Origin of the sequence: Streptomyces roseoviridis, from assembly GCF_039535235.1 — a bacterium.
Classification (GTDB): Bacteria; Actinomycetota; Actinomycetes; order Streptomycetales; family Streptomycetaceae; genus Streptomyces; species Streptomyces roseoviridis.
In genome coordinates this window covers 4,552,754-4,667,814 of sequence record NZ_BAAAWU010000001.1, presented here as the reverse complement: position 1 = coordinate 4,667,814, position 115,061 = coordinate 4,552,754, and the positions used below count along the sequence as shown (strand labels likewise).

Genomic DNA, 115,061 nt, shown 5'->3' with positions numbered 1-115,061 from the left:
GCGGTGATGGAGCCGACGCGCAGCTCCCGCCCCTCGTTGAGGATCCCGGCGGCCCGGCTCTCCTCGCGGTCGACCGCCACGTACCGCAGCGGCGCGACGCCCTTGCCGAACGGCCCGGGCACCTCGGCCGGCGTGTCGGGCTGCTTGCCGCCGACCGACAGCATCCGCAGCTTGCCGTGCTCGTCGACGAAGTAGGGGTTCTCGCCGCGGCGCGGGTCGCGCACCGGCGAGTACTCGTCCATGGCCTGGCCCTTGCCCAGCAGGCACAGCGCCTTGCCGTCGCTGCCCTGGATCTCGACCTGCTCGACCCGTACCGACGTCAGGTCCCCGAGCGTGAACAGCAGTTGTGCCGCCATGCCCTTGCAGGCGAGGGCACTGACGTGGTCCGCCTTGGAGTTGAGCGGGACCTTCAGGGTCGACTGGTCGTCGGTCGTCAGCGTCCGGACACCCGCGCGCAGTTGCGTACCGGACGGGAAGCGCGAGTCGACGGCGGGGCTCAGCCAGCCCGTCGGGCCTTCGAGCAGCGCCTTGACGGTCTGGGTGACCGGGTCCATGCGGGTGACCGGGTCCTGCCGCTGCCGGATGTAGACGGGGTCGGCGACGACCCAGTTCTCGCCGGAGGCGAAGTAGTACTTGTTGACGGAGCGGTAGTTGCGCAGGAAGTCGGCCTCACCGAGGACCAGCCCCCTCGGCAGGCTGTCGATGCGCCATTCCTTGCCCTTGCCGTCCGCGGACGGCTGCTGCACCACGTGGATCGACTGGTTGAACTCGGCCGGTGCCTGCGGCTGGTACGCGCGGCTGGCGTCCACCGTCGCGATCCGCCGCCCGGAGATGGGATAGGTGCGCCCCTTGCTCTCGGGGTCGGTGAGGTGGTCGGCCTGGTCGCGGTCGGGGGCGTTGGTGAGCACCGTGATGCTCTCCTCCGGCCGCCAGGTCGCGGCGGCCCGCGACGTCAGGTACTTCCGTGCGGTGGCGAAACCGGGGTCGTCGCTCGTCATGGCCTCCAGGAAGCCGTCGACGATCTCGTCCGGGTCGGCGTTCTCGCGCGGCGCGACGGCGTACACGCGCACCTGCGAGTCACCCGCGTTGGACGCCTTCACCGCCTGCACGTCACCGCTGTCGGGCATGCTCGCGCAGCCGGCCACCAGCAGCGAACCGCAGGCCAGCAGCACCGTGCCGCGCACCGACCGTCCCCGCCCCAGGGCCTCCCGCTTCCCTCGAAGGTCAGCGCCCACCTGTTCCGTCCTCCCGCTCGGCGCGCGTCGACGCCATCGCCTCACCACCGTCGCCGCCCTCCCCCTCGGCGGGCCTGGCCACCACCCGGGCGCCGCTGCCCGGCAGGGCCGTCGGATCCGCCGCCGCCCGCGGCATCTGCCGGGGCGGTACGGGCAGGGCGGGGCGGTCCCCGCCAGGCTGGACCGGGACCGCCGCCAGCCGCCCGGCCGGACCGGAAGCACCGTCCCCGGCCCCGGCGCCCTTGGCCGCACCGGCGGCGGCCTGCGCGCGGTTGCGCCGCGAGTCGTCCGGCTCCAGCGGGATCGGGGAGCCGCGCAGCGGCTCGTCCGCCGTGCGCGGCAGGGTCAGCCGGAACTGCGAGCCGCCGCCCGGCTCGCCCCACGCCTGGAGCCAGCCGCCGTGCAGCCGGGCGTCCTCCACCGCGATCGACAGGCCCAGGCCCGTACCGCCGGTGGTCCGCGCGCGTGCCGGGTCGGCGCGCCAGAAGCGGTTGAACACGCGGGTCGCCTCGCCCGGCTTGAGGCCGACGCCGTAGTCGCGTACGGCGATGGCGACGGCCCCGCCGGCGGCGGCGAGGCGGACGATCACGTCCCGGCCCTCGCCGTGCTCGACGGCGTTCACGACCAGGTTGCGCAGCACCCGCTCGACCCGGCGGGCGTCCGCCTCGGCCACGACGGGCTGCTCGTCGCCGACGACGACGATCCGGCTGCCCTTGCGCTCGGCCAGCGGCTCGGCGCCGCCGATGACCCGTCGTACGACCTCGCGCAGGTCTATCGGTGCGGCCTCGAGCGCCGCGGCGCCCGCGTCGAAGCGGCTGATCTCCAGCAGGTCGGCGAGCAGCGACTCGAACCGGTCGAGCTGGTCGCCGAGCAGCTCCGCCGACCGGGCGGTGACCGGGTCGAAGTCGGCCCGGGCGTCGTGGATGACGTCGGCCGCCATCCGTACGGTCGTGAGCGGGGTGCGCAGCTCGTGGGAGACGTCCGAGACGAACCGCCGCTGCATCCGCGACAGGTCCTCCAGCTGCTGGATCTTCAGCTGGAGGTTCTGCGCCATCTTGTTGAACGCCTCGCCGAGGCGCGCGATGTCGTCCTCGCCGGTGACCTTCATCCGTTCCTGGAGCCGTCCCGCCGACAGCCGCTCGGCGATCCCGGCGGCCATCCGCACGGGCGTGACGACCTGCCGCACCACCAGCCACGCGATGGCGCCGAGCAGGACCACGACGAACAGGCCGGCCGTCGCCAGGGTGCCCTTGACCAGGGCGAGGGAGTCCTCCTCCTGGGTCAGCGGGAAGAGGTAGTACAGCTCGTACGGGATGCCGTCGGCGTCGTTGAGCCGCTTGCCGACCACGAGGCCGGGCTCGGACGCCTTGCCGCTGGTGTAGTGGATGCGGGCATAGGTCTGGAAGGTGCTGGTGCCCTGGGCGACGTTGTGCCGCAGGTCGGCGGGGATGCTGGTGGTCGGGTCGACCTCACCGGAGGCGCGGGCGCCACGGCTCGCGGTGTCGCCGGTCTCCAGGGAGAGCGCGACGACGTTGAACGCGCTCTGGCCGCCGCTGGCGAGCTGCTCGACGAGCGTGGAGCGCCAGTTCACCGACGCTCCGGTCCGGCCGCCGGTCTGGCCGCCCGGCGCGGGCGGCGTGGTCGCGGCCCGGTCCTGGGCGGCGGAGAACCCGCCGGCCGCCTGGCTCTGCGCGGCCTTCTCCTTGGCGTCGAGCAGGCCGTTGCGCACCTGCCCGATGACGACCAGGCCGAGGAGCAGCACCACGCCGAGCGACATCAGCAGGGTGCCCGCGACCACGCGCACCTGGAGGTTGCGCCGCCACAGCCGTACGGCGGGCAGCAGCGGCCGGCGCACCCAGCGCGCGAGGAGCCGGAACACCCGTCCGCCGGGTGTCCCGTCCTGGAGCAGACGGCCGAGACTCGAGCCCCCCCCGCCCCGGTCCGGCAGCCCGCCCCGTACGGACTCCCGGGTCCCCGGGCTTCGGAGCAGTACTGCCCGCACTCATGTCAGCTCGGTCCTGCCTTGTAACCGACACCGCGGACGGTCACGACGATCTCCGGGCGCTCGGGGTCCTTCTCGACCTTGGAACGCAGCCGCTGGACGTGCACGTTCACCAGACGGGTGTCGGCGGCGTGCCGGTACCCCCACACCTGCTCGAGGAGCACCTCGCGCGTGAACACCTGCCAGGGCTTGCGGGCCAGGGCGACGAGCAGGTCGAACTCCAGCGGCGTCAGGGCGATGGACTGCCCGTCCCGCTTCACGGAGTGGCCCGCCACGTCGATGACCAGGTCACCGATGGTCAGCTGCTCGGGCGCCGGCTCCTCCGACCTGCGCAGCCGCGCCCGGATGCGGGCGACGAGCTCCTTCGGCTTGAACGGCTTCACGATGTAGTCGTCGGCGCCGGACTCCAGGCCCACCACGACGTCCACGGTGTCGCTCTTGGCCGTGAGCATGACGATCGGCACCCCGGACTCGGCCCGGATGAGCCGGCACACCTCGATGCCGTCCCGGCCGGGCAGCATCAGGTCGAGCAGCACCAGGTCGGGCTTGGCCTCCCGGAAAGCCGCGAGCGCCTTGTCCCCGTCCGACACGAACGACGGCTCGAACCCTTCACCTCGCAGCACGATCCCGAGCATCTCGGCCAGTGCGGTGTCGTCGTCGACGACGAGAACGCGTCCCTTCATATCGACATCATCCCATTTCCGTATCAGTCTCAAGGCGGCTGGTGAGATACCTCACTGACCTGCGGTGACGGGCTGATGTCACCTTCAAGGGCCCCCGTGGTCGGCCTGCACCGTACCCCGTGCGCTCACAGCCGTACGAAAAGCGCGTCGTCCCGTGCTCCGTACGACGTCCGGCGCAAGATCGTCCACGCTCGCGAGGCGCAGGCCGACGTCATGCCCCGCGCGAACCGGACCTCGGCTCAGTCTGACCCCCGCCGCCCCCGGAGGGAAGCCGCGGAAGGAAAGCCCGGGCCCGGCCCGTCGGCGGAGCCCGCGTGGCACGATGGCTCCCGGCCCGCCGCGTCAGGCGGTCGGCCGCAGAGACCGAGCCGGTTCGCCGATCCGGCCCCGCGACCATTCCTCGAGGTGGACGACCGTGAACGACACTCCGGGCTGGGCCTCGCCCGGATCTGCTCCCTCCGACGGCCAGGACGGCGCCGGCGTGCCCCGGCCCTCCTCGCCCGGTGACGCGAACGACTCCGCCCCCCAGTGGTCCAAGGACCAGCCCCCCGCCGGGCAGTGGCAGCCGCCGACGCCACCCACGCACGACGCACCGCCCCCGACGCCCGCCCGCGCGCAGAGCGGGCCGGGCTGGGGCGCCCCGCCGCCGCACGGGCACTGGGGTCCGCCACCGGCCGCGAAGCCCGGCGTGATCCCGCTGAGGCCGCTCGGGCTCGGCGAGATCCTCGACGGGGCGGTGACGACCCTGCGCCGCCACTGGCAGACCGTGCTCACCATCACGGTCGTCGTCGCGGTGATCACCGAGGTCGCCAACATCCTCGTCCAGCGCTATCTCGTCGTGCCGCCGGAGCCGGTCCACCCGGACGCGAGCCCCGCCGAGGTGCTGGCGGCCGCCGGCGACACCGCGTCGTCCGCCCTGGTCGACTCGGCACCCGCGGCCCTCGTCGCGATCGCCGCCTCCCTGTTCAGCGCCGCCCTGCTGACGGTGGTGATGAGCCGGGCCGTCCTGGGCCGTCCCGTGACCCTGGCCGCGGCCTGGCAGGAGGCCCGCCCCCGTCTCCCGCAGCTGCTGGGGCTGACCCTGCTGCTGTCCGCGATGGCGGCGGGCATCATGCTCGTCGGCCTCCTGCCCGGCCTGCTCGCCCACCACACGGGCCTCACCCTCCTGGGCGCCCTCGCCGCTCTCGCCGTGACGACCTGGCTGGTGATCCGCTACAGCCTGGCCTCTCCCGCCCTCATGCTGGAGCGCGAAGGCGTGATGAAGTCCCTGAAGCGCTCCGCGAAACTGGTGCAGGGCTCCTGGTGGCGGATCTTCGGCGTCACGGTCCTCACCCAGATCATGGTCATCTTCTTCACCATGATCGTCGCGATCCCGTTCCTCGTCATCGCGGTGCTCGCGAGCGGCGACGGCATGGCCTCCCTGGACAGCACCACCTTCGAATACAGCTGGACGTACCTGATCATCATGGGCATCGGCGGAGTGATCGTCAGCGCGATCACCTACCCGATCGCCGCCGGGGTGACCGTCCTGCTCTACATCGACCAGCGCATCCGCCGCGAGGCCCTCGACCTCGAACTCGCCCGCGCCGCCGGACTTTCCGGCCACGGAGGCTGATGGCGTGACCAGCACGGGGGGCACGACCGGCGACGTACCGGTGGACGTCCCCCGCGTCCCCGCCCGGGAGGCGGCGGAGCGGGAACTGTCCGAGCCGATGTACCACGAGCACGATCCCAGCCTGCTCCAGCGCGGCCTCGACCGCTTCTGGGACTGGGTCGGCGGCCTCTTCGACACCGCCTCCCGGGCCACACCGGGAGGCGTCGTCGGTCTCGTGGCCGTCGTCATCTTCGTGCTCGCCGTGATCGCCGCTCTCTGGTGGCGCCTCGGCACCCCCGGCCCCGCCCCCACCGGCGGCGGCGACTCCCTCTTCCACGAAGGCCCCCGCACGGCCGCCGAACACCGGGCCGCCGCCGCCCGGCACGCCTCCGCCGGCCGGTGGAACCAGGCCGTCCAGGAGCGCATGCGGGCGATCGTCCGCTCCCTGGAGGAACGCGCCCTGCTGGACCCGCGCCCCGGCCGCACCGCCGACGAGGCGGCGGCCGAAGCCGCCCGGTCCCTGCCCGCCCACGGCGACGGCCTGCGCGCGGCCGCCCGTGCCTTCGACGACGTCACGTACGGCGGCCGCACCGCGGACGAGGCCGCGTACCGCCGCATCGAGCAGCTGGACACCGCCGTGGAGCGGGCCAGGCCGGACCTCAGCGCAGCCACCACCACGGCCGCCTTCACGGAGGCACCCCGATGAGCCGGCCGGTCACCAGCCCCACCTCGACCTCCCTCAGCCCCCGCCAGATCTGGACCCGCGCGCGCGGCACCCTCCTGATCCTCGCCCTGCTGCTCATCGGCGGCGTCCTCCTCGCCACGATGCGCTCCGGCGGCCACCACGGCCGCCTGGACCCCCGCTCCGCAGCGCCCCAGGGCAGCCGCGCCGTCGCCGAACTCCTCAAGGCGCAGGGCGTCACCCTCACCGTGACCGACACCCTCGCCGAGGCGACCGCCGCGACCGGCGCCGGCACGACCCTCCTCGTCACCACTCCGGACCTGCTGACCGGCGCACAGCAGTCCGCCCTGCACGCGGCGATGACCGGCTCGGCCGGCCGCACCGTCCTCCTCGGACCCGGCGCCCCCTCCCTCGGGACGCTCGCCCCCGGCGTCAGAACCGAGCTCAGCACCACCGTCTCCGCCCTGGAACCCGCCTGCGCCCTCCCGGCCGCCACCCGCGCCGGCAGCGTCGACCTGGGCGGCGAGCGGTACGTCACCGGGACGACCACCGCCGACGCCTGCTACCCCTCCGACGGCCTGCCGACCCTGGTGCGCCTCCCCGGCACCGGCTCCGGCGACACGGTCCTCCTCGGCTCCGCCGAACTCCTCACCAACAAGCGTCTCGCCCGGCAGGGCAACGCCTCCCTGGCCCTTCAACTCCTCGGCTCCCGCCCTCATCTCGTCTGGTACCTCCCTTCGCTCGCCGACGCACCCGCCGACTCCGGCTCCCCAGGCGACACCACCGGCACCTTCCTCGGCCTGATCCCCTCGGGCTGGCTGTGGGGCACCCTCCAGCTCGCCGTCGCGGCGCTGCTCGCCGCGATCTGGCGCGGCCGCCGCCTCGGCCCCCTGGTGCCCGAACGCCTCCCGGTCGCCGTCCGCGCCTCCGAGGCCACCGAGGGCCGCGCCCGCCTCTACCGCAGGGCCGACGCCCGCGACCGCGCGGCGACCGTCCTGCGCACCGCGACCCGTGGCCGGATCGCCCCGCTGCTCGGCGTCCCGGCCCAGGACGCCCACTCCCCCGATCTCCTCCTCCCCGCACTCTCCGCGCGGTTCCCCGCGGCCGCCGCGAACCACCGGGACCTCCTCTTCGGCCCGGCCCCCACCGACGACGCCACCCTCATCCGCCTCGCGGACCAACTCGACGCCCTCGAAAGAGAGGTACGCACCCCATGAGCGCCCCGACCCCCGAGACCGCGACGAGCCCGGACAGCGCCCGCGCCTCCCTGGAGGCCCTGCGCACCGAGATCGGGAAGGCCGTGGTCGGCCAGGACCCGGCCGTCACCGGTCTCGTCGTCGCTCTGCTCTGCCGGGGCCACGTCCTGCTGGAAGGCGTTCCCGGCGTCGCCAAGACCCTCCTGGTGCGGACGCTCGCCGCGGCCCTCGAACTCGACACCAAGCGGGTCCAGTTCACCCCGGACCTGATGCCGAGCGATGTCACCGGCTCCCTCGTCTACGACGCCCGGACCGCGGAGTTCTCCTTCCAGCCCGGCCCCGTCTTCACCAACCTGCTGCTCGCCGACGAGATCAACCGCACGCCTCCAAAGACCCAGTCCTCCCTCCTGGAGGCCATGGAGGAACGCCAGGTCACCGTCGACGGCACGCCCCGTCCACTGCCCGAGCCGTTCCTCGTCGCCGCCACGCAGAACCCGGTCGAGTACGAGGGCACCTATCCGCTGCCCGAGGCCCAACTCGACCGCTTCCTGCTGAAACTGACGGTCCCGCTGCCCTCACGCGAGAACGAGATCGACGTCCTCACCCGCCACGCCCGGGGCTTCGACCCGCGCGACCTGAAGGCCGCCGGAGTCCGCCCCGTGGCCGGCGCCGCCGAGCTGGAGGCGGCTCGTGCAGCGGTCGCCGAGGTGACGGTCTCCGCCGAGATCGCCGGCTATGTCGTCGATATCTGTCGTGCCACGCGCGAATCCCCCTCGCTCGCCCTCGGCGTCTCCCCCCGAGGTGCCACCGCTCTGCTCTCCACGGCCCGCGCCTGGGCCTGGCTCACCGGCCGGGACTACGTCACCCCGGACGATGTGAAGGCCCTGGCCCTGCCGACCCTGCGCCATCGCATCCAACTGCGGCCCGAGGCCGAGATGGAGGGAGTCACCTCCGACTCCGTCCTCCACTCGATCCTGGCCCACGTCCCCGTACCCCGCTGAGAACGGCGCCCCCATGGCCCTCACCGGACGAACCGCCCTGCTCGCCGCCATCGGATCGCTCCCCGTGGGCATCCTCGCCCCCAGCTGGGCCGGAATGCTCGCGGTGAACGCGCCCCTCACACTCGCAATTCTGTGCGACTACGCCATGGCCGCGCCAGTGCGAACGCTCCAGTTCACCCGAACCGGTGATACGTCTGTTCGACTGGGTGACGCGGCCGAAGTGCAGCTCACGGTCGCCAACCCGTCCCGCCGCCGTCTCCGCGCGCAGCTGCGCGACGCCTGGCCGCCGAGCGGCGCCCAGGCTCCCGCGCGGCAGAAGCTGACCGTTCCCGCCGGTGAGCGCCGCCGCGTCACGACGGCCCTGCGCCCCACCCGCCGCGGCGACCGCCGCGCCGAACGCGTCACGGTCCGCTCCTACGGCCCGCTGGGCCTCGCCGCCCGCCAGGGCAACCACGAGGTCCCCTGGACCGTCCGCGTCCTGCCGCCGTTCACCAGCCGCAAGCACCTGCCTTCGCGTCTGGCCCGCCTGCGCGAACTCGACGGCCGCACCAGTGTCCTCACGCGCGGCGAGGGCACCGAGTTCGACAGCCTCCGCGAGTACGTCCCGGGCGACGACACCCGCTCCATCGACTGGCGGGCCACCGCCCGCCAGACAGAGGTCGCCGTGCGCACGTGGCGTCCCGAACGCGACCGCCACATCCTCATCGTCCTCGACACAGGCCGGACTTCGGCCGGTCGCGTCGGCGACGTTCCCCGCCTCGACGCCTCGATCGACGCGGCCCTGCTCCTCACCGCGCTGGCCTCCCGCGCCGGCGACCTCGTCGACCTCCTCGCCTACGACCGCCGTCTGCGCGCGCATGTCCAGGGCCGCTCGGCAGGCGACGTCCTGCCCGCCGTGGTGGACGCGCTGGCCCCGCTGGAACCCGAACTCGTCGAGACCGACGCCCGCGGCCTGGCGGCCACCGCGCTGGCCCGCGCCCCACGCCGCTCCCTGATCGTCCTGCTCACCGGCCTGGACGCCGCCCCGGTGGAGGAAGGACTCCTCCCCGTCCTGCCTCAGCTCACCCGGCGCCACACGCTCCTGGTTGCCTCTCCGTCCGACCCGCACGTCGACCGTATGGCCACGGCCCGCGGCACCATCGACGGCGTCTACGAGGCTGCCGCCGCGACGCAGTCCCAGTCCCAGCGCCTGCGCACCGCCGAACAGCTCCAGCGGCATGGCGTCACGGTCGTGGACGCCACCCCCGACGACTTGGCGCCGGCCCTCGCAGACGCCTACCTGGCCTTGAAGGCAGCCGGTCGGCTCTGAGCGCTCAGGACCTCTTCCCGGGGAGGAGGTCCGTGGCCGACCGGGTCGTGAACGCAGAAAAGCCCCGCACCATAAGGTGCGGGGCTTTCCCACAATGATTGTTCGGCGGTGTCCTACTCTCCCACAGGGTCCCCCCTGCAGTACCATCGGCGCTGAAAGGCTTAGCTTCCGGGTTCGGAATGTAACCGGGCGTTTCCCTAACGCTATGACCACCGAAACACTATGAAGTTGAACCGCCGCGCCCCTGACCAATAGGGGGGCGTGTTCGTTACTTCAGAACTAACACAGTGGACGCGAGCAACTGAGGACAAGCCCTCGGCCTATTAGTACCGGTCAGCTCCACCCATTACTGGGCTTCCACATCCGGCCTATCAACCCAGTCGTCTACTGGGAGCCTTACCCTCTCAAGGAGGTGGGAATACTCATCTCGAAGCAGGCTTCCCGCTTAGATGCTTTCAGCGGTTATCCCTCCCGAACGTAGCCAACCAGCCATGCCCTTGGCAGGACAACTGGCACACCAGAGGTTCGTCCGTCCCGGTCCTCTCGTACTAGGGACAGCCCTTCTCAATATTCCTACGCGCACAGCGGATAGGGACCGAACTGTCTCACGACGTTCTAAACCCAGCTCGCGTACCGCTTTAATGGGCGAACAGCCCAACCCTTGGGACCGACTCCAGCCCCAGGATGCGACGAGCCGACATCGAGGTGCCAAACCATCCCGTCGATATGGACTCTTGGGGAAGATCAGCCTGTTATCCCCGGGGTACCTTTTATCCGTTGAGCGACGGCGCTTCCACAAGCCACCGCCGGATCACTAGTCCCGACTTTCGTCCCTGCTCGACCCGTCGGTCTCACAGTCAAGCTCCCTTGTGCACTTACACTCAACACCTGATTGCCAACCAGGCTGAGGGAACCTTTGGGCGCCTCCGTTACCCTTTGGGAGGCAACCGCCCCAGTTAAACTACCCATCAGACACTGTCCCTGATCCGGATCACGGACCCAGGTTAGACATCCAGCACGACCAGAGTGGTATTTCAACGGCGACTCCACCATGACTGGCGTCACGGCTTCAAAGTCTCCCACCTATCCTACACAAGCCGAACCGAACACCAATATCAAACTGTAGTAAAGGTCCCGGGGTCTTTCCGTCCTGCTGCGCGAAACGAGCATCTTTACTCGTAGTGCAATTTCACCGGGCCTATGGTTGAGACAGTCGAGAAGTCGTTACGCCATTCGTGCAGGTCGGAACTTACCCGACAAGGAATTTCGCTACCTTAGGATGGTTATAGTTACCACCGCCGTTTACTGGCGCTTAAGTTCTCAGCTTCGCCCACCCGAAAGTGAGCTAACCGGTCCCCTTAACGTTCCAGCACCGGGCAGGCGTCAGTCCGTATACATCGCCTTACGGCTTCGCACGGACCTGTGTTTTTAGTAAACAGTCGCTTCTCGCTGGTCTCTGCGGCCACCCCCAGCTCACGGAGTAAATCCGATCACCAGGCGTGGCCCCCCTTCTCCCGAAGTTACGGGGGCATTTTGCCGAGTTCCTTAACCATAGTTCACCCGAACGCCTCGGTATTCTCTACCTGACCACCTGAGTCGGTTTAGGGTACGGGCCGCCATGAAACTCGCTAGAGGCTTTTCTCGACAGCATAGGATCATCCACTTCACCACAATCGGCTCGGCATCAGGTCTCAGCCTTAATGTGTGACGGATTTGCCTATCACACGGCCTACACCCTTACCCCGGGACAACCACCGCCCGGGCTGGACTACCTTCCTGCGTCACCCCATCGCTTACCTACTACCACCTTGGGTCAGCGGCTCCACCACTCCCCTTTGCCCGAAGGCTCCGGGGCGGCTTCACGGCCTTAGCATTAATGGATTCGATATTGGGCGTTTCAAAGCGGGTACCGGAATATCAACCGGTTGTCCATCGACTACGCCTGTCGGCCTCGCCTTAGGTCCCGACTTACCCTGGGCAGATCAGCTTGACCCAGGAACCCTTAGTCAATCGGCGCACACGTTTCTCACGTGTGTATCGCTACTCATGCCTGCATTCTCACTCGTGAACCGTCCACAACTCGCTTCCGCGGCTGCTTCACCCGGCACACGACGCTCCCCTACCCATCACAGCCTCCGTTGGGAGTATTGCTGCAATGACACGACTTCGGCGGTACGCTTGAGCCCCGCTACATTGTCGGCGCGGAATCACTTGACCAGTGAGCTATTACGCACTCTTTCAAGGGTGGCTGCTTCTAAGCCAACCTCCTGGTTGTCTCTGCGACTCCACATCCTTTCCCACTTAGCGTACGCTTAGGGGCCTTAGTCGATGCTCTGGGCTGTTTCCCTCTCGACCATGGAGCTTATCCCCCACAGTCTCACTGCCGCGCTCTCACTTACCGGCATTCGGAGTTTGGCTAAGGTCAGTAACCCGGTAGGGCCCATCGCCTATCCAGTGCTCTACCTCCGGCAAGAAACACACGACGCTGCACCTAAATGCATTTCGGGGAGAACCAGCTATCACGGAGTTTGATTGGCCTTTCACCCCTAACCACAGGTCATCCCCCAGGTTTTCAACCCTGGTGGGTTCGGTCCTCCACGAAGTCTTACCTCCGCTTCAACCTGCCCATGGCTAGATCACTCCGCTTCGGGTCTTGAGCGTGCTACTGAAACGCCCTGTTCGGACTCGCTTTCGCTACGGCTTCCCCACACGGGTTAACCTCGCAACACACCGCAAACTCGCAGGCTCATTCTTCAAAAGGCACGCAGTCACGACGCATTGAGTAAACTCAATGCGCGACGCTCCCACGGCTTGTAGGCACACGGTTTCAGGTACTATTTCACTCCGCTCCCGCGGTACTTTTCACCATTCCCTCACGGTACTATCCGCTATCGGTCACCAGGGAATATTTAGGCTTAGCGGGTGGTCCCGCCAGATTCACACGGGATTTCTCGGGCCCCGTGCTACTTGGGTGTCTCTCAAGCAAGCCGCTGATGTTTCGTCTACGGGGGTCTTACCCTCTACGCCGGACCTTTCGCATGTCCTTCGACTACACCAACGGTTTCTGACTCGCCTCACAACCGGCAGACTGTGAAAGAGAGATCCCACAACCCCGCATGCGCAACCCCTGCCGGGTATCACACGCATACGGTTTGGCCTCATCCGGTTTCGCTCGCCACTACTCCCGGAATCACGGTTGTTTTCTCTTCCTGAGGGTACTGAGATGTTTCACTTCCCCTCGTTCCCTCCACATGCCCTATGTGTTCAGGCATGGGTGACAGCCCATGACGACTGCCGGGTTTCCCCATTCGGAAACCCCCGGATCAAAGCCTGGTTGACGGCTCCCCGGGGACTATCGTGGCCTCCCACGTCCTTCATCGGTTCCTGGTGCCAAGGCATCCACCGTGCGCCCTTAAAAACTTGGCCACAGATGCTCGCGTCCACTGTGTAGTTCTCAAGCAACGACCAGCCACCCATCACCCCACCACATACGCGGCGAGTTCACTGGGGCCGGCATCGCGAAGGCAAGACCTTTCGGCCGTACCCTCAGATACCCAACAACGTGCCAAGCACGACCTTCTCGGTTCAGCCCGTGTTCCACGCCGAAGCAGTACTAACAGGAGACTCTGAAGAATCGCGCCAACTAATCAACGTTCCACCCATGAGCTGACCGTGCAGAACGTTTGCCTGCAATCGGTACTGTGCTCCTTAGAAAGGAGGTGATCCAGCCGCACCTTCCGGTACGGCTACCTTGTTACGACTTCGTCCCAATCGCCAGTCCCACCTTCGACAGCTCCCTCCCACAAGGGGTTGGGCCACCGGCTTCGGGTGTTACCGACTTTCGTGACGTGACGGGCGGTGTGTACAAGGCCCGGGAACGTATTCACCGCAGCAATGCTGATCTGCGATTACTAGCAACTCCGACTTCATGGGGTCGAGTTGCAGACCCCAATCCGAACTGAGACCGGCTTTTTGAGATTCGCTCCGCCTCGCGGCATCGCAGCTCTTTGTACCGGCCATTGTAGCACGTGTGCAGCCCAAGACATAAGGGGCATGATGACTTGACGTCGTCCCCACCTTCCTCCGAGTTGACCCCGGCGGTCTCCTGTGAGTCCCCATCACCCCGAAGGGCATGCTGGCAACACAGGACAAGGGTTGCGCTCGTTGCGGGACTTAACCCAACATCTCACGACACGAGCTGACGACAGCCATGCACCACCTGTATACCGACCACAAGGGGGGCACTATCTCTAATGCTTTCCGGTATATGTCAAGCCTTGGTAAGGTTCTTCGCGTTGCGTCGAATTAAGCCACATGCTCCGCTGCTTGTGCGGGCCCCCGTCAATTCCTTTGAGTTTTAGCCTTGCGGCCGTACTCCCCAGGCGGGGAACTTAATGCGTTAGCTGCGGCACCGACGACGTGGAATGTCGCCAACACCTAGTTCCCAACGTTTACGGCGTGGACTACCAGGGTATCTAATCCTGTTCGCTCCCCACGCTTTCGCTCCTCAGCGTCAGTAATGGCCCAGAGATCCGCCTTCGCCACCGGTGTTCCTCCTGATATCTGCGCATTTCACCGCTACACCAGGAATTCCGATCTCCCCTACCACACTCTAGCCTGCCCGTATCGGATGCAGACCCGGGGTTAAGCCCCGGGCTTTCACACCCGACGTGACAAGCCGCCTACGAGCTCTTTACGCCCAATAATTCCGGACAACGCTTGCGCCCTACGTATTACCGCGGCTGCTGGCACGTAGTTAGCCGGCGCTTCTTCTGCAGGTACCGTCACTTTCGCTTCTTCCCTGCTGAAAGAGGTTTACAACCCGAAGGCCGTCATCCCTCACGCGGCGTCGCTGCATCAGGCTTTCGCCCATTGTGCAATATTCCCCACTGCTGCCTCCCGTAGGAGTCTGGGCCGTGTCTCAGTCCCAGTGTGGCCGGTCGCCCTCTCAGGCCGGCTACCCGTCGTCGCCTTGGTGAGCCGTTACCTCACCAACAAGCTGATAGGCCGCGGGCTCATCCTTCACCGCCGGAGCTTTCCAGTCTCGGAGATGCCTCCGCGACTCGTATCCGGTATTAGACCCCGTTTCCAGGGCTTGTCCCAGAGTGAAGGGCAGATTGCCCACGTGTTACTCACCCGTTCGCCACTAATCCACCCCGAAGGGCTTCATCGTTCGACTTGCATGTGTTAAGCACGCCGCCAGCGTTCGTCCTGAGCCAGGATCAAACTCTCCGTGAATGTTTACCGGTAATCCGGTCGAACACCACGAGAGCGGAACGGTCCGGAGGAATAGTCCGTACCGTTCACAGCGTCCTCGCTGTGTGCCACCCCGTGGGGTGGACTTTTTCAAAGGAACCTCGACCATCCGAAGATGGACGGGGTATCAACTAATCTGGCGTTGATTTTTGGCACGCTGTTGAGTTCTCAAGGTGCGGACGCTTCCTTTGTACTCACCCTCGCGGGCTTTCCTCCGGGCGCTTCCTTCGTTTCCGACTCTATCAGATCTTTCCGATCCGATTTCCTCGGTGCTTTCCGGGTCCTATTCGACTTTCGTCGTTTCGGGCCTTTCCAGCGGCTCCGACTTTATCAGATTCATTTCCGTCGACCTAATCGGTGACTTCGTGATTCGGATAAGGAATCGGAGTGGTTCCGTCGTCATTTCACTTCCGACCGGAACAAGGAGATTCTATCTCGGCCTCCGGGGGCTTGTCCAGCTCCCCAGGCAACCGTTGAAATCTACCTCCCCACGCCACCCGTGTCAACGGGTTTGGCGGGCGAAGAGGAGACTAGCAGGTCAGCGGAGTGCTCCGCACATCCGGCTGTGTCGGCCCGCTTCAGGCGGCGGTGGGCAGCTCCGCGGTGCGGTCGGCCTCGGCCACGTCGCCCGTGGCGCCGGCGCGGGCCGCGCGGCCGCCGAGGACGTAGACGTACGCGAGGAAGGCCAGCTCGGCGGCGACGCCGATGGTGACGCGGGCCCAGGTCGGCAGGCCGGACGGGGTGACGAAGCCTTCGATGAGGCCCGAGACGAACAGGACGAGGGCGAGGCCGACGGCCATGCCGATCGCGGCGCGGCCCTGCTGGGCGAGCGCGGCACGGCGGGTGGTCGGGCCCGGGTCGACCACCGTCCAGCCGAGGCGGAGCCCGGTGCCGGCGGCGACGAAGACGGCGGTCAGTTCGAGGAGGCCGTGCGGGAGGACCAGGCCGAGGAAGACGTCGAGGCGCCCCGCGGAGGCCATCAGGCCGATGCCGACGCCCAGGTTGAGCATGTTGACGAAGAGGACCAGCAGCACCGGAAGTCCGAGGAAGGCGCCGAGGACCAGGCACAGGGCTGCGGCCTGGGCGTTGTTCGTCCACACCTGGGCGGCGAAGGAGGCCGCCGGGTGGCTGGAGTAGTAGGTCTCGTACTGGCCGCCGGGGCGTGTCATCTCGCGGAGCTCGGCGGGGGCGCCGAGCGCGGACTGGACCTCCGGGTGGGTGCCGATCCACCAGCCGATGAGGGCCGCGAGGAGGGTGGAGAGGACCGCGGTCGGCACCCACCAGTGGCGGGAGCGGTAGACGGCGGCGGGGAAACCGGTGGTCAGGAACCCGGTCGCGTCGCGCCAGGAGGCGCGGCGGGCGCCGGTGACGGCGGCGCGGCCGCGGGCGACGAGCTGGGTGAGCCGGGCCGTGAGCATCGGGTCGGGCGCGCTGGACTGGATCAGGGAGAGGTGGGTGGCCGTGCGCTGGTAGAGGGCGACGAGTTCGTCGGCCTCGGCTCCGGTGAGGCGTCGGCCGCGTCGCAGCAGGTGGTCGAGGCGGTCCCATTCGGCGCTGTGGGCGGTGACGAAGACGTCGAGGTCCATGATCGGCTGCTGCTCCAGGCACTGGTGCGTACGGATGCACAGGGATGCGTACGGGTGGGGTGCGTACGGGTGCGTACCACCGCGGCTTCTGCTGCTTCCTACTGCTGCGGCGCGCTGCCGGTCAGCTTGGCAGACTGGCGTTCGGACGGGGATCGGCAGGGCGAGGAAGGGTGGGTGCCGTGAGCGGGGTGGTGACGGGAGACGCCGTCTATCTGGGGTTGCAGCCCGCGCGGCTGCCGAGCCGGGCGCTGGCGCTGCTGCTCGACCTCGTCGTGGTGTGGGCGGGCTATCTGCTGATCGGTGTCGGGCTCGCGTTCGCCACGGCGTCGCTGGACGAGGCGGCGACGACGGCGCTCGCCATCGCGTCCTTCGTGCTGGTGCTGGTCGGAGTTCCGATCGCGGTGGAGACCCTGTCGCACGGGCGGTCGCTCGGGAAGCTGGTGTGCGGGCTGCGGGTCGTACGGGAGGACGGCGGGCCGATCCGGTTCCGGCACGCGTTGGTGCGCGGGGCGATGGGCGTCGTGGAGCTGCTGATGACGTTCGGGGTCGTGGCGTGCGTCGCGTCGCTGGTGTCCGAGCGGGGACGTCGGCTCGGGGACGTGTTCGCCGGGACGCTGGTGGTGCGGGAGCGGGTGGCGCCGGCCGCGGGCGGGGTGGTGCCGCCTCCGCCGCCGTGGCTGGTGGGGCGGTTCGCCGGGCTCGATCTGTCCGCGGTGCCGGACGGTCTGTGGCTGGAGGCGCGCCAGTACTTGATGCGGGCGGGACAGTTGGATCCGGCGGTCGGGCAGCGGCTGGCGGAGCGGCTGGCCGATGAGCTGGTGGCGCGGACGGGGGCGCCCGCTCCGGCGGGCGTGCCGGCCGGCGCGTATCTGGCAGGGGTGGTGGCGGAGCGGCAGGCGCGCGAGGCGCGGCGGGCGTTCGCTCCGGGCGGGGCGCCTGCCCCCGCGCCGACGGCGCCCTCGGCCGCGGGGCCCTGGCTCCCGGCGGCTCCCGCGCCCGTGGCTCCGGTTGCTCCGGTTGCTCCGGCTGCACCGACCGCACCGGCCGCACCGGCGGTCACGGGAGCGGTACCGGCGGCTCCCGCCGCACCGGCCGGGCCTGCGGGTCCTGCCTCGCCTGCCGGTCAGGCGGCTCCCGGGGCTTCTTCTCCGGCGCCGCGGGCGACCGGGTTCGCGCCGCCGGCCTGAGGTCCGGCGGCGGTCAGAAGGTGTTCGGCGGGGTGTCGAGCTCTTCGAGTTCGATGCCCGGGGCGGAGAGGACCACGTCACCGGCGAGGTGGACGGTGTGCCGCTCCCCCGTGTCCAGGGCGCTGACCTGGTACTCGTCCACGATCAGGGGCCCGTTGTCAGTGGCGTGCGCTTCACTCTTCACCAGGGCCCAGGACTGGTCGACCGTCAGGGGGGCGAGGACGGGATCCGTGAAGGCGACGAGCCGGACGCGGGTCTCGGGGGAATCGGGGGTGAGGCGCAGGAGCCGGGAGATCGCGACGAGGAACGCCGGGGACGTGCCGGTGAAGGCGTGGGCGCGCACATTGCCTTCGGTGGCGTGGGTTCCGGTGGGGTCGGTACGGACCCAGGTGACGCCGTCGAGGGCGGCGCCGCGGACCTGCCACTGCGCGGCGTGGAGTTCGAGGCGGATGGGGCGGCCCCGGTCGTCGACGGCCAGGTCGACGGAGCCGGCCAGGTCGCCGGAGGGGGTGGTGATGCGGGAGACGTAGCGCCAGCCGGAGGGGCCGGGCGCGCAGTGGAAGTGTTCTTCGCCGAGGGGGGTGTGATCGTGCGGATCGTGGAGCGAATAGCGGCCGCGGGGCATGGGTCCTCGGGTGCGTCCTGAAGCGGTGGTCGAAGACGGGGCAGGCCCCCGGCACGGGGGTGCGGGGGCCTGCTCGTTCCGCTGAGGGATCCTGCGACGGGCGGGTGCGGTGCGTTCCGTCACCCGCCGGTCGTGGGGATCAGTAGCGGTAGTGGTCCGGCTTGTACGGGCCCTCGACCTTGACGCCGATGTACTCGGCCTGCTCCGGGCGGAGGGTCGTCAGCTTGACGCCGAGGGCGTCGAGGTGGAGGCGGGCGACCTTCTCGTCGAGGTGCTTCGGGAGCACGTAGACGTCGGTCGGGTACTCCTCCGGCTTGGTGAAGAGCTCGATCTGGGCCAAAGTCTGGTCCGCGAAGGAGTTCGACATCACGAAGGACGGGTGACCGGTCGCGTTGCCGAGGTTGAGCAGGCGGCCCTCGGACAGGACGATCAGGACCTTGCCGTCGGGGAAGGTCCAGGTGTGCACCTGCGGCTTGACCTCGTCCTTGACGACGCCGGGGATCTTCGCCAGACCGGCCATGTCGATCTCGTTGTCGAAGTGGCCGATGTTCCCGACGATGGCCTGGTGCTTCATCCGGGCCATGTCCGAGGCCATGATGATGTCCTTGTTGCCCGTGGTCGTGATGAAGATGTCGGCCGTCTCGACGACCTCGTCCAGCGTCGTGACCTGGTAGCCGTCCATCGCCGCCTGCAGGGCGCAGATCGGGTCGATCTCGGTGACGATGACACGGGCGCCCTGGCCGCGCAGCGACTCGGCACAGCCCTTGCCGACGTCGCCGTAGCCGCAGACGACGGCGGTCTTGCCGCCGATGAGGACGTCGGTGGCGCGGTTGATGCCGTCGATCAGGGAGTGGCGGCAGCCGTACTTGTTGTCGAACTTCGACTTCGTCACGGCGTCGTTCACGTTGATCGCCGGGAACAGCAGGGTGCCGGCCTGCATCATCTCGTAGAGGCGGTGGACACCGGTGGTGGTCTCCTCCGTCACGCCGCGGATCTCGGACGCCAGCTGGGTCCACTTCTGCGGGTTCTCGGAGAGGGTGCGGTTGAGGAGCTGGAGGATGTAGGCGTACTCCTCGCTGTCCGCGGTCGACGGGTCCGGGGCGGAGCCGGCCTTCTCGAACTCGACGCCCTTGTGGACGAGGAGGGTGGCGTCACCACCGTCGTCGAGGATCATGTTCGGGCCGCCGGTCGGGGTGTTCGGCCAGGTCAGGGCCTGCTCCGTGCACCACCAGTACTCCTCCAGGGTCTCGCCCTTCCAGGCGAAGACCGGAACGCCCTGCGGGTTCTCCGGGGTGCCGTTGGGGCCGACGGCGATGGCCGCGGCGGCGTGGTCCTGGGTGGAGAAGATGTTGCAGGAGGCCCAGCGGACCTCGGCGCCGAGGGCGACCAGGGTCTCGATGAGGACGGCGGTCTGCACGGTCATGTGCAGGGAGCCGGTGATGCGGGCTCCGGCGAGCGGCTGCTGCTCGGCGTACTCGCGGCGGATCGACATCAGACCGGGCATCTCGTGCTCGGCGAGGGTGATCTCCTTGCGGCCGAACGCGGCCAGGGACAGGTCGGCGACCTTGAAGTCCTGATGGGCGACAGTCGTCATGACTGGAGCTGCTCCTCGTGGATCGGTTTCGAGGGTCGAGTGGGCACCTGGCACCGCGGCTGTCGGCGACTCGGGCATACGAATGCCCGGGTGCTCCCGCGGTGCAGTCGTCGGAGGCCCTCTCTCCCTCGGCCGGTCCATGCGCGGACCGCCCGACCGCCATCAGCAGCGACGTCTGGCTCCTCTCGAATCTACACCGATCGGCGCAGTGACCCACAGTGGCCCGGGGTCGGACGGGGTCACGGAGGCGTCCGGTTCCGGCCCGTCGGCGGCCCGCGGATAGGGTGCGGGCCGGAACCGTGCCGGGAGGGGTAGTGACGATGAGACCGGTGAGACCGGCGAGAGCGGGGCGGGGCCTGCGGATCGCCGGATGGGTGCTCCTGCCGCTGGGCGCGCTGCTGCTGGCCGGGGGCCTGGTGCTGCGGAGCGCGTATCCCGCCCACCGGGTGCCCGGCGCGTCCATGCGGCCCACCTACGGGCCCGGCGACATGCTCTACGCGGAGCGGGTCGAGCCGTCCGAGGTGCGGCGCGGCGACGTGGTCCTGGTCTCCGCGCCGGAGTGGGGCGTCCACGGGGGCCTGGCCGTGAAGCGGGTGATCGGCATGGGCGGCGACCGGGTGACGACCGACGACCGGCGTGTGTACGTCAACGGTGAGCCGCTTTCGGAGCCGTACGTGGCCGGGAACGACCCGGTCGCGGGCACCCCCGGCCTGGACGTGCGGGTGCCGGAGGGCCGGCTGTTCCTGCTCGGTGACAACCGGGGCGACTCCCTCGACTCGCGCTTCCACCAGGACAAGGCCCCCGGCGGGACCGTCCCGGTCACGGCCGTGCGCGAGCGGGCGGTGGACAGCGCGGCGGGCTCCCTCGCCGCCGGTGCCGGGGCGGGCCTCGGCGTGATCCTGGCCCTGATCGGCTTCGGCCTGGCACTGGCGGGGTGGCTGACCGGGCGCGCCGGGCGTCGGGGCGGGCCGCAGCCGGCCCGGCCGGTCCCGTAGGGCGCTTCCTGGGGTGGCGGGTCCTCCCCGAGGTGACGTGCGAGAGGCCCCGGACCTGGTGATCAGGTCCGGGGCCTCTCGTGCGTCCGGTTCGGTTGCCCGGCTCGTGTGCCCGGCCGGCCGGGCCGGCGCGTGTGCCCGGCTCGTGCGCCAGGCCCGTGTCTCGGCTCGTGCGCCCGGCTCGTACGCTCGGCTCGCGTGCCGGGCTCGTGTGCTCGGTCAGACGCCGGGGGCGGCGGTCTTCTCGCTGTAGATGTCGGGCTCCAGGTAGATGACCCGGGCGATCGGGACGGCGGCGCGGATGCGCTCCTCGGCGGCGTTGATGGCGCGGGCGACCTGGGCGGCGGTGTCGTCGTTGCGGACGGCGATCTTCGCCGCGACCAGGAGCTCCTCGGGGCCGAGGTGGAGCGTGCGCATGTGGATGAGGCGGGTGACGGACTCGCCGTCGACGATCGCGTCCTCGATCTTCTTCACCTCGTCGATGCCGGCGGACTCGCCCAGCAGCAGCGACTTGGTCTCGGCGGCGAGCACGATCGCGATGACGATGAGCAGGACGCCGATGCAGAGGGTGCCGATGCCGTCCCAGACGCCGTTTCCGGTGAGCAGGGCCAGGCCGACGCCTCCGAGGGCGAGGATCAGGCCGACGAGGGCGCCGAGGTCCTCCAGGAGGACGACGGGGAGCTCGGGGGCCTTGGCGCGGCGGACGAACTCCTTCCACGACAGGTTGCCGCGCAGCGCGTTCGACTCCTTGATCGCGGTGCGGAAGGAGAAGGTCTCCGCGATGATCGCGAAGACGAGGACGCCGACGGGCCAGTACCAGGCCTCGATCTCGTGCGGGTGCTTGATCTTCTCGTAACCCTCGTAGAGGGCGAACATGCCACCGACCGAGAAGAGCACGATGGAGACGAGGAAGGCGTAGATGTACCGCTCGCGGCCGTAGCCGAAGGGGTGCTGCGGGGTGGCCTCGCGCTGGGCGCGCTTGCCGCCGAGCAGGAGCAGGCCCTGGTTGCCGGAGTCGGCGACGGAGTGGACGCTTTCGGCCAGCATCGAGGACGAACCACTGAAGAGGAACGCCACGAACTTGGCTACGGCGATCGCGAGGTTGGCGGCCAGTGCCGCCACGATCGCCTTGGTTCCGCCTGACGCGCTCATGGGTCTGGGTCTTCCCTTCGTCGGTGATCCGGCCTGATCCGGCCTTGCCGACGGCACCCTACTGCCGCCGTTCGGCCGGTCATTGTCGCATCAGGCGATGACGGTGGCGCGGAAGACGGTTCCCGTTCCGGACAGTTCGGTCGTTTCGCCCGCGGGTACGAACACCGACTCGCCCGGTGCGAGGGCCTCGCCGCCCACCCGGGGGCGGCCGGCGACGGCGAGGACGATCTGCGGCGTGGCGGCGGTGACGTCGGTGGGGGCGGCGCCCTCGGCGCGGACGAAGCGGGAGAGCCGGAACTCGTCGATGGGGGTGTCGTAGACCTCCTCGCCCGACGCGGACGCCTCGGGGCGCAGGATGTCGGGGTCCCCGGGCTCGAAGCGGACCACCCGCAGGAGTTCGGGGACGTCGACGTGCTTGGGGGTGAGGCCGCAGCGCAGCACGTTGTCGGAGTTGGCCATGATCTCGACGCCGAGGCCGTCGAGGTAGGCGTGCGGGACGCCCGCGCCGAGGAACATGGCCTCGCCGGGCTGGAGGGTCACCGGGTTGAGCAGCATGGCGGCGAGGACGCCGGGGTCGCTCGGGTAGTGGTGCGCGATACCCGCGTACGGGGCGTGGGCGCCGCCGAGGCGGGCGGCGGCGTGCGCGGCTTCGGCGACGGTACGGGCCAGGTCGGCGCGGTCGGCGGTGAGCAGCGCGGTGAAGACCTCGCGCAGGGCGGCTTCCTCGGGGTGGGCGTGGAGGAGGTCGACGTACGGCTTGAGGGAGTCCACGCCGAGCGCGTCCATCGCGTCGGCGGCCTCGGCGGGGTCGCGGAAGCCGCACAGGCCGTGGAACGGGGTGAGGGCGCAGATCAGTTCGGGCTTGTGGTTGGCGTCCTTGTAGTTGCGCCGCGGGTCGTCGAGGGGGATGCCGGCGGCCTCCTCGGCGGCGAACCCGGCCCGTGCCTGGTCGAGGTCGGGGTGGACCTGGAGGGAGAGGGGGGCGCCGGCGGCGAGCACCTTGAACAGGAAGGGCAGCCGGGGGCCGAACTTCTCGACGGCGGCCGGCCCGAGTTCGCGTACGGGGTCGGCGGCGATGAGCTCGTCGAGGGGGCCGCGGCCGGTGAGGGACGGGGCGCCGGGGTGGGCGCCCATCCACATCTCGGCCTGGGGCTCGCCGGTGGGGGCGACGCCGAGCAGCTCCGGGATGGCCGTCGTGGATCCCCAGGCGTAGGGGCGGACGGTGTTGACGAGGCGGTCCATGGGGCTTCCAGCTCTTCTCAGTGCGGGGGGCCGTTCCGGGGCGGGGGCCGTGATCGGGGCGGGGCTGCGCGGGGCCGGGTCCTGCGGGGCGGGCGGGGCGGCTGGTCGGGCGCGGGGCGGGCGGGGGAGGGCGGTTGCTCGGGGGCAGGGCGGTTGCTCGGGGGCGTACGGGGTGGGGGCGGCGGGGGCCGCACGGGTCGGGAGGGCTCGGGGGCGGGCGGAGTGCTCGGAGCGGCCGCTGGGGGCGGGGGCCCCTCGCGGCGCGAGGGCTGCTCGGGACGGGGGACCGGTCGGGGCGGGGCGGCTGTTCGGGGCGGGCGGCTATTCGGGGGCGTGGGCCGCGCAGGCGAGGGCCAGGTACACGGCGGCGAAGTCGGTGACCGCGAGGAGCTCGGCGAGGTTCTCGAGCGCGCTGCCCTCGTCCGGCTCCAGCTCGCTGATGGCGGTGCCGTGGCCGAGGGCGAGTTCGCGGGCGGCGGGGGCGGCACTGAGCGCGTTGCCCTCGGCGGGGCGGTCGCGCAGCAGGACCACCCGGGCGCGCAGGGCCTGCGGCTCCTCGACGCGGTCGCGGAAGAAGTCCTCGGGATCGGCACCCGCCGCGTAGTCGCCGGTGAGGAGCATGCCGTGGGCGGGCAGCGCCTCGGGCAGCTCGGCCACCAGGGCGGGCAGGCCCGCGAGTTCGGCGAGGACCGCGGCGAACCGCCGGCCGGCCGGGCCGGCCGCCTCGCCCTCGGTCCACACCAGCGGCAGCGAGTCGGCGAGCTCGGCGGCGAGGGTCTTCGCCGGGTTGCTGTAGGTGGCGATGGCGGGGCCGCAGCGCTCGGCCGTACGGTCCAGGCGGTCGGCGACCTGTTCCAGCGCCTCCGGCGGGGCCTCGACGAGACCGACCCGGTCGAGGAGCGCGAGCAGCGGCGTGAACAGCGCCCACAGGGCGCCGGGGCTCGCGGCGAGTGTCTCGGCGTACTCCTCGGCCGTCTCGTGCGGGGCCATCGCCATGGGGACGATGAGGCCGTGGGAGCCGTTCACGCTGTCGGCGAGCGGGGACTCCTTCGGGGCGACGGCGACGACGGTCATGCCGCGGCGGTACGCCTGCTCGGCGAGGAGCGCGAGGCCGGGCTCGGAGCCGTCCGTGGTCGGCAGCAGGAGCAGGTCCACCGAACCGGCCCAGCCGGGCAGCGCCCAGCGGAGCGCGCCGGCGGCGGGGGCGACGCCGGTGGGGCGCAGCCGGATCACCGGGGCCGCCGCGCCGGCGAGGGCGCCGACCAGGTCGGCGACACCGGCCGCCGCGGTGCCGGGGCCCGCGACGAGGACGGCGCGGGGGCGGCCCTCGGGGCGGAGCTCGGCGATGCCGGCCTCGCTGGCGTGCCGGGCGGCGGTGCGTACCCGCGCGCCCGCTTCCGCGGCGCCGCGGAGCAGGCCGCGGCGGTCGGCGAGGGCGAGGGCGTCCGGTGCGTCGAGGAGCGTCTCGTCGAGCATGTGGCGGGCCTCCGGTGGTCGGAGCGGGGCCGGCCGCCGTGCGTGGGTGCGGCCGGCGAGGTCTTCCGCGGGGGCGTTCCCCGAAGGGGTGTCCCCCTGGCGCGGCTACGCGGGGCGGCGGGCCTCGTCGACCAGCAGGACCGGGATGTCGTCACGGACGGGGTACGCGAGGCCGCAGTCGGAGGACGTGCAGACGAGCTCCGGGGTCTCCTCCGCCGTACGGTCGTTCAGCGGGGCGTGGCAGGCCGGGCAGGCCAGGATCTCCAGGAGGCCGGCTTCGAGCGGCATGGGGCGGGTCCCTTCGGACGGTTGCGGGCGTCGGTACGGCCGTGGGGGAAGGTACGGACGTACGGCGGTCTCGGGCCAGGTCAGCCTACCGCCGGGCCGCGTGCGGCGCCCCCGGCGCGGGGCGGGTTCGCCGCCCCGGACGCGGGGCGGCGCCGGGGCTACGGTGCGCCGTGCGCGTGGCGGGGAGGGGGACGCAGGTGGGCGGGGCGGGAAACGCGGCGGGGCGGTCGGGTGGCGGGGTCCGGCACCCGGGAACACCGCCGGGGCCCGCGAGGCGGCCCCGCCCCGGCCGGCACGCGCCCTGAGGGACGCCGTAGGTGCCGGAAGCGGAGGCGCCCGCAAAGGCCGTTCCGTCGCGCCCCCCGCTTTCCGTCGCGCCCGGCCGACCTGTCATGCCCGCCCGTTCCGTCGCGCCGTGCCCGCCCTTTACCTCGCCCCCGTCCGTTCCGGCTGGGGCCCGCCCGGAGGCGGGGTCTGGGGGACGGGGTCCGGGGGACGGGGTTCGGGGGACGGGGCCCGGGGCAGGAACGAACGCCCACGCCGGGGGGCGGGCCAGGAGCGCGCCCCCGGCGCGTCCCTAGGCGCGGATCAGGGCGAGGACCTCGTCGCGCAGGCCGGACATCGTGGCCTCGTCGCGGGCCTCGACGTTGAGACGGAGGAGGGGCTCGGTGTTGGAGGCGCGGAGGTTGAACCACCAGTCGGCGGAGGTGATGGTCAGGCCGTCGAGCTCGTCGAGGGTGACGCCGTCGCGGTCGGCGAAGGCGGACTTCACGGCGGCCAGACGGGCGGTCTGGTCGGCGACGGTGGAGTTGATCTCGCCGGAGGAGGCGTAGCGGTCGTAGGCCGCGACGAGCGCGGACAGCGGGCCGTCCTGGCCGCCGAGGGCCGCGAGGACGTGGAGCGCGGCCAGCATGCCGGTGTCCGCGTTCCAGAAGTCCTTGAAGTAGTAGTGGGCGGAGTGCTCGCCGCCGAAGATGGCCCCGGTCCTGGCCATCTCCTCCTTGATGAAGGAGTGGCCGACGCGGGTGCGGACGGGCGTGCCGCCGTTCTCGCGGACGACCTCCGGGACGGACCAGGAGGTGATCAGGTTGTGGATGACGGTGCCGCCGGGGTGCTTGGCGAGTTCGCGCGCGGCGACGAGGGCGGTGATCGCCGACGGGGAGACCGGGTCGCCGTTCTCGTCGACGACGAAGCAGCGGTCGGCGTCGCCGTCGAAGGCGATGCCGAGGTCGGCGCCCTCGGTGCGCACGCGCTCCTGGAGGTCGACGATGTTCTTCGGGTCGAGCGGGTTGGCCTCGTGGTTGGGGAAGGTGCCGTCGAGCTCGAAGTACATCGGGACGACGTCGAGCGGCAGGCCGCCGAAGACGGTGGGGACGGTGTGGCCGCCCATGCCGTTGCCGGCGTCGACGACGACCTTCAGGGGGCGGATCGAGGTGAGGTCGACCAGCGCCTTGAGGTGGGCCGCGTAGTCCTGGAGCGTGTCGCGCTCGCTGATGGTGCCCTCGGTCGCCGCCGGCTCCGGGGCGCCCTCGTCCGTCCAGCGCTCCACGAGGGCGCGGATGTCGGCGAGGCCGGTGTCCTGGCCGACGGGCGCGGCGCCGGCCCGGCACATCTTGATGCCGTTGTACTGGGCCGGGTTGTGGGACGCGGTGAACATCGCGCCGGGCAGGTCGAGCTGTCCGGAGGCGAAGTAGAGCTGGTCGGTGGAGCAGAGCCCGATGAGGGTGACGTCGGCGCCGAGGCGGGCCGCGCCGCGCGCGAAGGCGGTGGCGAGGCCGGGCGAGGAGGGCCGCATGTCGTGGCCGACGACGATGGCGTCGGCCTCGGTGACGCGGACGAAGGCGGCGCCGAACAGCTCGGCCAGGGTCTCGTCCCACTGATCCGGCACCACCCCGCGGACGTCGTACGCCTTCACGATCTGCGACAGATCAGCAGCCACGGATCAACCCTCCTGAAGTCTCGGCATGCGGTGCACGCGCCGGTGCGGCGCGCGTACGGAACGCCCAAACTACCCGGGATGGGGCCTTGATCAGTTATCGGGGGAACGCAGCACCCTCAGGTGGCCCCGGCGGCCGACCTCCACGGGGTCGCCGCCGCGGCCGCCCTTGCCGGCGCCGCCGGCCTCGGCCGCGCGTTCCTGGGGGCGGGCGGCTTCGCGCACGGCGTTGGCGAGGGCTTCGAGGTCGTCGCCGCTGGGCCGGGCGGGGGCGCTGCCGTCGGAGAGCCGCACGACCTCCCAGCCGCGCGGGGCGGTGAGGCGCTCGCTGTGCTCGGCGCACAGGTCGTAGCAGTGGGGCTCGGCGTAGGTGGCGAGCGGGCCGAGGACCGCAGTCGAGTCGGCATAGACGTACGTCAGTGTCGCGACGGCAGGGCGGCCGCACGCGGTGCGCGAACAGCGACGTACAGGGCTCACGACGTTGGACGGTACCGCACTCTTGAGCGGGCCGCGACGACTCTCCCCCAGGTCACTCCACCGTGTCGCGGTGTGACGTCCGCCACGGACCGGTCGCGGTCGCCGGTTCTGACCTGCGGGAGCGGCGGGGCGGCGGGCCGCGGGGAGCGTGCGATCCGGACAGCGGGAGGGAGAAATCCGGTCAACCACAGCCAGATGGCCGATCCCGGGGGGCGCGGTTTTCGCGCCGTCCGGCGGCCGGAACGGTCGCTTTCGGACAGCGGGTGCGGTCACGTGCCCCCGTGAGCGGCTTCCCGGACCGGCCCGGGAACACCGGAGAGAGTTACGCTGCGTCAGTGACCGACACCACCGAGAGCATGGAGAGTCCCGCGCCGCGCGTGCGGCGCCGCGACCGGCACGGCCGGGGCATGCGGGGGCCGGTCGCCCCGCCGCAGGTCCCGCTGTCGGCGAGCCGGGCGGACACCTTCCGCGATCTGGTCCTGGATTCGGTGGAGCGGCTGGAGCGGCGCTGGCCGCAGCTGGCGGACGTGGAGTTCCTGGTGATGGAGGTCCCTCCGTCGGTGACGAGCGAGACGGTGCCGCTCGGCGGTTCGACCCCGGCGGAGAAGGACGAGCCGGCCCGGGTCGTCGTCTACCGCCGCCCGGTCGAGATCCGCTCGAAGAGCCGTGACGAGCGGGCCCTGCTGGTCCACGAGGTGGTCGTGGAGCAGGTCGCGGACCTGCTGGGCCTCTCCCCCGAGTCCGTCGACCCGCGCTACGGGCAGGACTGAGGCCCGTACCGGCCCGGGAGTCCGGCCCGGGAGCCCGGCCCGGGAGTCCGGCCCGGGAGTCCGCCCCGGCGGTCCGGGCCGGCGGGCTCGTCAGTCGTCCAGGACCGACAGGTCCTGCCGCGCCTCGGGGACCTGGACGGTGCCCCGGTCGTCGGCCAGCGTCTGGATCGTGAACATCGGGATGCCGTCCTGGGGCAGTTCCAGCATCCGGGCCGCGTGCACGGGGCCGCCCGAGAGGCGTTCCACGGTCAGCGCGTAGGAGCCCTTGAGGCCCTCGGGCAGCGGTGCGGCCAGCGTGGTGGTGGTGCCCGCCTTCACGGTGACGTTCCTGGTGACCGGGGTGCCGCCCTGGGAGCCGGCGGAGGCCGTGATCCGCACCTCGGCGGCGGCGCCGGGCGCGGTCAGGGTCAGCGTGGAGCCCTTGGACCGGTTGTCGGCGACGGTCGCCCGGCCGTCGACGGCGGCGGTGGCGGGGATGAACGCCACCTCCTGCCGGTCGCCCTTGCCCCGCACCACCCGCAGCGCGGCCACGACCGGCGTGGCCTTCTTCGGGTCGGACGGGCTCAGGAGCAGGGAGCCGGGTTCGCCGCGGGTGAGGTCGGCCAGGTCGACGGCCGCGGTCATGCCGGACTTGACGTGCAGGGCGCCGGCGCTGGCCGGGACGATGGTGCCGGTCGGGGTGACGAGCTGGATCTTCAGGTCGGCGTCGTCGTCGCCCGGCGCGTACGCCACCAGCCGCACCGAGGTCGCGTCGGCCGGGATGCCGGGCAGGACGGCGGTGCCGGCCGGGTCGGCGGAGGCCGGCAGCCAGTCGCTTCCCAGCGTGTCGTCGGCCGAGCGGAGGACCGCGCCGACGCGTCCGCTGCGCGTGGTCACGTGGACGGTGACGTCCTGCTGGGCGGGGTCGGTGGTGAGGGTGGAGAGCAGCACGGGGACGCTGGAGTGGGCGGGGACCGCGATGCCCTCGGTGATGTGGGTGGTGAGCGGTCCCTCGGGGCCGTGGAGCTCGATGTCGGCGACGGCGGCGGTGTCGTCAGGGTTGGTGAGGTGGACGTAGTCCTGGCGCTGCTTGGCGGTGGAGGCGGCCGGGAACCAGAAGTCGGTGTCCGGGGCGGTGCAGCCGACGCCGAGCAGGCCGCGCGAGCCGCCGGCCGGCACGACGGTCGTCTGCTGGACGGTCCAGCCGGGGGCGAGCGCGCCGTTCGCCGAGCCGGTCAGGGCGGGTGCGGTGGCGCCGTCGGCCTCGGCGGTGACGGGCGTGCCGGGCTTGGTGACGGTGGCGGGCGCCTTGGGCGGCCTGGGCGGCTTCGCCGGGGCCTCGCCGGGCGTGCCGGCCGCGGCGGCGGGCCGCAGTTCGGCCTTGGCGGACCCGGCCTGGGAGGGTGCGCGTTCACCCGCGGTGCCCTTGGAGACCGGTGTGTACGAGGTGTACGTGGTCTCGGCCACCTCGGAGGTGCTGGGCACCGGGCAGAGCAGGCTGGTGCGCTCGACCGGCAGCGGGACGGACGCCTCGAGGGTCTCGGTCACGGTGCCGTCGGGCGCGGTCAGGGCCGCGGCGCCGGTGACGGCGGCGAGGGTGGCGGCGACCGCGATCAGGGAGAGGGTGGTGCGCTTCACTGGTTGCTGCTCCCGTCGGGACGCTGCTGCTGCTCGTAGCCGTACGGGTCGTACGCCTGCTGGTCGTAGCCGTTCTGCTGGTCGTAGCCCTGCTGCTGCTCGTAGCCCTCGTAGCCGTTCTGGCCCTCGTAGCCGTTCTGCTGGGCGTACGGGTCGTACGGCTGCTGCTGCGGGTAGGGCTGGGGGTCGTACTGCTGCGGGTACTGCGGCTGGGCGTAGGGGTCGTAGGACGGCTGCCCGTAGGGGTCCTGGCCCTGGTCCTGGTAGTAGCCCGGCTGCGGAGCCGCGGCGTACTGGCCGTCCCATTCCGGCTGCGGCTCGTAGCGCGGCTGCTCCGGTACGGGGACGGGGACGGGCTCGGGGGCCGGCTCCGCAGCGTTCCGTTCCGCTTCCGCTTCCGCTTCCGCTTCCGCGGCCGCCTCGGCCTCGGCGGCGGCGCGCAGGCGGCGGGCGCGGCGGCCGTCGCCCTCGGCGGCCGGGGCGGGCACGGCGAGTTCCTCGTCGGGCAGGTCGTCGTCGACGTCGCGGCGGCGGCCGGGCAGGGCGAGGACGAGCAGCACGAGGGCGAGGGCGGCCTGCGTCCAGATCCACGCGGTGTGGGTGAACGGCTCCTCGTGGGTGAGGTCGAGGCGGCCGCCGGCGGCGGGCAGTTCGAAGCCCTGCGCCCAGCCGTCGACGGTGGTGGGCGTGAGCTCCTTGCCGTCGAGGGTGGCGGTCCAGCCCTCGTCGGCGCGGTCGGCGAGGCGCAGGACGCGGTCGGCGGGCCCGGCCGGGAGGTCGGTGTGGGCCTCGACGGGTCCGGCGGCGACGGTGACCGGCCGGTCGGGGGCGTCCGCGGGGCCGGTGGCGGCGGCCTTGGTGCCGCCCGGGACGATCGTGACGCGGGCGACCTCGCGGTCGACGCGCCACAGGGCGCTGCCGTCGAGCTGGCTGAGCCGGGACAGGCCCGGGGTGGCGTCCAGGACGCGGCTCATGGAGCGCGGTGCCCCGTCCCGTACGAGGACGTAGCGGATCGCGAAGCCGCTGAGCTCGCGGGTCTGGTCGGCGCCGGAACCGGCGACGAGGTGGGCGACGACCTCGTCGAGTTCGGGGTCGCTGCCGCCCGCCGCGGCGAGTTCGGCGTCGCCGAGGCGGGCCCCGGAGCCGCGGACGAGGGTGTAGGACACCTGGCCGGGCGAGCTGCCGCCGAGGACGAGGGTGCGGGCCTGGTCGCGGGTGCCGCTCTCCTCGGCGACGAAGGCGGGGACCTGGACCGGGTCGCGGCGGGTGAGCGGGCCGTCGGCGCCGCCGATCATCCAGGTGGTGGCGGCGACGACCGGGCCGAGGGCGCAGGCGAGGGCGACGAGCGCGGCGACGGGCTGGCGCCAGCCGAAGCCGTGCGCGGCGACGCGGGTGCGGCCGCCTTCGGCGCCGATCATGCCGGCGGCGATCAGGGCGGCGCCGTAGACGAGGGTGGCGGGTCCGGCCCAGCCGGTCTCCGCGTCACCGGCGCCGTTGGCGAGGACGGCGAAGAGGAGTCCGGCGAGGGCGGCGGCCCAGGCGGCGCGGACGGCGAAGGCACGCTCCTCGCGCAGCAGGGCGCCGAGGGCGGCGAGGACCAGGCCGATGAGCACGAGTCCGCCGGTGGTGCCGGGACCGCCGGGGCTGGTGCCGAGCAGGTCGAGCGCGGAGGCGCTGCCCGTGCGGATGTCGAGGCCGGCCTCGCGCAGGAAGGCGGAGGGGCTGGTCAGCAGGGACAGCGACCAGGGGGCCAGGACGAGGAGCGGGGTGCCGACGGTGGCGAGGAAGCGCAGCGCGTAGGCGGTGATGTCGTTCCGGCGCAGGACGAGCACGCCGAGGCCGAGGACGACGGCGAGCGGCCAGACGACCGGCGTGAACGCCGTCGCGAAGGTGAGCAGGAAGGTGTACGCCCAGGTGGCGCGCCAGCTGCCGCGCTCGGTGCCGCCGTCCTGCGCGGGGCCGCGGCCAAGGCCGTGGGCGGCGACGGCGGCGCGGGCGATGAGCGGCAGCAGGATGGCGAGGACGGCGGTGCCGAGCCGGCCGGTGGCGAGGGCGCCGGTGGCGGCGGGCAGGAAGGCGTAGGCGATGGCGCCCCAGGCGCGCAGGAGCCGGGACTCGACGATGCCGCGGGAGGCGAAGTACGCGGTGCAGCCGGCCAGCGGGACCGAGCAGACGAGCAGCAGGGTCAGCGCGAAGGAGGTCGAGCCGAGGAAGAGGGCGGAGAGCGCGGCCAGGACGGCGAGGTAGGGCGGGGCGGTCTGGGTGCCGCCGGTGCCGAGGGCGTGCCAGCCGTCGGCGTAGCGCGACCAGAGGCCGCCGACGCTGTCGGGGGCGGGCAGCAGGGCACCGCCGGCGAGGGAGCCGCCGCCGAAGAGGTTGCGGCAGGCGACGACGGAGACGACGAGCAGGAGGGCGAAGAGGACGGGGCCCGGCTTGCGGGCGATCTTCTTCAACCGGGCGAACTGCTCGATCTCCAGGTAGTCGGCGTCGTCTCCGCCGGGTCCGGACTCCACCGCGCCGTGGCGGGAGCCGCCGGAGTCGGCGTCGGAGCCGCCGAAGTGGGAGGCGATCTGTTCGACGGTGGCGCGGACGGTGGCGCCGGGGGCCGGGAAGAGGGAGCGGAGTTCGCTCGCGGGGACGGCCGGGTTCTTGCGCCGTCTGCGGGCGGCCAGGATCTTCTCGGGCCGCAGCAGGGTGGCGAGCAGGCCCATGATCTCGTCGACGGCCTGGCCGGGCGCCTTGCCGACGAGGTAGGCGAGGGTGCGCAGCAGGGTGCCGAGGACGACGCGGAGGAACACGTACGGCAGGGCGGCGCCGCGGGTGTTGGCGAGCAGCGTGTAGACCGCGCCGGCCTTGTCGACGCGGTGCGGGTCGGCGGCCGAGCGGCCGGCGCAGTCGACGGTGCGGCGTTCGCGGGCGGACGCCTCGGCGTGGCGCAGCACGGCGTCGGGGGCGACGAGGACGCGGTGGCCGGCGGCGTGGGCGCGCCAGCACAGGTCGACGTCGTCGCGCATGAGGGGCAGGCGGCGGTCGAAGCCGCCGAGCTCCTCGTAGACGTCGCGCCGGATGAGCATGCCGGCGCTGGAGACGGAGAGGACGGAGCGGATCTGGTCGTGCTGGCCCTGGTCCTGTTCGCGGCGGTCGAGGCCGGTCCAGCGGCGGCCGCTGCGGGCGATGGAGACGCCGGCTTCGAGGAGCTGCTTCTTGTCGTACCAGCCGCGGAGCTTGGGGCCGATGACGGCGGCGTGTGCGTCGGAGTCGGCGACGCGCAGGAGTTCGGCGAGGGCGCCGGGCTCGGGGGCGCAGTCGTCGTGGAGCAGCCAGAGCCACTGGACGGGCTCGCCGTGCGGAAGTTCGGGCAGGTCGTAGGCGTCGTCGCGCCAGGTGCGGGTGACCGGGTCCCAGCCGCTGGGCCGCTTCAGATAGGGAAGGTCGTCGGGGCCGAGGACGGGGGCGGTGCGCGCGGCCTCCTCGACCGCGGCGCCGAATCCGGTGCGGCGGGCGAGGTGGAGGACGCGGTCGTCGCCGAGGGCGTCGGCGAGGAGCCGTGCGGAGTCGTCGGCGCTGCCGGTGTCGGCGGCGACGGCGTTCTGTACGGGGCGCTCCTGGGCGAGCAGCCCGGCGAGGGCGTCCGGCAGCCAGCGGGCGCCGTCGTGGGCGACGAGCACGGCGGTGACGACGTGTCGTGGGAACTCAGGAGTTGAGGACATCGAGCTACGGGCCCTCCGGCCGGGGTCGCCCGCGGGGGGCGTGGGTGCGTCTCGGACGGAGGCCCACACTAACGGCAGACACGAGGGGGCGGCGCCCGGCGGCTCGATGAGGGGCGGCGGCCGGACCGCGGGCGGGCACGACAACGGTCCGCCGCCTGTGGACAGGGCACAGGGTGCGGACCGTTCGTGGTGTGCGGCTTCGCGTCCCGGCGTACGCGCTCTCGCGTACGGGCCGGGCGGATGGCCGGATTCAGACGGCGGCCTTCTTGAGGCGGCGGCGTTCGCGCTCGGACAGGCCGCCCCAGATGCCGAAGCGCTCGTCGTTCTGCAGCGCGTATTCGAGGCATTCGGAGCGGACCTCGCAGGCGAGGCAGACCTTCTTGGCCTCTCGGGTCGAGCCGCCCTTCTCGGGGAAGAAGGACTCGGGGTCGGTCTGGGCGCACAGTGCGCGCTCCTGCCAGCCGAGTTCCTCGCCCGCGTCCTCGACCAGCAGTTCCTGGAACAACTCGGTCATCTGCGCCCCTCGTCCGTCTTTGCGTCCCCGTGATGTCGCCGTTGTCGGTTCCGGATGATCCGGCCGAACGACACGAGTGAAATTACAAGTTCGTGCTCTGTGCGAGTCAAGCGGAGATCTGCTATTGGGCCCCGTATTCACTCTGCGGAACCAAGCCTATGCGGAAAGTGTTCAAATCACCAAAAACCTGACACATGCCACGGGCCTGGTTCCACGGTCGCGCCCCACAGAGAAGGACGCCCGGGACTTGGATCTTGTTGCGATCCGGCCACGGAAGCGATCCGGATCACAGTCTGATCACAAGACCCCCGCCGCGTTCACCGCCACGGTTGCTGCGCCATCTGTCCTGGTCACCCCGTGCACAAACCTTTCTCCCGGCACAGTAACCGGATGAGGTGAAACATTGCCCCCAAATCGGGCATTGAGTTGACAGTCGGGTGTCCCTCCCGCCACTTTGGTGGCATGCCAGCGATCTCAGCGCCCTCCGCGACCCACGCCCGTGGGTTCCGCCGCGCTGTCCAGGCTCGCTGTTGCTGTTGCTGTCCCAGCTGTTGACGCGCGCCCTTCTTCCAGCGCTCCGGCTTCCCGCCCGGCCCTCCCACGGCCGTGGCAGCTCTCCCGTTGCACCCCGCGCTCCACCCCTGATCTGCGACACCCCAGCACTCCTGCCGAGGAACCACCGCACCATGAACATGGACAGCGACCTTCAGATCGCCGGCGACATCCTTGAGGTCCCGCACCTCCTGCAGCCCGCCCGCGAGCACCCCGCCACCGTGGCCGAGTTCGTCGGTCTCGCCCGCGAGATCGCCGCCGACCGCGCCCTGTGGGCCCCCTCTGTCGAGTACGACGCCACCACCCGCTGGTACCACCGGCTCCGCACTGGCCCCGGCTACGAGGTGTGGCTGCTCTCCTGGCTGCCCGGACAGGGCAGCGGCACGCACGACCACGGCCCCTCCTCGGGCGTACTGACCGTCCTGGAGGGCGAACTGACGGAGCGTACGGAGCGGGGCGGGCGGGCGCTCGGCCCCGGCTCCGAGCGCGTCTTCGCGCCCGGCTACGTCCACGAGGTCGTCAACGACTCCCTGGAGCCGGCCGTCAGCCTGCACGTCTACTACCCGGGGCTCACCGAGATGCCGATGCACGAGTCGGTGCGCGAGCAGTGCGCCCCGGCGACCGCCGCCGCCACCGCCGCCCCGGCCGCCCCCGGAGTCGTGTCCGCCTGACAGACTGCACCGCATGCGCATTGTGGTTCTGGCCGGTGGCATCGGTGGTGCCCGCTTCCTTCGCGGCCTCAAGCAGGCCGCGCCGGACGCGGAGATCACGGTCATCGGCAACACCGGTGACGACATCCACCTCTTCGGCCTCAAGGTCTGCCCCGACCTCGACACCGTCATGTACACCCTCGGCGGTGGCATCAACGAGGAACAGGGCTGGGGCCGCGAGGACGAGTCCTTCACCGTCAAGGAGGAGCTGGCCGCGTACGGGGTCGGGCCCGAGTGGTTCGGCCTCGGCGACCGCGACTTCGCCACGCACATCGTCCGCACCCAGATGCTGGGCGCCGGCTATCCGCTGAGCGCCGTCACCGAGGCGCTGTGCGACCGCTGGCAGCCCGGCGTCCGGCTGATCCCGATGTCCGACGACCGTGTCGAGACGCACGTGGCGATCGACGTGGACGGCGAACAGCGGGCCGTGCACTTCCAGGAGTACTGGGTGAGGCTGCGCGCCTCCGTGGACGCGCGGGCCGTCGTCCCGGTGGGCGCGGAGCAGGCGAAGCCCGCGCCGGGCGTCCTGGAGGCCGTCGCCGAGGCCGACGTCATCCTCTTCCCGCCGTCCAACCCGGTCGTGTCCGTCGGCACGATCCTCGCCGTCCCCGGCATCCGCGAGGCCGTCGCCTCGGCCTCGGCGCCGGTCGTCGGCCTCTCCCCCATCGTCGGCGACGCGCCGGTGCGGGGCATGGCCGACAAGGTCCTCGCGGCGGTCGGCGTCGAGGCGACGGCCGCTGCCGTCGCCCGGCACTACGGCTCCGGGCTCCTCGACGGCTGGCTCGTCGACACCGTCGACGCGGGCACGGTCGCGGACGTCGAGGCGACGGGCATCCGCTGCCGCGCGGTGCCGCTGATGATGACCGACCTGGACGCCACGGCCGCGATGGCCCGCGAGGCCCTGGCACTCGCGGCGGAGGTCGGCGGCGCACCCGGAGCGGGCGCGTGACGGGGGTGGATCCGCTGGGCGGGACCGGGCACGAGGGGGCCGGGGAGGTGCCGGCCCGGTACGAGGTGTGGGCGCTCGCCGGGCTGCCCGAGGTCGGCGAGGGCGACGACATCGCCAAGCTGATCGCCTCCGTCTCACCGGGGCTCGTCGACGGGGACGTGCTGCTCGTCACCTCCAAGATCGTGAGCAAGGCGGAGGGGCGCACGATCGCCGCCGCCGACCGCGAGGAGGCGATCGACGCCGAGACCGTCCGGGTGGTGGCGCGGCGCGGACCGCTGCGGATCGTCGAGAACCGGCAGGGGCTCGTCATGGCCGCCGCCGGGGTCGACGCCTCCAACACCCCTGCCGGAACGGTCCTGTTGCTGCCCGAGGACCCGGACGCCTCGGCCCGGCGGATCCGCGCGGGGCTGCGCGAGGCGCTCGGCGTCGACGTCGGGGTCGTCGTCACCGACACCTTCGGCCGGCCCTGGCGCAACGGGCTCACCGACGTGGCCATCGGCGCCGCGGGCGTGCGGGTCCTGGACGACCTGCGGGGCGCGGCCGACTCCCACGGCAACGAGCTGAACGTGACGGTCGTCGCCACCGCCGACGAACTCGCCGCCGCCGGAGACCTGGTCAAGGGCAAGGTGTCCGGCCGGCCCGTCGCCGTCGTCCGCGGACTGCGCCATGTCGTCACCGGCGACGAGGAGCCGGGGGCGCGCGCCCTCGTGCGCGGCGCGGCCGACGACATGTTCCGGCTCGGGACGTCGGAGGCGGTCCGCGAGGCGGTGACGCTGCGGCGCACCGTACGGGAGTTCACCGACGACCCGGTCGACCCCGGCGCGGTGCGCAGGGCCGTGGCCGCCGCCGTCACGGCACCGGCCCCGCACCACACCACCCCCTGGCGCTTCGTGCTCCTGGAGTCGCCGCGGGCGCGGCTGCGCCTGGTCGACGCCATGCGGGACGCGTGGATCGCGGACCTGCGGGCGGACGGGAGGTCCGAGGAGTCGATCGCCCGGCGGATCCGCCGCGGGGACGTCCTGCGCAACGCGCCGTACCTGATCGTGCCCTGCCTGGTCATGGACGGCGCCCACCACTACGGCGACCCGCGCCGGGACGCCGCCGAACGCGAGATGTTCGTGGTGGCGGCGGGCGCGGGCGTGCAGAACCTGCTGGTGGCGCTGGCCGGGGAGCGGCTCGGCTCGGCGTGGGTGTCGTCGACGATGTTCTGCCGTGACGTCGTACGGGAGGTGCTGGAGCTGCCGCAGGACTGGGACCCGATGGGCGCGGTGGCCGTCGGCCGGCCGGCGGCACCGCCGAAGGAACGGCCGGCGCGGCAGGCGGCGGCGTTCGTGGAGGTGCGCTGACGCCGTCCCCCCGGCTCTCAGAGCGCCCTGATGTCGCCGGGGGTCATCCGGGGCGCCCGCCGGGGCGGGACGCGGCCGCTGAGCAGGATCAGGCGGGCGGCGCGGTGGCGCTGGCCCTCGTAGGGCGCGAGCAGCTCCAGCATCGCCGCGTCGTCGGCCGTACGGTCGCCCGCGAGGGCCCAGCCGACGATGCCGGGGAGGTGGAGGTCGCCGGTCGTGACCTCGTCGGGGGCGCCGTTGCTGCGCTGGATCGTCTCCGCGGAGGTCCACGGGCCGATCCCGGGGACGCGCTCCAGGCGCTCGCGGGCCTCGGCCGGCGGCATGCGCGCGGCCTCCTCCAGGCGGGCCGCGACCCGGGCGGCGCGCACGATGGTGGCGGAACGCTTGCCGTCCACGTTCGCGCGGTGCCACTCCCAGGACGGGATCATCGCCCACGTACGGGCGTCGGGCATCACGTACATGCCGTCCGGCGCGGGGCCCGGCGCGGGCTCGCCGTACTTCCGCACGAGTCCCCGCCAGGCGCCGTACGCCTCGTGCGTCGTGACCTTCTGCTCCAGGATCGACGGGATCAGCGACTCCAGGACCAGGCCGGTGCGGGTGAGCCGCAGGCCGCGGCGGGCGCGGTGGGTGAGGGCGAGCAGCTTGTGGCGGGGGACGAAGGCGGCGGGGTCGTCGTCGGCGCCGAGGAGCGCGGGGAGCCCTTCGAGGAGCCAGGGCCCGCCGGGACCCCACGCCTCCGCCTCCACCGCGCCACCCCGCACCCGGACCCGCAGGGTCCCGGCGCCGTCCGGCGTACGGCTGGCCCGCCACACCGAGCCGTCGGCCGTGGCGCGGAAGGTGGGGTCGGCGGGGCCGCGGCGCAGGGGGCCGAGCGTGAGGCCGAGATCCAGGTCGTGGGCCGGGTCCCGCTCCAGGACGAGGGTGGCGCGGGGTACGGGGACGTGGCCGCCGCGGACGGTGGTGCGCGTGGTGGGGGTGCGGGGGGCGAAACGGCCGGCCATGCCGTCGAGCCTATCCGCCCCGCCGCCCGTCCGGCCCCGCTGTGACCTCCGCCTCACGGGGCCGGTCCGGCCCCGTGGGAGCTACTGGTCGGAGGAGAAGCGCACCGCGGCGGCGGGGAGTCTGGCTTCGCACCAGACGCGCACGCCGTCTCTCAGCTCGTTGTCCGCTCCCACGTCCGCGCCGTCGCCGATGACCGCGCCCGTCAGGACCGTGCGGGCGCCGATGCGGGCGGCGGTGCCGATGAGGGAGTCGGTGATGACGGCGCCGGGTTCGACGACGGCGTCGGCCAGGATCGTGGAGCCGGTGATGCGCGCCCCGGAGCCGATCACGGCGCCGGGACCGACGACCGTGCCGCCGGTCAGCTTGGCGTCCGGGGCGACCGTGGCCGTGTCCAGGACCAGGCGGTCGCCGCAGCGGCCCGGCACCGCCGGGGACGGGGCGCGGCCGAGGACGAGGTCGGCGGAGCCGCGGACGAAGGCGTGCGGGGTGCCGAGGTCGAGCCAGTACGTGGAGTCGACCATGCCCTGGAGGTGGGCGCCGCGGGCCAGCAGCTCGGGGAAGGTCTCACGTTCGACGGAGACCGGCCGCCCGGTCGGGATGGTGTCGATCACCGAGCGCCGGAAGACGTACGCCCCCGCGTTGATCTGGTCGGTGACGATCTCCTCGGGCGTCTGCGGCTTCTCCAGGAAGGCCGTGACCCGGCCGGTCTCGTCGGTGGGCACGAGCCCGAAGGCGCGCGGGTCCTCGACCCGGGTGAGGTGGAGGGAGACGTCCGCGCCGGAGGACTGGTGGGTGTCGACCAGGGCGCCGATGTCGAGTCCGGTGAGGATGTCGCCGTTGAAGACGAGGACCGGGTCCTCGGGGCCCGAGCGCAGCCGGGAGGCGACGTTGCGGATCGCGCCGCCCGTCCCGAGGGGCTCCTCCTCGGTCACGTACTCGATGCTGAGCCCGAGTGACGACCCGTCGCCGAAGTACGGCTCGAAGACCTCCGCGAGGTAGGAGGTGGCGAGGACGATGTGGTCCACGCCGGCCGCCCTGGCCCTGGCCAGCTGGTGCGTCAGGAAGGGCACACCGGCCGCCGGGACCATCGGCTTGGGCGTGTTGACCGTCAGGGGACGCAGCCGGGTGCCTTTGCCACCGACCAGGAGAATCGCTTCGGTCACCTGTCGTCTCTGCTTCCTGTTCGGGTCCGGTCTCGTCGCCGGGGTGGTGCTCGCGCGCCCGTCCGTACGATATGACCGGTCAGTTTATGCAGATGGTTGAGTCCATCACCGCATCAGCGCCTTCCCTGGTACTTCGCCGAGGCCGTACGGGTGGTGCCGAGCTTGCCGTAGAGGCGCCCGCCCGGGCACTCGGTGGCGAACCCGTCGCGGTGCCCGGCGATGGCGTTGAACTTGACCTTCTTGCCCTTCTTGTAGAGGTTTCCGCCCCCTGAGGTGAGATACGACTTCCCCTTCGGATTCACCCCGTGCAGCCCCAGCTTCCACGCGGTCAGCCGTGCGATGGCCGTGACGACGGCGGCCGGCGGGTTGGTGCTGCCGTAGGAGCCGAGGACCGCGATGCCCATGCTGTTGGTGTTGAAGCCGAGGGTGTGGGCGCCGAGCACCGGCTTGGCGACGCCGCCGGCGCGGCCCTCGTAGATGTTTCCGCACTTGTCGACGGCGAAGTTGTAGCCGAGGTCCCGCCAGCCGCTGCTCTTGACGTGGTAGCGGTAGATGCCGCGCAGGATGGAGGGGGCCTGCTTGCAGGTGTAGTTGTTGCCGGTGGCGCTGTGGTGGACGAAGGCCGCCTTGATCGTCTTGGTGTAGACGAAGCCCTTCTCGCGGATCTTCTCGTCGGCGCCCCAGCCCTTGCGGGTGACGATCTTCGGGCGCGGGCCGATGTACGGCTTCGCCGCGCGCCGCTCGGCCGGGAGGGCGTCGGGTGCGGCGGGGGCCGCCGCGGCGGCTGCGGCCGGTGCCGCCACGCGCGCCGCAGGTGCGGCGGGCCAGGGCGGGGCGCCGGGGTCGCCGAGCGCGGCGAAGTCGGGCGCGGCTCCGGCGTCGGCCGGGGCCGCGGAGTCGTGCGGGGCGGAGGAGTCGTGCGGGGCGGAGGAGTCGTGCGGGGCGGGGGCGGGCGGTGCGGCGGGTTCCGGTCCCGGGTCGACCAGTTCGAGGCGCAGACCGGCCGGCAGCGGAGCCTCCCCGGCGTGCCCGTCCGGGTGTACGCGGACCTCCACGCCGTCGGAGTCGCCGACCCACAGGGGCGCGGTGGAACCGCGCAGGGCGCCCGAACGGCCCTCCCCCGTCCCCGGGTCGGCGCCGTGCTCGCCGTTGTGGGTCTCCAGGTCCTGCCAGTCCGACCAGACGCCGTCCGCCCTGGCACGGGTGCGGACCTGCACGGTGCCGTGCAGCGGGGCCCGTACGTCGTCCCAGACCACGCCGACGAGCGAGAACGGTCTGACGTCCTGTGCGGCGAGTCCCCGGCCCGCCGGATCGGCGGCTCCGGGCGTACGACTCCGCGGCCCCTTCGGGACGAGCGGTTCGAGCGGGAGCGACTGCGTGGAACCGGCGACGTCCGCCGCGGACGTGCCGGCGTGGCGGGCAGCCGGGCCGGCGGCGCCGGCCGCGGGCCCGTGGGTCCCTGGAGCACCTGGGGCTCCAGCGGCACCCGGAACCGGGGTGACCGCGCCCGTGGCCGGGGTCGCGAGGGTGAGCGGCAGGGTGAGTGCCGCCGCACAGGTGACGGCGATCGAGGAGACGAGATGAACGCGCATGGGCCGATCGTCCGCACCGCGCGGGCGTTCCGCTCGGCGGGAATCCCGGGGGAAACTGACACCCCGTCGGGCCGACCGGAGGACGGGCGTCACCGGTACGGGGGACCCCGCCCGCAGCCGCGCGTACGCTAGCCCGCGTGAACGCCAGCGACCGCACCCCCGCCGACCTGCTGCGATCCGCGCTCGCCGCGGACCCGGCCCGCCCCTTGGTCACTTTCTACGACGACGCCACCGGTGAACGCGTGGAATTGTCGGTGGCCACCTTCGCCAATTGGGTGGCCAAGACCGCCAACCTCCTCCAGGGCGAGCTGTCCGCCTCGCCCGGCGACCGGCTCGCGCTGCTGCTGCCCGCGCACTGGCAGACCGCCGTGTGGCTGCTCGCCTGCGCGTCCGTCGGAGTGACGGCGGAGGTGGGCGGCGACCCGGCCGCCGCCGACTACGTCGTCGCGGGGCCCGACGCCCTGGAGGCGGGCCGCGCCTGCTCGGGCGACCGGATCGCGCTCTCCCTCGCCCCGCTCGGCCGCCGCTTCGCCGAAACGCCCGCCGGATACGCGGACTACGCGGTGGAGGTGCCCGGCCAGGGTGACCGCTTCGCCCCGTTCGTACCGGTCGACCCGGGTGCGCCCACGCTCGTCGTCGACGGTATGGAACTGACGGGCGTCCAGCTCGTCGAGCGGGCCCGCACGGACGCCGCCCAGCTGGGGCTCGGCCCGGGCGCACGGCTCCTGACCGATCGCTCGTACGACACCTGGGCCGGCGTCTCGGCGGGTCTGTACGCGCCGCTCGCCGCGGGCGGGTCGGTGGTCCTGTGCCGCCACCTCGACCAGCTCGGCGCCGAGGGCCTGGCCAAGCGCGTGGAGAGCGAACGGGTCACCCTCACCCTCACCGACTGAGCCGCCTGACCGGACGACACCGTGGCGCCCCGGCGCCACCCCTCGAAGCGGCGCCCCCGTACCGGCGCCGACGCCCCCCGGGCCCCCGCGCGGACGCGGGGGCGGCGCGCGCGCACCGCGCCCCGGACCGTTCACCACCCGTACGGCCCATCGACGCGCCGAGTACCCGGGCTCCGACGGGGAGTCCGGTACATGATCGGCCGGGGGGTGCTGTGGCCTTCCGCAGAACCAAGCGCCGCGAACGGCCGTCTCCCTCAGCGACGACGGGCGGCCGGCGCACGAAGACGCCATCGAGGACGGACCGAAGACGTGACGGACAGCGCAGACTCGCCCGCCGAGGCCGGAGCCGAAGGCGACGGCGGACGCAAGCGGCACTGGCTGCGCTGGACCGCTCTCGGGACGGCGGTCGTGGTGCTCGCCGCGGCCGGGGCCGGGTGGTGGCTGTACCGCAAGCTCGACGGCAACATCACCACCGACACCACCGCCGCCGCCGAACTCCTCAAGTACGAGAAGGAGCGGCCGTCACCGACCGTCAACGCGGCGCGGAACATCCTGCTGATCGGCTCCGACACGCGGGCCGGGGCCGGGAACCGGCAGTACGGGCGGGACAAGGGCACCCAGCGCTCGGACACCACGATCCTGCTGCACCTCTCGGCGCGCGGCGCGGGGGCCACGGCCGTGTCCATCCCGCGGGACCTGATGGTGAACATCCCGAGCTGCACGAAACCGGACAGGACGCGCAGCGAAGCCATGTTCGCCCAGTTCAACCTCGCGTTCGAGTACGGCGGCACGGCCTGCACGATCCGCACCCTGGAGAAGCTCACCCGCATCCGGATCGACCACCACATGGTGATCGACTTCCAGGGCTTCAAGAAGATGGTCGACGCCGTGGACGGGGTGGAGCTCTGCCTGAAGGAGCCGATCGACGACGCCGACGCCCGCCTGAAGCTGCCCGCCGGACGCCAGACGCTCCGCGGCGAGCAGGCCCTGGGCTTCGTGCGGGCCCGCAAGACGCTCGGCAACGGCAGCGACACCGAACGGATGGACCGTCAGCAGCAGTTCCTCGGCGCCCTGGTCAACAAGGTGCAGAGCGACGGCGTGCTGCTCAACCCGACCCGGCTCTACCCGGTCCTGGACGCGGCCACCAAGTCCGTCACGACGGACGCCGGCCTGGACTCGCTGCGGGACCTGTACGACCTGGCGCGCTCCCTGCGGGCCGTCCCGACCGAGAAGGTGCAGTTCCTCACGGTGCCGCGGCGGCCCTACACGTACAACCCGAACCGGGACGAACTGGTGCAGCCCGCGGCGGACCAGCTCTTCGCGCGGCTGCGCGCCGACCGGCCGGTGACCGTCCGGCCGGGCGGCAGCGGCAAGCCGGAGACGGAAGGCCCGAACGCCTCGACGGCGCCCTCCTTCCCGGGACGGAACGCGGCGGAGGGGGCCTGCTAGCGGGACGCGGGGGACGGAATTCGTAAAGGCGTGACCAAGGGGAGGGTGACTGTGCATGGGGTTTGAGCGAAATGCCCGGTTGTAAGGGGCGTGGAATTTGTCACGGACGTCGCCCCACGCTGAACTGGGCGGATAGTGTGACGCGATCCGGTGCACCCGACCGCGTGGTCGCGCACTCAAGGATCGAACGACCGAGCGCCCGAGGGGGAGGCGCCTCGCGTGGCACCGACGGAGGACTCAGGTAACCGTGGACGCGCACAGCCGTGGACGGGCGGAGGAGATCGACCCCGCCGACCAGTGGGTACTCAACCCGCAGACCGGCAACTACGAACTGCGACTGGACCACTCCGTTGGGCAGTCGCAGCCTGCCCCGTCCCCCTCGCGCCCGCAGGCGGCCGGCGTCGTTCCCACACCGACCCGCAGGGCGCAGGGCCGGGGGGCCCAGGCCCCGGGCGGGCAGGGCCGGGGCGCCCAGGACCGCCTCACCGAGACGATGCCGCCCGTCCCGGGCCAGCGCCGCCGCCGTGCCGCCGAGCCCGCCGAACGGCCCGGTGCGCCGAGCCGCCGCAAGCGCAAGCCGGCGAAGTCCCGCAAGAAGAAGGTCCTGATGTGGACCGGCGGCACGATGGCCTTCGTGCTCGTGGGCGGCGCCGCCGGCGCGTACGCGCTCTACCGGCACTTCGACAACAACATCAACACCATCGAGGTCGCGGGCGGCAGCGACGGCGGCTTCAAGAAGGACGCCGCCTTCAACATCCTCCTCATCGGCACCGACAAGCGGACCGGTGAGGGCAACGGCGGCTACGGCGACAAGAACAGTCCCGGCCATGCCGACACCACGATCCTCTTCCACGTCTCCAAGGACCGGACGAACGCCACGGCGATGTCCATCCCGCGCGACCTGATGACCGACATCCCGGAGTGCGAGACCAAGCTGCCCGACGGCACGGTCAAGACGATCCCGGCCCAGTCGGGCGTCCGCTTCAACGTGAGCCTCGGCCAGTCCGGCCGTGACCCCGGCTGCACGATGCGCACGGTCAAGGAGATCACCGGCCTGACCGTCGACCACTTCATGATGGCCGACTTCAACGCGGTCAAGGAGATGACGACGGCCGTCGGCGGCGTGAAGGTCTGCGTCGAGCGGCCGATCGACGACCCCAAGTCGCATCTGAAGCTGCCCAAGGGCGAGTCGACGATCATGGGCGAGCAGGCCCTCGCCTTCGTCCGCACCCGCTCCAGCTTCGGCAACAAGAGCGATCTCGACCGCATGCGGATCCAGCAGCAGTTCCTGAGCTCGATGATCCGGCAGATGAAGTCGGACGACACGCTGACCTCGCCGAGCAAGCTGTACGACCTCGCCGAGGCCGCGACCAACGCCCTCACCGTGGACACCGGGATAGGGAGCATCTCCAAGCTCAAGTCCCTGGCCTCGGAACTGACCCAGATCGACACCAAGAACATCACGTTCCTGACCATGCCGGTCATCGACAATCCGAACGAGCCCCGCCCGGTCACGGTCGTCCCCGACCCGACCGAGGCGCCGCGGCTCTTCGAGATGATGAAGTCCGACACCTCGCTCACCGAGGTGAAGAAGAAGGAGCAGGACGCCAAGAACGCCCAGGCCGAGGCCCAGGCGGCGCTCCTGAAGGGCACCCGCTCCACCGCCCGCGAGGTCCGCGTCGACGTCTACAACGGCAGCGGCGTCACGGGCGCGGCGCAGAAGACGATCGACTGGCTCCAGAACGAGCACGGCGTGACGCGGTCGAGCAACAAGAGCAACGCCCCCGAGAAGGCGGCGAAGACCACGCTCACGTACGCACCGAACCAGGCCGACCAGGCCCGCAAGCTCGCGGACCTGATGGGCCTGCCCGCCTCGGCGCTCAAGCCGGGGACGCAGGACGCCGGGGAGCGCGAGCCCATGACGCTCGTCCTCGGCGCGGACTTCAAGGGCGCGGGGGTGCCCCTCACCGGTCCGGCGAAGGCGCCGGAGGGTGCGCAGACGGCAGACAAGCAGGTGTGCGCCAAGTGACCCGGCGGTGCCGGGTACCGGGGCACACCTGAGTGACGAGGAGACCAGGGGTGGGACAGAACGGCGTGGGCAGGGAGGGGACGCGGGAACGCGTCACCCACCCCCGCGACTTGGGCTGGGACGAGAGTCTCTACGAGGACGGGGCCGGCGACGACGGTCCGGGCGGACGCCCGGGCCGCACCGTGCCCCGCTCGCGCCGCGCCCGCGGGGGGTCCGGCCCGGGCGGACGCCCGGGCCGCACCGTGCCCCGCTCGCGCCGCGCCCGCGGGGGGTCCGGCGACGACGGGGGTTCCGGCGGCGGGTCCGCGGGCGGGGGCGGCTCGGTCGGCGAGGACGGCGGGGACGGCTCCGTCAGCGGGAGCGGTCCGTCCGGCGGGGGCGGCGCTCGCCGGGCCCGCCGGCGCAGCGGTCCGCGCCGGCGGGCCCGGAAGGCGGGCAAGCGCAAGGTGCTGCGCTGGGTGGCCGCGACGCTGTCGCTGCTGATACTCGGCACGGCCGGCGCCGGATACCTCTACTACAAGCACCTCAACGACAACCTCCGCGGCGGCAGCCGCGCGGGCGGCGACAGCGGCGTGAAGAAGGCCGCGCCGAACGCGCTGGGCGACACGCCGCTCAACATCCTCCTCATCGGCTCGGACAGCCGCGCCGACGCGAGGAACGTGGCCCTGGGCGGCGGCAAGGACCAGCGGGACCGCAAGCCGCTCGCCGACGTGCAGATGCTGCTGCACGTCTCGGCGGACCGCAAGAACGCCTCGATCATCTCCATCCCGCGCGACACGGTCGTCCCGATCCCCAAGTGCCGCGACGGCGAACAGACGTACCCGGCCACCAGCACCCGGCCCATCAACGAGACGCTGAGCCGCGGCGGCCCGGGCTGCACCCTGACCACCTGGGAGACGCTCACCGGGGTCTACATCGACCACTGGATGATGGTCGACTTCGCGGGCGTGGTGGCGATGGCCGACGAGGTGGGCGGCGTCCCGGTCTGCGTCAAGACCGGTGTGTGGGACCGGTCGACCCGGGACCAGAAGGGCGGCTCCGGCCTGAAGCTGCCCGAGGGCACCCACGAGGTCAAGGGGGAGCAGGCGCTCCAGTGGCTCCGCACCCGGCACGCGTTCGGCAGCGACCAGAACCGTGCCAAGGCCCAGCACATGTACATGAACGGCATGATGAAGAAGCTCCAGGAGCAGAACGCCTGGAGCGACACCGGCCGGCTCATGGGCCTCGCGGACGCCGCCACCCGGGCGCTGAGGGTCTCCGACGAGATCAAGTCGGTGAAACGGCTCTTCGACCTGTCGATGCAGCTGAAGAACGTGAAGCTGGACCGGCTCACGACGGCCACCGTGCCCACCCGGCCCTACCCGGGCAACCCCCGGGCGTGGCTGGAGCCGATCCCGCCGTCCGCCGACAAGATGTGGTCGATGCTCCGCGACGACGTCGCCTTCGACAAGAACGGCGACCCGGCCGACAAGCCGAAGCCGAGCGCCTCCACGAAGCCGTCGGCGACCGCCCAGGCGCCGGGTTCCTTCCCCGTCACGGTCGTCAACGGCACCGCGGGCGACGGCCAGGCGCCCGCCGAGGGCCGGGCCGGCTCGATCGCCGAGAACCTGCGGGGCAAGGGCTTCACGCAGGCCGACTCCTCCCGGGACGCCAAGCCGCGCAAGGACAGCACGGTCTTCTACCCGAAGGCGGCGGGCGAGCAGGGCAAGGCGAACGCGGTGTCCGTGGCCACCTCGCTGGGCCTGCCGGCGACCGCCGTCCGCCCGGACGGCGAGGTGTCGGAGATCACCCTGGTGGTCGGCTCGGACTGGCGCGAGGGCGGCACGTACAAGCGGCCGACGGTCCAGGCGGGCGACCTGCCCGAGGGCGCGTCCAGCAAGACCGACTGCATGGACGTCTACTCGGTCTACCGCTGGGACGGCAAGAGCTGATCCCGCGTCTGTCGTGACGTTCCCGTACGACGGTGGCCGGGCCCCTTCCCCAGGGGCCCGGCCACCGTCGTACGCACAGCGCGGCCGTCGCGCGGACGGCGCGGCCGACGGCCGTTACGCCGCGACCGCCGGGCGCTTGCTCGCGATGACCTTCTTCGCCAGCGAGCGCGGGCTGGTGAGGAAGCCGAAGCCCCAGGACATGTGCATGGTCGCCAGGGCCACCGGGATCTGCAGCCGCGCCTTCAGGGACAGGCCCTTGCCCGCCGGGACGGAGCCCACGGTGATCGCGGCCAGATAACCGGCCGGGACCAGGAAGCCGAGCGGGGTGACGAGCGCGCCCACCACGGTGCCCGCGGCGATCGCGCAGACCGCGGCCGGCGGGGCCAGATAGCGCAGGTTGATGGAACCCTCGTGGTAGCGGGCCACCACGTGCCGCCAGCGGCCGTAGTCCTTGTACTGCTTCGCCAGCGCGCGGACGCTCGGCCGCGGCCGGTACCGGACGCGCAGCTCCGGCGAGAACCAGATCAGACCGCCGGCCTCGCGGATGCGGAAGTTCAGCTCCCAGTCCTGGGCGCGGATGAACTCCTCGTTGTAGCCGCCCTGCTGCTCCAGGGCCTCGCGGCGGAACACCCCGAGGTAGACGGTCTCGGCGGGGCCGGCCGCGCCGCCCGTGTGGAAGGACGCGTTGCCCACGCCGATCCGGGAGGTCATCGCGGCGGCGACGGCGTCCTCCCAGGCGTTCTCGCCCTCGGCGTGCATGATGCCGCCCACGTTCTGCGCGCCGGTCTCCTCCAGGAGGCGGACGGCGGTCGCGATGTAGTTCGGCGACAGCATGCCGTGACCGTCGACGCGGACCACGATCGGATGGCGGGATGCCTTGATCGCCGCGTTGAGGGCGGCGGGGGTACGGCCCGTGGGGTTCGGCACGGTGTGGACCCGGGGGTCCTCGCGGACGAGCTCGGCGGCGATCTCGTCGGTGCGGTCCGTGGACGGGCCGAGCGCGATCACCACCTCCATCTCGCCGTCGTACTCCTGCTCGAGGATGTGGCGGACCGAGTTGCGCAGATGCCGCTCCTCGTTGAGGACCGGCATGATCACGGAGACAGGGGGCGTGGCGTTCATCGCCCGCCACGTTACCGCGAACGGGGGACACGTTCGCGCGCCTCGGGTGCCGATGCGGGGTGGCGCTGATCGTATGGGCTTACGGTGCTCACGGTGTCCCTGTCCCACCCGCGGAGGTGTCCCCCGGTGCCCACACCGCCCCGCACGCCCCGTCCGCCTCGGCCCGCGGGCCGCCCCGCACCGGTCCGCCGGCGGCGCCGCCCCAGACGGCCCCGGTGGGGAATGCGGATGGCGACCACGCTGTCGGTGGTGGTGCTCGCGGCCGGAGGCATCGGACACGCGGTGGTGACCGGCCTGGACACCGGCATCACCCGGGTCGATCCCTTCAAGGACATGAAGAACCGTCCCCAGGCCGGGCACGGCACCAACATCCTCGTCGTCGGCACCGACGGCCGCGACCGCATCACCGAGGACGAGCGGCGCACGTACCGGCTCGGCGGAGAGCCCTGCCACTGCACGGACACCGTGATGCTCGTCCACGTCTCCGCGGACCGGGAACGGGCCAGCGTGGTGTCGCTGCCGCGCGACTCGTACGCCGAGATGCCCGCGCACACCGACCTCACCACCGGCCGGCACCACGACGCGCACCCGGTGAAGCTGAACGCCGCCTACGCGGAGGGCGGGCCCGGTCTGACCGTACGGACCGTCGAGTCGATGACCGGCGTGAAGATCGACCACTATCTGGAGGTCGACTTCACCAGCTTCATGAAGACGGTCGACGCCGTCGGCGGAGTGCAGATCTGCACCACCAAGCCGCTGAGGGACTCCCACACCGGGCTCGACCTGCCCGCCGGGCCGCACCGGCTCGACGGCGGTCAGGCGCTCCAGTACGTGCGGGCCCGCCATGTCGACGGGGCGGCCGACATCGGACGCATCCAGCGCCAGCAGACGTTCCTGGCCGCCCTCATCGACCGGATGACCGACAGCGGGGTGCTGCTCAACCCGGTGCGGTTCCGGCAGGTCGCCACGGCCACACTGGGCTCGGTCCGGGCCGACGAGGGCTTCCGCACGGAGCAGATGCTGGCCCTGGCGAAGGCGATGCGGGGCTTCACGCCGGCGTCGTCGGAATTCGTGTCCGTGCCGATCGGCGACATGAGCTTCCCGGTGAAGGGGATCGGCTCCACGGTGAAGTGGGACGCGCCGAAGGCACAGAAGCTGTTCCAGTCGCTGCGCGAGGACCGGCCCCTCACCCCGGCCCGGCGGCCCGCCCCGCAGGGGCCGCGGCCCGTCGACGTGGACGTCGCGCCGAAGACGATCCGGGTCCAGGTCTACAACGGCACCCGCACCGACGGGCTCGGCGGCCGCGTCGACGCCGCGCTGCGGGGCGCGGGCTTCGACACCACCCGCGCCCCGCGGACCGCCCCGGCGGGCCGGCAGCACGCGCGGACCCTCATCGAGTACGACCCGGGCTGGGACCGCTCCGCACGGTCCCTGGCCGCCGCCCTGCCGGGCGCGGAACTCCGCCCGGTCAAGGGCCAGGGCGGCACCCTGCGGGTCACGGTGGGCGCGGAGTACAAGGGCGTGACGCCGGTACGGGAGCGGCAGGCGCCGACGGGCCAGTTCGAGGCGGTCACCGGCGACCAGGTCGTGTGCCCCTGATCCTTCGTGGCCCGGTTCTCCGCCGGGGCGCGCCGGGTGGGCGGGCGCCGTCCTAGTCCTCGTAGCCCTCCGCCGCACGGCTTTCGCGCAGGTCCATGATCGCGCGGCGGCGGGCCAGGCGGTGGGTGCGGCGGATCTGGGCCTCCTGGTAGCGGCGCTTGTCCTGCTCGGTCTCCGGGATGACCGGCGGGACCCGGCGGGGCTTGCCGTCGGCGTCGACGGCCGCGAAGACGAGGTAGGCGGAGCCGACCTGGGTGGCGGGCGTGGACTCGTTCCAGCGCTCGGCCATGACCCGGACGCCGACCTCCATCGAGGACCGGCCGGTCCAGTTGACCTGGGCCTTCACGTGCACGAGGTCGCCGACCCTGACGGGCTCCAGGAAGGCCATCTCGTCCATGGAGGCGGTGACGGCCGGTCCGCCCGAGTGCCGGCCCGCGACCGCGCCCGCCGCGTCGTCCACCAGCTTCATGATCACGCCGCCGTGCACCGTGCCGAGGAGGTTGGTGTCGTGGCTGGTCATGATGTGGCTGAGGGTGGTGCGGGACGCCGAGGTGGGCTTGCCCGGGATGTCGGCCTGATCTGTCATGCCCTCTACCTTATGCCCGGCCCCGTGGCGGGTCGCGACGCCGTCCGCTTTGCATCAGCTTGGCAACAGCGCCGACCCGATTTCCCACCCGGCCTGTCCGGGCGGCCGGACCGAACGGCAGACTGTCCCGCATGAATGAGTGGCCCGACGCCCAGCCCGCGGGGCCTCGCCGGATGCGCCATGTGCAGCGTCCGCAGGTCCCCCCGCAGCAGCCGTACCCGCAGGCGCCGCAGCAGCAGCCGCAGTACGACCGGGGCGGCCAGGACTACAACCCGAACTTCACCCAGGCCCAGGCGTCCGGGTACGACTCCGGCTACAGCACCGGCCAGGTCTACGGCGGCCCACAGGACGCGGGCGGCGGCCGGGGCGGCGGGCACGGATCCGTACCGCCGCAGTACTCGCCGCGTCCCGCCGGCGGGCCGGGCCCGGCCGCGCCCGACTGGCGGCGCCGGATCAAGGTCGGTTCGGCCGTGCTGCTGGTCGGCGTCCTCGCGTGGGGCGTCGGCACGTACGCGTGGGCCAGCTCACAGATGCGCAACGAGGTCGATCTCGCCAAGGTCATCGAGCGGCCCGCGGAGGGCGACTGCACCACGTATCTGATCGTCGGTTCCGACAGCCGCGAGGGCATGTCCGCCGAGGAGAAGAAGAAGCTGCACACCGGTTCCGCCGAGGGCAAGCGGACCGACTCGATGATGATCCTCGCGGCCTGCTCCAGCGGGAACACGATGATCTCGCTGCCCCGCGACTCCTGGGTGACGATCCCGTCCTTCGTGGGCTCGGAGTCCGGCAAGCAGTACGGCCCGCGCGGCGGCTCCAAGCTGAACGCGGCGTACGCGATGGACGGCCCCGAGCTGCTCGTCCGCACGGTCGAGTACAACACCGGGCTGCGCATCGACCACTACGCGGAGATCGGCTTCGCCGGCTTCGCGAACATCGTCGACGCCCTCGGCGGCGTCGAGATGAACATCGAGAAGGGCTTCAAGGACAAGAAGTCCGGCGCCGACTTCCAGGCCGGGCAGCAGACCCTGAACGGCGAGCAGGCCCTGGCGTTCGTGCGGACCCGCTACGCCTTCGCCGAGTCGGACCTGGCGCGGACGAAGAACCAGCAGAAGTTCCTGTCCGCGCTGGCCAACCAGGCGGCGACGCCGGGCACGATCCTCAACCCGTTCACGCTCTACCCGACGCTGGGCGCGGGTCTGGACACGCTGATCGTGGACAAGGACATGTCGCTGTACGACCTGGCGAAGATGTTCTTCGCGATGAAGGGCATCAGCGGCGGCGACGGGAAGTCGATGAACATCCCGATCAGCGGCAGCGCCCCGCAGGGCTCCCTGAAGTGGGACATGCCGAAGGTGAAGCAGCTCGTCAAGGAGATCCAGAACGACGAGCCGGTCACCGTCACGTCGAACCGCTGACGGCCTGCTTCCGTCCGGCGGTTCGGCCTCCGGCGGTCCGGCCTCCGGCGGTCAGCCTCCGGCGGCCGGCCCGCCGGCGTCGACCACCCGGTAGAGCACGCGCCCGTCCGGGCCCCGGCCCACCTCGCGCAGGGCGGGGTCCCCGGCCGGGAGGCCGCCGCGCGAGGGCCGCTGGAGCACCCACTCCACCCCGTACCGGCGCAGGACGGCCAGTCGCTCCTCGCGCGGGGTGCCGGGGGCGAAGTAGCGCTCGGTGTCGGCGTCCCGCCGGTCCTCGTCCGGCAGGAAGAAGTCCGGGTAGCCGGTCCCGACGGTGTACCTGCCGTACCCGGGCAGGGTGACGGCGGAGCGCCGGTCGCCGGTCAGGACGACGTCCCCGTACGCGGTGTACCGGTTCGTCCAGGCCGGCGGCTCCCACACCTTCCAGGCGTCCGCGGCCACGGCCGCGGGCAGGGCCTCCGGGCGTACGACGAAGGTCAGGCTGTCGCGCTGCGCCCACGCCCCCACCGCCAGGGCGGCGGCCAGTACCGCGCCGAACGCGGCGCGGAAGCGGCGGGTGCCGCCCTGGAGGACGCAGAGGGCGGCGGCGAGCTGCGCGGGCATGACCACCGCGGGCTCGGTGCGGCCCAGGGACCACTTGTCGAAGGCCGCGCCGGCGACGACCGCCACCAGACCGAGCAGGAACCAGACGGCCAGCGGGTCGCGGCGGTCGCGGCGCAGCCGCAGCGCGAGGGCGAACACTCCGAGCGGGACGAGGGTGAAGCGGGCGAGCCGGTGCCGGTAGAGCGGGCGGTGGATGTCCTCCAGACCGCCCGCGCCGAGCAGCGCGAAGAAGGAGTAGTACGGCCAGACGGCCAGGATCACGAGCCCCACGGCGAGGGCGGCGGCGAGCCGCAGCACCAGCGCCCGGCTGGGTCGGACCCGCGCGGCCACGAGGACACCGAGGGCGCCGAAGGTGAAGACGACGCCCGTGAACTGGTGGCTGAGCGTCAGGACCGCCCAGAGCGCCCCGAGCCCCGCGTAGGCGGCAGTGCCCGTGGCGGGGCGCCGCAGGGCGTGGGTGAGCAGGGCCAGGAAGAGGAAACCGAGGCCGGTGGCGAAGGTGCTCGGGTACGAGGCGTTCGCCGAGAGCGACGTGAGGCCGAGGAAGCCGCTCCATATGAAGGGCTTGACGCCCCACAGCAGCAGCAGGCACAGCACGGCGAGCGGCGGCGCGGCCGGATGACGGCTCAGGGTGCGGACGAACTCCCGTACGCCGACGGCCAGGAGGAGCAGACCGGCGACGGCGGCGCAGCGCAGCACGTCGAAGGTGTCCAGACCGGTCGCCCTGGCGAACAGGGCCAGGCAGACCGTCCACGGCGAGTAGTACGGGCTGTCGGTCGGCGAGTCGACCATCGGGTTGCCGGGGTGGACCAGGTCGTGGCGCAGCCGCTCTATGGTGGCGGCGTGCACGCCCATGTCGCCGATCCACGGCAGCCGCACGATCATGAACACCGCACCGGCGACGAGCAGCAGGGCCGCGCCCCGCAGCGCGGCGAGCAGCCGTCCCGGGTGGAGCGGTCGGAAACGGGACATGACGGACTCGCCGGTCATCGGTGGTGCCTCACTGGGATCGGGCGGACAGGGACACGACCGCCCGGAAACCCCTGGGCCGGTGCCCGTGACACACGGTACCGCCGGTGGGAACGCGCTCTCGACGCACATGCGTTCACCGGGTTGATTTCGCCGTTCCCGCGCCGGGATCATGGCCGTCCGGCCCGGGGCCGCCCGGGAACGGGGAGAACGGGGAGGTTTCACCCATGGCGTGGGACGAGTGGGAACAGCTCAAGGCCGAGGCGGCAGAGGGCCGTTCCTTATCGATGCGGCTGAACCAGCTGCCGGCCGACCAGGGAGGCGGGACCCCGCCCGGGGGCGCGTCCGAGGACCTGAAGACGGACAAACGGGCCTGGGTGAAGGCCGGCGAGGGCGTCTCCGGCCTGAAGGGCGACGTCGCCAAGGCGTTATCGACGCTCGACGGCGGACAGGCGGGGCTGGGCGACACCGCCGGCTGCCAGAGCGCCGCGGCGCAGAAGGAGTTGTACGACTCCTGGAAGAAGTACCTCAACGATGTGAGCGGCCGCTGCGAGGCGCTGGGCGGCCTGCTCCAGAGCTCCGGGCACGATCTGTCGAAGCCCGACCAGACCCTCCTCGGTGAGCTGAACGGCCTCACGGCGAAGTACGCGGACACCGCGCCCGTCGGCGGCCAGAGCGGCGGGAGGTGAGCGCCGCCGTGGATCTCCAGACCCTGAAGGGCTTCAAGCCGTCGGAGTACGAAGAGGCCGCGGACGGCTACCGGGCCGTCGGCACCATGGCCATGACGGCCAAGGACACGATCGACAACCGGATCGCCGCGGGCATCCGGGCCCAGCTGGAGGGCGAGGCCGCGAAGGCCGCCCTGACCGAGCTCGCGGACCTGTCGAAGAACTTCCACTACGCGCAGACCGAATGTGGCCTGGTGAGCACCGCCCTGAACGGCTTCGCCTTCGACATGGCGGCGGCCAAGCGGAAGCTGGAGGCGGCGATCGCCGACGCCCAGGCCGACCAGTGCACGGTGAACCCGGACGGCTCGGTCAGCTTCCCGGCCGGCGCGAAGCCCGGCGCCGAGAAGGCGGCCGACGGCGGGACCGTGACCGGGAGCGCGGGTGGCGGCGGTGCCACGTCGCACGCCCTGGAACGCCAGGCGGTCGCCATCCACCCGAACCCGCACTACGGCAAGGCCCTCGCCTACGCGGACCGGATCGCCGAGGCGCTGAAGGAGGCGACGGACGCCGACACCCGGTGGGCGCCCAAGCTGCGGGCGCTGAAGGCGGACGACGACCTGAAGGTCTCGGCCGGGGACTGGGCCGACGCCCAGTCGGACATGGGCGGGGTCCGCGAGGCGGGCAACAGCTACCTCGCCTCCCTGCCCCAGCCGCCCAAGGACGGCAGCCCCAAGGACAACGCCTCGTGGTGGAAGGGGCTCACCGAGGAGCAGCAGTCGGCGTGGCTGTCCCTGCGGCCCGAGGCCGTGGGCGCGCTGGACGGCCTGCCGTCGCCGGTCCGCGACGAGGCCAACCGGACCGTCCTCGCGGAGAAGCACGGCCAGTACCAGACGGAGCTGAACTCCATTCCGAAGCCGCCGGCCAACGAGTGGACCTGGATCACCGCGGGGAGGTTCCCGGTCAAGGTGCACACCGACGAGTGGATGGAGTGGCACCGGCAGTACGGGGACCGCTACGAGCAGCTCAACAAGTCCCTGAACGGCATGAACGCCATCCAGGCGCGCTTCGACCGGACGGGTGAGCGGGGTCTGCCCGAGGCGTATCTGCTCGGCTTCAACCCGGACGGCAACGGCCGGGCGATCGTCGCCAACGGCAACCCCGACACGGCTGCCCACCAGGCGGTCTACGTGCCGGGGACGACCTCGAACATCGGCAGCATCGGTGGGGACATCACCCGCATGGAGAACGTCTGGCGGGTGGCCGACGCCCAGAACAACGGCGCGGTCTCCACCATCACCTGGCTCGGTTACGACGCCCCCCAGGACATCGTCAAGGACGCCCCTTTCAGCCACTACGCCAATGACGGCGCCCCGGCGTACAACCGCTTCATGGACGGCCTCGACGCGTCGCGCGCGGTCGACTCGGACCCGCACCGGACGGCGATCGGCCACTCGTACGGCACGACCCTGATCGGCTCGGCGGCCCGGCAGGGCGATCTGAACGCGGACGACGTGATCCTGGCGGGCAGCCCCGGTGTACAGGTGCCCAAGGCCGAGCAGATGGACGTGCCCAAGGGCCATGTCTGGAACCAGGAGGCCAAGGGGGACATCGTCCCGGACGTCGGCCGGTTCGGACACGGCGGGACCGACTGGGACGGACCGTGGACGATCCCCAGTGACGCGCGTTTCGGCGCCAACCAGCTCGCCACGGACACCGAAGGCCACAGTGACTACTGGAAGGAAGGCACCGAGAGCCTTCGGAACCAGGGTCTCGTGGTCGCCGGCAAGGGCGACGACGCGAACCTGAAGCCGCCACCGAACCCCACGCCAGGAGTGCGCTAGATGAAGATCAAACCGGGTGCGTCCGCGCTCCTGGCGTCCCTCGTCCTCACGACCCTCACCGGATGCAGCATGACTGACACCAACGAGTCCGACAGCCTCCCGTCCGCGGGCACCAGCACCACGAGTCAGGCGGCCGACCAGGCGGAGAAGATCTCCAGCGAGCTCTTCGACCTGATCGGTCTGAAGGGCACGACGACCAAGACCAGGGCCGGCGTCATGGAGTGCTCGGGCAAGGACCCGGAGAAGTACTTCACGGTCTTCCACCCGTGGACCTTCACCCCCGCCTCTCCCGAGCAGCTCGACGGCGTCATGGAGCGGCTCAAGGAGGAGATGCCGAAGCACGGCTGGAAGATCGTCGGCTACGGCCCCGACAACAGCAAGAACCAGAACCTCACGATCACCGCGGACAACGACGCGAAGAAGTACGGGGTCAAGATCGCCCACTTCGCGAAGGACGCCCGGCCGAACCTCAACGTGTTCCTCACCTCCGGCTGCTACCAGGTGCCGGAGGGCGAGAAGGTCGACTAGTTCCGGACGGCTCGGGGCCCCCGGCGCTTTCGTGCCGGGGGCCCTGTGCTGCCGTGGGGCGACTACGGGAGGTTGCGGGCCATGACGATGCGCTGGACCTGGTTGGTGCCTTCGTAGATCTGGGTGATCTTGGCGTCGCGCATCATGCGCTCGACGGGGTAGTCGCGGGTGTAGCCGTAGCCGCCGAGGAGCTGGACGGCGTCGGTGGTGACCTCCATGGCGACGTCGGAGGCGAAGCACTTGGCGGCGGCGCCGAAGAAGGTCAGGTCGCCGTCGACGCGTTCGGACTTGGCGGCGGCGGCGTAGGTGAGCTGGCGGGCGGCTTCGAGCTTCATGGCCATGTCGGCGAGCATGAACTGCACACCCTGGAAGTCGGCGATGGGCTTGCCGAACTGCTTGCGCTCGGTGACGTAGCCCTTGGCGTAGTCGAGGGCGCCCTGGGCGATGCCGATGGCCTGGGCGGCGATGGTGATGCGGGTGTGGTCGAGGGTCTTCATCGCGGTGGCGAAGCCGGTGCCCTCGGCGCCGATCATGCGGTCGGCGGGGATGCGGACGTTGTCGAGGTAGACCTCGCGGGTCGGGGAGCCCTTGATGCCGAGCTTCTTCTCCGGGGCGCCGAAAGACACGCCCTCGTCGTCCTTCTCCACCACGAAGGCGCTGATGCCCTTGGACCGCTTCTCGGGGTCGGTGACGGCCATCACGGTGTAGTACTGCGACACGCCGGCGTTGGTGATCCACCGCTTGACGCCGTTGAGGATCCAGTGGTCGCCGTCGCGCACGGCGCGGGTCTTCATCCCGGCCGCGTCGGAGCCGGCGTCCGGCTCGGACAGGCAGTAGGAGAACATCGCGTCGCCCTTGGCCAGCGGGCCGAGGTACTTCTTCTTCAGCTCCTCCGAGCCGGACAGGATCACCGGCAGCGAGCCCAGCTTGTTCACGGCCGGGATCAGCGAGGAGGAACCGCAGGCACGGGCCACCTCCTCGATCACGATCACCGTGGCCAGCGCGTCCGCGCCCGCGCCGCCGTAGGTCTCCGGCACGTGCACCGCGTGCAGGTCGGCCGCGACCAGCGCCTCCAGGGCCTCCTGGGGGAACCGGCCCTCCTCGTCCACCGCCGCGGCGAACGGCGCGATCTTCGCCTCCGCCAGCGCACGGACCGTCTCACGGAGCATGTCGTGCTCCTCCGACGGGCGATACAGGTCGAAATCGGCGGATCCGCCCACGCTCATTCACTCCCACGCTTGCTAACTACCGTTAAGTAACCCAAATGGTAGGGCGTGACAGGGTCCCGATCCAGGCCCCGACTATGCTCGGGCAGGCATTCCGCCCGACCCTCAACGGAGCCACTGGAGTCCGCATGGCCCTCAAGATCACCGTGATCGGCACCGGCTACCTCGGCGCCACCCACGCCGCGGCCATGGCGGAGCTGGGCTTCGAGGTCCTCGGCCTCGACGTCGTACCCGAGAAGATCGAACTGCTCGCGGCCGGCCGCGTCCCCATGTACGAGCCGGGTCTGGAGGAACTCCTCGCGCGGCACGTCGCGGGCATCGAGGGCTCCAGCGGGCGGCTGCGGTTCACGACCTCCTGGGAGGAGGTCGGCGCCTTCGGCGACGTCCACTTCGTCTGCGTGAACACCCCGCAGAAGCACGGCGAGTACGCGTGCGACATGAGCCACGTCGACGCCGCCTTCGCCTCGCTGGCCGCCGTGGTCCGCGAGGGCTCGCTCGTCGTGGGCAAGTCGACCGTGCCCGTCGGCTCCGCCGGGCGGCTCGCCGCCGTGCTGCCGGAGGGCGTCGACCTCGCCTGGAACCCCGAGTTCCTGCGCGAGGGCTTCGCCGTGCGGGACACCCTGCATCCCGACCGGATCGTGGTCGGCGTGCCCGCGGGCGCGAGCGGGGAGCGGGCCGAGAAGACGCTGCGCGAGGTGTACGCGGTGCCGGTGGGCGAGGGCTCGCCCTTCGTCGTCACCGACTACCCGACGGCCGAACTGGTGAAGACGTCCGCCAACTCCTTCCTCGCCACCAAGATCTCCTTCATCAACGCAATGGCCGAGGTGTGCGAGGCGGCGGGCGGCGACGTCGTCAAGCTCGCCGAGGCGATCGGGCACGACGAGCGGATCGGCAGCAAGTTCCTGCGGGCCGGCATCGGCTTCGGCGGCGGCTGCCTGCCGAAGGACATCCGGGCGTTCATGGCCCGGGCCGGCGAGCTGGGCGCCGACCAGGCGCTCACGTTCCTGCGCGAGATCGACTCCATCAACATGCGGCGCCGCGCGTCCATGGTGGAGATGGCCCGCGAGGCGCTCGGCGGCGGCTTCCTCGGCAAGCGGGTGGCGGTGCTCGGCGCCACCTTCAAGCCGGACTCGGACGACGTCCGCGACTCGCCCGCGCTGAACGTGGCCGGCCAGATCCACCTCCAGGGCGGCCAGGTCACCGTCTACGACCCCAAGGGCATGGACAACGCCCGCCGCCTCTTCCCCACCCTCGGCTACGCGGACTCGGCCCTCGACGCGGTCCGGGGCGCGGACGTGGTGCTCCACCTGACCGAGTGGCGCGAGTTCCGTGACGCGCTCGACCCCGCGGAGCTGGCGGAGGCCGCCGCCTCCCCGGTCATCCTGGACGGCCGCAACGCGCTGGACCCGGCACGGTGGCGCGAGGCGGGCTGGACGTACCGGGCGATGGGGCGCCCGCGGGCCTGAGGGCCGGGGCGGGGGGGCGACGGCCGGCGGCCCCGCGAGGCAGAGGCCACACGGCACGGGCGCGGCCCCGGCGGGCATAGGCACAGGTGAGGGGCGCGTGCTGCTCTGGGCGAGCGGAAGCCGCCCCACGCGGGGCAGCGGGGCAGCGGGGTCCCGAGGTCCAGGTCCGGGTCGGGCTCCCGTGATGGCCGTCCCCGTACCGGGCCCGGTGGCTAGGGCGTCTTCAGGCGGGTCGCCCTCGCGCGGAACTCCGTCTCCCGGAGGGCACGGGTCGCGTTGCCGTGGGAGAGGGCGATCAGGTCGGCCGACGGCCAGTCGCGGCGGAGGAGCTCCGCGAAGAGGGGGCCGTAGCCGGTGGCGGGGGACTCGGGGCCGGACAGGCCGAGGGCTCCGGGGCCCGCGAGGGTGCGGACGCGGTCCAGGCGGTCGGCCGTCGCGGCCTCGTCCGGGGTGACCGGGACCATGCAGACGCCGCCCTTCTCCCCCAGCAGCCGCAGCACCTCGTCCGGCATGCCGTCCGGTTCCGCGCGGGTGAGGACGACCGGGGCCCGGCTCACGGCGAGGGTCTGGCGGACGGTGTCGGCGTCGGCCCCGGCGAGGTCGACGAGGAGGCCGAGGCGGTTCATCTCCCGTACCGCCTCGCGGGCGAAGCCGTCGAAGCGGTCGAGGCCGACCACGCGGACCCCCAGCGCGTGGTAGGCCCGCAGGACCGCGGCAGAACCGCCGACCGCCGCCCAGCTCACCGGCCCCAGCAGCACGGCGACCCGGCCGCAGTTGCGGGCGTGCTCGATCTCCGAGGTGGAGTGCGCGAGGCGCAGCTCCTCGGGGCAGGCCGCCACGAGCGTCCGGGCCGCGTCGATCCGGCGCAGGGTGGCGAGCACGCTGTCGTCGGCGTCCACGTGGAGGGACCAGAACTGGGCCCCGGTCTCCGGGGCCCGTACCGGAAGGTCGTCCGGGTCCGGATCCCGGTCCGGGCCGGGGTCGGGGCCCGTTCGGCGGGGCGGTTCCGTGTGTCCCTCGAAGACCGGGCAGGCCGCGAGCGGGGGCCGGGCCCGTCCGGGAGCACCGGGGTCGCCGCACGGCGTGGTGGGGGGATCGTCCAGCAGATCTGCCATGGGTGACTCACTCCGTACTCCTGAGGCAGTACGGACCACCGTGTCACCCGCCCGGCGCACGGTCGCGGTGGACTGGACCGTCCGGGGGACCGTCCGCGGGATCGCCCGCGGGTCGTCCGGGGCATGCGGCGGGGGCATGCGGCGGGGGCCCCGCCCGAGCGGGGCCCCGCTCGGGCGGGCGGTCAGTCCAGGGACGCGATCGTCGCGACGGACGGGCCGCGCAGCGCCTGCTGCTCGCGGGCCACCGCCTCCGCGTCGCGCAGCACCCGCACCGCGTTGGACCAGGTCAGCTTCGCCAGGTCGGCGCGGGACCAGCCGCGGGTGAGGAGCTCGGCGATCAGGTTCGGGTAGCCGGCGACGTCGTCCAGGCCGGCCGGGGTGAACGCGGTGCCGTCGTAGTCGCCGCCGATGCCGATGTGGTCGACGCCGGCGACCTCGCGCATGTGGTCGAGGTGGTCGGCGACCGTGGCGGCGGTCGCGATCGGGCGCGGGTTCTCCGCCTCGAAGGCACGGTGCAGCCGCATCGCCTCCGGGGTGGTGTCGAGGTGGTCGAAGCCGTGCGCGCGCAGGTTGTCGTCGGCCCGCGCGGTCCACTCGACGGCGGCGGGGAGGATGAACTTGGGCACGAAGGTCGCCATCGCGACGCCGCCGTTGCCGGGCAGCCGCTCCAGCACGTCGTCGGGGATGTTGCGCGGGTGGTCGCAGACCGCGCGCGCCGAGGAGTGCGAGAAGATCACCGGCGCGACGGTGGTGTCCAGGGCGTCCCGCATCGTCGAGGCGGCGACGTGCGACAGGTCGACGAGCATGCCGCAGCGGTTCATCTCGCGGACGACCTCGCGGCCGAAGGCCGTCAGGCCGCCGGCCCGGGGCGCGTCGGTCGCCGAGTCGGCCCAGTCGTTGTTGTCGTTGTGGGTGAGCGTCAGGTAGCGCACGCCCAGGGTGTGCAGCGCGCGCAGGGTGGCGAGGGAGTTGTTGATGGAGTGGCCGCCCTCGGCACCCTTGAGGGAGGCGATCCGGCCCTCCTGGCGGGCCTGCTCCATGTCGTCGGCGGTCAGCGCGGGCGCGAGCTCGGACGGGTAGCGCGCGAGGAGCCGGTCGACGGCGTCGATCTGCTCCAGGGTGGCGCTGACGGCGTTGTCGCCGGTGAGCCGGCAGGGCACGTACACCGACCAGAACTGCGCGCCGACGCCCCCGGCGCGCAGCCGGGCGAGGTCGGTGTGGAGCGCTCCGCGCTGGTCGCGGGCGATGTCGAGCCGGTCGAGGTCGTAGCCGCAGTGCTCGCGCAGGGCCCAGGGCAGGTCGTTGTGGCCGTCGGCCACGGGGGCCGAGGCCAGGAGCTCCCTGGCCTCGGCGAGGCGGTCGGCCGCGGGACCCGAAGGAGCCCCCGGCCCGTTCGGCCGGGCCGGACCCGCGAGGCCGTGGGAAGCCACGGGGCCGGTCACGCCGCCCTGCCCCTGCGGACCACCGGAAGCCACGGGACCGGTCACACCGCCCCGCCCCTGCGGAGCACCGGAGCCCGCAGGCCCCGCCCCGCGTCCCGACGTCACCGCGCGAACCCGAAGGAGGACGAGCCCTCGACCTTCTGCCGGAGCCGCTTGCCCTTTTCGGTCGCCTGGTCGTTGAGCTCCTGCTGGAAGTCCCGCATGCGGGCACGCAGCTCCGGGTCGTGCGCCGCGAGGATGCGGGCGGCGAGCAGGCCCGCGTTGCGGGCGCCGGCGACGGAGACCGTGGCGACCGGAACGCCGGCCGGCATCTGCACGATGGACAGCAGCGAGTCCATGCCGTCGAGGTACTTCAGCGGCACCGGGACGCCGATGACCGGCAGCGGGGTGACGGAGGCGAGCATGCCCGGCAGATGGGCGGCGCCGCCCGCGCCCGCGATGATCGCCTTCAGGCCGCGGCCGTCGGCCTGCTCGCCGTACTCGATCATCTCGCGGGGCATGCGGTGTGCGGAGAGGACGTTGACCTCGTACCCGATCTCGAACTCGTCCAGGGCCTGCGCCGCGGCCTCCATCACGGACCAGTCCGAGTCGGATCCCATCGCGATGCCAATGAGCGGGTTACTCAACGATCGTCCCTCGCAGGTAGTCGGCGGCGTGACGGGCGCGCTCCAGCACGTCGTCGAGGTCGTCGCCGTAGGTGTTGACGTGGCCGACCTTGCGTCCGGGCTTCACGTCCTTGCCGTACATGTGGATCTTGAGCTGGGGGTCCCGGGCCATGCAGTGCAGGTACGCCGCGTACATGTCCGGGTAGTCGCCGCCGAGGACGTTGCACATCACGGTCCACTTCGCGCGCGGGCGCGGGTCGCCCAGCGGAAGGTCGAGGACGGCCCGGACGTGGTTGGCGAACTGCGAGGTGACCGCGCCGTCCTGGGTCCAGTGGCCGGAGTTGTGCGGGCGCATGGCGAGCTCGTTGACGAGGATGCGGCCGTCACGGGTCTGGAAGAGCTCGACGGCCAGGTGACCGATGACGTCCAGCTCCTTGGCGATGCGCAGGGCCAGCTCCTGCGCCTGGCCGGCGAGCTCGTCGTCGAGGTCGGGCGCGGGCGCGATCACGGTGTCGCAGACGCCGTCGACCTGGCGGGACTCGACCACCGGGTAGGCCACGGCCTGGCCGTGCGGGGAGCGGACGATGTTCGCGGCGAGCTCGCGCGCGAAGTCGACCTTCTCCTCGGCGAGGACCGGCACGCCCGCGCGGAACGGGTCGTGGGCGTCCGCCTCGGAGCGCACGAACCAGACGCCCTTGCCGTCGTAGCCGCCGCGCACGGTCTTCAGGATGATCGGGAAGCCGCCCACCTCGGCGGCGAAGGCCGCCGCGTCGGCCGGGTCGGCCACGATGCGGTGGCGGGGGCTGGGCGCGCCGATCTCGTCGAGCTTCGCCCGCATCACCCCCTTGTCCTGGGCGTGCGCGAGGGCCGCGCGGCCGGGCCGGACGACGACGCCGTCCGCCTCCAGGACCGCCAGGTGCTCCGCGGGCACGTGCTCGTGATCGAAGGTGATCACGTCGCAGCCGCGCGCGAAGTCACGCAGCGTGTCCAGGTCGCGATAGTCGCCGATGACGACGTCGCTGACCACCTGGGCCGCCGAGTCCTGCGGGGTGTCACTGAGCAGCTTGAACTTGATGCCGAGGGGGATGCCCGCCTCGTGGGTCATACGGGCGAGCTGACCGCCACCGACCATGCCGACTACCGGGAACGTCACCCTCTTAGGGTATCCGCACAATGTCCGGACCCTCGTCCGGCTGTGGTTTGTGACAGTGGGAGTGGGCTCGCACACGCATCGCACACGGATCGGGAGCATCTCGGGCGGGTGACGGGAGCGCTGGTTAGCATGGCTGGGTTGACGCCATCCGGGCGTCGGCCGAACACATCCGGAACGGACGGGACAGAGCCATCACGATGAGTGAACCCGGCGCGTTGCGCATGCGAGTGGACCGGCTCGTCCGCGAGGTCGCCAAGTTCGGCGTGGTCGGCGGACTGGGCGTGCTGGTGAACCTGGCCGTCTTCAACCTGGTCCGCCACGTCACCGATCTCCCCGTCGTACGGGCGAGCATCATCGCCACGGTCGTGGCGATCCTCTTCAACTACGTGGGGTTCCGTTACTTCACGTACCGCGACCGCGACAAGTCCGGCCGCACCAAGGAAATGGCGCTGTTCCTGCTGTTCAGCGTCGTCGGCATGGTCATCGAGAACGGGGTGCTCTACACGGCGACGTACGGCTTCGGCTGGGACGGCCCGCTGCAGAGCAACTTCTTCAAGTTCTTCGGCATCGGCGTCGCGACCCTGTTCCGCTTCTGGTCGTACCGGACGTGGGTGTTCAAGGCGCTGCCGGCGAAGGAGGCGGTGCAGACCGCCGAATCGTTCCTGGAGCAGGCTCCCCGCCAGGCCACCCGCAAGCAGCCCGACCGGGTCTGACCCGGGGGGTCAGCGGACGGGGCGCTCCCCGTCCCGTTCCCTGTCGCTCCTGACCTCGCGGCTGAGGAAGAGCGCGAAGACCGGCGGCTGCTGCTGGAGCAGTTCCAGGCGCCCGCCGTCGGCCTCCGCGAGGTCCCGGGCGACGGCCAGGCCGATGCCGGTGGAGCTGCGGCCGCTGACCGCCCGCTCGAAGATCCGCGCACCGAGGTCGGCGGGCACGCCCGGGCCCTCGTCGGTCACCTCGATCACGGACTGGTTGCCGGTCACCCGGGTGCGCAGGGCGACCGTGCCGCCGCCGTGCATGAGCGAGTTCTCGATCAGGGCGGCCAGGACCTGGGCGACGGCGCCGGGGGTGCCGACGGCCCGCATGCCCTGTTTGCCGGAGTGGACGATGGCGCGGCCGGCGCTGCGGTAGGCCGGCCGCCACTCCTCGATCTGCTGCTTGATCACTTCGTCCAGGTCGAAGGCGACGGCCGAGCCCGTCCGCGGGTCGCGGGAGTTCGTCAGCAGCCGTTCCACGACGTCGGTGAGCCGCTCGACCTGGGTGAGGGCGATCGTCGCCTCCTCCTTGACGGTGGCGAGGTCGTCGGCGACGGCGACCTCCTCCAGGCGCATGGAGAGCGCGGTCAGGGGCGTACGGAGCTGGTGGGAGGCGTCGGCGGCGAGCCGGCGCTCGGCGGTGAGCATGCGGGCGATCCGCTCGGCGGAGGCGTCGAGCACGTCGGCGACCCGGTCCAGCTCCGGCACCCCGTACCGCCGGTGCCGGGGGCGCGGGTCGCCGGAGCCGAGCCGCTCGGCGGTCTCGGCGAGGTCGGTGAGCGGGGAGGCCAGCTTGTTCGCCTGGCGTACGGCGAGCAGGACGGCGGCCACGACGGCGAGCAGGGCCACGGCGCCGATGATCAGGAGCGTGCGGCCGACCTCGGCGGTGACGACGGAGCGGGACTCCTCGACGATCACGGTCTCGCCGCGCTCGCCCTCGGCCAGGCCCCGGATGACGTCGCCGGCGGGGCGTTCGCCGATCTCGATGGAGGGGCGGCCGGGGATCCGGATCTCCGCGTACCGCTTGGCGCCGCTCTGCTCGGCCAGGATGTCGGGGTTGACCGGCTCGCCGCCGATCAGCCGGCTGTCCACGATGGAGACGATCCGCAGCGCCTCCGAGTCCACGCTCTCCTGGGCGCTGCTGGAGATGGTGCGGGTCTCGACGATCACCAGGGAGACCCCGAAGACGGCGATGACGACGAGGACCACGGCGAGCGTGGAGTTGATCAGGCGGCGGCGCACGGATCCTCCGGGGGCGGGGCGACTGGGCGCTCGGGGGTGTGTCGTCGGTCGGGCCGCGAGCCCGGCAAGACCGGTGAGACGCCCCCTAGCTCTTCTCGAAGCGGAAGCCGACGCCGCGGACGGTGGCGATGTAGCGGGGGTTCGCCGCGTCGTCGCCGAGCTTCTTGCGCAGCCAGGAGATGTGCATGTCGAGGGTCTTGGTGGAGGACCACCAGGTGGTGTCCCAGACCTCGCGCATCAGCTGGTCGCGGGTGACGACCCGGCCCGCGTCGCGGACGAGGACCCGGAGCAGGTCGAACTCCTTGGCGGTGAGCTGGAGCTCTTCCTCGCCCATCCAGGCGCGGTGCGACTCGACGTCGATCCGCACGCCGTGGGTGGTGGGCGGGACGGCGGGCTCGGTGGCGCCGCGCCGCAGCAGGGCCCGGACGCGGGCGAGCAGCTCGGCGAGGCGGAAGGGCTTGGTGACGTAGTCGTCGGCGCCGGCGTCCAGGCCGACGACCGTGTCGACCTCGTCGGCGCGGGCGGTGAGCACCAGGATCGGCACCGTGTGGCCGTCCGCGCGCAGCCGCCGGGCGACCTCCAGGCCGTCCATGCCGGGCAGCCCGAGGTCGAGCACGACCAGGTCGATCCCGCCCTGCAGTCCGGCGTCGAGAGCGGTGGGTCCGTCCTCCCGCACCTCGACCTCGTATCCCTCCCGCCGCAGGGCACGGGCCAGCGGTTCCGAGATGGAGGCGTCGTCCTCGGCGAGCAGTACACGGGTCATGAGGCGATGGTAGTCCGCACGGGGACGGCCCCGGAGCGTGATCCACAAGGCGGCCGTCCCGCCTCGGGATGGGGGCGCGTAACCTCCTCATGACCTTCGAATGAAGGCAGTTGGTTCCGACATCACCTGTGATCCATCTCTCAAGTCCTTCCATATCCGGCACTGTCGTGTCGTATGGTGTCGAGAGTTCTGTTGCGGTAATCGGGGACCTTTGGACGTGTTGGTGCGCCAAGGGTCTCTTTTCTGCACGAGACCGCCCTCGGCAGTCGTGGGGGCGGTGAATGACCTGTGGGCCGGGTCCTGTGCGCGACGGCGCGTCAGGGCGTGGATCCCGGAAGGGTGCGACCGCACCCGGCCGGTGCCGGCCTCCCCCACCGGGCGCATCCCGCTCACGAAGCGCGCGTCCCGACAGAGCAAGGATCGACATGGCGTCCAGCCTGACGACGGCTTCCTCCGGAACCCCCGGTTCCGAGAAGACGTTCTTCGGCCACCCTCGGGGCCTGGCCACTCTCTTCATGACCGAGATGTGGGAGCGCTTCTCCTGGTACGGGATGCGCGCCATCCTGGTGCTCTACCTGGTCGCCGCCGTTCTCGACGGCCCCCTGGAGGAGCGCGAGGCGCTGGCCGCCTCCATCTACGGCGTGTACAACGCGGTCGTCTACATGGCCGCGATGCCGGGCGGCTGGGTCGCCGACCGCCTGTGGGGCGCCCGCAAGGCCGTGCTCGTCGGCGGCATCGTCATCGCCGCGGGCCACTTCACCCTGGCCATCCCCTCGGACACGGCGTTCTTCGCGGGCCTCGCGCTCATCGCCGCCGGTACGGGTCTGCTGAAGCCGAACATCTCGGCCATGGTCGGCGGCCTGTACGAGGGGCAGCCGAGCGCCCGCCGTGACGCCGGCTTCACGCTCTTCTACATGTCGATCAACATCGGCGGCATGGTCGCGCCGCTGGTCGTCGGCTACCTGGGCGAGAACGTCAACTGGCACCTCGGCTTCGCCGTCGCCGGCATCGGCATGACGCTCGCCGTCGTCCAGTACGTCCTGGGCTCCCGCCACCTCGGTGACGTCGGCAAGGAGCCGGGCACCCCGGCGACTCCCGAGGAGAAGCGCAACGCCCTGCGCAAGGTCCTGCTGTGGAGCGGCCTGGCCGTCGCCGCGCTCGCCCTCGACGTCGTGCTCGGCACGTACGACATCGAGCACATCGTGAACGTGCTCGCGGTCCTCGGCATCGTCGTGCCGGTCGTCTACTTCGTCGCCATGTACCGCAACCCGGCGCTGACGGCCGACGACAAGCCCAAGATCAAGGCGTTCGCGTGGTTCTTCGCCACCGCCGTCCTGTTCTGGATGATCTACGACCAGTCGGGTTCGCTGCTCACGCTCTTCGCTGACGGCAAGACCGACCGCATGATCGGCGGCTGGGAGTTCCCGGCGTCCTGGTACCAGTCGGTGAACCCGATGATGGTCATCGTCCTGGCGCCGGTCTTCGCGGCCCTGTGGGTCAAGCTGGCCCAGCGGAACCGCGAGCCCAGCACCCCCATGAAGTTCGCCCTCGCGATGCTGCTCATCGGCGGCTCGTTCGCGATCATGGGCCTGGCGGGCGCCGCCGCGGCCAACAGCGAGACCGGCAAGGTCACCGTCTTCTGGCTGCTGAGCGTCTACCTCGTCCAGACCATCGGTGAGATGTGCCTGTCCCCGGTCGGCCTGTCCCTGTCGACGAAGCTGGCCCCGAAGCAGTTCGTCGGCCAGATCATGGGCCTGTGGTTCCTCGCCACCGCGACGGGCAACGCCCTGAACGGCTGGACCACCAAGCTGAACGAGCCGCTGGGCGACGCGCTGTACTACTCGCTGTGGGCCGTCGTCGCGGTCGCGGCGGGCCTGACCTTCATGATGGCGGGCAAGAAGATCCGCGCCCTCATGGGCGACGTGCGCTGAGTCCTCACCGGACCGACGACACCGAGGGCCTGGCCCGGCACCCCTTCGCGGGTGCCGGGCCAGGCCCTTCTCCGTACGGGTCCGGTGACCGCCTCACCGCGTCCCGCGCCGGAGCCGCCCCCACGGCGTGAACGTGAACACCGCCCCGCCGAGGAGGATCGCGGTGCCCGCCACCAGGGCGAGGGCGCGCAGGGCGCCGTCGTCGGCGGCTCCGGTGTCGGCGAGGCCGCCGCCGGAGCCGCCGGAGGCGGTGGTGGAGCCGCCACCGGAGGTGGTGGAGCCGCTGGTGCCGCCGGAGGCGCCGCCCTCCTGCTTGCTGGTGTCGAGGGTGAGGGAAGCCCGGACCGAGCCCTTGACCTCGCAGGGGATCACGATGGGCGAGCCGCCGAGCGACACGGTGATGGTCAGCCTGCCGGGACTGAGCGTGGACTTTCCGGTCGCCCCCGGCCTGTACGTGCCCTTCATGTCGGGCAGGTCGACGGGCTTGCCGGCCTCCAGGGGAGCCGGGTTGCCGGGGCCGGTGACCTTCACGCTGCCGGAGTCGGCGCCGCCGAGCCGCACGTCCATCGAGGGCTTCAGGGCTCCGGCGGGGAGCGCGGCCGGACTGTTCATGACGCCCTTGGCGGTCCTGACGGTGAGGTCGTAGGCGCCGCCGTTCTTCCTGGCGTCGATGGTCACCTTGGAGTCGATGGACGCGGGTCCGGGCGCCTGGCAGGCGAAGGCGACGGCCACCTCGGTGCCGCGGAAATCGGTCTGCCCGCCGCCCCCGCCGGAGGCCGAGCCGCCGGACGACGAACCTCCGGAGGCCGAGCCGCCGGACGACGAACCGCCGGACGACGAGCCGCCGCCGGTGGTCGTGGTGCCGCCGGACGCCGTCGTACCGCCGGACGTCGTGGTCCCGCCCGATGCCGTCGTACCACCGCTCGTCGTGGTGCCGCCCGATGCCGTCGTACCGCCGGACGTGGTGGTGCCGCCGTCCGTCACCTTGATCGTGGCGGCGACCGCGACCGTCTCCTCCGGCGAGCACTTCGTGTTCGTCGACATCGGCTTGGAGACGTTGATCGTGTACGTGTCGGGCGTCAGCGTGATCTCGCCCGCCTTCTCCAGCTTCAGCTTGCCCTTCATGTCCGGCAGGACCATGGGGCTGTTCTTCGGTATGGGCGGGTTCTGCCGCGGGCCCTCCACCGCCAGGGTGCCGCTCGCCGTGCCGCCGAGCCTGATGACACCGGTCGGCTTCACCGTGTCCTTCTCCAGGTCCAGGACGTCGGGGTTCTTGGAGGCGGCCTCGACCGTCTTCCACACCACCTCGACCTCGTCACCGACCCTGGCCTCGGCGGGCGCGGTGATCCGCACCTCGGTCGTGCCCTGCACCGGCGGCATGCCGGAGATGGCGGGCGGGACGCACTCGGTCCGGTACGCGACCTCGGCGGCCAGGGCGGGACTCGCGGTCAGCAGGATCCCCGCGCCGCCGAGCATCAGCGCGATCCCGGCCGCGCTCATCCTCCGTTGCGTGCTCACGACATTCCCTTCGTCGTCGGGCTGTTCTCTGACGGTGCGGATTCGGGGGTGAACCACGGCAGGACCACGGTCGGTCGCCCAGTGGTCGGTTGCTCAGCGGTCGGTCGCCCAGCGGCCGGTGCGGGCGGGCCGGTCCGGCGCGCGGACGGACGGGACGTGGACGGACGGCGCGGCGGACGACGGTGGACGCGCGGCGCGCGGGCGGAGGGGACTTCGGGCCCGACCCGGTCGACGACCGCCATGCCGATGCGGAAGAGGCCGGCCGGGACGACGACCGCGAGCAGCACCCAGAACAGGGTCACGCCCCACGGCCTCGGGACCCCCCAGGGCTGCTCCACCAACACCTTCCCGCCGTGGCGCACCGAGACCCGGTAGTCGCCGTGGGCGCCCGCCGGCAGCTCGACGGGCAGCTTCACCAGGGCCTTGCGGCCCGGCTCGACCGTGCCGCGCCACTGCCGCTCCTCGTACTGCGGCGCGAACACGCCGTGGCTGGTGCCGACCTCGAAGACGGGGTCCTTCACCGGGTCCGGACCGAGGTTGCCGACGGTGACGACGACCTCGCGGCGGGCGGGCGCCCCGAACCACACGAGAACGCCGCTGGAGCCTTCCAGTCGGGCCGAGGCGAGCACGGCGAGCCGGCCGGCCGCCGAGGACTCCGGCAGCGGGGCGGTCGGATGTCCGGCGACAGTGAACGGCACGTCCACGACGTCCGCCCGGCCGGTGACGCCGGCCACGTGGACCACGCAGGGGCAGGGCTCGGGCGGTTCGGCGACCGGCAGCTTCCGGCTGAACGCGCCCTGGGCGTCGACGGTGGCGGCGCGGCCGTCGGTGTTGGCGCAGGAGTTGGTGCCGCCGATGACGCCCCTGTCGGGCGCGGCCTGGCCGCAGACCAGCAGCATGAGCAGGGCGCCGGGTTTCCAGCCGGAGCCGCTGACGGTGATCTCGCCGCCCTTGCCGCCCTCGCTCTTCGACAGGGCGACCCGGGGTTTCGGCGGCTCCTCCGCGCGCGCGGGACCGGCGGCCGGCAGCGCCAGCAGACCGAGCAGGGCCAGCAGGGCCAGCAGGGCCAGCAGGGCCAGCAGGGTGAGCAGCCGGGGCAGGGCGGCGAGCAGCGCGCCGGCGCGGGGGGCGCCTCGGCCCGTACGCGAGGACGTCATCGTTTCCTCCGTATCGCGTACGTGGCCGCGCCCGCCGCCGCGAGGAGGGCGGCCGTCACGGCGCCGAGGCCCGCCGGCGAGGCGAAGGCGGCGTCGGCGCGGGCGGTCGCGGGGGCGGCGCCGGGGGCGGTGGCCGTGAGGTGGACGGTGACCGAGTCGAGGGCGGGCGGGTCGGGCCAGGCTTCGGTGCGGGTGGCGCGCACGCCGGGGCGCAGGAGGAGCGGCAGGGCGCTTTCGGGTCGGTCGAGGACGGTGCCGAGGACGCCCTCGGCGCGTACGGCCACGCGCGGGGCGAGGACGGTGTTGCCCCGGTTGACGAGGGTGTAGCGCAGGGTGCCGGAGCGGTCGACGCGGATGTCCTCGACGGTGAGCGCGGCGAGCCTCGGCCCGCTGACCCGCAGGTGGAGCGGCACGGCCGCCTCGCGTCCGGCGGCACTGGCCCGTACGGAGCCCCGGTGGTCGCCCGGCGGGGTGTCGGCGCTCACGGTGACGGCGAAGGGCACGTCCGCGCGGGTCCTGGCGGGCACGGTCACCGTCCGGGCGGCGAAGGCGACGGGCGCGCCGCCCCGGCCGCTGAGGCGCACGGTGAGCGGCTCCGCACCGGGGTTGGTGACGGACAGGGTGTCCTGGAGGACGCTGCCCGCGGCCCCTTCCAGGTAGACGTACGGGCGCCCGGCGGCGGGCGCGGCCGTCCAGGCGGGCGGGGGCGCGGGGGCGGGGGCGCGCGCCGGGGACCCGGCCGCGTCGACCGCCCCGGTCGCCCTGGCCGTCGCCCCGGTGACTCCCGCCGTCGCCGCCTCCGCCCCCGTCGCCGCCTCCGCCCCCGCCGTCGTGGGCGCGACCGCCGTCGCGGCCACCAGGACCGGCGCCAGGAGCGCGGCGCGGACGGCGGCTCCGTACGCTCCGGACCGTGCCGCCCGCATCAGCGTGCCGTGGGCCGGGCCGTACGACGGGTGAGCCAGAGCACCCCGGCCACGCCGGTCAGCAGCACGGTGCCGCCGAGGGTGGCGAGCGCGGGGGCCGAGTCGAGGGGGCCGGTCTTCGGCAGTTCGCCGCCGCCCGTCCCCGTACCGCCCGTGGAGTCGCCGGAGCCGCCTCCGGAGCCGCCGGACGACGCCGCGGTCACGTCCAGGACCAGCGAGGGCCCGGGGCTGTTGGCGGGCTTGCAGACGGCCGCGTCCATGCCGAGCGCGTGGACGGTCAGCGTGCCGGCCGTGAAGGTGACCTTCCCGCTCTTCGCCGGGGTGTACGTGCCGGTCAGCCGCCCGATCCGTATGGGGGTGTCCGCGGGGACGAGCGCCGCGTTCGGCACGCCCTTGACCTGTATCCGTCCGCCGTCCGCGCCACCGAGGAGGAGCTCGGCGCGCGGGGTCATGACCCCTTTGGGGAGGTCGACGGGGCTGTCGGAGACGCCCTTCTCGAAGGACATCGTGATCGTGTACGAGCCGCCGTTCCGCACGGCCGTGATGTCGACGGGCGAGACGGCGCTCTTGGGGCCGATCTTGGTCTCGCAGGCGTAGTTCACGTCGACGACGGCTGCCCGGGCGGCCGGGGCGCAGAGCAGGACGGCCGAGCCCGCCGTCACCACCGCCGCCGCCGTCAGCGCGCGGGTTGTTCTCCTCCGGTACGGCACCTCGGCACCCCTCACCGCAACGTAACTGACGGTCCTTCAGATTGGCCGTCAAGGTACGCCCGGGGCGTGATGGAGGGAAGAGAGAGGGGTGTGAAAGTCCTGGGCGGTGTGCCGAGAGCGGATCTTGCGCTGTGGATGGTCACGGTCCACGGGGCGGGGAGATCTCACGGAGGGGCAGTGGGCGGTGCCGGAGCCGTTGTCGCCGAGGCTCGAAGGACTGGGTCGCTCACGCGACGGGTTCACCACCGAGTTGTCCCTGGCTGTCGATGAGGGTCAGAAACCCATGTGGATCATGATCACGGCCGGGCACGACCGCCCGCTTCAGCCGCACCCAGCACTGGCTTCAGCGTGCACGCGACCGTACCGACCCAGAGGGCCCGACCGCCCAGCCGTCCACAACCTCCCGATGGCACGCTGCGGGTAGGCTCGCGGGTATGGGATTCGACTGGGAGAACATACTCGACGCAAGCGGCAACGGCCTCGACGACGCCTACGACAGGGCGGTCTCCGCGGCCGTCTTCAACGATGACCCGGTGGAGGACCATCGGCCACTCCCGATCGGCGAAGAGTACGACAACACAGACGGCCTGCGCTGAACTGAGCGCACGCACGAAACGCCCCGGCATGCCGCGGCGTTTCGCCGTCTCCGATGCGACGGGGCACGGCGGTCTCGGCTGCACACCCACGCGCACGACACACCGGTATCAGCTCGACCTTCGGCAGAGAGCGGACGGGCCGGACCGGGACTTCACCCCGCCCGGCCTGTCCGTGCTCTCGATACGCCCTAGACCTAGGCGGGTGCGGCGACTTCGGCCCAGACCGTCTTGCCGGCGGCGCCCGGCGTACGGTCGATGCCCCAGGCGCGGCAGAGCCGCTGCACGATGAACATGCCGTGTCCACCCGGCCGTCCGGCGCGGTGCGGGGTGCGCGGGGCGGGCTGGCCGGCGCCGAGGTCGGCGACCTCCAGGCGCAGCGCTCCGTCGAAGCGCAGCACGCGCAGGCTCTCCGGCCCGTCGGCGTGCAGGCAGGCGTTGGTCACGAGCTCGGAGACGACGAGCAGGACGTCCTCGGCGGCGGCCCTGCGGTCGGCCGTGGCGGCCGGCAGCCAGCCCCAGTCGTAGAGGGCCTGCCGGGTGAAGTCGCGGGCGAGCGGAACGGTACCGCTGGCCGCCCCGAGGGCGAGGGTGCGGACGTCGGCATCGCCGGAGGCAGTCTCCATCAGCGCTTCTTCACCTCACCGGTTCAACCGATTGACGGGTAACGGACGACAGGGGCGGACGAGAGGGGGCGGGCGGCCCTTCGGGCGGGCCGGGACCGGCTCAGTCGGGGAGTGCGGAGTCGAGCGAGTCGTGGACGGTGAAGACGGCGTCCGCACCGGTGATCTCGAAGACCCGGGCCACCGGGGGCCGCATCGCCGCCAGATGGACCCCGCCGCCCGCGGCCTCGGCCCTCAGCCGGGCGCCGAGCAGGACGTTGAGTCCGGTGGAGTCGCAGAACTCCAGCCGTGAGCAGTCGACCACGAGGCGCGTGCGCCCCTCGTCGAGTGCGCGGTCGAGTGGCGCACGCAACAGTTCGGCCGTGTGGTGATCGAGCTCACCCACCGGGGTGAGGACCTCGCTCGCGCCCACGGTCCGGACGTCTACCCGGAACCGCTCGGGTGCGCTGCCGATGTGCTGCCGGTACATGCCTCGAACCATACAAGTGCGCGGACGTCCGACGCACATAAGCTCCGCCGCATATCGCACCAAAGCAGACAATTGCCACTTGCAACCATCGGGCAGGAACCGGTAGGGCTAGAAGGACACAGTCCACATGCCGGCTTGGAGGCGCCGCAAACCGCAGCCAGACATTCACGATGGAGGAGACTATGTCACCCCGGCTCGACGTACCGGATCTCGTGGAACTGCCGCAGATTCCGCCCGTCGACGAGATCGCGCCGCACGACGCGCGCGCCCTCTCGAAGACCCTCTTCGCCCGCCTCGGCGACCTCGAGGAGGGCACCCACGAGTACGCGTACGTCCGCAACACCCTGATCGAACTGAACCTGGCCCTGGTCAAGTTCGCCGCCTCCCGCTTCCGCACCCGCAGCGAGCCCATGGAGGACATCGTCCAGGTCGGCACCATCGGCCTCATCAAGGCGATCGACCGCTTCGAACTGACGCGCGGCGTCGAGTTCCCGACCTTCGCGATGCCGACCATCATCGGCGAGATCAAGCGCTTCTTCCGCGACACCTCGTGGTCGGTGCACGTTCCGCGCAGGCTCCAGGAGCTCCGCCTCGACCTGGCCAAGGCCGGCGACGAGCTGGCCCAGAAGCTCGACCGGGCTCCCACCGTCGAGGAGCTCGCCCGCGAGCTGGGCATCGGCACCGACGAGGTCGTCGAGGGCATGGCCGCCGCGAACGCGTACACCGCCAGTTCCCTGGACGCCCCGCCCGAGGAGTCCGAGCCCGACGGCGTCACCCTCGCCGACCGGCTGGGCTACGAGGACCACGGCCTGGAGGGCATCGAGTACATCGAGTCCCTCAAGCCGATGATCGCCTCCCTGCCGGCGCGCGAGCGCCGCATCCTGTCCCTGCGCTTCACCGCGGGGCTCACCCAGTCCGAGATCGGCGAGGAGCTCGGCATCTCGCAGATGCACGTGTCCCGGCTGCTCGCCCGGACGCTGACGCGGCTGCGCAAGGGCCTCACCATCGAGGAGTGAGGCCCCTCACGGGCCCGGGCCGCCCGGCTCCTGACCGGGGCGCCGACGCGCACGTGGGCGCCCCTGGACGCCGGGGACCCGATCGCCCGTGGCCGGGGCCGGCCGGCGCGTACGCGCCGGCCGGCCCCGGCCACGGGCGGGTGCTACGCGGCCCCCGCGCCGTCGGTGACGCCGGACGCGGGGCGGCGGTCAAGCGCCGGCTCGCCCGGGACGGCTGTCCGGTCCGCGCCGCGCCCGCGCCGAGGACCCCCGACCGGCCCGATCCACAGCGCCCTCGGCGCTACCAGCCGGTCCGGGCCTCCCCCAGGACCTCGCATCCGGCGAGCGCCGCGAGCTCCCGGACCCGCTCGGCCGGGCAGCGCCTGACGTGCAGGAAGACGGTGTGGGTGGGCGCCGGCTGCTCCAGCTCGACGTCGTCGCTGTGGAACGTCACCTGCACCCCGTCGAACTGCGGGTGGCCCCGCGGTCCCGGCCAGGTCCCCCGCCACCACAGGGACGCCGGGGCGTCCCCGACCGCGCGCAGGAACGGCAGCTCCGCCTCCCGGGGCGCCTCCTCCTGGCACACCCACACGGGAAAGCTCCCCCGCCGGCCGTCGCCCCAGGGGTCGTACGTCTGCCGCTCGGCGTCCTCGAACCACGCCCCCGGCACGACCTTCGCCAGCTCCCGCACACGGGCGGCCGTGTGGACCAGCGCCTCGACCAGGATCTCGTCCCGGGGCTCCGTGAGGAGGCCGCACAGCGCCTTGGCCCGCGCGTACGCGGCGTCGGCGTCGGCCGTGCGGAAGACGGGGAAGGCCCGTGAATGCCCCATGCGCGACAGCCTCGCACGTCCGGGAACCGGCCTCCCAGCGCTTTCTCCGAGGGAGAATCGGCGGCATGAGCCATCGACGCGCCCGGTCGGCCGGGCCCCTGGGCTTCCGGTAGCCCGCCAGGACGGTCCTGGCGGCGGCCACCGACGGAGGCTCCATGTCGCGCACCGCCCACCACGTTCGCCCGACCCGCGCCCGCACCCGTACCCCCGCCGTGGACGACGACCGGCGTCCCGGTGCTCCTTGGCATGCCCTGGTGCTCCACGGCCTGCGCTACGACGCCCGCTGCCTCGACGCCGCCCAGCGGGAGGGGCGGCGGCCGGTGCCGGGGGCGGTGCGGCGGCGGGTCGAGGTGTACGCGTTCCCTCGGCACAACCGGGACCGTACGGTCGCGCGGTGGGCGGCCCTGGAGGAGCGCCGCGCGCGCCGGCGGCTGCGGCGGGCGGTCGGGGGGCTGACCCGCCGGGTGAACGCGCCCGGCGGGTCGCTCCACGCCCACGCGGCCCACACCGTGGACGTACCGCCCGCGCGGCACCGCCGTGGCGCGCTGTGGCTCGCGTGACGGCGACGGGGCCCCGGACCCGGCGGACCCCGGCGGGTCCCCGTATCCGGCGACCCGGCGGTGACCGGGCGCGGGCTCCGACCCGGCGGACCCGGGCGTGACCGCGGCGCGGGTTCGGCCCCGCGGACGGCGGCGCGGGTTCGGCCCCGCGGACGGCGGCGGGGGGCTCCGACCCGGCGGACCCTGGCGGTGACCGCGGCGAGGGCTCGGCCCCGGCGGACCCCGGCGGTGACCGCGGCGAGGGCTCGGCCCCGGCGGACCCCGGCGGTGACCGCGGCGAGGGCTCGGCCCCGGCGGACCCCGGCGGTGACCGCGGCGCGGGTTCGCCCCCGCGGACGCGGCGGGGGCTCAGACCGTGCGCACGCCCTTGCGCCAGACCTCCGCGACCAGCGGCACGCCCGGCCGGTAGGCCAGGTGGACGTGGGACGGGGCGTCGAGGACGGCGAGGTCCGCGCGGGCGCCGGGCGCGAGGCGGCCGACGTCGGTGCGGCGCAGGGCCGCCGCCCCGCCGGCGGTGGCGGACCACAGGGCCTCGTCCGGGGTCATCCGCATGTCCCGGACCGCGAGCGCGATGCAGAAGGGGACGGAGGAGGTGAAGGAGGAGCCCGGGTTGCAGTCGGTGGACAGCGCGACCGTCACCCCGGCGTCCAGCAGCCGGCGCGCGTCCGGCCACTGCGCGCGCGTGGAGAACTCCGCGCCGGGCAGCAGGGTCGCGACCGTGTTCCCCGAGGCCAGCGCGTCGACGTCGGCGTCCGTCAGATGCGTGCAGTGGTCCGCGCTGGCCGCGTCCAGCTCGACCGCGAGCTGCACGCCGGGGCCGTACGAGAGCTGGTTGGCGTGGACCCTCGGGTGGAGGCCCCTGGCCTTGCCCGCGGCGAGGATCGCGCGCGCCTGGTCGCCGTCGAAGGCTCCCTTCTCGCAGAAGACGTCGACCCAGCGGGCGTACGGGGCGCAGGCGTCCAGCATCTCGCCGGTGACCAGGGCGACGTAGCCGGCCGGGTCGTCGGCGAAGTCCGGGGAGACGATGTGCGCGCCGAGGTAGGTGACCTCGTCGGTGTGCTCGGAGGCGATGCGCAGGGCTCGTGCCTCGTCCTCGACGGTCAGGCCGTAGCCGGACTTCGTCTCGAAGGTGGTGGTGCCCTGGCGCAGGGCCTCGCGCATGAAGCGGGCGACGTTGGCGGAGAGTTCGGCGTCGGACGCGGCGCGGGTGGCCGCGACCGTCGTGCGGATGCCGCCCGCCGCGTACGCCTGGCCGGACATGCGGGCGTTGAACTCGGCGGTGCGGTCGCCCGCGAAGACGAGGTGCGAGTGGGAGTCGACGAAGCCGGGGATCACCGCGCGGCCGGCGGCGTCGACCCGGTTGTCAGTGGCGGGTGCTTTGCTGTTCTCACCGACCCAGACGACCCGGTCGCCCTCGATGACGACGGCCGCGTCCTGGATCAGGCCCAGGGGGGTTCCATCACCGAGGGAGGGATCGTTGGTGACGAGGCTGGCGATGTTGACGATGGCGGTGGCGGTCTTCGCCACGGCGCTGTTCGCGCTCGTGGGGGCGGAGCTCGCCGCCGGGTTGTTCGTCGCCGCGGGACTGGTGTCCATGGTGAGGGGTGTCTCCTTCAGCCGCTTCAGCCGCGCAGGGCGGCGATCGAGTCCGCGAGGGCCCGGGCCGCGTCCGGGACGGTCCGGTGGACCCCGTCCCGTACGACGTGCCGTCCGCCCACGATCGTGTGCCGCACGTCCGCTGCCGACGCTGCGAATACCGCCGTCTCGGCTGCCAGACGCGGCTCCGGTCCCGCTGTCCTGACCGAGTCCAGGACGAGGGTCGTGAAGTCGGCGGGGGCGCCGGCTTCGAGGACGCCCGCACCGGGCCGGCCGAGCGCGGCGTGACCGTCGGCGGTCGCCGCCCGCAGCAGGGCCGCGGCGGTCCAGTGGCCGCGGGTGCGGCTGCGCAGGCGCTCGTTCAGCTCCATGGCCCGCGCCTCCTCCAGGAGGTCGACGACGGCGTGGCTGTCGCTGCCCAGCGACAGGGGGGAGCCGGCCCGCTGGAGGGCGACGGCCGGGCCGATCCCGTCGGCGAGGTCGCGTTCGGTGGTGGGGCACATGCAGGTGCCGGTGGCGGTCGAGCCGATCAGCGCGATGTCCGCGTCCGTCATGTGGGTGTTGTGGACGCCGGTGGTCCGCGCGCCCAGGACGCCGTGGTCGGCGAGCAGCTGCGTCGGCGTGCGGCCGTGGGCCGCGAGGCACGCCTCGTTCTCGGCGGTCTGCTCGGAGAGGTGGACGTGCAGGGGGGCCCGCCGTTCCTCGGCCCACCGGGCCACGGTGGACAGCTGCTCGGCGGGGACGGCGCGCACGGAGTGGATCGCGGCCCCGATCGTCACGCCCTCGCGCTCCTTGAGGGCGCTGACGCGCTCGGCCCAGGCGTCGGCCGTGCCGTCGGTGAAGCGGAGCTGGTGGGGTTCGGGGGCGGCGCCGAAACCGGAGGACAGGTAGGCGGTGTCGAGGAGCGTGATGCGGATGCCGGCCTCGCCGGCGGCGGCGATCAGGGCCTCCCCCATGGCGTTGGGGTCGGCGTAGGGCCGGCCGCCGGGCGCGTGGTGGAGGTAGTGGAACTCTCCGACGGAGGTGATGCCGGCGAGCGCCATCTCGGCGTAGACGGCGCGCGCGAGCGCGAAGTAGCTGTCGGGCGTGAGCCGCTGGGCCACGCCGTACATGACCTCGCGCCAGGTCCAGAAGGTGCCGGAGCCGACCTGCACGGTGCCGCGCAGGGCGCGGTGGAAGGCATGACTGTGCGCGTTGGCCAGGCCGGGGACCGTGAAGCCGCGCAGGACCTCCGCACCGGACGGCGGGGTGCCGACCCCCGTCCGGACGGCGGCGATGCGGCCGTCCGCGGTCACGTCCAGGGCCACGCCCGACTCGACCCGCGGGTCGAGCCAGGCGTGCTCCAGCCAGTAGGTGGTGTGCGGCGTCAGTGGCACGCCAGGCCCTCCAGTACGTCGGCGAGTGCGCGGACCCCGGCGAGGCAGTCGTCCTCGGCGGCGAACTCGGCCGGGGAGTGGGAGACGCCCGTGGGGTTGCGCACGAACAGCATGGCGGTCGGGACGGAGGCGGACAGGATGCCGGCGTCGTGTCCGGCGCCGGTGCCGAGCACGGGGACCTTGCCGGCGCTCTCGCCGAGGATCCTGGCGAGCTCGTCGCGCAGCGCGTGTTCGAAGTCGACGACCGGGGTGAAGGACTCGCGGGTGACGCCGAGTTCGACGCCGTGGCGTGCCGCGTGTTCCCGGGCGGCGTTCTGGATGCCGCCGATGACCTCGTCGAGGGTGGCTTCGTCGGCGGCGCGCGCGTCGAGCCAGCCGCGGACGAGCGAGGGGATGGCGTTGACGCCGTTCGGCTCGACGGCGATCTTCCCGAAGGTGGCGACGGCGCCGGCGAGTTCGGCTTCGCGGCGGGCGGCGAGGACGGTCTCGGCGTAGGGCAGCATCGGGTCGCGCCGGTCGGCGATCCGGGTGGTGCCGGCGTGGTTGGCCTCGCCGCGGAAGTCGTACCGCCAGCGGCCGTGGGGCCAGATGGCGGAGGCGATGCCGACGGGGTCGCCGGACAGGTCGAGGGCCCGGCCCTGCTCGACGTGGAGTTCGACGAAGGCGCCGATGCGGGCCAGCCGCTCGGGGTCGGGGCCGATGGCCTCGGGGTCGTAGCCGGCGGCCTCCATGGCCCGGGGCAGGCTGACGCCGTCGGCGTCGCGCAGCTCGAAGGCCTTCTCCCGGGTGAGCTGTCCGGCGGCGAGGCGGGAGCCGACGCAGGCGAGCCCGAAGCGGGCGCCCTCCTCGTCGCCGAAGTTGACGATGGCCAGGGGCCGCCGGAAGGAGACGCCGCGGGCGCGGAGTTCGTCGAGGGCGGCGAAGGCGGACACGACGCCGAGGGGCCCGTCGAAGGCGCCGCCGTCGGGCACGGAGTCCAGGTGGGAGCCGGTGACGACGGCGTCCCCGGCGGTCGGGTCGCCGAGCCAGGCCCACTGGTTGCCGTTGCGGTCGGTCTCGACGTCGAGGCGGCGGGCCTCGGCCTGCATCCGGAACCAGAGCCGGCAGTCGGCGTCGGCGGCGGTCCAGGCGTAGCGGCGGTAGCCGCCGGTGGCGTCGCTGCGGCCGAGGGGCCGCAGCGACCGCCACATGGCGTGGAAGGTCTCGCTCACGCGGGGTCACCCTGCGACACGGCGTCGTCGCCCTCGCGCATCGGGACGCGGACGCCGCGCTCGTCGGCGACCCGCTCGGCGATGTCGTAGCCGGCGTCGACGTGGCGGATGACGCCCATGCCGGGGTCGTTGGTGAGCACGCGGCGGATCTTCTCGCCGGCCAGCGGGGTGCCGTCGGCGACGGTGACCTGTCCGGCGTGGATCGAGCGGCCCATGCCGACGCCGCCGCCGTGGTGGAGGGAGACCCAGGAGGCGCCGGAGGCGACGTTGACCATGGCGTTGAGCAGCGGCCAGTCGGCGATGGCGTCGGATCCGTCGAGCATGGCCTCGGTCTCGCGGTACGGGGAGGCCACCGAGCCGCAGTCGAGGTGGTCGCGGCCGATGGCGAGGGGCGCGGCGAGGGTGCCGTCGGCGACCATGTCGTTGAACATGGCGCCGGCCTTGTCGCGCTCGCCCTGGCCGAGCCAGCAGATGCGGGCGGGCAGGCCCTGGAAGTGGACCCTTTCGCCCGCCATCCTGATCCAGCGGTGGAGGGACTCGTTCTCCGGGAAGAGGTCGAGGATCGCCTTGTCCGTCTTGTGGATGTCGGACGCCTCGCCGGACAGGGCGGCCCAGCGGAAGGGGCCCTTGCCCTCGCAGAAGAGGGGGCGGATGTAGGCGGGGACGAAGCCGGGGAAGGCGAAGGCGCGGTCGTATCCGGCGAGCTGGGCCTCGCCGCGGATCGAGTTGCCGTAGTCGAAGACCTCGGCGCCGGCGTCCATGAAGCCGACCATGGCCTCGACGTGCCTGGCCATGGACTCGCGGGCGCGGGTGGTGAAGCCGGCCGGGTCCTTGGCGGCGGCGTCGGCCATGTCCTCGAAGGCGACGCCGACGGGCAGGTAGGACAGCGGGTCGTGGGCGGAGGTCTGGTCGGTGACGATGTCGACGGGGGCGCCCTCGGCGAGCATCTGCGGGAGCAGTTCGGCGGCGTTGCCGAGGAGGCCGATGGACAGCGGGCGGCGGGCGTCGCGGGCCTCGGTGGCGAGCTGGAGGGCGTGGGCGAGATTGTCGGCCTTCACGTCCAGGTAGCGGTGCTCGATGCGGCGTTCGATGGCGCGCGGGTCGCAGTCGACGCAGATGGCGACGCCGTCGTTCATGGTGACGGCGAGGGGCTGGGCGCCGCCCATGCCGCCGAGGCCGGCGGTCAGCGTGATGGTGCCGGCGAGGCTGCCGCCGAACCTCTTGGCGGCGACGGCGGCGAAGGTCTCGTAGGTGCCCTGGAGGATGCCCTGGGTGCCGATGTAGATCCAGGAGCCGGCGGTCATCTGGCCGTACATGGTGAGGCCGAGCTGCTCCAGGCGGCGGAACTCCTCCCAGTTGGCCCAGTCGCCGACCAGGTTGGAGTTGGCGATGAGGACGCGCGGGGCCCACTCGTGGGTCTGCATGACGCCGACCGGGCGGCCGGACTGGACCAGCATGGTCTCGTCCTGCTTGAGGGTCTTCAGGGTGCGGACCATGGCGTCGAAGGAGCGCCAGTCGCGGGCGGCCTTGCCGGTGCCGCCGTAGACGACGAGCTTGTCGGGGTGCTCGGCGACCTCGGGGTCGAGGTTGTTCTGGAGCATGCGGAGGGCGGCCTCCTGCTGCCATCCCAGGGCGCTCAGTTCCGTACCGCGCGGGGCCCGTACGGGGCGGGGTCCTGACATGGCGATGCCTCCTCGATCCTTCGGCTATTCATTCAGCTATTCACATCCTGGCGTCCTGAATAGTCTTAGTCAACAGCTGCGGCGGCATCCCGCCCGGTGGTGGGATGGCCCCATGGACGCACCCATGGCTTCCTCACTCGGATCCGACCGCCGGGAACGGGCCCGCGACCGGGCCGTCCGCGCCGCGGTCCGGCAAGGGCTCGTCTCCCCCGACGAACCCGTCACCGCCCTCCTCGACACCGACGGCATCCGCGCCTCCGCCGCCGCCCTGACCAGCGCCTTCGCCGCCGTCACCGACGCCCCCGTGCTGCACGCCTTCGCCGTCAAGGCCGCCCCGCTGGTCCCCGTCCTGCGGCTGCTGTACGAGGCGGGGCTCGGCGTCGAGGTCGCGAGCCCCGGTGAGCTGGCCCTGGCCCGCGCGGCCGGGGTGCCCCCGGCCCGTACGGTCCTCGACTCGCCCGCCAAGACCCCCGCCGAGCTGCGCCACGCCCTCGCGCTCGGCATCGCGGTCAACGCCGACAACTTCCAGGAACTGGCCCGGCTCGACGCCCTCGTCGCCTCCGCGCCCACCGCCTCACCCCTCGGACTGCGGGTGAACCCGCAGATCGGAGCCGGTTCCATCGGCGCGCTCTCGACCGCGACCGCCACCTCCAAGTTCGGCGTCGCCCTGCGCGACGAGGGGGCGCGCGAGGCCGTCGTCCAGGCGTATCTGGCCCGCCCCTGGCTCACCCGGCTGCACACCCACACCGGCTCCCAGGGCATCCCGCTCGCCCTGATGGCCGAAGGCGTCGGCGCCGCCTACGCCCTCGCCGAGGAGATCAACGCCAAGGCCGGCCGGCAGCAGATCGACACCCTCGACATCGGCGGCGGGCTGCCGGTCAACTTCGCCTCCGACGAGGAGACCCCGACCTACGCGGAGTACGCGGCGCTGCTCGCCTCGACCGTGCCCGGCCTGTTCGACGGGCGGTACGCCCTGGTCACCGAGTTCGGCCGGTCCCTGCTCGCCAAGCACGGCACCGTCGTGGCCCGCGTCGAGTACACCAAGACCTCCGGCGGCCGGCCCATCGCCGTCACCCACGCGGGCGTCCAGCTCGCCACCCGGACGGTCTACGCCCCCGAGTCCTGGCCGCTGCGCATCCTCGCGTACGACGCCGAGGGCCGGCCCCGCGGGCGCGGGCGGGAGGCCGTGCCGGAGGACAGCGGGGAGGAGGTCCAGGAGGTCGTCGTGGACGTGGTCCAGGACGTGGCCGGGCCCGCCTGCTTCGCCGGCGACCTGCTCGCCGTCGGCCGCTCCCTGCCGCCGCTGCGACCCGGCGACCTGGTGGCCGTGCCGGACACCGGCGCCTACTACTTCGCCCACCACTACGCGTACAACAGCCTGCCGAGGCCGGCCGTCCACGGCTTCACCCCGACGGACGACGGCGGCATCGCCTTCACGACCGTCCGCAGGGCCCAGACCCTCGACGAGATCGTGGCGGAATCGGGCGGCGACCGGCCCGACGCGCTGCTGCGCGCCGCGCCCCCGGGTGGTCCCATGGGGGCATGACAGCACGCACCTCCGTCGTGGTCGAGCGCCGGATCGCCGCCTCCCCCGGCCGGGTCTGGGAGTCGATCACGGACCTGGAAGACATGCCGCGCGTGCTCTCGGGCGTCGAGAAGGTCGAGGTGCTCACCGAGGGCGGCTTCGCGGTGGGCACCCGCTGGCGGGAGACCCGGCGGATGCTGGGCAGGACGGCCACGGAGGAGATGACCGTGACCGTCTGCGAACCGCCCGAGCGCTACGTCACCGTGGCCGACTCGCACGGCATGCACTACGTCTCCGAGATCGCCCTCGTGCCCCAGGGGCCGGCGATCTCGGCGGCCGAGAGCGTCCTGCGCATGACCTTCACCGCCCGCCCCGCCCACGACCGCGCCCCCGGCCTGGTCGTGCGACTGCTCGGCAGGCTCGGCGCGCGGGCCGTGGCACGGGCGCTCGCCAAGGACCTGGACGAGATCGCCCGGGCGGTCGAGAGCCGGTCCTGAGCCCGGGAGCGGACCCGGCGGCGGCTCGCGGCCTGGGCGGGAAACGGCCTCGGCGGCCGCCCGGGACCGGACCCGGGAGCGGGTGCGGCGGCCGCTCCTGACAAATTCCTTTGGAAAATGCCAGAACTCCCCCCGGCGATCACGACGATGAGTAGCGTCACCGTTACTGCCGTTCGTCCGCACGCCGCATCGGGAGGGGATCTCGCGTGCCCGGAATCGACGAGTGCCTGCTGGAGGCGATGAGCCTGCCGGGGGCGCGCGGGGCCTGGCTGGTCGACTGGACCAGCGGTCTGGCCCTCGGGTCGGCGGGCGAGTCCCCGGTCGGAGACCACGAGACGACCGCCGCAGAGAGCGCCGAACTGGCCCGCTCGGCGGCCGAGTTCGAATCCACCGACGGCTCCGCCGAGCCGTCGGGGCCACCGGGCGCCGCCCCCGTCGAGGACCTGATCGTCACCACCCGCACCGGCTACCACGTCATCCGCTTCGTCGAGACCGCCTTCGACAGCAGCGTCTGCCTCCACCTCTGGCTGGACCGCACGGCGGGCAACCTGGCCCTCGCCCGGATCCGGCTCGGCGACCTCGCCGAGAGGCTGGTCCTCGGATGACCGCCACCGTCTCCCCGATGCTCACCCGGCTCGCCGCCGAGCGGGCCACCGGCGCGCTGCTGCGCGACCACGGCACGCTCTACCTCGTCGACGGCCGGGTCGTGCACGCCGAGAGCCCCAGCTCCCCCGGCGTCGACGTGCTGCTCACCGCCGCGGGCCGGCTGCCCCGCGCGGGCTGGGAGGAGGCGGTGGACCGGGCCGGTGCGCTCGGCGCCGTCGGCCGGTTCCTCGTCGACAGCGGCCGGCTGCACGACGGCGAACTGGAGATCTGCCACCTCGGCGCCGTCTTCGACGCGGCCTTCTTCGCCCTGGCGCCCACCGCGGGGCCGACCCGCTTCCGCTACGGCGTGGCCCACTGGTTCGGCGCGGTGCGGCCGGTCGACACGGAGGCCGTCGAGCGCGAGACCCTGCGCCGCCGCGAGCTGCTGGACAGCGTCTGGCCGTATCCGGCGGTCGACGGCGCGCCCGTGGTGCCCCTCCCGGCGGCGCCTGGCCAGCCGGTGGGCGCCCGGCACCGGGCGCTGCTCGCGGCGGCCGACGGGGAGCGCACGCCGGCGGACCTGGCCCGGCTGCTCGGCCGGCCCGCCTTCCACACGCTGCTCGACGTACGGCGGCTCGCCGCGGCCGGTCTGGTCCGCACCCCGCATGAGGCGCCGCCGCCCCCGCCCGCCGTGCCCGCGTGGGTCGGCGAGGTCGCCACCCCCGACCCCGACGTCGCCCTGCTCCGCCGGCTCCGTGACGCCCTGGAGGCAGCTCTGTGATGAGGCGTGCCCTGCGCCTGCGCGCCGAGAGGAGACAACTGATGACCGCAGAAGCCGAGGTCCTCGTCGAACTGAGACGGCTGCGGGCGCGGCTGCCGCAGCTCACCGGGGCCCTCGCGGCCAGCGCCGACGGCCTGGTGCTCGCGCAGGACGCCGTGGACGGCGAGGCCGAGAGCGTCGCCGCGCTGACGGCCGCCGCCCTCGGCGTCGGGCAGCGCCTGGCCGACACCACCGGGCAGGGGGGTTTCCGGGAGCTCCTGGTCCGCGGCGAGCTCGGCTACGTGGCGACGTACGCGGCGGGCGGCTCGGCCGTCCTGACGCTGCTCGCCGAACCCCGCATCAACGTCGGCCGGCTCCACCTGGAGGCCCGCCGCTCCAGCGCCCGGATAGGGGAGCTGGTGGACGGCGCCCTGGCCCGCAGAGACCCGGACCGGCCGCTCCCGCAGCCCTGACAAGCCCACCCACGACACGCTCACGCGAAGGAAGAACCATGGCGAACACCGAGACCTCCCTCAAGGAAGCGGCCCAGATCGAAGGCGCGATCGGCGCCGCCCTCGTCGACTACGGGAGCGGCATGGCCCTCGGCATCATCGGCGGCGGCACCGATCTCGACCTGAACGTGGCGGCGGCCGCCAACACGGACGTCGTCCGCGCCAAGCTCCGCGCCATGGAGGCCCTGGGGCTCAACGACGAGATCGAGGACATCCTGATCACCCTCGGCACCCAGTACCACCTGATCCGCCTGCTCAAGACCCGCGGCGGGGGCGGCCTCTTCCTCTACCTGGCCCTGGACAAGAACCGGGCCAACCTGGCGATGGCCCGTCACCACCTGAAGAGGATCGAGACGGAACTGGAGATCTGAGGAGGCCGGGACCGAAGAGACCCGGGACCTCACTCGACGAACAGGCCCCGGGCCGCCGCCTTCACGTCGAACTCCTCCAGGCGGGCCTGTGCGTCCGGCAGCTCGTCCGCCATCGCCTCCAGGAGCACCCGGCCGAGCAGCATCGGCGCGCACGCCGTGTCGAAGGCGAGGCCGGTGCCGACCGCGGCCGGGATGAGCAGGTCGCTGTGCGCGGCGACCGGAGCGAAGGCGGACTCGGCGACGGTCACCACCGTGAGGCCGGCGGCGCGGGCGTACGCCAGGGCGTCGACGACCTCGCGCGGGTGCCGGGGCAGCGCGAAGCACAGCAGCGCCGTGGCCCCGGCCCTTACGGCCGCGTCGATGCGGTCGTCGAGCATCGAGCCGCCCTCGTCGAGCAGCCGCACGTCCGGGTGGACCTTGCCCGCGAAGTACGCGAATCCCCTCGCCTGCGAGGAGGCGGCACGCAGCCCGAGGACGGGCAGCGGCCGGGAGGCGGCGAGCAGCCGGCCGGCCCGCTCGACGGGGGCGGGATCGGCGAGCAGCTCGGCGAGGTGCCTGAGGTTCTCGATCTCGCCGAGGACGGCCTGCTGGTACTCGTTGTGCCCGGCGAGCTCGTCGGCGACGGCGGGCACGCTCTCGCGCAGATGCCTGCGCAGCGCCGGGTAGCCGTCGAAGCCGAGGGCGACGGCGAAGCGGGTGACGGAGGGCTGGCTCACGCCGGCCAGTTCGGCCAGCTCCACGCTGGACAGGAACGGCACGTCGGCGGCGCGCCGCACCATGCAGTGCGCGATCCGCCGCTGGGTCGGTGTCAGCCGGTGCCCCTCGAAGAGCGTCTGCAGCCGTCCGGCCGGGCTGTCGCTCATGCCGTCCCCCTTCCGTCTTCCGGTTATTCATCCACCTGAACTCTGCATGAGGATATGCAGACAGGCAAGGGAAGACGGCCCGGGAGGCCGGAGGCCGGAGGCCCGAACGGGGCCGGGCGGGCGCCGGGCGGAAGGGTGTTGCGCGGGGACCGCCGCACCCCCGGCTGACCGGGGGGCGGGACGACGGCGGTCCCCGCGAGGGACACGGGCCCGGGTCAGGGCCGGTCCGCGTCCATGGCGCCGGCGGAGGCCGGGAGCCGCTCCGGAGGTCCGTGGCGCCGATGAGGAACACTCTGCCGGACCGTTGTTAAGCGGGTGCTGCGGGTACGTGTCGCGCTCGTACCGATTGCGCGAACGGGCCCACCCGCGCCCCGACGGTCCGTCACCGCACCGGCGCCGGCGCCGGATCAGTGCTGCTTCGTCCCGCCGTTCGCGGCCAGGAAGGCCAGCAGGTCCTGACGGCTGACCACATCGGTCGGCTTGCCCTCGACCAGCACGATCGCCGCGTCCGCGTCGCCGAGGACCGACATCAGGTCGGCGACCGGCTCGCCCGAGCCGACCTGCGGCAGCGGGGCGGACATGTGGTCCTCCAGCGGGTCCTCCAGCGACGCCTTCTGGGTGAAGAGCGCGTTCAGGAGCTCGCGCTCGACGACCGAGCCGACGACCTCGGCGGCCATGACGTCGGGGTGCCCGGCGCCCGGCTTCACGATCGGCATCTGGGAGACGCCGTACTCCCGCAGCACCTCGATGGCCTGGCCGACGTTCTCGTCCGGGTGCATGTGGACGAGCGAGGGCATGCCGCCCGACTTGTGGCGCAGCACGTCGGCGACGGTGGCGGAGGAGGTGTCCTCCAGGAAGCCGTAGTCGGCCATCCACTCGTCGTTGAAGATCTTCGACAGGTAGCCGCGGCCGGAGTCCGGCAGCAGCACGACCACGACGTCGTCGGGGCCGAGCTCCTTGGCGACCTCGAGCGCGGCGCAGACCGCCATGCCGCAGGAGCCGCCCACCAGCAGGCCCTCCTCCTTGGCGAGGCGGCGGGTCATCTGGAAGGAGTCCTTGTCGGAGACCGCGACGATCCGGTCGGCGACGTTGCGGTCGTAGGCGGTCGGCCAGAAGTCCTCGCCGACGCCCTCGACCAGGTACGGGCGGCCGGAGCCGCCGGAGTAGACGGAGCCCTCCGGGTCGGCACCGATGACCTGGACCTTGCCGCCGGACGCCTCCTTCAGATAGTTGCCGGTGCCGGAGATGGTGCCGCCGGTGCCGACGCCCGCGACGAAGTGGGTGATCTTCCCCTCCGTCTGCTCCCACAGCTCGGGACCGGTGGTCTCGTAGTGCGAACGCGGGTTGTTCGGGTTCGAGTACTGGTCCGGCTTCCAGGCGCCCGGGGTCTCGCGCACGAGGCGGTCCGAGACGTTGTAGTACGAGTCCGGGTGCTCGGGGTCGACGGCCGTGGGGCAGACCACGACCTCGGCGCCGTAGGCGCGCAGCACGTTGATCTTGTCCGTGGACACCTTGTCCGGGCAGACGAAGATGCACTTGTAGCCCTTCTGCTGGGCCACGATCGCCAGGCCGACGCCGGTGTTGCCGGACGTGGGCTCGACGATGGTGCCGCCGGGCTTCAGGGCGCCGCTCGCCTCGGCGGCCTCGATCATGCGCAGGGCGATCCGGTCCTTGACCGAGCCGCCCGGGTTGAAGTACTCGACCTTGGCCAGGACGGTCGCCTGAAGGCCCGCAGTGACGTTGTTGAGCTTCACCAGCGGGGTGTTGCCGACGAGGCTGATCATCGAGTCGTGGAATTGCACCGTAATCTCCGGGGTCTCCGTAATGGTGCAGCCAGCGTATTCCGTGGAATGCGTACGCGGTGCCGGTTACGGGGCAGTGAGTAACCACAGGCGGCGCCACCGGCGGCGCGAACGGCGGCCCGCGCGGCGGCCCCGAGACGGCGAGAACGCTCGAAGGAGGTGCGTGCACCGATGTCCAGGGCGAGGGTGGCGCGACGGATCGCCGCGGGCGCGGCGTACGGCGGCGGGAGCATCGGCCTGCTCGGCGTGGCGGCCGTGGGGGTGCTGCTGGCCGAGGTACAGCTGGCCAAGCGGAACGTGGGGGGCGGCGTGGCGCCGCTGCCGCCGGGGGCGGACGGCCGTTACGGCGGCTCCTACAGCGGCGAGGAGCCGCTGCGGCTCGCCCTTCTGGGTGATTCCACCGCGGCGGGCCAGGGCGTGCGGAGGGTCGGGCAGACGCCGGGAGCGCTCCTGGCCTCGGGGCTCGCCGCGGTCGCCGAGCGCCCGGTGGACCTGCGGAACGTCGCCCTGCCGGGGGCGCGCTCGGACGACCTGGAGCGGCAGGTGTCGCTGCTGCTCGCCTCGCCGTCCGGGGCGCCGGACGTGGCCGTGGTCATGATCGGGGCGAACGACGTCACCCATCGGATGCCGCCGACGCAGTCGGTGCGCTGTCTGGCGGCGGCGGTGCGGCGGCTGCGCACGGCGGGCGCGGAGGTGGTGGTCGGCACCTGCCCGGATCTGGGCACGATCGAGCCGGTCTACCAGCCGCTGCGCTGGCTGGCCCGGCGGGCCTCGCGGCAGCTGGCGGCGGCGCAGACCATCGTGGTCGTCGAGCAGGGCGGCCGGACGGTGTCGCTGGGCGATCTGCTCGGTCCGGAGTTCGCGGCCAACCCGCGGGAGATGTTCGGCGTGGACAACTTCCACCCGTCGGCGGAGGGGTACGCGACGGCGGCGATGGCGGTGCTGCCGACGGTCTGCGCGGCGCTCGGGCTGTGGCCGGAGGCCGACCGGATCGACGCGGCCCGGCACGAGGACGTGCTGCCGGTGGCCAAGGCGGCGGCCGAGGCGGCGAAGCAGGCGGGCACGGAGGTCACCGGCGCCCGTGCGCCGTGGGCGCTGCTCAAGCACCGCAGGCGCCGGCGCCTGCCGCTGCCGGGCGCCCCGGACGGCGCCGGAGGCGAGGCGGACGCCCCCGCCCCGCGCACGGCCGCGGACCCGGCCTGAGCGAGTGCGGCGGCCGGGGCCTGAGGCGGGTCCGGCAGGCCGGCGGCGGGCCCGTGCGGTGCGGGTGCGGCCGGCCGGCGGCGGGCCCGTCCGGTACGGGTCCGGCAGGCCGGTGGCGCGCCCGTCCGGTACGGGTCCGGCAGGCCGGTGGCGCGCCCGTCCGGTACGGGTGCGGCCGGCCGGTGGCCGCACGACTGAGCGAGCGCTTAGAAAAGAGGTCCGCATCACATGCCGTGCCCGATGACCCCGTGCGGTACGTACAGGTAACTTCCCATTCTGTCCGTCCACCCAGCACCCCTCCTGGAGCCGTGATGCCCGAAGCCGTCATCGTCTCGACCGCCCGCTCCCCGATCGGCCGGGCCTTCAAGGGCTCCCTGAAGGACCTTCGCCCCGACGACCTGACCGCGACGATCATCCAGGCCGCCCTCGCCAAGGTCCCCGAGCTCGACCCGCGCGACATCGACGACCTGATGCTCGGCTGCGGTCTGCCCGGCGGCGAGCAGGGCAACAACCTGGGCCGGATCGTGGCCGTGCAGATGGGCATGGACCACCTCCCGGGCTGCACCATCACCCGCTACTGCTCCTCCTCGCTGCAGACCTCCCGCATGGCGCTGCACGCGATCAAGGCGGGCGAGGGCGACGTCTTCATCTCGGCCGGTGTCGAGATGGTGTCCCGCTTCGTGAAGGGCAACTCCGACTCGCTGCCGGACACGCACAACCCGTTCTTCGCCGAGGCCGAGGCCCGCACGGCGGCCGTCGCCGAGTCCGAGGGCTCCACCTGGCACGACCCGCGCGAGGACGGCCTGGTCCCGGACGCGTACATCGCGATGGGCCAGACCGCCGAGAACCTGGCCCGCTGGAAGGGCATCAGCCGCCAGGAGATGGACGAGTTCGGCGTGCGCTCGCAGAACCTCGCCGAGGAGGCCATCAAGAACGGCTTCTGGGAGCGCGAGATCACCCCGGTGACGCTGCCCGACGGCACGGTCGTCTCGAAGGACGACGGCCCGCGCGCCGGCGTCACGCTGGAGGGCGTCTCCGGCCTGAAGCCGGTCTTCCGGCCCGACGGCCTGGTCACGGCCGGCAACTGCTGCCCGCTGAACGACGGCGCCGCCGCGCTGGTGATCATGTCCGACACGAAGGCGCGGGAGCTGGGCCTGACCCCGCTCGCCCGGATCGTCTCCACCGGTGTCTCCGGCCTCTCCCCCGAGATCATGGGTCTCGGCCCGGTCGAGGCGTCGAAGCAGGCCCTGAAGCGGGCCGGCCTGACCACGAGCGACATCGACCTGGTGGAGATCAACGAGGCGTTCGCCGCCCAGGTGATCCCGTCGTACCAGGACCTGGGCTTCGACCTGGACAAGGTCAACGTCAACGGCGGCGCCATCGCCGTCGGTCACCCCTTCGGCATGACGGGCGCCCGCATCACCGGCACGCTCATCAACAGCCTCCAGTTCCACGACAAGCAGTTCGGCCTGGAGACGATGTGCGTGGGCGGCGGCCAGGGCATGGCCATGGTCATCGAGCGGCTGAGCTGAGCCGTAGCGGAGGGTAGGGGGCGCCCGAGGGACGAGGGCGGCACCTGCCCGAAGCGGTGGCGAGGCTCAGCGCGACCGAACGATCGAGCGGCTGAGCTGAGCCGTAGCGGAGGGTAGGGGCGGGTGGCCGGGCCCTTGGTCGTCGTAGGGCGCCGCTAACCCCGCCGCGTCCAAGCCGTGACCGAATCTCCCCCAGGATGTGACATACATCCCGGGGGAGAGTCGTTTTCCCAGGTCACGGCGGTTTTGGGACCAAACACCAGGCATAAATACCTGTCCATTTCGTGACGTAATGCACTGACAGGCGACGCCACCCCACGACAAGCTGATGTAGGAAGTCGGGGGATCGACTCGAATCGGGAGTACGTCAGTGAGCGCACTGTCTCTTGCCCTGCTGGTGACCACGGCTGCTGCGACGGCCGTGGGAGCCGCCGCCCTGCACGCCGCCCACGGTCTCCGCAAGCAGGTCACCGCGCTGCGCGGCGAGCTCGCCGCGGCGCACGGCGTGACCGTCCCCCATGCCCGCCAGACGCCCGCCGACGAGATACGGGCCGCGGTGGCCGAGGCCCTGGCGGAGGAGCGTGAGCGCGAGCTCGCCGAGGCGCGGGCCTTCTGGGCCGCGCAGGAGGCCAGGGACGCCGCCGACGCCCCGTCGCTGCTCGGCGGCCTGGCGGGCCCGGCCGAGGAGGGTCCTTTCTTCGTGCCGCGGCAGGCGGACTTCGTGGGCCTGGAGGCGATGGCCCTGGAGGCGATGGAGGCCGAGGCCGCCGCGCTCGACGGCCGGGAGACCTTCGACGGCCGCGAGTCCTTCGACGGGCGGGACGCCCTCGACGGCCGTGACCCGCTGGACGTCTTCGACACGTTCGAGGCCCTGGAGGAGTTCCCCGAGCTAACCGGGCCGACCGAGTACCCGGAGGACTCCCCCGAGCTCGCCGCGGCCCGCCGCCGGCACCCCTCCCACCCGGACTTCGTGCCGGTCCAGACCCCGGTGGTCACCGACCACGAGCGCACCGTGTCCCGCCTGGAGGAGCTCGCCGACACCCGCACCGCGCTGACCGACGTCCGCCCCGGCCCGCTGGGCACGCTGGACGTGTACGTCTTCGCCGACGGCACCACGCTCTGTATGACCCCGGGCCACCGCGAGACCGCCGAGCGCCTGGCCGAGGCCCTGCGGGCGGGCCGGACCCCGGTGCTGCTGGGCGGCTCGGGTGTGTCCGGCGCCTACGCGCTCACCTTCTCGTGCGGCGACGCGGCCGAGGACAACGTGTACATCCTCGCGGACCGCGTGATCGCCAGCCTGTAGCTCCTCGGGGCGCTCCGGGGCCCCGCCCTAGAGGCCGGACCTGGCCTCCGCCTCCCGTACCAGCCTCACGGCCTCGTCCAGGTCCCCCTCGGGGGCACCGGCCGGGGCCGTTCGCAAAGTTTCGGCCAGATCCGTGGCGGCGACCACCAGCTGGTCGGCGACCGTGAAGACACCCGCGTCCGGCATGGTCACCGGCTCCCGTCCGGGGAACTCCAGGCGCTGTGCCCGGTCGGCCAACTCCCTTGCCAGGGCGAGCCCTTCGGCGGCGGCTCCGCGCTGGAGGCGGCTCTGCGGGGCGGTCCGCAGCCGGTCGGCGAACCGCTCTGCGGCGGCGGTCAGTTCACTCGTATCGCGCACCGTGCGACCCTATGCGCCGTCCGGGGCCCATTGCCAACGGGCGAACGCTCGGGCACGGTGACGTGAAGGAGCACACGGCACAACGCGTCCGGAGGCGCCGATGTCCCACGCATTCTCCGAGGAAACCCACCGCAACCTGCTCGCCCGCATTCCGCATTGCACCGGTCGTGAGATCGCCGACTGGCTGAGGGCCGTCGAGGAGGGCCCCTCCCTGATCCGCTTCGAGGAGAAGGTCAGCTGGCTGCGCGGCGAGCACGGCCTCGCCTACGGTCACGCCAAGGCGATCATCCACGAGTACGACCTGCGCCGGGCCGCCCGCCGCATGCTCTGACGGCACGCGGCTTGCGGCTCCGCGGCTCACGGTCCGCACCCGCCCGCCCCGCCCCGCCCGGCCGCCGGCCTCAGTCCCTCACGTGACGGCCGAGGAAGTCGCGGACCAGTGCCGCGATCTCCTCGCCGTGCGTCTCCAGGGCGAAGTGGCCCGCGTCGAGGAGGTGGATCTCGGCGTCCGGCAGGTCCCGGGCGAACGCCTCGGCGCCGGCCGGGCCGAAGACCTCGTCGCCGCGGCCCCAGGCGGCGAGCAGCGGCGGCCGGTGGGTGCGGAAGTACTCCTGGAAGGCCGGATAGGCGTCCAGGTCGAACTGGTGGTCCCAGAACAGCTGGAGCTGGACCTCCTTGTTGCCGGGCCGGTCGAGGCCGGCCCGGTCGAGGGTCCAGGTCTCGGGACCGATGCGGTCCAGGCGCTCGGCCGGGACGCCGTGGGTGTACTGCCGGCGGGTGGCCTCGGCGGTCAGCAGCCCGCGGACGTCCGCCTCGTGCGCCTCCCGGTCCGCGGCGTGCGCGAACAGGACGTCCCAGAAGGGCGTGAAGCCCTTGGTTAGGCGTCGCCGCTCTGAGTGACGATCGCGGTGACCCGCTCCGGGTGGCGGGAGGCGATGCGCAGGCCGACGGATGCGCCGTAGTCCTGGACGTAGAGGGCGAAGCGGTCCAGCCCGAGCCGGTCGAGCAGGGCCAGGGTGATCCCGGTGAGCCGATCGAAGCCGTAGTCGAAGGTGTCCACGGCGGGCGCGGCGGAGGCGCCGAAGCCGATGTGGTCGGGCGCGACGAGGTGGTACGCGTAGGACCACCTGGTCTGGGCCGTCCTGAAACGGCGCGACGCGGCCGTGCGCGAGGCCACCGCCGCCCACGGCGCCACTCACGCCACCAACCCGTACCAGCGGGCCCTGGCGGTCTTCGACTACCTCGGCGACTGGTTCGCCGCGCCGGACTTCCGGGGCTGCGCCTTCATCAACACCTTCGGCGAGATGGGCGGCATCTCCCCGGACGTCGCCGACATCGCCCGCGGGCACAAGCAGGCCCTGCGGGACTACTTCGCCGAGCAGACCACCGCCCTCAACGCCCCGCCCGCCCTCGCCGACCAGCTGGCCCTGCTCGCCAACGGCGCCATGGCCGTCGCCGGAATCCAGGGCACCTCCGAGCCCGCCGCCCAGGCCAAGGACGCGGCCCGGGTGCTGCTCGACGCCCACGTCGACGAGGGCCTCGGCGGGTGCCGCGGCACGCGGAAGGGCCCGCCCGGCGGATGCCGGACGGGCCCTTCCCGTGTCACGCGGTGCGTCAGTCGTCGCCCTGCAGGATCGAGAGCAGACGCAGGAACTCCAGGTAGATCCACACCAGGGTCATGGTGAGGCCGAAGGCCGCCAGCCAGGACTCCTCGCGCGGAGCGCCGTAGGTGATGCCGTCCTCGACCTGCTTGAAGTCCAGGGCCAGGAAGCAGGCGCCGAGGATGATGCCGATGACGCCGAACAGGATGCCGAGGCCGCCGCTGCGGAAGCCGAGGCCGTCACCGCCGCCGAAGACGGCGAAGAGCAGGTTGACCGCCATCAGGAGCACGAAGCCCATCGCGGCCGCCATCACGAAGCCGTAGAAGCGGCGCGTGACGCGGATCCAGCGCATCTTGTAGGCGATGAGCACGCCGGCGAAGACGGCCATCGTGCCGAGCACCGCCTGGGTGACCACGCCGTCGGCGATGTAGGTCGAGACGGCGGCGGAGATCACGCCGAGGAAGACGCCCTCGAAGGCCGCGTAGGCCAGGATCAGCGCCGGCGACGGCCTGCGCTTGAACGACTGGACGAGCGACAGAACCAGGGCGACCAGGGCGGCGCCGATGGCGATGCCGTAGGACTTGTTGATGTTCGCCGGGTCGACCGGCAGCAGCAGCCAGGACAGGACGGCGGTCACCACGACCGTGCCGAGCGTGATCGCCGTACGGCTGACCACGTCGTCGATCGTCATGACGCCGGCACGGGCCTGCTGGGGCGCGCCGAGCTCGGTGTCCTGCTGCGCGTACGGGTTGGTGGCGTACGGGTTCGCCGCACCCTCGGCGTAGGGGTTGCCGGTGGCGTACGGGTTGGTTCCGACGGCGGGGCCCCCGGCCTGCGGCTGCTGCGCGTTGAAGCCGGCGTAGCCGTTGTCGCGGCTGAACCCCCGTCGCGAGAAGACCGGGTTGCTGCTCCTCATCTCACTCCTCCATGGCCGCACTGCGCGGCCTTGCGTCAAGAGTAATGCGAGGGCAAAAGAAACTCCCTCGTGCTGGGGGAGGATCTTTATACGATCGTGTCGGGGAGTCCGAGGTCGGCGGGGGTGAGCGATGCACCCGGGACCGGATTCGAACCCGTTCAGACCACCCCTCCGACCTGGGTGACGCTCCGACCCCTGCGCTTCTCCCCCTTCTTCCCGTCGCATCCCGATCGCGCCCGCCGGACCACCTGCCCCGTTCCCGTGGGGACACACGCCGGGGACCGTCGACGTCGAACGGCCGGCACGCGGACGACTCCGGGGAGAAGCTGCTGGGGGAACCCGCCATCGTGCGGGTGGGAGGCTGTGCGAGCTGGTGCCCGGAACCGGATTCGAACCGGTACGGCCCGAAGGCCAGCGAGGTTTAAGCTCGCCGTGTCTGCATTCCACCATCCGGGCGTGACGCGATGCTCCGCGCTGGCACAGGAGCCTATCGGGGCGCGTCGCCCGTTCAGCGGAACGGTGGCCCGATGTTGTCTTATTTTATTGACACCTGAGGGTGCGTCAGTGCAGGTGGGGTGCCCTGTGGCGTAGCGCGGCGGGGGTGTCGGCAGCGCCGACCCGGTCATCGGATTGACGAAAACTCGCCGCCGGATCCGCCCCGACTTCGTCACCTCTGCACCCCCGTCCCGACGGCCCCCGGCGGGGCCGTTCGCGGGCCCCTTCCCCGCGCCCCCTCTCGGGGTCGCCGTCATACCTCAGGATGACCGCGCGCCCCCGCGGTCCGACTCCAGTCGCCCCCGGGAACGGGCATGTGGACGGACGCCGGGTGCCATAACGCTCGACACGATGGAGTGGTTCCCTCAAGCCAGCAGTGACAGGAGTCGCCGTCGTGACCACCAGCTCCACCGTGCCCCGCACCACCGCGGTCGCCGCCCGTGCCACCGACCTCTCGAAGGTCTACGGACAGGGCGAGACCCAGGTGGTCGCTCTGGACCGGGTCAGCGTGGACTTCCGGCAGGGCGAGTTCACCGCGATCATGGGCCCCTCCGGCTCCGGCAAGTCGACCCTGATGCACTGCGTCGCCGGCCTGGACTCCTTCAGCTCCGGCTCCGTCCGGATCGGCGAGACCGAGCTCGGCAGCCTGAAGGACAAGCAGCTGACCCAGCTGCGCCGCGACAAGATCGGCTTCATCTTCCAGGCGTTCAACCTGCTGCCGACGCTGACCGCCCTGGAGAACATCACGCTGCCGATGGACATCGCCGGCCGCAAGCCCGACAAGCAGTGGGTGCAGCAGGTCATCGACATGATCGGCCTGTCCGGCCGGCTCAGCCACCGCCCCGCGCAACTCTCCGGCGGCCAGCAGCAGCGCGTCGCCGTCGCCCGCGCGCTCGCCTCCAAGCCCGAGATCATCTTCGGTGACGAGCCGACCGGAAACCTCGACTCCCGCTCCGGCGCCGAGGTGCTGGGCTTCCTGCGCAACTCGGTGCGCGAGCTGGGCCAGACGGTCGTCATGGTGACCCACGACCCGGTCGCCGCCTCCTACGCGGACCGGGTCGTCTTCCTCGCGGACGGCCGGATCGTCGACGAGATGCTCCACCCGACGGCCGACGGCGTGCTCGACCGCATGAAGGCCTTCGACGCCAAGGGCCGCACGAGCTGAGCCGAGCCCGCCCTCCTCGCTCTTTCGACCCCTCCCCCGCGCTGCGCGCCGCCGACGGCGCCGCCGGGGCCCACTCCAGGACTCCCACCATGTTCCGTACCGCCCTGCGCAATGTGCTCGCGCACAAGGCCAGGCTGCTGATGACCGTCCTCGCCGTGATGCTCGGCGTGGCCTTCGTCTCCGGCACCCTGGTCTTCACCGACACCCTCTCGAACGCCTTCCGCGCCCAGTCCTCCAAGAGCTACGACGACATCGCCGTCGCCGTCACCGCCGCCCCGAACCAGCAGGACCCGAACGCCACGCCGGGCCTGTCCGAGAAGACCCGGCAGAAGATCGCCGCGCTGGACGGCGTCGCCGACGCCACCGGCCGGGTGAACGGCTTCGCGGGCGTGCCGGACAAGGACGGCAAGCTGATCGGCGTCGGCTGGTCCAACAAGGGCACCAACTTCGCCCCGGGCCGCGACGGCAAGGACGCCGCGTACGACTTCACCTCCGGCACCGGCCCGGTGAAGGACGACCAGATCGCCCTCGACGAGGACACCGCGGCCAAGGGCGGCTACCAGGTCGGCGACAAGGTCCGCGTCGCCACCAACGGTCCGGTGGAGACGTACACCCTCTCCGGTGTCTTCACCACCGAGGACGGCGCGGTGAGCGCCGGCGGCAGCCTCGTCCTGTTCGACACCGACGTCGCGCAGAAGCTGTTCCTGCGGCCCGGCCACTTCATGGACATCAGCGTCCGCGCCGAGCCGGGCGCGGACGCCGACAAGATCCTCGCCGCCGTGCAGCCGGTCGTCGGCGACACCGCCGACGCCCAGACCGGTCAGGCCCTCGCCGACCAGCAGGCCAAGGACATCGAGGCGGGGCTGAGCAGCCTCAACCAGATGCTCCTCGGGTTCGCCGGCATCGCCCTCTTCGTCGGCGTCTTCCTGATCTCCAACACCTTCACGATGCTGGTCGCCCAGCGCACCAAGGAGCTCGCGCTGATGCGCGCCGTCGGCGCCTCGCGCAAGCAGATCACCCGCTCGGTGCTGGCGGAGGCCGGTCTCGTCGGCCTGGTCGCCTCGCTGGTCGGCTTCGGGCTCGGCATCGGTCTGGCCGCGGCCCTGCGCGCCGGCATGAACGCCTTCGGTCTGAAGATCCCCGCCGGTGACCTGGTCATCGGTACGACCCCGCTGGTCTCCGCGCTCGCCGTCGGCGTCCTCGTCACCATGCTGGCCGCCTGGCTGCCCGGCCGCCGGGCCGCCAAGATCCCGCCGGTCGCCGCGATGAGCAGCGTCCACGCGGTGGCCACCACCAAGTCGCTGGTCGTCCGCAACACCATCGGCGCGCTGATCACCGCCGCGGGTCTGCTCGGCATCGTGCTCGGCGCCGGCAAGGGCGGCGACGAGGGCCGGATGCTGATCGCGGGCGGCGCGTTCCTCGCCCTCATCGGTGTGATCGTGCTGATCCCGCTGCTGTCCCGCCCGGTGATCGCGCTGGCCCGGCCGTTCCTGAAGCCCTTCGGCGTGGCCGGCTCCCTGGCCGGACAGAACGCGGTCCGCAACCCGCGCCGCACCGGCGCCACGGCCTCCGCGCTCGCCATCGGCCTCACCCTGGTCACCGGTCTGTCGGTGCTCGGCGCCACGGTCGGCTCCGCCGTCGACCGGATGACGACCGACCAGATCAAGGCCGACTACATGATCACCATGGCGAGCGGCGAGGGCCTCAGCCAGGCCGCGCTGGACGCCGTGCGCACGGCCGCGGGCGCCACGGCCGTCTCGCCGCAGCAGGCCGGCTACCTCCAGGTGAAGGGCGACTTCAAGTCGGTCTCCGGCGTGACCCCCGGGGACGTCGAGAAGGTCCTGAACCTCCGTGTGGTCGACGGTTCGCTCGGCTCGCTCGCCCAGGGGCAGCTCGCCGTCGCCGAGAAGACGGCGCAGAAGCAGGGCTGGAAGGTCGGCTCGACGCTGCCGGTCGAGTTCTCCGACAAGAAGAAGGGCGAACTGAAGGTCGGCGCGGTCTACGAGGACAGCGAGTTCGTCTCGCCGCTGCTCCTGGACACGAAGATCCTCAACGTCCACGACCCCAAGCCGTACATCCCGCAGATCTTCGTGAAGACGGACGGCGGCCCGTCGGCCGCGGCCGAGAAGGCCGTGGCGAAGTCGCTCGGCGACAACCCGGCCGTCACGATCATGGACCAGAAGGACATCCGTGACGAGTTCGGCGGCGTCATCAACATGATGCTGAACATCATGTACGGCCTGCTGGCGATGGCCCTGATCATCGCGGTGCTCGGGGTCGTCAACACCCTGGCGATGTCGGTCTTCGAGCGGCAGCAGGAGATCGGCATGCTCCGGGCGATCGGTCTGGACCGGCGCCGGGTGAAGCGGATGGTCCGTCTGGAGGCCGTGGTGATCTCGCTGTTCGGCGCGGTGGTCGGCATCGCCCTCGGCTCGTTCCTGGGCTGGGCGATCGGCGAGACGCTGAGGAGCAGTCTGCCGGGCTACGCGCTGGTCCTGCCGTGGGGCCGGATCGGGATCTTCCTGCTGCTCGCCGGGCTGGTCGGCGTCCTGGCCGCCATGTGGCCGGCCCGCAGCGCGGCGAAGCTGAACATGCTGGCCGCGATCAAGGCCGAGTAGCGCACGGGACACACGAAGGGCCGGGCTCCGCACGGGAGCCCGGCCCTTCGGCGTGCGGTACGGGTCAGCTGCCGGCGCAGTACGTCATCAGGTGCTCGTGGTTCGCCTTGTACTGGGCGAAGAGCGTGGGGTGGTCGATCTTCAGCAGGGTCTCGTCGTTGGCCCGCAGCGCGGGGTAGGTGTAGTTGTGGCTGCCGGTCCACACCAGCTTCTTCCCGGCCACGCCGTCGTAGGTGCCCTCCACCAGCAGGTACTTGGAGTGCAGTCCGGCCTTGGCGACACCGGTGCCGCGGTCCTCGTAGCACTGGACGCGCTGGGTCAGCTTGCCGGAGATCACCGACTCGACGGCGCTGCCCATGGAGCCGGGGTAGCCGTCGTGGGCGAGGATCACCGAGCAGCCGGCGTTCTTGAGGGAGACCAGCTTGGTGGCGACCTCGTCGCGGGTGAAGAGGTTGGCCGCCATGCGGATCTGGGTGCCGCCGGCGCAGGAGACGTTGTCGAGGATCAGCTTGACGGTGTCGGTGGAGGCGTCGGCGTCGTAGGAGCTGCCGGCGGCCTCCTGGCGCGGGAAGAAGTACGTCTTGTACGGGCCGGTGCCGCTGGCCGGGGTCTTGTAGTAGTGGCTGAGCCCGCTGGTGGACGTGCCGTGGTGCAGCAGGTCGCTGAAGTACGACCGGTAGATGCCGTACAGGCCGCTGTCGACGATGGTGACGGCGTTGTTGAACAGGTCGGTGCGCTGGAGGCCGGTCATGTTGGCCGAGGTCTGCACGACGACGTCGCTCGCGCCGCCGGTGTTCGAGAACAGCCAGAACTTGTTGTGGTTGATGGCGCCGTCGGTGTCGCCCGGCAGCTTCCGGGAGCCGATGCAGCCGCGGCCGGCCGGGCAGGCGAAGACCCAGGAGGGCTGGGTGCGGTCGGTGCCGAGGCGGGCGGCCAGGCGCTCGTACTCGCCTCCGGTCATGGTGGCGGAGGTGTGGTCGACGATCACCCTCACCTGCACGCCGCGGGCCTTGGCGGCGCCGAGCGCGTCGGTGACGGGGTCGTCGGTGAAGGTGTAGAGCCCGGCGGTGATGGCGGACCCGGCGGGGGCCCGGCCGATGAGGTCGATGATGTGGTCACGGACCCGGTCCTGGGCGGCGGTGTCGCCCGCGGGGTCGTTGAAGGTGGCGGTGGTGGTCACGGCTTCGGCGTCCGTGCCGGCGGCGCCCGCCGGGATCTGAGCGGCGGTCAGCAGACCGGCGGCCGCGGTCAGGGCGAGCAGGAGACGGGTGGGGCGGCGCAAGGGTTTCCCCCTCGATCGGCACAACAGGGCAGATACATGACAAATAGGTGTCAAAGCGGGGCGGGGCGCCGGCTCTCACCGGCGCCCCGCCCCGCGCAACGTATCAACGCGCCTCGGACTCGCTCCACACCCTCGGCCGCAGCGGCAGCCCCGATCCGCCCGACACCGGCGTCTTCACCGCGAGGAACTGGTTCACGCCGATCCGGTTCCGCTCGAAGGACACCGCGGACGCCGCCATGTAGAGCCGCCAGATCCGCGCCCGGCCGGGCGAGACCAGCCGGACCGCCCGCTCCCACTCCCGCTCCAGGTTCGCCACCCAGCGGCGCAGCGTCAGCGCGTAGTGCTCCCGGATCGCCTCCACGTCCCGCACCTCGAAGCCCGCGTCCTCAAGGGTCGTCAGGGTGCGGCCCATGGGGGCGAGTTCACCGTCGGGGAAGACGTACGCGTCGATGAACGGATCCACCTCGTAGGCCGACTCGTCCGGCTCCGGGCGGCGCGAGATCTGGTGGTTGAGCAGCCGCCCGCCGGGCTTCAGGAGCCCGTACAGCGTGTCGGCGTACTCCCGGTAGCGCACCGTGCCCACGTGCTCGGCCATGCCGATCGAGGAGATGGCGTCGTACGGCCCGTCCGCCACGTCCCGGTAGTCCTGCACCCGGATCTCGATGCGGTCGGTGAGGCCCTCCTCGGCGATCCGCTTGCGGGCGTAGGCGGCCTGCTCGCGCGAGAGGGTGATGCCGACGACCTGGGCCCCGTACTCACGGGCGGCGTGGATGGCCATGGAGCCCCAGCCGCAGCCGACGTCGAGCAGCCGGTCGCCCTCCTGGAGGTTCAGCTTGCGGGCGATGAGGTCCAGCTTGTCCCGCTGGGCGTCCTCCAGGGTCCCGCCGTCCGTCCAGTAGGCGCACGAGTAGACCATCGAGGGGCCGAGGACCAGCTCGTAGAAGTCGTTGCCCACGTCGTAGTGGTGACTGATCGCCTGCTTGTCGCGCCGCTTGCTGTGCCGGACGCCGCTGCGGCCGCGGATCTCCTCCGCGGGCGGCTTCGGCGGCGGGAAGGGGCCGGCCAGCTTCAGCAGGGCCTTGGCGGCCGCGCGCACCTTGGGGTCGCGCACGGTCTCCAGCTTCCCGCGCGGCTCCTCGTCGCGCTCCCAGAGGAACCCGGCGAGCCGGTCCAGGACCTCGTACAGATCGCCCTCGACGTCGATCTCCCCCGCCACCCAGGCGCGGGCCAGGCCCAGCTCGCCCGGCTTCCACAGCAGCCGGCGCAGGGCACGGCGGTCGCGGACGATCAGTACGGGGCCGTCGGCGGGGCCGGCTTCGCTGCCGTCCCAGGCCCGCAGGCGCACCGGGAGCCTCACTCCCAGGACCTCCTCGGCCAGGGCGGTCAGCCGCGACGCGGCGTCGGCCATGGTGCAACACCTCCGTGATCTCGTGCCCCAGAAATGCTCGTCACCAGGAGAACACCGTCCGTAGGCGAACCCATCCCGTCCCGCGCGTAAACGGCGTGAAAAACACGCGAAGGGCCGTCCGCACCACGGATGGCGGACGGCCCTTTTACGGCCTTGCGTGTACTGCTGGTACTGCGGGTGCTGCTGGTACTGCCGGGGTACTGCGAGGTGTCAGGAGGCCTTGGCCTTCTCCTGCGCCGGGGCGGCCGGCTGCGGGGCGGGCTTGGCGGCCTCGTAGAACTCCTCGCGCGGCGACTCGATGGCGCCGAGGGAGACGACCTCGCGCTTGAGGAACATCGCCAGGGTCCAGTCGGCGAAGACGCGGATCTTGCGGTTCCAGGTCGGCATGGCCATGCCGTGGTAGCCACGGTGCATGTACCAGGCGAGACGGCCCTTGAGCTTGATCTTCATCTTGCCCATGACGATCATCGCGACGCCCTTGTGGAGGCCGAGACCCGCGACCGCGCCCTTGTTGGAGTGCGCGTACTCCTTCTGCGGGAAGCCGCGCATGCCGGCCACGACGTTGTCGCCGAGGACCTTGGCCTGGCGCAGGGCGTGCTGGGCGTTCGGCGGGCACCAGGCGTTCTCGACACCGGCACGGCGCGCGGCCATGTCCGGGACCTGGGCGTTGTCGCCCGCGGCCCACACGTAGTCGAGGCCGTTGACCTGGAGCTTCTCGTTGCAGTCCACGTGGCCGCGGGGGCCGAGCGGCAGACCGAAGCGGGCGAGCGCCGGGTTCGGCTTCACACCGGCGGTCCACACGATCGTGTTGGAGTCGACCTCGAGGCCGTTCTTCAGCACGACGTGGCCGTCGACGCAGGAGTCCATCGAGGTCTGGAGGTAGATCTCGATGCCGCGGCTCTCGAGGTGCTCCTTGCCGTACAGGCCGAGCTTCGGGCCCACCTCGGGAAGGATCTTGTCGGCGGCGTCGACCAGGATGAAGCGCATGTCCTCGCGCTTGACGTTCTGGTAGTACTTCGCCGCGTCGCGGACCATGTCCTCGACCTCGCCGATGGTCTCCGCGCCGGCGAAGCCGCCGCCCACGAAGACGAAGGTCAGCGCCTTGCGGCGGACCTCCTCGTCGGTCGTCGAGTCGGCCTTGTCGAGCTGCTCGAGGACGTGGTTGCGCAGGCCGATGGCCTCCTCGATGCCCTTCATGCCGATGCCCTGCTCGGCGAGGCCGGGGATCGGGAAGGTGCGGGAGACGGCACCCATCGCGATGACCAGGTAGTCGAACGGCAGCTCGTACGCCTCGCCGACCAGCGGCGCGATCGTGGCGACCTTGCGGTCCTGGTCGATGGTGGTGACCCGGCCGGTGAGCACCTCCGCTCCGCGCACGACGCGTCGCAGCGGGACGACGACGTGGCGCGGCGAGATGCTGCCGGCGGCGGCTTCGGGGAGGAAGGGCTGGTAGGTCATGTACGACCGCGGGTCGACGACCGTGACGGTCGCCTCCGCGTAGCGCATCTTCTTGAGGATGCGCCGAGCTGCGTACAGGCCTACGTACCCGCCGCCTACTACGAGGATCCTGGGACGCTCCGTGGTGCTCATGCCATCGAGTATCCACCCCTCCCAGGGGGGGTGCTCGTGCGCCCCTTCACAAGGTTCGGGGGCACCTCTGCTACACTCCGCCGCCCACGTGACCCATGTCATGGTCCAGCAAAGGAACCGGGGTCCGCGGACGAACGTTGTTCACCCCTTGTGAACTGGCCCGGAGAGCCTTCCTTAACGCTGAACCAGGGGAAGCGTTCACACGATGGAAACATCGAGCGAAGTGGCCTCCAGACCTGCGAAAGGGCCCTGAGGAGCCCGCCGGAGAGCCAAATGACCTTCCTGGGGGACCCTCAGGGCCCATTTCCTTGTGAAGAACTTCACGAACGTTTTCCGACGGGGTGTCGCCGGAGCGCCCGGGAGCCCTCGATAGCCGCCCGCTATGCCACGGATAGGGCGATCCCATCGAGGATGTCGTGCTCGCTGACGACCACCTCGGCGGCCCCGGTCCGCTCCATGATCTCCAGCAGGACGAGCGCCCCGGCGATGATCACGTCGACCCGTCCCGGGTGCATCACGGGGATCGCGGCGCGCTCGTCGTGCGTGGAGACGAGCAGCCGCCCGACGACCTCGGCGACCTGGTCGAAGGAGATCCGGGAGCGGTGGATCCGCTCGGAGTCGTAGGCGTCCAGACCGAGCGCGATCGCCGCGACCGTCGTGACGGAACCGGCGAGCCCGACCAGGGTGTCGGCCTCGCCGATCGGCACGGTCTCCGCCGCCAGGTCGAGGGCCGCCCGGACGTCGGCCACGATCGCCTCGACCTCCGCGGCGGTCGGCGGGTCGCTGCGGACGTGCCGCTCGGTCAGCCGCACGCAGCCGATGTCGACCGAACGCGCGGCTTCCACGTGCCGGTTTCCGACCACGAACTCGGTCGAGCCGCCGCCGATGTCGACGACGAGGTACCGGTCGTCGCCGCGCAGTTCCTTGGTGGCGCCGGTGAAGGAGAGCTCGGCCTCCTGGTCGCCGGTGATGACCTCGGGCTCGACGCCCAGGATCTCCACGACCCCGTTCACGAAGTCGGCCCGGTTCTCGGCGTCGCGGGAGGCGGAGGTGGCGACGAAGCGGATCCTCCCCTTGCCCTCGTCGGAGGGGCCCCCGACGCCGAGCTCCTTGATGACCTCGGCGTACTCGCGGCAGGCGGCGAAGGTCCGCTCCAGGGCCTCGGGCGCCAGCCGGCCGGTCTCGTCGACGCCCTGGCCGAGCCGGACGATCGTCATCCGTCGGTCCAGCTCGACCAGCTCACCGGTCTTTGGGTCCACGTCGGCGACGAGCAGGCGGATGGAGTTCGTACCGCAGTCGATTCCGGCGACCCGGGTCACGTCGAGGACTTCCCTTCGGCATCGGCGTCGGCGTCGGCGCACGGGGTGACGCAGGGGCCCTTCGCCCACCACTCGGGCAGCATGGCGATCGCCTCGTCGCCCAGCGGGTTCACGCCCGGGCCGGCCGCGAGCGAGTGACCGACCAGCACGTGCAGGCACTTGACCCGGTCCGGCATGCCGCCGGCGCTGGGGAAGCCCTCCAGGACCTCGATGGCGTCCCGGCGCGCGAGGTAGTCCTCGTGCGCGGCGCGGTAGGCGGCGGCGAGCTCCGGGTCGGTGCCGAGCCGGGCCTGCATCTCCTTCATGACCCCGTTGGCCTCCAGGGTGCCGATGGCGGAGGCGGCGCGCGGGCAGGTCAGGTAGTACGTGGTCGGGAACGGCGTGCCGTCGGGGAGCCGGGGCGCGGTCTCGACGACGTCCGGGTTGCCGCACGGGCAGCGGTGCGCGATGGCGCGCAGGCCGCGCGGCGGCCGGCCGAGCTGCTCCTGGAACGCGGCGACGTCCGCGTCGGTGGGCTCGGTGCGTTCGGTCTGCGGAGGGGGCGTTTCCATGTCTGCCTTGCTCGTCGGTCGGTGCGGGCGTCGGTGCGGTGCCGCGACGGGTGTCGTGACGGCTGCCGTCAGGGGCGGTCGGCGCGGTCCACGCCGTCCCACAGGTTGTCGTACCACGGACGGTCCGTCGCGCCCTGCTCGGTGCGGGGCCGGTGCTCCGCGTCGGGGTCGTTCACGGTGAAGCCGGTCTCGCCCGGCATCACGTAGTGCAGGTGCTCGCGGGCCAGGCGCCGTACGTAGGCCGGGTCCTGGAGGCGGGCCTTCTCGTCCCGCAGCTCCTCGACCCGCTTCGCCGCCTCGGCGGCCTTGCGCTCCTGGTCGGCGATCTCGCCCTGCTGCGAGACGTACTGCCGCATCGGGTAGGCGAGCGCCACCACGAGCGAGCAGACCACCAGGGCCAGGAAGGCCGCCCGGCCGGTGAGCCGGGAGCGGCGGGCCTGGCGGCGGGTCTGGGAGCGGTAGACACGGGCGGCGGTCTGCTCGCCGAGCAGCCTGATCCGGGTCGCGGTCGAGAACCGGTCCCGGTCCTTCACGGCCATGTCCTGCGCCTCCCCGTGTCACGCGCCTTGTTCAAACGTACGTCCCCGCACACGGTACGGGACCGAGTGCGGGGACGTAGGTAACCGGGCTTTCGCCGGATCAGCCCTTGAAGCGCGGGAACGCGCTGCGGCCGGCGTAGACGGCGGCGTCGTCGAGGATCTCCTCGATGCGCAGGAGCTGGTTGTACTTGGCGACGCGCTCGGAACGGGCCGGGGCGCCGGTCTTGATCTGGCCGCAGTTGGTGGCGACGGCCAGGTCGGCGATGGTGACGTCCTCGGTCTCGCCGGAGCGGTGGGACATCATGCACTTGAAGCCGTTGCGCTGGGCGAGCTCGACGGCGTCGAGGGTCTCGGTCAGCGAGCCGATCTGGTTGACCTTGACCAGGAGGGCGTTCGCGGAGCCCTCCTCGATGCCGCGGGCGAGGCGCTCGGGGTTGGTGACGAACAGGTCGTCGCCGACGAGCTGCACCTTGGTGCCGAGCTTCTCGGTGATGGCCTTCCAGCCGGCCCAGTCGTCCTCGAACAGCGGGTCCTCGATGGAGACCAGCGGGTACGCGGAGACGAGCTCCTCGTAGTACTCGGTCATCTCGGCGGCCGAGCGGGACTTGCCCTCGAACTTGTACGAGCCGTCCTTGTAGAACTCGGAGGCGGCGACGTCGAGCGCGAGCGCGATGTCCTTGCCGGGGACGTAGCCGGCCTGCTTGATGGCCTCGAGGATGAGGTCGAGGGCCTCGCGGTTGGAGCCGAGGTTCGGGGCGAAGCCGCCCTCGTCGCCGAGGCCGGTGGACAGGCCCTTGTCCTTCAGGACCTTCTTGAGGGTGTGGTAGACCTCGGTGCCCCAGCGCAGGGCCTCGGAGAAGGACTCCGCGCCGATCGGCGCGATCATGAACTCCTGGATGTCCACGTTGGAGTCGGCGTGCGAGCCGCCGTTCAGGATGTTCATCATCGGAACGGGCAGCAGGTGCGCGTTCGGGCCGCCGAGGTAGCGGAAGAGCGGCAGGTCGGAGGCCTCGGAGGCGGCGTGCGCGACGGCGAGGGAGACGCCGAGGATGGCGTTGGCGCCGAGGGAGGACTTGTCCGGGGTGGCGTCCAGGTCGAACATCGCCTGGTCGATCAGGCGCTGCTCGGTGGCGTCGTAACCGACCAGCTCGGGGCCGATCTGCTCGATGACGGCGAGAACGGCCTTCTCCACGCCCTTGCCCTGGTAACGGTTGGGGTCACCGTCGCGGAGCTCGAGGGCCTCGAACGCACCGGTGGAGGCACCGGACGGAACGGCAGCACGGCCGGTGCTGCCGTCGTCGAGGCCGACCTCGACCTCGACCGTGGGGTTGCCTCGGGAGTCCAGGATTTCCCGGGCTACGACGACGTCGATGGACGGCACGAGCATCTCCTTCTGGGATGTGACGCTGGTTGTGACGCATGCGGCAAGGTCTCGTTCGCCTTGCGACAAGAGCCTAACCGCCCGGGGGCCTCCGGCCAGCCGGGCGCCCGCCCCCTGGGACGAAAAAGGACCCGAGGGCATGCATCTCGGGTCGAAACCCCCTCACCTACTCATCGGTAGGGCGGGGCGGGGCAGACCCCGGCCCGGAGCGCACGGGGGAAGGGCGCTCCGGGCCGGGGTGGTCACCGCGGGGTGGGGCAGTCGCCGGACTACTTCAGGTGGAGCTGCTGGCCCGGGTAGATGAGGTCGGCGTCCTGGACGACGTCCTTGTTCAGCTCGAACAGCTTCTCCCAGCCGCCCTTGACGCCGTGCGCCTGGGCGATCTTGCTGAGGGTGTCGCCGGTCACGACCTTGTACTCGCCGTCGCCCTTCTTGACCTTCTTGCCGGTCGGGGTGGTGACGGTCTGCTTCGACTCGCTCTTCTTGGCCGTGCTCTTCGGCGCGGTGCGCTGCTCGCTGCGGGTGGTCGGCTGCTCGGCCTTCCGCTCCGGCTGCGGCTGCGCCTGCTCGGCGGAGCCGCCGTCGTACGAGGCGCCGGACAGACCCACGCCGCAGCTCGGCCACGCGCCCTTGCCCTGGCCCGCGAGGACCTTCTCGGCGACGGCGATCTGCTGGGACTTGGAGGCCTGGTCGGCGGTGGGGGCGTAGGCGGTGCCGCCGTACGCGGCCCAGGTGGAGGCCGAGAACTGCAGGCCGCCGTAGTAGCCGTTGCCGGTGTTGATGGACCAGTTGCCGCCGGACTCGCACTGGGCGACGGCGTCCCACTCGGAGGCGGTGGCGGCCGAGGCCGAGGACGCGCCCATCAGCGGGGCGGCGATGGCGACGCCGGCGGCACCGGCGAGCGCGACGGCCCGGGTGGCCTTGGAGGAACGACGGTGTTTGCCCTTGCCGGAAAGCAGCATGGAAATCTCCCTCACCGACGCCTGCGAGGTGAGCTGTCGGGTTCGGGCCGATGGGGCCTCCCCGGTTCCGTCCGGAACCCGGGAGGAATTGCCCGGCCGCGTGACGTGCACGCGGCTTCACCCCAAGCCGGTCGTCGGCCGCCCGTCTCGGGCGGCCGGGGCCGGCGACTTACCTGGGTCCCCCGCTCCTGCCTTCGGCGCTTGCGCGACGACTGTTCCCATCGACCGGCGGCAGGATTCGGCGTTCCCGGTCGGCGGGGCCCGCGGTGGCGAGCGGTCACGACCGTAGACACAGACCCGGGGGAAGTTCAAAGACCCTCAAGCCGGGAAAATCGCCCCTACTTGCACTCCGTCAGGTGGTGTTTGCGCAGGTGAGGGGCGACGCGAGCAAAGTTTGCGGACGTGACACGCCCGTTCGACAAGAGAGACCCATGTCTCACTCGCACAGAACGGACATTAGCCCTCGAACTACCCTCCGAGCGGGGCCGATTCGGGCAGGAGTTCCAGGCTCTGACCAGGGAGGATGAGATCCGGGTCGGCGCCGACCGTCTCCTTGTTGGCGTCGTAGAGGGCGCCCCAGCCGCCGAGAAGACCGTTCTCCCGCGCAATGTCCGACAGACTGTCACCCGGCTTGACGGTGTATTCGTCCGTCTTGCCCGAATCGTCGCCGGTCACTCCGCCCTTCGCCGCGTCGGCCGGCGCCGCGTGGCGCCCGGATTCGGAGCTGGTGTCCGTCATGCCCGGTTCTTCTGTCGCGGCGTCACCCCGGTGCTTGCCGGTGCCGGGAGCGGTCGAGCCCGGCGCACCGGGCGTACCCGGCGTAACGGATGCATCCGGCGTTACGGGCGTACGGGGCGTGACGACGCTGCCCGGGGTGCCGGGGGCGACGGGGCTGCCGGGGGTCGCGGGCGCGGTCGGGGTCCCCGTCGAGGGGCCCGTCGGGGAGCCCGCCGAGGGACCCGTCGACGGAGTGGCCGGAGCGGTCGGCGCGGCGGGGGTCGTGGCCGTCGCCGAAGGCTCGGCGGCGGGGGTCCCGGTACCGGTGGTGCCGGCCGGCAGGCCGTCGGTGCGGTTGGACTCGGGGACGGGCCCCGTGGACTTCTTGGGGGTGACGCCGGGACCCGGGTCGACGGCCGGAGCCTTGCCGTCGTTCGTCAGGCCGGCGATCGGGGCGCAGGTGTCCCACTGGGTGTCGCCGGCGGCGAGCGCCTTCTCGGCGATCGCTATCTGCTGCGCGCGGCTGGCGAGGTCGGCGCTCGGGGCGTAGGCGAGGCCGCCGTGCCGCTCCCAGCTCTCCTGGGTGAACTGGAGCCCGCCGTACAGCCCGTTGCCGAAGTTGGCACTCCAGGCCCCGCCCGACTCGCATTCGGCGACCCTGTCCCAGGTCGCCGCGTCGGCGGCCGAGGCGGAACCGGCGGCGAGCAACGGCAGCGCCATGGCCGATCCGGTGACGCCCGCGGCGACGACGAGAGCGGGGGCCTGGCGGGGTCTGCGGTGACGTCCGTTTCCGGAGCGCATACGGAGAGCCTTTCGCGTGACTGCTGAGGTTGCGGGTGAACGTAGCGGCATGTGAGCGGAAGTCACAAGCCGATGCAGCCCCGATCACGCGAAGATCACATTTCTGATGTGGCGTCAGTCACCGGGCGACGGTGCCCTCCGGGGCGAAGGCCACCGGAAGGGTGCGAAGTCCCCGCATGATGAGCCCGCCGCGCCACCGCAGTTCCTCCGGTTCGACGCCAAGTCGCAGGTCCGGCAGGCGGGTCAGCAGGGTCGCGAGCGCCGTCTGCCCCTCCAGGCGGGCCAGCGGCGCCCCCAGGCAGTAGTGGATGCCGTGCCCGTACCCGAGGTGCTGGTTGTCGCGCCGGGCGAGGTCGAGCGTGTCCGGAGCGTCGAACCGCTCCGGGTCCCGGTCCGCGGCCGCGAGCACCACGAGCACCGGGTCACCGGCCGGGATCTCCTGCCCGCCGATGGCCAGCGGCCGGGTGGCGAACCGCCAGGTCGCCAGCTCCACCGGCCCGTCGTAGCGCAGCAGCTCCTCCACCCCGGTCTCAAGCAGCCCCCGGTCCCCGGCCGCGAGCGACGCCTGGAGGCGCGCGCGCTGCTCCGGGTGGCGCAGCAGGGCGTAGACCCCGTTGCCGATCAGGTTCACCGTCGTCTCGAACCCGGCGAAGAGAAGGATGAAGGCCATCGCGGCGGCCTCGTTCTCGGTGAGGTGCTCGCCGTGGTCCGAGGCCCTGATGAGCCCGGAGATGAGGTCGTCGGCCGGGTCGAGCCGCTTGCGGTGGATGAGCTCCGCGAGGTAGCCGCGCATCTTCTTCACCGACCGCGCCACCCCGCCGCGCGGGCCCCCGCCGTGCCGGATCATCATCCCGGCCCAGTCCCGGAAGTCGTCCTGGTCCTCGCGCGGCACCCCGAGCAGGTCGCAGATGGCGTAGATGGGCAGCGGAAACGCGAACTCGTGGATCAGGTCCGCGCTCCCCCGCTCCGCGAAGCCGTCGATGAGCCGGTCGGTCAGCTCCTGCACCCGCGGCGCGAACTCCGCGACCCGGCGCGGTGTGAACGCCTTCGACACAAGGCGGCGCAGCCGGGTGTGGTCCGGCGGGTCGATGTTGAGCAGATGGGTCATCAGCTCCGCCTTGCGCTCCCCCGGGATCCCCGTCTTCCCCTTGGCGTGCGCCGGCTCGTCGTGGTGCGCCGGATTCTTCGACAGCCGCTGGTCGGCCAGGGCCTGCCGCGCGTCCGCGTACCGGGTCACCAGCCACGCCTCCACCCCGCTGGGCAGGGTGGCCTTGTGCACAGGCGCGTGCTCGCGCAGCCAGGCGTAGGCCGGGTACGGGTCGGTGGCGAACTCCCAGGTGAAGAGCTCGGGGGCGGGGGGCGTGCTCATGCACCGACCGTACAAGGCACCCGCCGGCCCCGAGGCGGCCCCTCACCGTCCCGGGGGGGCGCCGGGGGGGGCGAGGCCGGGGCGGGGCGGGGGAGGTGGCCGAGGCGGGGGGACGGGCGAGGCGGGGGAGGCGGGGGGACGGGCCGGGGCGGGGGCCGAGGCGGGCCGGGGCGGGCGAGGCCGGGACGGCGGCGCCGAGGCGGGGGCCGGGCGAGGCCGTGGCGGCGGCCGGGCGAGGCCGTGGCGGGGCCGGGCGGGCCGGGACGGCGGCGCACCGCGCATGCTGACCGGCGCCCGGGAGCTCGTCGCCGCCTTCGAGCTAGCTCCGCACCCTGCGGGTCTTCCCCGGCCAGGAGCACGGCATCGAACCGAGGGTCCTCGCCCCGGCCCTGACCGACTTCTCCGGCGCCGCGGCGTCCTGACGAACTACCGCCGTCCGGACGTGCGGTGACGCGACGTGGCCTAGATTCACCGCGTGGATGCCCAGTTGCTCAGAAGCACGTTCGCGGTCGTCGAGAGACGGGCGGAGCACGCCGTCACCTTCTTCTACTCCCATCTCTTCTGGCACAACCCGGGCGTCCGCGAGCTCTTCCCCGAGGACATGGCCCCGCAGCGGGACCGGCTGTTCGCCGCGCTCACGCATGTGGTGACCCGCTTGGAGGACCCGGGGCTCGCCGGCTACCTCGGGCAGCTGGGGCGCGACCACCGCCGGTTCCTGGCCACGCCGGCGCTCTACAGCGCCGTCGGCACCAGCCTGCTGGCCGCGTTCGCGCACACCGCGGGAGCCGCCTGGACGGTCGAGGCGGAGAAGGCGTGGACCGAGGCGTACGGGCGGGTCGCCGACCTCATGAAGGCGGGCGCCCAGGAGTCGGCGGCGGCCGGACAGCCCGCCTGGTGGGACGCCGACGTCGTACGGCACGAGCGGTACGGCGACGATCTGACCCTGCTCACCGTGCGGCCCCGGCAGCCCTACCCGTATCTACCCGGCCAGTACGCGAGCGTGAGCTCGCTCCACGTGCCGCGGGTCTGGCGCACGTACTCCCTCGCCAACGCGCCGCGCCCCGACGGCACCGTCGACCTGCACGTCAGCCGGGTCGCCGACGGGCTGATGAGCACCGCGCTGACGTCCCGCCTGCGGGTGGGCGAGACCCTGCGCCTGAGCAGCCCGGGCGGCGCGCTGACCGCCCGCACCCCGCCCGGCAAACCCCGCACCTTCATCGCGGCGGGCACCGGCTGGGCACCGGTGCGCGCGCTCCTCGAAGAGGCGGCGGCGGACGAGCCGGAGCTGGAGGGGCGGCTCTTCCTCGTCGCCCGCGCCAAGGAGTACCTGTACGGGCGGGCCGACGCCGAACGGCTGAGCGCGCTCATACCCGGGCTGCACGTCACCTGCATCACCGCCGCTCCCTGCCGGCCCCGCGACCAGGCCACCGAACGGCTGGTCCAGGCGCTGCGGTCCTCCCTCAACTGGCCGGCCCACGACGTCTACCTGGCGGGCCCGCCCGCCTTCCTCACCGAGGTCGCCGAGGAACTGGAGGACCTCGGCACCGACCCGGCCCGCGTCTTCCACGACCGGCTGCCGGCCGTGGGCCGGTTCGCCGAGCGCCCCCGCAGCCGTGCGGAGTGGCTGATCGAACCGCCCCCACTCCACTGGCACGACCCGGCGGCCCGCGCGCCGCAGGAGCCGTAGGAGCCGTAGGGGGCGGATGCCGGGAGGCGGGGGATGCGGGGAGGGGCGCGCGGCCGGCGCAGAGGCCAGGGTGCGGAGACGCCGGGAGGGGAGCGGCCGGCACAGAGGCCCGGGTGCGGAGACGCCGTGGGCCGGGGGCAGGGGCCGAAGGGGTGGGGCCCGGGCACCAACCCCCAACCACCGAGCCGCGCACGGTAAGTGCCGGCCGTTGGCGCCGACCGTCGGGCCCGACCCGCCAGTCCCGGCCGTCACTCCCAGCCGTCAGTCCCGGCCGTCAGTCCCAGCCGTCACCCCCAGGTGTCAGTCCCGGCCGTCACCCCCAGCCGTCACCGCCCG

General features: G+C 72.4%; 95 protein-coding genes, 1 tRNA gene, 3 rRNA genes and 1 riboswitch (1 of these 100 cut by a window edge). Of the genes, 40 read left to right on the top strand and 59 right to left on the bottom strand.

Translation table 11 applies throughout. The annotated features are described in order from the left end of the window. The 3 genes from ABD954_RS21175 to mtrA all read right to left on the bottom strand — a co-directional run. Nucleotides 1-1,235, bottom strand: partial view of an LpqB family beta-propeller domain-containing protein gene (locus tag ABD954_RS21175; RefSeq protein WP_382745911.1) — the 5' portion only. Its footprint begins 640 nt before the window's first position; only the first 1,235 of its 1,875 coding nucleotides appear in the window; the start codon lies at nt 1,233-1,235; the stop codon falls past the left edge of the window. Then, nucleotides 1,225-3,114 carry an MtrAB system histidine kinase MtrB gene (gene mtrB / locus ABD954_RS21170; RefSeq protein WP_345487818.1) on the bottom strand — a complete coding sequence of 630 codons (1,890 nt, stop codon included), beginning with the start codon at nt 3,112-3,114 and terminating at the stop codon, nt 1,225-1,227. The genes ABD954_RS21175 and mtrB overlap by 11 nt, the downstream gene beginning before the upstream one ends. A 128-nt stretch (nt 3,115-3,242) precedes the next feature. Continuing rightward, entirely contained in the window at nt 3,243-3,920 is a 678-nt protein-coding gene (gene mtrA / locus ABD954_RS21165) for a two-component system response regulator MtrA (RefSeq protein ID WP_197990047.1), read from the bottom strand. A 415-nt stretch (nt 3,921-4,335) separates the two neighbouring features. Here mtrA and ABD954_RS21160 point away from each other — a divergent pair, with 415 nt between their 5' ends. The 5 genes from ABD954_RS21160 to ABD954_RS21140 are packed head-to-tail and all read left to right on the top strand — an operon-like array spanning nt 4,336 to nt 9,702. Then, on the top strand, nt 4,336-5,535 hold the full coding sequence (locus ABD954_RS21160; protein ID WP_345487811.1) for a proline-rich domain-containing protein: 1,200 nt from the start codon (nt 4,336-4,338) through the stop codon (nt 5,533-5,535). 4 nt (nt 5,536-5,539) lie between these two features. Continuing rightward, a complete protein-coding gene (locus tag ABD954_RS21155; RefSeq protein WP_345487809.1) occupies nt 5,540-6,220 on the top strand; it encodes a DUF4129 domain-containing protein in 681 nt (226 codons plus the stop codon). Continuing rightward, nucleotides 6,217-7,413, top strand: coding sequence for a DUF4350 domain-containing protein (locus ABD954_RS21150; RefSeq protein WP_345487807.1), 1,197 nt, complete (start codon nt 6,217-6,219; stop codon nt 7,411-7,413). Before ABD954_RS21155 ends, ABD954_RS21150 begins: the two co-directional genes overlap by 4 nt. Further along, nucleotides 7,410-8,393 carry an AAA family ATPase gene (locus ABD954_RS21145; protein ID WP_345487805.1) on the top strand — a complete coding sequence of 328 codons (984 nt, stop codon included), beginning with the start codon at nt 7,410-7,412 and terminating at the stop codon, nt 8,391-8,393. The genes ABD954_RS21150 and ABD954_RS21145 overlap by 4 nt, the downstream gene beginning before the upstream one ends. 13 nt (nt 8,394-8,406) lie before the next feature. Beyond that, nucleotides 8,407-9,702 carry a DUF58 domain-containing protein gene (locus tag ABD954_RS21140; protein WP_345487803.1) on the top strand — a complete coding sequence of 432 codons (1,296 nt, stop codon included), beginning with the start codon at nt 8,407-8,409 and terminating at the stop codon, nt 9,700-9,702. A gap of 100 nt (nt 9,703-9,802) precedes the next feature. Here the strand turns inward: ABD954_RS21140 and rrf are convergent. From rrf to ABD954_RS21120, 4 genes are all read right to left on the bottom strand, one after another. Continuing rightward, nucleotides 9,803-9,919: ribosomal RNA gene (gene rrf / locus ABD954_RS21135) — 5S ribosomal RNA — on the bottom strand. Between the two features lie 86 nt (nt 9,920-10,005). Then, nucleotides 10,006-13,128, bottom strand: a 23S ribosomal RNA gene (locus ABD954_RS21130). A gap of 286 nt (nt 13,129-13,414) precedes the next feature. Beyond that, nucleotides 13,415-14,940 (bottom strand): 16S ribosomal RNA (locus ABD954_RS21125). Together the 16S, 23S and 5S rRNA genes form the textbook arrangement of a ribosomal RNA operon. Nucleotides 14,941-15,536: 596 nt before the next feature. Next, nucleotides 15,537-16,544, bottom strand: coding sequence for a stage II sporulation protein M (locus ABD954_RS21120; RefSeq protein WP_345487801.1), 1,008 nt, complete (start codon nt 16,542-16,544; stop codon nt 15,537-15,539). Between the two features lie 179 nt (nt 16,545-16,723). Between ABD954_RS21120 and ABD954_RS21115 the strand changes: the two genes are divergently transcribed. Beyond that, nucleotides 16,724-17,731: an RDD family protein gene (locus tag ABD954_RS21115; protein ID WP_345487799.1), complete on the top strand. Its 1,008-nt coding sequence runs from the start codon at nt 16,724-16,726 to the stop codon at nt 17,729-17,731. 13 nt (nt 17,732-17,744) lie between these two features. Here the strand turns inward: ABD954_RS21115 and ABD954_RS21110 are convergent, their stop codons facing one another. Both ABD954_RS21110 and ahcY read right to left on the bottom strand, forming a co-directional pair. Beyond that, nucleotides 17,745-18,356, bottom strand: a complete 612-nt coding sequence (locus tag ABD954_RS21110; RefSeq protein WP_345487797.1) for a hypothetical protein — start codon at nt 18,354-18,356, stop codon at nt 17,745-17,747. Between the two features lie 139 nt (nt 18,357-18,495). Next, entirely contained in the window at nt 18,496-19,950 is a 1,455-nt protein-coding gene (ahcY, locus tag ABD954_RS21105) for an adenosylhomocysteinase (RefSeq protein WP_345487795.1), read from the bottom strand. Between the two features lie 329 nt (nt 19,951-20,279). On the opposite strand from ahcY, the gene lepB reads away from it, so the two are divergent. Next, on the top strand, nt 20,280-20,945 hold the full coding sequence (gene lepB, locus ABD954_RS21100) for a signal peptidase I (protein WP_345487793.1): 666 nt from the start codon (nt 20,280-20,282) through the stop codon (nt 20,943-20,945). Between the two features lie 219 nt (nt 20,946-21,164). Here lepB and ABD954_RS21095 read toward each other — a convergent pair whose 3' ends face one another. From ABD954_RS21095 to ABD954_RS21070, 6 genes are all read right to left on the bottom strand, one after another. Beyond that, entirely contained in the window at nt 21,165-22,097 is a 933-nt protein-coding gene (locus ABD954_RS21095; RefSeq protein WP_345487791.1) for a cation diffusion facilitator family transporter, read from the bottom strand. A gap of 90 nt (nt 22,098-22,187) precedes the next feature. Next, entirely contained in the window at nt 22,188-23,339 is a 1,152-nt protein-coding gene (manA, locus tag ABD954_RS21090) for a mannose-6-phosphate isomerase, class I (RefSeq protein ID WP_345487789.1), read from the bottom strand. A 321-nt stretch (nt 23,340-23,660) separates the two neighbouring features. Continuing rightward, nucleotides 23,661-24,815, bottom strand: a complete 1,155-nt coding sequence (locus ABD954_RS21085) for an SIS domain-containing protein (RefSeq protein WP_345487787.1) — start codon at nt 24,813-24,815, stop codon at nt 23,661-23,663. 105 nt (nt 24,816-24,920) lie between these two features. Continuing rightward, nucleotides 24,921-25,103, bottom strand: coding sequence for a Trm112 family protein (locus ABD954_RS21080; protein ID WP_345487785.1), 183 nt, complete (start codon nt 25,101-25,103; stop codon nt 24,921-24,923). Between the two features lie 577 nt (nt 25,104-25,680). Then, nucleotides 25,681-27,042 (bottom strand): phosphomannomutase/phosphoglucomutase, encoded by a 1,362-nt coding sequence (locus ABD954_RS21075; protein ID WP_345487783.1) that lies wholly within the window; start codon nt 27,040-27,042, stop codon nt 25,681-25,683. Between the two features lie 90 nt (nt 27,043-27,132). Continuing rightward, nucleotides 27,133-27,567 (bottom strand): DUF3499 domain-containing protein, encoded by a 435-nt coding sequence (locus ABD954_RS21070; protein WP_345492353.1) that lies wholly within the window; start codon nt 27,565-27,567, stop codon nt 27,133-27,135. 305 nt (nt 27,568-27,872) lie between these two features. Between ABD954_RS21070 and ABD954_RS21065 the strand changes: the two genes are divergently transcribed. Further along, complete coding sequence (locus ABD954_RS21065; RefSeq protein ID WP_345492351.1) at nt 27,873-28,286, top strand: metallopeptidase family protein; 414 nt, start codon at nt 27,873-27,875, stop codon at nt 28,284-28,286. Nucleotides 28,287-28,376: 90 nt separating this feature from the next. Here the strand turns inward: ABD954_RS21065 and ABD954_RS21060 are convergent, their stop codons facing one another. The 3 genes from ABD954_RS21060 to ABD954_RS21050 all read right to left on the bottom strand — a co-directional run bounded on the left by ABD954_RS21060 (nt 28,377) and on the right by ABD954_RS21050 (nt 34,127). Beyond that, nucleotides 28,377-29,903 carry a DUF5719 family protein gene (locus ABD954_RS21060; RefSeq protein WP_345487781.1) on the bottom strand — a complete coding sequence of 509 codons (1,527 nt, stop codon included), beginning with the start codon at nt 29,901-29,903 and terminating at the stop codon, nt 28,377-28,379. Next, on the bottom strand, nt 29,900-33,613 hold the full coding sequence (locus tag ABD954_RS21055; protein WP_345487779.1) for a glycosyltransferase family 2 protein: 3,714 nt from the start codon (nt 33,611-33,613) through the stop codon (nt 29,900-29,902). Before ABD954_RS21055 ends, ABD954_RS21060 begins: the two co-directional genes overlap by 4 nt. A gap of 250 nt (nt 33,614-33,863) precedes the next feature. Continuing rightward, the gene (locus ABD954_RS21050; protein ID WP_345487777.1) at nt 33,864-34,127 is read right to left on the bottom strand and encodes a WhiB family transcriptional regulator; all 264 of its coding nucleotides are present in this window, start codon (nt 34,125-34,127) and stop codon (nt 33,864-33,866) included. Nucleotides 34,128-34,813: 686 nt separating this feature from the next. On the opposite strand from ABD954_RS21050, the gene ABD954_RS21045 reads away from it, so the two are divergent. From ABD954_RS21045 to ABD954_RS21035, 3 genes are read left to right on the top strand one after another with little or no spacing between them, the layout of a single operon-like run. Beyond that, on the top strand, nt 34,814-35,350 hold the full coding sequence (locus tag ABD954_RS21045) for a cysteine dioxygenase (RefSeq protein ID WP_345487775.1): 537 nt from the start codon (nt 34,814-34,816) through the stop codon (nt 35,348-35,350). Between the two features lie 13 nt (nt 35,351-35,363). Next, complete coding sequence (gene cofD, locus ABD954_RS21040; RefSeq protein ID WP_345487773.1) at nt 35,364-36,338, top strand: 2-phospho-L-lactate transferase; 975 nt, start codon at nt 35,364-35,366, stop codon at nt 36,336-36,338. Nucleotides 36,339-36,343: 5 nt separating this feature from the next. Then, nucleotides 36,344-37,684 (top strand): coenzyme F420-0:L-glutamate ligase, encoded by a 1,341-nt coding sequence (locus tag ABD954_RS21035; protein WP_345492349.1) that lies wholly within the window; start codon nt 36,344-36,346, stop codon nt 37,682-37,684. A gap of 17 nt (nt 37,685-37,701) precedes the next feature. Here ABD954_RS21035 and ABD954_RS21030 read toward each other — a convergent pair whose 3' ends face one another. The 3 genes from ABD954_RS21030 to ABD954_RS21020 all read right to left on the bottom strand — a co-directional run bounded on the left by ABD954_RS21030 (nt 37,702) and on the right by ABD954_RS21020 (nt 41,441). Continuing rightward, entirely contained in the window at nt 37,702-38,685 is a 984-nt protein-coding gene (locus tag ABD954_RS21030; RefSeq protein WP_345487771.1) for a DNA-3-methyladenine glycosylase family protein, read from the bottom strand. Between the two features lie 81 nt (nt 38,686-38,766). Beyond that, nucleotides 38,767-39,849 carry a mannose-1-phosphate guanylyltransferase gene (gene manB / locus ABD954_RS21025; protein WP_345487769.1) on the bottom strand — a complete coding sequence of 361 codons (1,083 nt, stop codon included), beginning with the start codon at nt 39,847-39,849 and terminating at the stop codon, nt 38,767-38,769. Nucleotides 39,850-39,962: 113 nt separating this feature from the next. Further along, nucleotides 39,963-41,441, bottom strand: a complete 1,479-nt coding sequence (locus ABD954_RS21020; RefSeq protein ID WP_345487767.1) for a peptidoglycan recognition protein family protein — start codon at nt 41,439-41,441, stop codon at nt 39,963-39,965. Nucleotides 41,442-41,578: 137 nt separating this feature from the next. Here ABD954_RS21020 and ABD954_RS21015 point away from each other — a divergent pair, with 137 nt between their 5' ends. From ABD954_RS21015 to ABD954_RS21000, 4 genes are all read left to right on the top strand, one after another. After that, nucleotides 41,579-42,334 carry a TIGR03089 family protein gene (locus ABD954_RS21015; protein ID WP_345487765.1) on the top strand — a complete coding sequence of 252 codons (756 nt, stop codon included), beginning with the start codon at nt 41,579-41,581 and terminating at the stop codon, nt 42,332-42,334. Nucleotides 42,335-42,643: 309 nt separating this feature from the next. Next, on the top strand, nt 42,644-43,783 hold the full coding sequence (locus tag ABD954_RS21010; RefSeq protein ID WP_345487764.1) for an LCP family protein: 1,140 nt from the start codon (nt 42,644-42,646) through the stop codon (nt 43,781-43,783). 247 nt (nt 43,784-44,030) lie between these two features. Next, nucleotides 44,031-45,812 carry an LCP family protein gene (locus tag ABD954_RS21005; protein WP_345487762.1) on the top strand — a complete coding sequence of 594 codons (1,782 nt, stop codon included), beginning with the start codon at nt 44,031-44,033 and terminating at the stop codon, nt 45,810-45,812. Between the two features lie 50 nt (nt 45,813-45,862). Further along, a complete protein-coding gene (locus tag ABD954_RS21000; protein WP_345487760.1) occupies nt 45,863-47,743 on the top strand; it encodes an LCP family protein in 1,881 nt (626 codons plus the stop codon). Nucleotides 47,744-47,857: 114 nt separating this feature from the next. Here the strand turns inward: ABD954_RS21000 and ABD954_RS20995 are convergent, their stop codons facing one another. Then, entirely contained in the window at nt 47,858-48,865 is a 1,008-nt protein-coding gene (locus tag ABD954_RS20995; protein ID WP_345487758.1) for a glycosyltransferase family 2 protein, read from the bottom strand. A gap of 126 nt (nt 48,866-48,991) precedes the next feature. On the opposite strand from ABD954_RS20995, the gene ABD954_RS20990 reads away from it, so the two are divergent. After that, entirely contained in the window at nt 48,992-50,464 is a 1,473-nt protein-coding gene (locus ABD954_RS20990) for an LCP family protein (protein ID WP_446696959.1), read from the top strand. Nucleotides 50,465-50,516: 52 nt separating this feature from the next. On the opposite strand, the gene ABD954_RS20985 is transcribed toward ABD954_RS20990, so the two are convergent. Beyond that, nucleotides 50,517-51,050 (bottom strand): acyl-CoA thioesterase, encoded by a 534-nt coding sequence (locus ABD954_RS20985; protein ID WP_345487754.1) that lies wholly within the window; start codon nt 51,048-51,050, stop codon nt 50,517-50,519. 173 nt (nt 51,051-51,223) lie between these two features. Between ABD954_RS20985 and ABD954_RS20980 the strand changes: the two genes are divergently transcribed. Then, entirely contained in the window at nt 51,224-52,465 is a 1,242-nt protein-coding gene (locus ABD954_RS20980) for an LCP family protein (RefSeq protein WP_446696960.1), read from the top strand. A 51-nt stretch (nt 52,466-52,516) separates the two neighbouring features. Here the strand turns inward: ABD954_RS20980 and ABD954_RS20975 are convergent, their stop codons facing one another. After that, nucleotides 52,517-54,040, bottom strand: a complete 1,524-nt coding sequence (locus ABD954_RS20975) for a hypothetical protein (RefSeq protein ID WP_345487750.1) — start codon at nt 54,038-54,040, stop codon at nt 52,517-52,519. A 224-nt stretch (nt 54,041-54,264) separates the two neighbouring features. Here ABD954_RS20975 and ABD954_RS20970 point away from each other — a divergent pair, with 224 nt between their 5' ends. The 3 genes from ABD954_RS20970 to ABD954_RS20960 are packed head-to-tail and all read left to right on the top strand — an operon-like array spanning nt 54,265 to nt 57,074. Beyond that, nucleotides 54,265-54,726, top strand: a complete 462-nt coding sequence (locus ABD954_RS20970; RefSeq protein ID WP_345487748.1) for a hypothetical protein — start codon at nt 54,265-54,267, stop codon at nt 54,724-54,726. An 8-nt stretch (nt 54,727-54,734) separates the two neighbouring features. Then, nucleotides 54,735-56,546 carry an alpha/beta hydrolase gene (locus tag ABD954_RS20965; protein WP_345487746.1) on the top strand — a complete coding sequence of 604 codons (1,812 nt, stop codon included), beginning with the start codon at nt 54,735-54,737 and terminating at the stop codon, nt 56,544-56,546. Beyond that, nucleotides 56,547-57,074: a hypothetical protein gene (locus ABD954_RS20960; protein WP_345487744.1), complete on the top strand. Its 528-nt coding sequence runs from the start codon at nt 56,547-56,549 to the stop codon at nt 57,072-57,074. A 62-nt stretch (nt 57,075-57,136) separates the two neighbouring features. Here ABD954_RS20960 and ABD954_RS20955 read toward each other — a convergent pair whose 3' ends face one another. Then, nucleotides 57,137-58,294 carry an acyl-CoA dehydrogenase family protein gene (locus tag ABD954_RS20955; RefSeq protein ID WP_345492347.1) on the bottom strand — a complete coding sequence of 386 codons (1,158 nt, stop codon included), beginning with the start codon at nt 58,292-58,294 and terminating at the stop codon, nt 57,137-57,139. 134 nt (nt 58,295-58,428) lie between these two features. On the opposite strand from ABD954_RS20955, the gene ABD954_RS20950 reads away from it, so the two are divergent. Further along, nucleotides 58,429-59,766, top strand: a complete 1,338-nt coding sequence (locus tag ABD954_RS20950; protein ID WP_345487743.1) for a UDP-glucose dehydrogenase family protein — start codon at nt 58,429-58,431, stop codon at nt 59,764-59,766. Between the two features lie 212 nt (nt 59,767-59,978). Here the strand turns inward: ABD954_RS20950 and ABD954_RS20945 are convergent, their stop codons facing one another. The 4 genes from ABD954_RS20945 to ABD954_RS20930 form a co-directional block, all read right to left on the bottom strand. Continuing rightward, nucleotides 59,979-60,881, bottom strand: coding sequence for a membrane dipeptidase (locus tag ABD954_RS20945; RefSeq protein WP_345487741.1), 903 nt, complete (start codon nt 60,879-60,881; stop codon nt 59,979-59,981). 182 nt (nt 60,882-61,063) lie between these two features. Beyond that, nucleotides 61,064-62,215, bottom strand: coding sequence for a dipeptidase (locus ABD954_RS20940; RefSeq protein ID WP_345492345.1), 1,152 nt, complete (start codon nt 62,213-62,215; stop codon nt 61,064-61,066). A gap of 209 nt (nt 62,216-62,424) precedes the next feature. Continuing rightward, the gene (purE, locus tag ABD954_RS20935) at nt 62,425-62,922 is read right to left on the bottom strand and encodes a 5-(carboxyamino)imidazole ribonucleotide mutase (protein WP_345487739.1); all 498 of its coding nucleotides are present in this window, start codon (nt 62,920-62,922) and stop codon (nt 62,425-62,427) included. 19 nt (nt 62,923-62,941) lie between these two features. Next, nucleotides 62,942-64,081 carry a 5-(carboxyamino)imidazole ribonucleotide synthase gene (locus ABD954_RS20930; RefSeq protein WP_345487737.1) on the bottom strand — a complete coding sequence of 380 codons (1,140 nt, stop codon included), beginning with the start codon at nt 64,079-64,081 and terminating at the stop codon, nt 62,942-62,944. Between the two features lie 197 nt (nt 64,082-64,278). On the opposite strand from ABD954_RS20930, the gene ABD954_RS20925 reads away from it, so the two are divergent. Next, entirely contained in the window at nt 64,279-64,794 is a 516-nt protein-coding gene (locus ABD954_RS20925) for a GtrA family protein (protein WP_345487736.1), read from the top strand. A 9-nt stretch (nt 64,795-64,803) separates the two neighbouring features. Here ABD954_RS20925 and ABD954_RS20920 read toward each other — a convergent pair whose 3' ends face one another. Then, a complete protein-coding gene (locus tag ABD954_RS20920; protein ID WP_345487734.1) occupies nt 64,804-66,075 on the bottom strand; it encodes an ATP-binding protein in 1,272 nt (423 codons plus the stop codon). A gap of 85 nt (nt 66,076-66,160) precedes the next feature. Further along, nucleotides 66,161-66,838, bottom strand: a complete 678-nt coding sequence (locus ABD954_RS20915; protein ID WP_345487732.1) for a response regulator transcription factor — start codon at nt 66,836-66,838, stop codon at nt 66,161-66,163. A gap of 425 nt (nt 66,839-67,263) precedes the next feature. On the opposite strand from ABD954_RS20915, the gene ABD954_RS20910 reads away from it, so the two are divergent. Beyond that, nucleotides 67,264-68,769: a peptide MFS transporter gene (locus tag ABD954_RS20910; protein ID WP_345487730.1), complete on the top strand. Its 1,506-nt coding sequence runs from the start codon at nt 67,264-67,266 to the stop codon at nt 68,767-68,769. 93 nt (nt 68,770-68,862) lie between these two features. Here the strand turns inward: ABD954_RS20910 and ABD954_RS20905 are convergent, their stop codons facing one another. Genes ABD954_RS20905 through ABD954_RS20890 form a run of 4 tightly spaced genes read right to left on the bottom strand, consistent with a single transcriptional unit; the run spans nt 68,863 to nt 73,077 of the window. Continuing rightward, complete coding sequence (locus ABD954_RS20905; RefSeq protein WP_345492343.1) at nt 68,863-70,269, bottom strand: hypothetical protein; 1,407 nt, start codon at nt 70,267-70,269, stop codon at nt 68,863-68,865. A gap of 14 nt (nt 70,270-70,283) precedes the next feature. Continuing rightward, nucleotides 70,284-71,444 (bottom strand): hypothetical protein, encoded by a 1,161-nt coding sequence (locus tag ABD954_RS20900; protein WP_345487728.1) that lies wholly within the window; start codon nt 71,442-71,444, stop codon nt 70,284-70,286. Beyond that, nucleotides 71,441-72,367, bottom strand: coding sequence for a COG1470 family protein (locus ABD954_RS20895; protein WP_345487726.1), 927 nt, complete (start codon nt 72,365-72,367; stop codon nt 71,441-71,443). The genes ABD954_RS20900 and ABD954_RS20895 overlap by 4 nt, the downstream gene beginning before the upstream one ends. After that, nucleotides 72,367-73,077 (bottom strand): peptidase, encoded by a 711-nt coding sequence (locus ABD954_RS20890; protein ID WP_345487724.1) that lies wholly within the window; start codon nt 73,075-73,077, stop codon nt 72,367-72,369. Before ABD954_RS20890 ends, ABD954_RS20895 begins: the two co-directional genes overlap by 1 nt. Nucleotides 73,078-73,511: 434 nt before the next feature. On the opposite strand from ABD954_RS20890, the gene ABD954_RS20885 reads away from it, so the two are divergent. Continuing rightward, nucleotides 73,512-73,673: a hypothetical protein gene (locus ABD954_RS20885; protein WP_345487723.1), complete on the top strand. Its 162-nt coding sequence runs from the start codon at nt 73,512-73,514 to the stop codon at nt 73,671-73,673. A gap of 194 nt (nt 73,674-73,867) precedes the next feature. On the opposite strand, the gene ABD954_RS20880 is transcribed toward ABD954_RS20885, so the two are convergent. Both ABD954_RS20880 and ABD954_RS20875 read right to left on the bottom strand, forming a co-directional pair. Further along, complete coding sequence (locus tag ABD954_RS20880; protein WP_345487721.1) at nt 73,868-74,296, bottom strand: ATP-binding protein; 429 nt, start codon at nt 74,294-74,296, stop codon at nt 73,868-73,870. 100 nt (nt 74,297-74,396) lie between these two features. After that, nucleotides 74,397-74,762 carry an STAS domain-containing protein gene (locus tag ABD954_RS20875; protein ID WP_345487719.1) on the bottom strand — a complete coding sequence of 122 codons (366 nt, stop codon included), beginning with the start codon at nt 74,760-74,762 and terminating at the stop codon, nt 74,397-74,399. 182 nt (nt 74,763-74,944) lie between these two features. Here ABD954_RS20875 and ABD954_RS20870 point away from each other — a divergent pair, with 182 nt between their 5' ends. After that, complete coding sequence (locus ABD954_RS20870) at nt 74,945-75,778, top strand: RNA polymerase sigma factor SigF (RefSeq protein ID WP_345487718.1); 834 nt, start codon at nt 74,945-74,947, stop codon at nt 75,776-75,778. Nucleotides 75,779-76,058: 280 nt separating this feature from the next. Here ABD954_RS20870 and ABD954_RS20865 read toward each other — a convergent pair whose 3' ends face one another. After that, on the bottom strand, nt 76,059-76,589 hold the full coding sequence (locus tag ABD954_RS20865) for a hypothetical protein (protein WP_345487716.1): 531 nt from the start codon (nt 76,587-76,589) through the stop codon (nt 76,059-76,061). A 155-nt stretch (nt 76,590-76,744) separates the two neighbouring features. On the opposite strand from ABD954_RS20865, the gene ABD954_RS20860 reads away from it, so the two are divergent. Next, nucleotides 76,745-77,149, top strand: coding sequence for a hypothetical protein (locus ABD954_RS20860; protein WP_345487714.1), 405 nt, complete (start codon nt 76,745-76,747; stop codon nt 77,147-77,149). 348 nt (nt 77,150-77,497) lie between these two features. On the opposite strand, the gene hutI is transcribed toward ABD954_RS20860, so the two are convergent. The 4 genes from hutI to hutU are packed head-to-tail and all read right to left on the bottom strand — an operon-like array spanning nt 77,498 to nt 83,014. Then, nucleotides 77,498-78,745, bottom strand: coding sequence for an imidazolonepropionase (gene hutI / locus ABD954_RS20855; RefSeq protein WP_345487712.1), 1,248 nt, complete (start codon nt 78,743-78,745; stop codon nt 77,498-77,500). A 26-nt stretch (nt 78,746-78,771) separates the two neighbouring features. Continuing rightward, on the bottom strand, nt 78,772-80,115 hold the full coding sequence (locus tag ABD954_RS20850; RefSeq protein ID WP_345492341.1) for a formimidoylglutamate deiminase: 1,344 nt from the start codon (nt 80,113-80,115) through the stop codon (nt 78,772-78,774). Further along, nucleotides 80,112-81,311, bottom strand: coding sequence for an allantoate amidohydrolase (locus tag ABD954_RS20845; RefSeq protein WP_345492339.1), 1,200 nt, complete (start codon nt 81,309-81,311; stop codon nt 80,112-80,114). Before ABD954_RS20845 ends, ABD954_RS20850 begins: the two co-directional genes overlap by 4 nt. A 17-nt stretch (nt 81,312-81,328) precedes the next feature. Continuing rightward, nucleotides 81,329-83,014, bottom strand: a complete 1,686-nt coding sequence (hutU, locus tag ABD954_RS20840) for a urocanate hydratase (RefSeq protein ID WP_345487710.1) — start codon at nt 83,012-83,014, stop codon at nt 81,329-81,331. 124 nt (nt 83,015-83,138) lie between these two features. Here hutU and ABD954_RS20835 point away from each other — a divergent pair, with 124 nt between their 5' ends. The 6 genes from ABD954_RS20835 to ABD954_RS20810 all read left to right on the top strand — a co-directional run bounded on the left by ABD954_RS20835 (nt 83,139) and on the right by ABD954_RS20810 (nt 87,264). Continuing rightward, nucleotides 83,139-84,560: a type III PLP-dependent enzyme domain-containing protein gene (locus tag ABD954_RS20835; protein WP_345487707.1), complete on the top strand. Its 1,422-nt coding sequence runs from the start codon at nt 83,139-83,141 to the stop codon at nt 84,558-84,560. Further along, nucleotides 84,557-85,036 (top strand): SRPBCC family protein, encoded by a 480-nt coding sequence (locus ABD954_RS20830; protein ID WP_345487705.1) that lies wholly within the window; start codon nt 84,557-84,559, stop codon nt 85,034-85,036. The genes ABD954_RS20835 and ABD954_RS20830 overlap by 4 nt, the downstream gene beginning before the upstream one ends. 206 nt (nt 85,037-85,242) lie before the next feature. Next, nucleotides 85,243-85,641 carry a hypothetical protein gene (locus ABD954_RS20825; RefSeq protein WP_345487703.1) on the top strand — a complete coding sequence of 133 codons (399 nt, stop codon included), beginning with the start codon at nt 85,243-85,245 and terminating at the stop codon, nt 85,639-85,641. Next, entirely contained in the window at nt 85,638-86,402 is a 765-nt protein-coding gene (locus tag ABD954_RS20820; protein WP_345487701.1) for a transcriptional regulator, read from the top strand. The genes ABD954_RS20825 and ABD954_RS20820 overlap by 4 nt, the downstream gene beginning before the upstream one ends. Beyond that, a complete protein-coding gene (locus ABD954_RS20815) occupies nt 86,402-86,854 on the top strand; it encodes a roadblock/LC7 domain-containing protein (RefSeq protein ID WP_345487699.1) in 453 nt (150 codons plus the stop codon). Before ABD954_RS20820 ends, ABD954_RS20815 begins: the two co-directional genes overlap by 1 nt. A gap of 38 nt (nt 86,855-86,892) precedes the next feature. After that, nucleotides 86,893-87,264, top strand: coding sequence for a hypothetical protein (locus ABD954_RS20810; RefSeq protein ID WP_345487697.1), 372 nt, complete (start codon nt 86,893-86,895; stop codon nt 87,262-87,264). A 29-nt stretch (nt 87,265-87,293) separates the two neighbouring features. On the opposite strand, the gene ABD954_RS20805 is transcribed toward ABD954_RS20810, so the two are convergent. Together ABD954_RS20805 and ABD954_RS20800 are read right to left on the bottom strand one after the other, a co-directional pair. Beyond that, the gene (locus tag ABD954_RS20805) at nt 87,294-88,127 is read right to left on the bottom strand and encodes a MurR/RpiR family transcriptional regulator (RefSeq protein ID WP_345487695.1); all 834 of its coding nucleotides are present in this window, start codon (nt 88,125-88,127) and stop codon (nt 87,294-87,296) included. 407 nt (nt 88,128-88,534) lie between these two features. Then, entirely contained in the window at nt 88,535-89,929 is a 1,395-nt protein-coding gene (locus ABD954_RS20800; protein ID WP_345487693.1) for a cystathionine beta-synthase, read from the bottom strand. 171 nt (nt 89,930-90,100) lie between these two features. On the opposite strand from ABD954_RS20800, the gene ABD954_RS20795 reads away from it, so the two are divergent. The 3 genes from ABD954_RS20795 (at nt 90,101) to ABD954_RS20785 (ending at nt 93,967) form a co-directional block, all read left to right on the top strand. After that, nucleotides 90,101-91,132 (top strand): SGNH/GDSL hydrolase family protein, encoded by a 1,032-nt coding sequence (locus ABD954_RS20795; protein WP_345487691.1) that lies wholly within the window; start codon nt 90,101-90,103, stop codon nt 91,130-91,132. A 311-nt stretch (nt 91,133-91,443) separates the two neighbouring features. Beyond that, entirely contained in the window at nt 91,444-92,664 is a 1,221-nt protein-coding gene (locus tag ABD954_RS20790; RefSeq protein WP_345487689.1) for an acetyl-CoA C-acetyltransferase, read from the top strand. A gap of 370 nt (nt 92,665-93,034) precedes the next feature. Next, nucleotides 93,035-93,967: a hypothetical protein gene (locus ABD954_RS20785; protein ID WP_345487687.1), complete on the top strand. Its 933-nt coding sequence runs from the start codon at nt 93,035-93,037 to the stop codon at nt 93,965-93,967. Between the two features lie 27 nt (nt 93,968-93,994). On the opposite strand, the gene ABD954_RS20780 is transcribed toward ABD954_RS20785, so the two are convergent. Then, nucleotides 93,995-94,324 carry a hypothetical protein gene (locus tag ABD954_RS20780; RefSeq protein WP_345487685.1) on the bottom strand — a complete coding sequence of 110 codons (330 nt, stop codon included), beginning with the start codon at nt 94,322-94,324 and terminating at the stop codon, nt 93,995-93,997. A gap of 100 nt (nt 94,325-94,424) precedes the next feature. Between ABD954_RS20780 and ABD954_RS20775 the strand changes: the two genes are divergently transcribed. After that, nucleotides 94,425-94,655, top strand: coding sequence for a DUF4287 domain-containing protein (locus ABD954_RS20775; protein WP_345487683.1), 231 nt, complete (start codon nt 94,425-94,427; stop codon nt 94,653-94,655). Between the two features lie 70 nt (nt 94,656-94,725). Here ABD954_RS20775 and ABD954_RS20770 read toward each other — a convergent pair whose 3' ends face one another. Further along, on the bottom strand, nt 94,726-95,055 hold the full coding sequence (locus tag ABD954_RS20770) for an alpha/beta fold hydrolase (protein WP_345492337.1): 330 nt from the start codon (nt 95,053-95,055) through the stop codon (nt 94,726-94,728). Nucleotides 95,056-95,201: 146 nt separating this feature from the next. Then, on the bottom strand, nt 95,202-95,501 hold the full coding sequence (locus ABD954_RS20765; RefSeq protein ID WP_345487681.1) for an alpha/beta fold hydrolase: 300 nt from the start codon (nt 95,499-95,501) through the stop codon (nt 95,202-95,204). Here ABD954_RS20765 and ABD954_RS20760 point away from each other — a divergent pair. Further along, entirely contained in the window at nt 95,488-96,009 is a 522-nt protein-coding gene (locus ABD954_RS20760) for a hypothetical protein (RefSeq protein ID WP_345487679.1), read from the top strand. The genes ABD954_RS20765 and ABD954_RS20760 overlap by 14 nt on opposite strands. Here the strand turns inward: ABD954_RS20760 and ABD954_RS20755 are convergent. Next, complete coding sequence (locus ABD954_RS20755; RefSeq protein ID WP_345487677.1) at nt 95,939-96,841, bottom strand: Bax inhibitor-1/YccA family protein; 903 nt, start codon at nt 96,839-96,841, stop codon at nt 95,939-95,941. The two genes, ABD954_RS20760 and ABD954_RS20755, sit on opposite strands and share 71 nt — an antisense overlap. Nucleotides 96,842-97,212: 371 nt before the next feature. Further along, nucleotides 97,213-97,297: transfer RNA gene (locus ABD954_RS20750), tRNA-Leu, on the bottom strand. 433 nt (nt 97,298-97,730) lie between these two features. Between ABD954_RS20750 and ABD954_RS20745 the strand changes: the two genes are divergently transcribed. Both ABD954_RS20745 and ABD954_RS20740 read left to right on the top strand, forming a co-directional pair. Next, entirely contained in the window at nt 97,731-98,501 is a 771-nt protein-coding gene (locus ABD954_RS20745; protein WP_345487675.1) for an ABC transporter ATP-binding protein, read from the top strand. An 89-nt stretch (nt 98,502-98,590) separates the two neighbouring features. Then, nucleotides 98,591-101,119 (top strand): ABC transporter permease, encoded by a 2,529-nt coding sequence (locus ABD954_RS20740; protein WP_345487673.1) that lies wholly within the window; start codon nt 98,591-98,593, stop codon nt 101,117-101,119. Nucleotides 101,120-101,183: 64 nt separating this feature from the next. On the opposite strand, the gene ABD954_RS20735 is transcribed toward ABD954_RS20740, so the two are convergent. From ABD954_RS20735 to ABD954_RS20690, 10 genes are all read right to left on the bottom strand, one after another. After that, the gene (locus ABD954_RS20735; protein WP_345487671.1) at nt 101,184-102,401 is read right to left on the bottom strand and encodes a phospholipase D-like domain-containing protein; all 1,218 of its coding nucleotides are present in this window, start codon (nt 102,399-102,401) and stop codon (nt 101,184-101,186) included. A gap of 103 nt (nt 102,402-102,504) precedes the next feature. Next, the gene (locus tag ABD954_RS20730; protein ID WP_345487669.1) at nt 102,505-103,809 is read right to left on the bottom strand and encodes a class I SAM-dependent methyltransferase; all 1,305 of its coding nucleotides are present in this window, start codon (nt 103,807-103,809) and stop codon (nt 102,505-102,507) included. Between the two features lie 210 nt (nt 103,810-104,019). Further along, entirely contained in the window at nt 104,020-105,399 is a 1,380-nt protein-coding gene (locus tag ABD954_RS20725) for an NAD(P)/FAD-dependent oxidoreductase (protein ID WP_345487667.1), read from the bottom strand. A gap of 380 nt (nt 105,400-105,779) precedes the next feature. Beyond that, on the bottom strand, nt 105,780-106,718 hold the full coding sequence (locus tag ABD954_RS20720) for a Ppx/GppA phosphatase family protein (protein ID WP_345487665.1): 939 nt from the start codon (nt 106,716-106,718) through the stop codon (nt 105,780-105,782). Next, nucleotides 106,715-107,269 (bottom strand): DUF501 domain-containing protein, encoded by a 555-nt coding sequence (locus tag ABD954_RS20715; RefSeq protein ID WP_345487663.1) that lies wholly within the window; start codon nt 107,267-107,269, stop codon nt 106,715-106,717. Before ABD954_RS20715 ends, ABD954_RS20720 begins: the two co-directional genes overlap by 4 nt. A 68-nt stretch (nt 107,270-107,337) precedes the next feature. Next, nucleotides 107,338-107,808, bottom strand: a complete 471-nt coding sequence (locus tag ABD954_RS20710) for an FtsB family cell division protein (protein WP_345487661.1) — start codon at nt 107,806-107,808, stop codon at nt 107,338-107,340. Nucleotides 107,809-107,908: 100 nt separating this feature from the next. Next, entirely contained in the window at nt 107,909-109,195 is a 1,287-nt protein-coding gene (gene eno, locus ABD954_RS20705) for a phosphopyruvate hydratase (protein ID WP_345487659.1), read from the bottom strand. A gap of 263 nt (nt 109,196-109,458) precedes the next feature. Continuing rightward, a complete protein-coding gene (locus tag ABD954_RS20700; RefSeq protein ID WP_345487657.1) occupies nt 109,459-110,151 on the bottom strand; it encodes a transglycosylase family protein in 693 nt (230 codons plus the stop codon). Between the two features lie 3 nt (nt 110,152-110,154). Beyond that, nucleotides 110,155-110,361, bottom strand: a riboswitch (cyclic di-AMP (ydaO/yuaA leader). 258 nt (nt 110,362-110,619) lie between these two features. Next, nucleotides 110,620-111,669, bottom strand: coding sequence for a transglycosylase family protein (locus tag ABD954_RS20695; protein ID WP_345487655.1), 1,050 nt, complete (start codon nt 111,667-111,669; stop codon nt 110,620-110,622). Between the two features lie 118 nt (nt 111,670-111,787). Continuing rightward, complete coding sequence (locus ABD954_RS20690) at nt 111,788-113,038, bottom strand: cytochrome P450 family protein (protein ID WP_345487653.1); 1,251 nt, start codon at nt 113,036-113,038, stop codon at nt 111,788-111,790. 475 nt (nt 113,039-113,513) lie between these two features. Between ABD954_RS20690 and ABD954_RS20685 the strand changes: the two genes are divergently transcribed. Beyond that, entirely contained in the window at nt 113,514-114,725 is a 1,212-nt protein-coding gene (locus tag ABD954_RS20685) for a globin domain-containing protein (protein ID WP_345487651.1), read from the top strand. Nucleotides 114,726-115,061 lie beyond the last annotated feature (336 nt).

Bases quoted from the DNA above. Each gene is read 5' to 3' on its own strand.
- mtrA (WP_197990047.1), bottom strand. From the start codon at position 3,920: ATGAAGGGACGCGTTCTCGTCGTCGACGACGACACCGCACTGGCCGAG.
- ABD954_RS21150 (WP_345487807.1), top strand. From the start codon at position 6,217: ATGAGCCGGCCGGTCACCAGCCCCACCTCGACCTCCCTCAGCCCCCGC.
- ABD954_RS21145 (WP_345487805.1), top strand. From the start codon at position 7,410: ATGAGCGCCCCGACCCCCGAGACCGCGACGAGCCCGGACAGCGCCCGC.
- ABD954_RS21140 (WP_345487803.1), top strand. From the start codon at position 8,407: ATGGCCCTCACCGGACGAACCGCCCTGCTCGCCGCCATCGGATCGCTC.
- ABD954_RS21120 (WP_345487801.1), bottom strand. From the start codon at position 16,544: ATGGACCTCGACGTCTTCGTCACCGCCCACAGCGCCGAATGGGACCGC.
- ABD954_RS21110 (WP_345487797.1), bottom strand. From the start codon at position 18,356: ATGCCCCGCGGCCGCTATTCGCTCCACGATCCGCACGATCACACCCCC.
- ahcY (WP_345487795.1), bottom strand. From the start codon at position 19,950: ATGACGACTGTCGCCCATCAGGACTTCAAGGTCGCCGACCTGTCCCTG.
- ABD954_RS21095 (WP_345487791.1), bottom strand. From the start codon at position 22,097: ATGAGCGCGTCAGGCGGAACCAAGGCGATCGTGGCGGCACTGGCCGCC.
- manA (WP_345487789.1), bottom strand. From the start codon at position 23,339: ATGGACCGCCTCGTCAACACCGTCCGCCCCTACGCCTGGGGATCCACG.
- ABD954_RS21085 (WP_345487787.1), bottom strand. From the start codon at position 24,815: ATGCTCGACGAGACGCTCCTCGACGCACCGGACGCCCTCGCCCTCGCC.
- ABD954_RS21080 (WP_345487785.1), bottom strand. From the start codon at position 25,103: ATGCCGCTCGAAGCCGGCCTCCTGGAGATCCTGGCCTGCCCGGCCTGC.
- ABD954_RS21065 (WP_345492351.1), top strand. From the start codon at position 27,873: ATGGAGAGTCCCGCGCCGCGCGTGCGGCGCCGCGACCGGCACGGCCGG.
- ABD954_RS21055 (WP_345487779.1), bottom strand. From the start codon at position 33,613: ATGTCCTCAACTCCTGAGTTCCCACGACACGTCGTCACCGCCGTGCTC.
- ABD954_RS21050 (WP_345487777.1), bottom strand. From the start codon at position 34,127: ATGACCGAGTTGTTCCAGGAACTGCTGGTCGAGGACGCGGGCGAGGAA.
- ABD954_RS21045 (WP_345487775.1), top strand. From the start codon at position 34,814: ATGAACATGGACAGCGACCTTCAGATCGCCGGCGACATCCTTGAGGTC.
- cofD (WP_345487773.1), top strand. From the start codon at position 35,364: ATGCGCATTGTGGTTCTGGCCGGTGGCATCGGTGGTGCCCGCTTCCTT.
- ABD954_RS21030 (WP_345487771.1), bottom strand. From the start codon at position 38,685: ATGGCCGGCCGTTTCGCCCCCCGCACCCCCACCACGCGCACCACCGTC.
- ABD954_RS21020 (WP_345487767.1), bottom strand. From the start codon at position 41,441: ATGCGCGTTCATCTCGTCTCCTCGATCGCCGTCACCTGTGCGGCGGCA.
- ABD954_RS20995 (WP_345487758.1), bottom strand. From the start codon at position 48,865: ATGAACGCCACGCCCCCTGTCTCCGTGATCATGCCGGTCCTCAACGAG.
- ABD954_RS20985 (WP_345487754.1), bottom strand. From the start codon at position 51,050: ATGACAGATCAGGCCGACATCCCGGGCAAGCCCACCTCGGCGTCCCGC.
- ABD954_RS20980 (WP_446696960.1), top strand. From the start codon at position 51,224: ATGCGCCATGTGCAGCGTCCGCAGGTCCCCCCGCAGCAGCCGTACCCG.
- ABD954_RS20975 (WP_345487750.1), bottom strand. From the start codon at position 54,040: ATGTCCCGTTTCCGACCGCTCCACCCGGGACGGCTGCTCGCCGCGCTG.
- ABD954_RS20970 (WP_345487748.1), top strand. From the start codon at position 54,265: ATGGCGTGGGACGAGTGGGAACAGCTCAAGGCCGAGGCGGCAGAGGGC.
- ABD954_RS20960 (WP_345487744.1), top strand. From the start codon at position 56,547: ATGAAGATCAAACCGGGTGCGTCCGCGCTCCTGGCGTCCCTCGTCCTC.
- ABD954_RS20950 (WP_345487743.1), top strand. From the start codon at position 58,429: ATGGCCCTCAAGATCACCGTGATCGGCACCGGCTACCTCGGCGCCACC.
- ABD954_RS20945 (WP_345487741.1), bottom strand. From the start codon at position 60,881: ATGGCAGATCTGCTGGACGATCCCCCCACCACGCCGTGCGGCGACCCC.
- purE (WP_345487739.1), bottom strand. From the start codon at position 62,922: ATGGGATCCGACTCGGACTGGTCCGTGATGGAGGCCGCGGCGCAGGCC.
- ABD954_RS20925 (WP_345487736.1), top strand. From the start codon at position 64,279: ATGAGTGAACCCGGCGCGTTGCGCATGCGAGTGGACCGGCTCGTCCGC.
- ABD954_RS20915 (WP_345487732.1), bottom strand. From the start codon at position 66,838: ATGACCCGTGTACTGCTCGCCGAGGACGACGCCTCCATCTCGGAACCG.
- ABD954_RS20910 (WP_345487730.1), top strand. From the start codon at position 67,264: ATGGCGTCCAGCCTGACGACGGCTTCCTCCGGAACCCCCGGTTCCGAG.
- ABD954_RS20905 (WP_345492343.1), bottom strand. From the start codon at position 70,269: ATGAGCGCGGCCGGGATCGCGCTGATGCTCGGCGGCGCGGGGATCCTG.
- ABD954_RS20900 (WP_345487728.1), bottom strand. From the start codon at position 71,444: ATGACGTCCTCGCGTACGGGCCGAGGCGCCCCCCGCGCCGGCGCGCTG.
- ABD954_RS20895 (WP_345487726.1), bottom strand. From the start codon at position 72,367: ATGCGGGCGGCACGGTCCGGAGCGTACGGAGCCGCCGTCCGCGCCGCG.
- ABD954_RS20885 (WP_345487723.1), top strand. From the start codon at position 73,512: ATGGGATTCGACTGGGAGAACATACTCGACGCAAGCGGCAACGGCCTC.
- ABD954_RS20880 (WP_345487721.1), bottom strand. From the start codon at position 74,296: ATGGAGACTGCCTCCGGCGATGCCGACGTCCGCACCCTCGCCCTCGGG.
- ABD954_RS20875 (WP_345487719.1), bottom strand. From the start codon at position 74,762: ATGTACCGGCAGCACATCGGCAGCGCACCCGAGCGGTTCCGGGTAGAC.
- ABD954_RS20870 (WP_345487718.1), top strand. From the start codon at position 74,945: ATGTCACCCCGGCTCGACGTACCGGATCTCGTGGAACTGCCGCAGATT.
- ABD954_RS20865 (WP_345487716.1), bottom strand. From the start codon at position 76,589: ATGGGGCATTCACGGGCCTTCCCCGTCTTCCGCACGGCCGACGCCGAC.
- ABD954_RS20860 (WP_345487714.1), top strand. From the start codon at position 76,745: ATGTCGCGCACCGCCCACCACGTTCGCCCGACCCGCGCCCGCACCCGT.
- hutI (WP_345487712.1), bottom strand. From the start codon at position 78,745: ATGGACACCAGTCCCGCGGCGACGAACAACCCGGCGGCGAGCTCCGCC.
- ABD954_RS20845 (WP_345492339.1), bottom strand. From the start codon at position 81,311: ATGTGGCGGTCGCTGCGGCCCCTCGGCCGCAGCGACGCCACCGGCGGC.
- hutU (WP_345487710.1), bottom strand. From the start codon at position 83,014: ATGTCAGGACCCCGCCCCGTACGGGCCCCGCGCGGTACGGAACTGAGC.
- ABD954_RS20835 (WP_345487707.1), top strand. From the start codon at position 83,139: ATGGCTTCCTCACTCGGATCCGACCGCCGGGAACGGGCCCGCGACCGG.
- ABD954_RS20830 (WP_345487705.1), top strand. From the start codon at position 84,557: ATGACAGCACGCACCTCCGTCGTGGTCGAGCGCCGGATCGCCGCCTCC.
- ABD954_RS20820 (WP_345487701.1), top strand. From the start codon at position 85,638: ATGACCGCCACCGTCTCCCCGATGCTCACCCGGCTCGCCGCCGAGCGG.
- ABD954_RS20815 (WP_345487699.1), top strand. From the start codon at position 86,402: ATGAGGCGTGCCCTGCGCCTGCGCGCCGAGAGGAGACAACTGATGACC.
- ABD954_RS20810 (WP_345487697.1), top strand. From the start codon at position 86,893: ATGGCGAACACCGAGACCTCCCTCAAGGAAGCGGCCCAGATCGAAGGC.
- ABD954_RS20805 (WP_345487695.1), bottom strand. From the start codon at position 88,127: ATGAGCGACAGCCCGGCCGGACGGCTGCAGACGCTCTTCGAGGGGCAC.
- ABD954_RS20795 (WP_345487691.1), top strand. From the start codon at position 90,101: ATGTCCAGGGCGAGGGTGGCGCGACGGATCGCCGCGGGCGCGGCGTAC.
- ABD954_RS20790 (WP_345487689.1), top strand. From the start codon at position 91,444: ATGCCCGAAGCCGTCATCGTCTCGACCGCCCGCTCCCCGATCGGCCGG.
- ABD954_RS20775 (WP_345487683.1), top strand. From the start codon at position 94,425: ATGTCCCACGCATTCTCCGAGGAAACCCACCGCAACCTGCTCGCCCGC.
- ABD954_RS20755 (WP_345487677.1), bottom strand. From the start codon at position 96,841: ATGAGGAGCAGCAACCCGGTCTTCTCGCGACGGGGGTTCAGCCGCGAC.
- ABD954_RS20740 (WP_345487673.1), top strand. From the start codon at position 98,591: ATGTTCCGTACCGCCCTGCGCAATGTGCTCGCGCACAAGGCCAGGCTG.
- ABD954_RS20730 (WP_345487669.1), bottom strand. From the start codon at position 103,809: ATGGCCGACGCCGCGTCGCGGCTGACCGCCCTGGCCGAGGAGGTCCTG.
- ABD954_RS20725 (WP_345487667.1), bottom strand. From the start codon at position 105,399: ATGAGCACCACGGAGCGTCCCAGGATCCTCGTAGTAGGCGGCGGGTAC.
- ABD954_RS20715 (WP_345487663.1), bottom strand. From the start codon at position 107,269: ATGGAAACGCCCCCTCCGCAGACCGAACGCACCGAGCCCACCGACGCG.
- ABD954_RS20710 (WP_345487661.1), bottom strand. From the start codon at position 107,808: ATGGCCGTGAAGGACCGGGACCGGTTCTCGACCGCGACCCGGATCAGG.
- eno (WP_345487659.1), bottom strand. From the start codon at position 109,195: ATGCTCGTGCCGTCCATCGACGTCGTCGTAGCCCGGGAAATCCTGGAC.
- ABD954_RS20700 (WP_345487657.1), bottom strand. From the start codon at position 110,151: ATGCTGCTTTCCGGCAAGGGCAAACACCGTCGTTCCTCCAAGGCCACC.
- ABD954_RS20695 (WP_345487655.1), bottom strand. From the start codon at position 111,669: ATGCGCTCCGGAAACGGACGTCACCGCAGACCCCGCCAGGCCCCCGCT.
- ABD954_RS20690 (WP_345487653.1), bottom strand. From the start codon at position 113,038: ATGAGCACGCCCCCCGCCCCCGAGCTCTTCACCTGGGAGTTCGCCACC.